The sequence below is a fragment of the Microlunatus capsulatus genome, from assembly GCF_017876495.1.
Classification (GTDB): domain Bacteria; phylum Actinomycetota; class Actinomycetes; order Propionibacteriales; family Propionibacteriaceae; genus Microlunatus; species Microlunatus capsulatus.
This window is the reverse complement of record NZ_JAGIOB010000001.1, coordinates 3070967-3184810: the sequence shown is the minus strand read 5'-3', so window position 1 is coordinate 3184810 and position 113844 is coordinate 3070967. Positions and strand designations below refer to the sequence as shown.

General features: G+C 73.4%; 96 protein-coding genes, 1 tRNA gene, 1 pseudogene and 1 riboswitch (2 of these 99 only partly in view). Of the genes and pseudogenes, 43 read left to right on the top strand and 55 right to left on the bottom strand.

The window, feature by feature from the left end; translation table 11 throughout:
* The 4 genes in view from JOF54_RS14685 to JOF54_RS14670 are tightly spaced (at most 8 nt apart) and all read right to left on the bottom strand, a layout consistent with a single transcriptional unit that may run on beyond the window.
* Positions 1–772, bottom strand: partial view of a class II fructose-bisphosphate aldolase gene (locus JOF54_RS14685; protein ID WP_210057165.1) — the 5' portion only. Its footprint begins 71 nt before the window's first position; the window shows 772 of its 843 coding nt (coding positions 1–772); the start codon lies at positions 770–772; its stop codon lies off the left edge, out of view.
* Positions 772–1935, bottom strand: coding sequence for an N-acetylglucosamine-6-phosphate deacetylase (locus JOF54_RS14680; protein WP_210057163.1), 1164 nt, complete (start codon positions 1933–1935; stop codon positions 772–774). Before JOF54_RS14680 ends, JOF54_RS14685 begins: the two co-directional genes overlap by 1 nt.
* Positions 1932–2879: an ROK family protein gene (locus tag JOF54_RS14675; RefSeq protein WP_210057154.1), complete on the bottom strand. Its 948-nt coding sequence runs from the start codon at positions 2877–2879 to the stop codon at positions 1932–1934. The genes JOF54_RS14680 and JOF54_RS14675 overlap by 4 nt, the downstream gene beginning before the upstream one ends.
* Positions 2880–2887: 8 nt before the next feature.
* Positions 2888–3769 (bottom strand): SIS domain-containing protein, encoded by an 882-nt coding sequence (locus JOF54_RS14670; RefSeq protein ID WP_307804199.1) that lies wholly within the window; start codon positions 3767–3769, stop codon positions 2888–2890.
* 117 nt (positions 3770–3886) lie between these two features.
* Here JOF54_RS14670 and JOF54_RS14665 point away from each other — a divergent pair, with 117 nt between their 5' ends.
* Positions 3887–4657, top strand: coding sequence for a DeoR/GlpR family DNA-binding transcription regulator (locus tag JOF54_RS14665; RefSeq protein ID WP_307804198.1), 771 nt, complete (start codon positions 3887–3889; stop codon positions 4655–4657).
* 316 nt (positions 4658–4973) lie between these two features.
* Positions 4974–5609 carry an acVLRF1 family peptidyl-tRNA hydrolase gene (locus JOF54_RS14660; protein ID WP_210057148.1) on the top strand — a complete coding sequence of 212 codons (636 nt, stop codon included), beginning with the start codon at positions 4974–4976 and terminating at the stop codon, positions 5607–5609.
* Between the two features lie 69 nt (positions 5610–5678).
* Here JOF54_RS14660 and pdxH read toward each other — a convergent pair whose 3' ends face one another.
* On the bottom strand, positions 5679–6326 hold the full coding sequence (gene pdxH, locus JOF54_RS14655) for a pyridoxamine 5'-phosphate oxidase (RefSeq protein WP_210057146.1): 648 nt from the start codon (positions 6324–6326) through the stop codon (positions 5679–5681).
* A gap of 69 nt (positions 6327–6395) precedes the next feature.
* Here pdxH and serC point away from each other — a divergent pair, with 69 nt between their 5' ends.
* Entirely contained in the window at positions 6396–7514 is a 1119-nt protein-coding gene (gene serC, locus JOF54_RS14650; RefSeq protein WP_210057144.1) for a phosphoserine transaminase, read from the top strand.
* Between the two features lie 3 nt (positions 7515–7517).
* Here serC and JOF54_RS14645 read toward each other — a convergent pair whose 3' ends face one another.
* Positions 7518–8540, bottom strand: a complete 1023-nt coding sequence (locus JOF54_RS14645) for an SdiA-regulated/phytase-like domain-containing protein (protein ID WP_210057142.1) — start codon at positions 8538–8540, stop codon at positions 7518–7520.
* A gap of 230 nt (positions 8541–8770) precedes the next feature.
* Here JOF54_RS14645 and JOF54_RS21140 point away from each other — a divergent pair, with 230 nt between their 5' ends.
* Both JOF54_RS21140 and JOF54_RS14635 read left to right on the top strand, forming a co-directional pair.
* Positions 8771–12490, top strand: a complete 3720-nt coding sequence (locus tag JOF54_RS21140) for an efflux RND transporter permease subunit (protein ID WP_245358127.1) — start codon at positions 8771–8773, stop codon at positions 12488–12490.
* A 138-nt stretch (positions 12491–12628) separates the two neighbouring features.
* Positions 12629–13285: a DUF7691 family protein gene (locus JOF54_RS14635; RefSeq protein ID WP_210057140.1), complete on the top strand. Its 657-nt coding sequence runs from the start codon at positions 12629–12631 to the stop codon at positions 13283–13285.
* Positions 13286–13463: 178 nt separating this feature from the next.
* Here JOF54_RS14635 and JOF54_RS14630 read toward each other — a convergent pair whose 3' ends face one another.
* The 7 genes from JOF54_RS14630 to JOF54_RS14600 all read right to left on the bottom strand — a co-directional run bounded on the left by JOF54_RS14630 (position 13464) and on the right by JOF54_RS14600 (position 20863).
* Positions 13464–16871: a pyruvate carboxylase gene (locus JOF54_RS14630; RefSeq protein WP_210057138.1), complete on the bottom strand. Its 3408-nt coding sequence runs from the start codon at positions 16869–16871 to the stop codon at positions 13464–13466.
* Between the two features lie 85 nt (positions 16872–16956).
* Positions 16957–17610 carry an SIMPL domain-containing protein gene (locus tag JOF54_RS14625; protein ID WP_210057136.1) on the bottom strand — a complete coding sequence of 218 codons (654 nt, stop codon included), beginning with the start codon at positions 17608–17610 and terminating at the stop codon, positions 16957–16959.
* Positions 17611–17641: 31 nt separating this feature from the next.
* Positions 17642–19039 carry an MFS transporter gene (locus JOF54_RS14620; protein ID WP_307804197.1) on the bottom strand — a complete coding sequence of 466 codons (1398 nt, stop codon included), beginning with the start codon at positions 19037–19039 and terminating at the stop codon, positions 17642–17644.
* The gene (locus tag JOF54_RS21585) at positions 19036–19491 is read right to left on the bottom strand and encodes a MarR family winged helix-turn-helix transcriptional regulator (RefSeq protein ID WP_307804196.1); all 456 of its coding nucleotides are present in this window, start codon (positions 19489–19491) and stop codon (positions 19036–19038) included. The genes JOF54_RS14620 and JOF54_RS21585 overlap by 4 nt, the downstream gene beginning before the upstream one ends.
* A 96-nt stretch (positions 19492–19587) precedes the next feature.
* The gene (locus JOF54_RS14610) at positions 19588–19941 is read right to left on the bottom strand and encodes a ribonuclease E inhibitor RraB (protein WP_210057134.1); all 354 of its coding nucleotides are present in this window, start codon (positions 19939–19941) and stop codon (positions 19588–19590) included.
* Positions 19942–19984: 43 nt separating this feature from the next.
* Complete coding sequence (locus JOF54_RS14605) at positions 19985–20563, bottom strand: flavin reductase family protein (RefSeq protein WP_210057125.1); 579 nt, start codon at positions 20561–20563, stop codon at positions 19985–19987.
* Between the two features lie 105 nt (positions 20564–20668).
* On the bottom strand, positions 20669–20863 hold the full coding sequence (locus JOF54_RS14600; protein WP_210057123.1) for a CsbD family protein: 195 nt from the start codon (positions 20861–20863) through the stop codon (positions 20669–20671).
* Between the two features lie 152 nt (positions 20864–21015).
* On the opposite strand from JOF54_RS14600, the gene JOF54_RS14595 reads away from it, so the two are divergent.
* The 4 genes from JOF54_RS14595 (at position 21016) to JOF54_RS14580 (ending at position 25032) form a co-directional block, all read left to right on the top strand.
* Positions 21016–23082, top strand: a complete 2067-nt coding sequence (locus JOF54_RS14595; protein WP_210057121.1) for a bifunctional copper resistance protein CopD/cytochrome c oxidase assembly protein — start codon at positions 21016–21018, stop codon at positions 23080–23082.
* A gap of 32 nt (positions 23083–23114) precedes the next feature.
* Positions 23115–23681 (top strand): hypothetical protein, encoded by a 567-nt coding sequence (locus JOF54_RS14590; protein WP_210057119.1) that lies wholly within the window; start codon positions 23115–23117, stop codon positions 23679–23681.
* A 74-nt stretch (positions 23682–23755) separates the two neighbouring features.
* Positions 23756–24505 (top strand): YcnI family copper-binding membrane protein, encoded by a 750-nt coding sequence (locus JOF54_RS14585; protein WP_210057117.1) that lies wholly within the window; start codon positions 23756–23758, stop codon positions 24503–24505.
* Positions 24502–25032, top strand: a complete 531-nt coding sequence (locus JOF54_RS14580; RefSeq protein ID WP_210057114.1) for a copper resistance CopC family protein — start codon at positions 24502–24504, stop codon at positions 25030–25032. The genes JOF54_RS14585 and JOF54_RS14580 overlap by 4 nt, the downstream gene beginning before the upstream one ends.
* Positions 25033–25041: 9 nt before the next feature.
* On the opposite strand, the gene JOF54_RS14575 is transcribed toward JOF54_RS14580, so the two are convergent.
* Together JOF54_RS14575 and JOF54_RS14570 are read right to left on the bottom strand one after the other, a co-directional pair.
* Positions 25042–26067 (bottom strand): NADP-dependent oxidoreductase, encoded by a 1026-nt coding sequence (locus JOF54_RS14575; RefSeq protein ID WP_210057112.1) that lies wholly within the window; start codon positions 26065–26067, stop codon positions 25042–25044.
* A gap of 50 nt (positions 26068–26117) precedes the next feature.
* Entirely contained in the window at positions 26118–27656 is a 1539-nt protein-coding gene (locus JOF54_RS14570; protein WP_245358124.1) for an NCS2 family permease, read from the bottom strand.
* Between the two features lie 24 nt (positions 27657–27680).
* Between JOF54_RS14570 and JOF54_RS21580 the strand changes: the two genes are divergently transcribed.
* Positions 27681–27998, top strand: coding sequence for a DUF2530 domain-containing protein (locus JOF54_RS21580; protein ID WP_210057110.1), 318 nt, complete (start codon positions 27681–27683; stop codon positions 27996–27998).
* Between the two features lie 3 nt (positions 27999–28001).
* Here JOF54_RS21580 and JOF54_RS14560 read toward each other — a convergent pair whose 3' ends face one another.
* The 4 genes from JOF54_RS14560 to JOF54_RS14545 all read right to left on the bottom strand — a co-directional run bounded on the left by JOF54_RS14560 (position 28002) and on the right by JOF54_RS14545 (position 30766).
* A complete protein-coding gene (locus JOF54_RS14560) occupies positions 28002–28523 on the bottom strand; it encodes a MarR family winged helix-turn-helix transcriptional regulator (RefSeq protein WP_210057108.1) in 522 nt (173 codons plus the stop codon).
* 16 nt (positions 28524–28539) lie between these two features.
* The gene (locus tag JOF54_RS14555; RefSeq protein WP_210057106.1) at positions 28540–29322 is read right to left on the bottom strand and encodes a DUF3027 domain-containing protein; all 783 of its coding nucleotides are present in this window, start codon (positions 29320–29322) and stop codon (positions 28540–28542) included.
* A 67-nt stretch (positions 29323–29389) separates the two neighbouring features.
* On the bottom strand, positions 29390–29773 hold the full coding sequence (locus JOF54_RS14550) for a cold-shock protein (RefSeq protein WP_210057103.1): 384 nt from the start codon (positions 29771–29773) through the stop codon (positions 29390–29392).
* 99 nt (positions 29774–29872) lie between these two features.
* Positions 29873–30766, bottom strand: a complete 894-nt coding sequence (locus JOF54_RS14545) for a LysR substrate-binding domain-containing protein (protein ID WP_210057101.1) — start codon at positions 30764–30766, stop codon at positions 29873–29875.
* Positions 30767–30956: 190 nt separating this feature from the next.
* Between JOF54_RS14545 and JOF54_RS14540 the strand changes: the two genes are divergently transcribed.
* The gene (locus JOF54_RS14540; RefSeq protein WP_210057099.1) at positions 30957–32315 is read left to right on the top strand and encodes an MFS transporter; all 1359 of its coding nucleotides are present in this window, start codon (positions 30957–30959) and stop codon (positions 32313–32315) included.
* 60 nt (positions 32316–32375) lie between these two features.
* Here JOF54_RS14540 and JOF54_RS14535 read toward each other — a convergent pair whose 3' ends face one another.
* Positions 32376–33350 (bottom strand): CPBP family intramembrane glutamic endopeptidase, encoded by a 975-nt coding sequence (locus tag JOF54_RS14535; protein ID WP_210057097.1) that lies wholly within the window; start codon positions 33348–33350, stop codon positions 32376–32378.
* Between the two features lie 74 nt (positions 33351–33424).
* Here JOF54_RS14535 and JOF54_RS14530 point away from each other — a divergent pair, with 74 nt between their 5' ends.
* The 4 genes from JOF54_RS14530 to JOF54_RS14515 all read left to right on the top strand — a co-directional run bounded on the left by JOF54_RS14530 (position 33425) and on the right by JOF54_RS14515 (position 39089).
* Positions 33425–34318: a hypothetical protein gene (locus JOF54_RS14530; protein ID WP_210057093.1), complete on the top strand. Its 894-nt coding sequence runs from the start codon at positions 33425–33427 to the stop codon at positions 34316–34318.
* A 4-nt stretch (positions 34319–34322) separates the two neighbouring features.
* The gene (locus JOF54_RS21980) at positions 34323–36545 is read left to right on the top strand and encodes a helicase-associated domain-containing protein (RefSeq protein ID WP_210057090.1); all 2223 of its coding nucleotides are present in this window, start codon (positions 34323–34325) and stop codon (positions 36543–36545) included.
* Between the two features lie 64 nt (positions 36546–36609).
* Positions 36610–37428 (top strand): hypothetical protein, encoded by an 819-nt coding sequence (locus tag JOF54_RS14520; RefSeq protein WP_210057088.1) that lies wholly within the window; start codon positions 36610–36612, stop codon positions 37426–37428.
* Complete coding sequence (locus JOF54_RS14515; RefSeq protein WP_210057086.1) at positions 37428–39089, top strand: DNA repair helicase XPB; 1662 nt, start codon at positions 37428–37430, stop codon at positions 39087–39089. The genes JOF54_RS14520 and JOF54_RS14515 overlap by 1 nt, the downstream gene beginning before the upstream one ends.
* A 152-nt stretch (positions 39090–39241) precedes the next feature.
* Here the strand turns inward: JOF54_RS14515 and JOF54_RS14510 are convergent, their stop codons facing one another.
* Positions 39242–41329 carry an MMPL family transporter gene (locus tag JOF54_RS14510; protein WP_210057084.1) on the bottom strand — a complete coding sequence of 696 codons (2088 nt, stop codon included), beginning with the start codon at positions 41327–41329 and terminating at the stop codon, positions 39242–39244.
* 119 nt (positions 41330–41448) lie between these two features.
* Between JOF54_RS14510 and JOF54_RS14505 the strand changes: the two genes are divergently transcribed.
* Together JOF54_RS14505 and JOF54_RS14500 are read left to right on the top strand one after the other, a co-directional pair.
* Positions 41449–41952, top strand: coding sequence for a MarR family winged helix-turn-helix transcriptional regulator (locus JOF54_RS14505; protein WP_210057082.1), 504 nt, complete (start codon positions 41449–41451; stop codon positions 41950–41952).
* 91 nt (positions 41953–42043) lie between these two features.
* The gene (locus JOF54_RS14500) at positions 42044–42538 is read left to right on the top strand and encodes a VOC family protein (RefSeq protein ID WP_210057080.1); all 495 of its coding nucleotides are present in this window, start codon (positions 42044–42046) and stop codon (positions 42536–42538) included.
* A 108-nt stretch (positions 42539–42646) separates the two neighbouring features.
* On the opposite strand, the gene JOF54_RS14495 is transcribed toward JOF54_RS14500, so the two are convergent.
* Positions 42647–43657, bottom strand: coding sequence for an aldo/keto reductase family protein (locus JOF54_RS14495; protein ID WP_210057078.1), 1011 nt, complete (start codon positions 43655–43657; stop codon positions 42647–42649).
* Positions 43658–43801: 144 nt separating this feature from the next.
* Between JOF54_RS14495 and JOF54_RS14490 the strand changes: the two genes are divergently transcribed.
* Together JOF54_RS14490 and JOF54_RS14485 are read left to right on the top strand one after the other, a co-directional pair.
* Positions 43802–44545 (top strand): histidine phosphatase family protein, encoded by a 744-nt coding sequence (locus JOF54_RS14490; RefSeq protein WP_210057076.1) that lies wholly within the window; start codon positions 43802–43804, stop codon positions 44543–44545.
* A complete protein-coding gene (locus tag JOF54_RS14485) occupies positions 44526–45410 on the top strand; it encodes an NAD(P)H-hydrate dehydratase (RefSeq protein ID WP_210057074.1) in 885 nt (294 codons plus the stop codon). The genes JOF54_RS14490 and JOF54_RS14485 overlap by 20 nt, the downstream gene beginning before the upstream one ends.
* A 27-nt stretch (positions 45411–45437) precedes the next feature.
* On the opposite strand, the gene JOF54_RS14480 is transcribed toward JOF54_RS14485, so the two are convergent.
* Together JOF54_RS14480 and JOF54_RS14475 are read right to left on the bottom strand one after the other, a co-directional pair.
* Positions 45438–46688, bottom strand: a complete 1251-nt coding sequence (locus JOF54_RS14480) for an MFS transporter (RefSeq protein ID WP_210059585.1) — start codon at positions 46686–46688, stop codon at positions 45438–45440.
* Entirely contained in the window at positions 46685–47263 is a 579-nt protein-coding gene (locus JOF54_RS14475; RefSeq protein WP_210057072.1) for an NUDIX hydrolase, read from the bottom strand. The genes JOF54_RS14480 and JOF54_RS14475 overlap by 4 nt, the downstream gene beginning before the upstream one ends.
* A gap of 136 nt (positions 47264–47399) precedes the next feature.
* On the opposite strand from JOF54_RS14475, the gene JOF54_RS14470 reads away from it, so the two are divergent.
* Positions 47400–49451 (top strand): HelD family protein, encoded by a 2052-nt coding sequence (locus JOF54_RS14470; RefSeq protein ID WP_307804192.1) that lies wholly within the window; start codon positions 47400–47402, stop codon positions 49449–49451.
* 127 nt (positions 49452–49578) lie between these two features.
* Here JOF54_RS14470 and JOF54_RS14465 read toward each other — a convergent pair whose 3' ends face one another.
* From JOF54_RS14465 to JOF54_RS14425, 9 genes are all read right to left on the bottom strand, one after another.
* Entirely contained in the window at positions 49579–50082 is a 504-nt protein-coding gene (locus JOF54_RS14465) for a MarR family winged helix-turn-helix transcriptional regulator (RefSeq protein ID WP_210057071.1), read from the bottom strand.
* 65 nt (positions 50083–50147) lie between these two features.
* Positions 50148–51599 carry an ATP-binding protein gene (locus JOF54_RS14460; protein WP_210057069.1) on the bottom strand — a complete coding sequence of 484 codons (1452 nt, stop codon included), beginning with the start codon at positions 51597–51599 and terminating at the stop codon, positions 50148–50150.
* Positions 51600–51609: 10 nt separating this feature from the next.
* Positions 51610–53304, bottom strand: coding sequence for an NAD(P)/FAD-dependent oxidoreductase (locus tag JOF54_RS14455; protein ID WP_210057067.1), 1695 nt, complete (start codon positions 53302–53304; stop codon positions 51610–51612).
* A gap of 181 nt (positions 53305–53485) precedes the next feature.
* Positions 53486–53758, bottom strand: a complete 273-nt coding sequence (locus tag JOF54_RS21575) for a DUF4031 domain-containing protein (RefSeq protein WP_210057065.1) — start codon at positions 53756–53758, stop codon at positions 53486–53488.
* Positions 53755–54513, bottom strand: a complete 759-nt coding sequence (locus JOF54_RS14445; protein WP_210057063.1) for a copper homeostasis protein CutC — start codon at positions 54511–54513, stop codon at positions 53755–53757. Before JOF54_RS14445 ends, JOF54_RS21575 begins: the two co-directional genes overlap by 4 nt.
* Positions 54510–55682 carry a dipeptidase gene (locus JOF54_RS14440; protein WP_307804191.1) on the bottom strand — a complete coding sequence of 391 codons (1173 nt, stop codon included), beginning with the start codon at positions 55680–55682 and terminating at the stop codon, positions 54510–54512. Before JOF54_RS14440 ends, JOF54_RS14445 begins: the two co-directional genes overlap by 4 nt.
* 126 nt (positions 55683–55808) lie before the next feature.
* Positions 55809–57440, bottom strand: coding sequence for a chaperonin GroEL (gene groL / locus JOF54_RS14435; RefSeq protein WP_210057061.1), 1632 nt, complete (start codon positions 57438–57440; stop codon positions 55809–55811).
* Positions 57441–57691: 251 nt separating this feature from the next.
* Positions 57692–58654, bottom strand: coding sequence for a type IV toxin-antitoxin system AbiEi family antitoxin domain-containing protein (locus JOF54_RS14430; RefSeq protein ID WP_210057059.1), 963 nt, complete (start codon positions 58652–58654; stop codon positions 57692–57694).
* 147 nt (positions 58655–58801) lie between these two features.
* Positions 58802–60571 carry a glycoside hydrolase family 3 protein gene (locus JOF54_RS14425; protein ID WP_210057057.1) on the bottom strand — a complete coding sequence of 590 codons (1770 nt, stop codon included), beginning with the start codon at positions 60569–60571 and terminating at the stop codon, positions 58802–58804.
* A 138-nt stretch (positions 60572–60709) separates the two neighbouring features.
* On the opposite strand from JOF54_RS14425, the gene JOF54_RS14420 reads away from it, so the two are divergent.
* The gene (locus tag JOF54_RS14420) at positions 60710–62164 is read left to right on the top strand and encodes an MDR family MFS transporter (RefSeq protein WP_210057055.1); all 1455 of its coding nucleotides are present in this window, start codon (positions 60710–60712) and stop codon (positions 62162–62164) included.
* Positions 62165–62174: 10 nt separating this feature from the next.
* Here JOF54_RS14420 and JOF54_RS14415 read toward each other — a convergent pair whose 3' ends face one another.
* A complete protein-coding gene (locus JOF54_RS14415) occupies positions 62175–63548 on the bottom strand; it encodes a serine hydrolase domain-containing protein (RefSeq protein ID WP_210057053.1) in 1374 nt (457 codons plus the stop codon).
* 81 nt (positions 63549–63629) lie between these two features.
* Between JOF54_RS14415 and JOF54_RS14410 the strand changes: the two genes are divergently transcribed.
* Positions 63630–64727, top strand: a complete 1098-nt coding sequence (locus JOF54_RS14410; RefSeq protein WP_210057051.1) for a baeRF2 domain-containing protein — start codon at positions 63630–63632, stop codon at positions 64725–64727.
* A gap of 30 nt (positions 64728–64757) precedes the next feature.
* On the opposite strand, the gene JOF54_RS14405 is transcribed toward JOF54_RS14410, so the two are convergent.
* Positions 64758–65540, bottom strand: coding sequence for an HAD-IIA family hydrolase (locus tag JOF54_RS14405; protein WP_210059582.1), 783 nt, complete (start codon positions 65538–65540; stop codon positions 64758–64760).
* Positions 65541–65645: 105 nt separating this feature from the next.
* On the opposite strand from JOF54_RS14405, the gene JOF54_RS14400 reads away from it, so the two are divergent.
* Both JOF54_RS14400 and JOF54_RS14395 read left to right on the top strand, forming a co-directional pair.
* A complete protein-coding gene (locus tag JOF54_RS14400) occupies positions 65646–65921 on the top strand; it encodes a 2-oxoacid dehydrogenase subunit E2 family protein (protein WP_210057049.1) in 276 nt (91 codons plus the stop codon).
* Between the two features lie 123 nt (positions 65922–66044).
* Positions 66045–67472, top strand: a complete 1428-nt coding sequence (locus JOF54_RS14395; protein ID WP_210057047.1) for a glucose-6-phosphate dehydrogenase — start codon at positions 66045–66047, stop codon at positions 67470–67472.
* A gap of 108 nt (positions 67473–67580) precedes the next feature.
* Here the strand turns inward: JOF54_RS14395 and JOF54_RS14390 are convergent, their stop codons facing one another.
* The 4 genes from JOF54_RS14390 to JOF54_RS14375 all read right to left on the bottom strand — a co-directional run bounded on the left by JOF54_RS14390 (position 67581) and on the right by JOF54_RS14375 (position 72205).
* A complete protein-coding gene (locus JOF54_RS14390) occupies positions 67581–68375 on the bottom strand; it encodes an inositol monophosphatase family protein (protein ID WP_210057045.1) in 795 nt (264 codons plus the stop codon).
* Between the two features lies 1 nt (position 68376).
* On the bottom strand, positions 68377–69291 hold the full coding sequence (locus tag JOF54_RS14385) for an ROK family protein (protein WP_210057042.1): 915 nt from the start codon (positions 69289–69291) through the stop codon (positions 68377–68379).
* 137 nt (positions 69292–69428) lie between these two features.
* Complete coding sequence (locus JOF54_RS14380; RefSeq protein ID WP_210057041.1) at positions 69429–71486, bottom strand: RecQ family ATP-dependent DNA helicase; 2058 nt, start codon at positions 71484–71486, stop codon at positions 69429–69431.
* Positions 71487–71590: 104 nt separating this feature from the next.
* The gene (locus tag JOF54_RS14375) at positions 71591–72205 is read right to left on the bottom strand and encodes a TIGR03086 family metal-binding protein (protein ID WP_210057038.1); all 615 of its coding nucleotides are present in this window, start codon (positions 72203–72205) and stop codon (positions 71591–71593) included.
* Between the two features lie 102 nt (positions 72206–72307).
* Between JOF54_RS14375 and JOF54_RS14370 the strand changes: the two genes are divergently transcribed.
* Positions 72308–73285 carry a helix-turn-helix transcriptional regulator gene (locus JOF54_RS14370; RefSeq protein ID WP_210057036.1) on the top strand — a complete coding sequence of 326 codons (978 nt, stop codon included), beginning with the start codon at positions 72308–72310 and terminating at the stop codon, positions 73283–73285.
* Here JOF54_RS14370 and JOF54_RS14365 read toward each other — a convergent pair.
* Complete coding sequence (locus JOF54_RS14365; protein ID WP_210057035.1) at positions 73263–73922, bottom strand: TetR/AcrR family transcriptional regulator; 660 nt, start codon at positions 73920–73922, stop codon at positions 73263–73265. The genes JOF54_RS14370 and JOF54_RS14365 overlap by 23 nt on opposite strands.
* Before the next feature lie 66 nt (positions 73923–73988).
* Between JOF54_RS14365 and JOF54_RS14360 the strand changes: the two genes are divergently transcribed.
* The gene (locus JOF54_RS14360) at positions 73989–74702 is read left to right on the top strand and encodes a GAP family protein (RefSeq protein WP_210057033.1); all 714 of its coding nucleotides are present in this window, start codon (positions 73989–73991) and stop codon (positions 74700–74702) included.
* Here the strand turns inward: JOF54_RS14360 and JOF54_RS14355 are convergent.
* Together JOF54_RS14355 and thrC are read right to left on the bottom strand one after the other, a co-directional pair.
* The gene (locus JOF54_RS14355) at positions 74699–74974 is read right to left on the bottom strand and encodes a MoaD/ThiS family protein (RefSeq protein ID WP_210057031.1); all 276 of its coding nucleotides are present in this window, start codon (positions 74972–74974) and stop codon (positions 74699–74701) included. The two genes, JOF54_RS14360 and JOF54_RS14355, sit on opposite strands and share 4 nt — an antisense overlap.
* Complete coding sequence (gene thrC, locus JOF54_RS14350; protein ID WP_210057029.1) at positions 74971–76272, bottom strand: threonine synthase; 1302 nt, start codon at positions 76270–76272, stop codon at positions 74971–74973. The genes JOF54_RS14355 and thrC overlap by 4 nt, the downstream gene beginning before the upstream one ends.
* A gap of 10 nt (positions 76273–76282) precedes the next feature.
* Positions 76283–76395, bottom strand: a riboswitch (SAM riboswitch).
* Positions 76396–76498: 103 nt separating this feature from the next.
* On the opposite strand from thrC, the gene JOF54_RS14345 reads away from it, so the two are divergent.
* The gene (locus JOF54_RS14345) at positions 76499–76987 is read left to right on the top strand and encodes a hypothetical protein (RefSeq protein ID WP_210057027.1); all 489 of its coding nucleotides are present in this window, start codon (positions 76499–76501) and stop codon (positions 76985–76987) included.
* Here the strand turns inward: JOF54_RS14345 and JOF54_RS14340 are convergent.
* Positions 76984–77292, bottom strand: coding sequence for a DUF3263 domain-containing protein (locus JOF54_RS14340; protein ID WP_210057025.1), 309 nt, complete (start codon positions 77290–77292; stop codon positions 76984–76986). The genes JOF54_RS14345 and JOF54_RS14340 overlap by 4 nt on opposite strands.
* A 104-nt stretch (positions 77293–77396) precedes the next feature.
* Between JOF54_RS14340 and JOF54_RS14335 the strand changes: the two genes are divergently transcribed.
* From JOF54_RS14335 to JOF54_RS14325, 3 genes are all read left to right on the top strand, one after another.
* A complete protein-coding gene (locus JOF54_RS14335) occupies positions 77397–78416 on the top strand; it encodes a Gfo/Idh/MocA family protein (RefSeq protein WP_210057023.1) in 1020 nt (339 codons plus the stop codon).
* Position 78417: 1 nt separating this feature from the next.
* Positions 78418–79611: a mannose-6-phosphate isomerase, class I gene (gene manA, locus JOF54_RS14330; RefSeq protein ID WP_307804190.1), complete on the top strand. Its 1194-nt coding sequence runs from the start codon at positions 78418–78420 to the stop codon at positions 79609–79611.
* Positions 79612–79672: 61 nt separating this feature from the next.
* The gene (locus tag JOF54_RS14325; RefSeq protein ID WP_210057021.1) at positions 79673–80848 is read left to right on the top strand and encodes a hypothetical protein; all 1176 of its coding nucleotides are present in this window, start codon (positions 79673–79675) and stop codon (positions 80846–80848) included.
* 4 nt (positions 80849–80852) lie between these two features.
* Here JOF54_RS14325 and JOF54_RS14320 read toward each other — a convergent pair whose 3' ends face one another.
* On the bottom strand, positions 80853–81890 hold the full coding sequence (locus JOF54_RS14320; RefSeq protein WP_210057019.1) for a phosphatase PAP2 family protein: 1038 nt from the start codon (positions 81888–81890) through the stop codon (positions 80853–80855).
* 133 nt (positions 81891–82023) lie between these two features.
* Between JOF54_RS14320 and JOF54_RS14315 the strand changes: the two genes are divergently transcribed.
* Positions 82024–82099: transfer RNA gene (locus JOF54_RS14315), tRNA-Thr, on the top strand.
* 80 nt (positions 82100–82179) lie between these two features.
* Here the strand turns inward: JOF54_RS14315 and JOF54_RS14310 are convergent.
* The 5 genes from JOF54_RS14310 to JOF54_RS14290 form a co-directional block, all read right to left on the bottom strand.
* The gene (locus tag JOF54_RS14310; protein WP_210057017.1) at positions 82180–83319 is read right to left on the bottom strand and encodes a tyrosine-type recombinase/integrase; all 1140 of its coding nucleotides are present in this window, start codon (positions 83317–83319) and stop codon (positions 82180–82182) included.
* The gene (locus tag JOF54_RS14305; RefSeq protein ID WP_210057016.1) at positions 83316–83501 is read right to left on the bottom strand and encodes a helix-turn-helix domain-containing protein; all 186 of its coding nucleotides are present in this window, start codon (positions 83499–83501) and stop codon (positions 83316–83318) included. Before JOF54_RS14305 ends, JOF54_RS14310 begins: the two co-directional genes overlap by 4 nt.
* 1509 nt (positions 83502–85010) lie before the next feature.
* The gene (locus JOF54_RS14300; RefSeq protein WP_210057014.1) at positions 85011–85568 is read right to left on the bottom strand and encodes a hypothetical protein; all 558 of its coding nucleotides are present in this window, start codon (positions 85566–85568) and stop codon (positions 85011–85013) included.
* On the bottom strand, positions 85565–86749 hold the full coding sequence (locus JOF54_RS14295) for a hypothetical protein (RefSeq protein ID WP_210057012.1): 1185 nt from the start codon (positions 86747–86749) through the stop codon (positions 85565–85567). Before JOF54_RS14295 ends, JOF54_RS14300 begins: the two co-directional genes overlap by 4 nt.
* Entirely contained in the window at positions 86742–87596 is an 855-nt protein-coding gene (locus JOF54_RS14290; protein ID WP_210057010.1) for a hypothetical protein, read from the bottom strand. The genes JOF54_RS14295 and JOF54_RS14290 overlap by 8 nt, the downstream gene beginning before the upstream one ends.
* 1124 nt (positions 87597–88720) lie before the next feature.
* Here JOF54_RS14290 and mobF point away from each other — a divergent pair.
* The 3 genes from mobF to JOF54_RS14275 all read left to right on the top strand — a co-directional run bounded on the left by mobF (position 88721) and on the right by JOF54_RS14275 (position 97051).
* The gene (gene mobF, locus JOF54_RS14285; protein WP_210057007.1) at positions 88721–90619 is read left to right on the top strand and encodes a MobF family relaxase; all 1899 of its coding nucleotides are present in this window, start codon (positions 88721–88723) and stop codon (positions 90617–90619) included.
* Positions 90620–92421: 1802 nt separating this feature from the next.
* Positions 92422–92940, top strand: coding sequence for a hypothetical protein (locus JOF54_RS14280; protein WP_210056999.1), 519 nt, complete (start codon positions 92422–92424; stop codon positions 92938–92940).
* Positions 92941–95485: 2545 nt separating this feature from the next.
* Positions 95486–97051: an FAD-dependent oxidoreductase gene (locus JOF54_RS14275; RefSeq protein ID WP_210056997.1), complete on the top strand. Its 1566-nt coding sequence runs from the start codon at positions 95486–95488 to the stop codon at positions 97049–97051.
* Positions 97052–97079: 28 nt separating this feature from the next.
* Here the strand turns inward: JOF54_RS14275 and JOF54_RS14270 are convergent, their stop codons facing one another.
* Both JOF54_RS14270 and JOF54_RS14265 read right to left on the bottom strand, forming a co-directional pair.
* Entirely contained in the window at positions 97080–98573 is a 1494-nt protein-coding gene (locus JOF54_RS14270; RefSeq protein WP_210056988.1) for a phytoene desaturase family protein, read from the bottom strand.
* Positions 98570–99265 carry a carotenoid biosynthesis protein gene (locus tag JOF54_RS14265; RefSeq protein ID WP_210056986.1) on the bottom strand — a complete coding sequence of 232 codons (696 nt, stop codon included), beginning with the start codon at positions 99263–99265 and terminating at the stop codon, positions 98570–98572. Before JOF54_RS14265 ends, JOF54_RS14270 begins: the two co-directional genes overlap by 4 nt.
* A 17-nt stretch (positions 99266–99282) precedes the next feature.
* On the opposite strand from JOF54_RS14265, the pseudogene JOF54_RS14260 reads away from it, so the two are divergent.
* The 4 genes and pseudogenes from JOF54_RS14260 to JOF54_RS21115 all read left to right on the top strand — a co-directional run.
* Positions 99283–100119, top strand: a pseudogene (locus JOF54_RS14260) (prenyltransferase); the annotation flags it as partial.
* Between the two features lie 28 nt (positions 100120–100147).
* Positions 100148–100567, top strand: coding sequence for a hypothetical protein (locus JOF54_RS14255; protein WP_210056982.1), 420 nt, complete (start codon positions 100148–100150; stop codon positions 100565–100567).
* 65 nt (positions 100568–100632) lie between these two features.
* Positions 100633–101655 (top strand): iron-siderophore ABC transporter substrate-binding protein, encoded by a 1023-nt coding sequence (locus JOF54_RS14250; RefSeq protein WP_210056980.1) that lies wholly within the window; start codon positions 100633–100635, stop codon positions 101653–101655.
* 105 nt (positions 101656–101760) lie between these two features.
* The gene (locus tag JOF54_RS21115) at positions 101761–102057 is read left to right on the top strand and encodes an excalibur calcium-binding domain-containing protein (protein WP_210056978.1); all 297 of its coding nucleotides are present in this window, start codon (positions 101761–101763) and stop codon (positions 102055–102057) included.
* Positions 102058–102102: 45 nt separating this feature from the next.
* On the opposite strand, the gene JOF54_RS14240 is transcribed toward JOF54_RS21115, so the two are convergent.
* Positions 102103–102993, bottom strand: coding sequence for an SDR family oxidoreductase (locus JOF54_RS14240; protein ID WP_210056976.1), 891 nt, complete (start codon positions 102991–102993; stop codon positions 102103–102105).
* 115 nt (positions 102994–103108) lie between these two features.
* On the opposite strand from JOF54_RS14240, the gene JOF54_RS14235 reads away from it, so the two are divergent.
* Positions 103109–103705, top strand: a complete 597-nt coding sequence (locus JOF54_RS14235) for a TetR/AcrR family transcriptional regulator (RefSeq protein WP_210056974.1) — start codon at positions 103109–103111, stop codon at positions 103703–103705.
* Positions 103702–103908: a hypothetical protein gene (locus JOF54_RS14230; protein WP_210056972.1), complete on the top strand. Its 207-nt coding sequence runs from the start codon at positions 103702–103704 to the stop codon at positions 103906–103908. Before JOF54_RS14235 ends, JOF54_RS14230 begins: the two co-directional genes overlap by 4 nt.
* Before the next feature lie 165 nt (positions 103909–104073).
* On the opposite strand, the gene JOF54_RS14225 is transcribed toward JOF54_RS14230, so the two are convergent.
* On the bottom strand, positions 104074–105126 hold the full coding sequence (locus tag JOF54_RS14225) for an Rv2578c family radical SAM protein (RefSeq protein WP_210056970.1): 1053 nt from the start codon (positions 105124–105126) through the stop codon (positions 104074–104076).
* Positions 105127–105368: 242 nt separating this feature from the next.
* On the opposite strand from JOF54_RS14225, the gene JOF54_RS14220 reads away from it, so the two are divergent.
* Positions 105369–106568, top strand: a complete 1200-nt coding sequence (locus JOF54_RS14220; RefSeq protein WP_210056968.1) for an EAL domain-containing protein — start codon at positions 105369–105371, stop codon at positions 106566–106568.
* 24 nt (positions 106569–106592) lie between these two features.
* On the opposite strand, the gene JOF54_RS14215 is transcribed toward JOF54_RS14220, so the two are convergent.
* Positions 106593–108893, bottom strand: coding sequence for a putative bifunctional diguanylate cyclase/phosphodiesterase (locus JOF54_RS14215; RefSeq protein ID WP_210056966.1), 2301 nt, complete (start codon positions 108891–108893; stop codon positions 106593–106595).
* Entirely contained in the window at positions 108886–110904 is a 2019-nt protein-coding gene (locus JOF54_RS14210; protein WP_210056964.1) for a glycosyltransferase family 2 protein, read from the bottom strand. The genes JOF54_RS14215 and JOF54_RS14210 overlap by 8 nt, the downstream gene beginning before the upstream one ends.
* A gap of 220 nt (positions 110905–111124) precedes the next feature.
* Here JOF54_RS14210 and JOF54_RS14205 point away from each other — a divergent pair, with 220 nt between their 5' ends.
* Together JOF54_RS14205 and JOF54_RS14200 are read left to right on the top strand one after the other, a co-directional pair.
* Entirely contained in the window at positions 111125–113008 is a 1884-nt protein-coding gene (locus JOF54_RS14205) for a vWA domain-containing protein (RefSeq protein WP_210056962.1), read from the top strand.
* Between the two features lie 117 nt (positions 113009–113125).
* Positions 113126–113844: the 5' portion of an L-serine ammonia-lyase gene (locus JOF54_RS14200; RefSeq protein ID WP_210056960.1), read on the top strand. It continues 652 nt past the right edge of the window; the window shows 719 of its 1371 coding nt (coding positions 1–719); the start codon lies at positions 113126–113128; the stop codon falls past the right edge of the window.

The following is a 113844-nucleotide window of genomic DNA, read 5'->3' as shown; positions in this document are numbered from 1 at the left end:
CCAGATACTTGCGGCTGTCCACCAGGGCAGGGTTCTCGTCCAGCACCGCGCGGACCGCCCCGGTGAACACCTTGTTCAGGTGGGTGGCGATGTTGATCTTGGTCATCCCCGCCCGGACGGCGCGGACGATCTCGTCGTCGGGCACACCGGAGGAGCCGTGCAGCACCAGCGGCACCGGCACGGCGGCCCGCAGCTCGGCGACCAGCGCGAGGTCGAGGGCGGCGCTGCGCTCGGTCATCGCGTGCGACGAGCCGACGGCCACGGCCAGCGCGTCGACGCCGGTCGCGGCGACGAAGGCCGCGGCCTCGTCCGGCCGGGTGCGGACGCCGGGGGCGTGGACGCCGTCCTTGCCGCCGACCTCGCCCAGTTCGGCCTCGACGTCGACGCCGCGGGCGTGGCAGTGCGCGACGACCTCGGCGGTCACCCGGACGTTGTCCTCGTAGCTCAGCTCGGAGCCGTCGAACATCACCGAGCCGACGCCCAGCGCGACGGCCTCGTGCACCAGGTCGACGTCGGTGGCGTGGTCGAGGTGGACGACGGCCCGGGCGGCGCTCGCCCGGGCCAGCGCCAGCGTCGCCACGGCGATCGGCGCCAGGCTGCCGTGGTAGCGGACGGCGTTCTGGGAGAGCTGGAGCACGACGGGCGTGCCGGCCTCCGCCGCCCCCGCGACCAGCGCCTCGGCGTGCTCGAGGCTGAAGACGTTGAAGGCCCCGACGCCCCGGCCGGCGGCAGCCGCTGGCGTCAGCAGCGCGGTCAGGCTCGTGGTGGCCATCAGACCCACACCCCGTCCTGCAGGACGCGCTGCAGGCGGCCGGCGTCGTCGACGACGCAGAGGTCCGCGGCCCCGCCCACCTCGATGGTCCCGCGGCCCTCCAGCCCGTGCCGGCGGGCCGGCGTGCTGGCGGCCAGGTGCGCGGCGCCGGGGATGCTCAAGCCCAGCGAGACCAGGAAGGCGAAGCCGGCGGCCATCGTCAGCGTGGAGCCGGCGATGGAGCCCGGGCTGCCGTCGGCCTCGACCAGCCGGGCCTCGCCGTGCCGGACGACGACGTCGAGCCCGCCGAGGGTGTAGCCGCCGTCGGGCATGCCGGTGGCGACCATGGCGTCGGTGATGAGCGCGACCCGGTCCAGGCCGGCGGCGTCGACGGCCATCGCGACGACGTCGCGGTGCAGGTGGAAGCCGTCGCCGATCAGCTCGACCACGACGCGCTCGTCGGCCAGCAGCACCGGGACCGGTCCGGGCTCGCGGTGGTGGATCGGCCGCATGGCGTTGAAGAGGTGGGTGGCCACCGTGGCGCCGGCGTCGAGGGCGCGGCGGGCGTCGGTCTCGTCGCCGTCGGTGTGCCCGACCGCGACGGCGACCCCGCCCGCGACGAACCGGGCGATCGCGGCGAGGGCGCCGGGCAGCTCGGGGGCGATGGTGACCATGCCCAGCGTGCCGTCGCCGGCCTCCAGCAGCCGGTCGACGGCCTCGGGCGTCGGCGGCACGAGCAACGACTCGGTGTGCGCGCCCTTCTTGGCCGGGGAGAGGAACGGCCCCTCCAGGTGCAGCCCGGCGAGCTCGCCGGTGCGGACCAGGGGCGCGAGCGTGCCGATCTGGGCGACGAGGGTGTCGAGGTCGGCGGTGACCAGGCTGGCCAGCGCCGTGGTGGTGCCGTGGGCGCGGTGGAAGGCCCGGGCGGCGCGCGCCTCGTCGACGTCGAGGGTGGCGTAGTCGTGCCCGCCGCCGCCGTGGCCGTGGGTGTCGACGAAGCCGGGGACGGTCCAGCCGGCCACCCGCTCGACGTCGGCCGGCGGGGCGGCCACGGGCTGCAGGTCGGCGACCCGGCCGTCGGCGAGCGTGAGCAGGACGCCGCGGCGCTCGCCCACCGGGGTCACCAGCCGCTCGCACCAGAGGCGGGTGGGGGCCGGGCGGGCGGTCGGTTGCTCGGTCGTCACGGTCCCTCATCCTCACCGATGAGGTCCCAGGCCACCAGTCCGGCCCCGATCACCCCGGCGTCGGCGCCCAGCCGGGCCGGGACCAGGCTCGGGCGGCGCTGGAAGGACATCCGGGCGTCCAGTCCCGCGGCGATCGGCGGTCCCAGCAGGTCGAAGGCGCCGGCCAGGCCGCCGCCGACGACGACGGTCTCGGGACCCAGCAGCGTGGCGTAGGTGGTGAGCGCCTCGACCAGGGCCTGCACGGCGAGCGCGAAGGCCTCGACGGCGGCGGGCTCCCCGGCCCGGGCGCGGTCGGCCACCTCGCGGGCCTCGACGGCCGGCCCGCCGCTCAGCCGGGCGTGGGTGCGGGCGACGCCGGAGGCCGAGGCCACCGTCTCCAGGCAGCCCTGCTGGCCGCACAGGCAGGCGGCGTCCCCGGCGGCCGGGACGGCGATGTGGCCGATCTCGCCGGCGTAGCCGTCGGCGTCGACCATCCGGCCGTCGACGACCATCGCGCCGGCGATGCCGGTGCCCAGCGGCAGGAACAGCAGGTTCCGCGCCCCGACGGCGGCGCCCACCCGCCACTCGGCCAGGCCGCCGGAGCGGACGTCGTGGGCGACGGTGCCGGTCCGGCCGGTGAGGTCGCTGAGCCGGTGCCGCAGCGGCACGTCGTACCAGCCGACGTTGGGCGCGGCGCGGACCACGCCGCGCGGGACGTCGATGATGCCGGGCACGACGACGCCGTAGCCGACGCAGACCGCGCCGGGGCGGGCCTCGACGGCGTCGTCGACCACCGAGGCCAGCCAGCTCACCGAGGCCTGGCCGTCGACCATCCGGGTGGGCAGCCGGACGACGCCGCTGACGGTGCCGTCGGCGCCGGCGTAGGCGACCTTGGTGAGGGTGCCGCCCAGGTCGACGGCGACGACGTAGTCACCGCCCTCCGCGGGCTCCCCGGCGACGGGCACGAGGGGGCTCAGCCGTCGAGGACGACGGACCGGGTCAGGTGCTGCGGGGTGTCGGGGTTGACGCCCAGCAGCCGGGCCCGCGCGACGGCGACACGCTGGACGGTGACCAGCTCGACCATCGGGTCGCGGTCGGAGGCGATGAACCGCGCACCGGTGGCCTGCACCTGCTCGGCGAGACCGGCGGGCGGCTCCCCGAACATCCAGACCAGCCGGCCGGGGCGGGCGATGGAGATCGGGCCGTGCCGGTAGTCCATCGCCGGGTACGACTCGGTCCACGACGAGGAGGTCTCGCGGTACTTGAGGGCGGCCTCGTGGGCCAGCCCGACGGTCCAGCCGCGGCCCAGGAAGCTCACCTGCTCGGCCTCGGCCAGGCCCTCGGGCAGCGGCTCGTCGACGGCCTGCTGCGCGGCGGCGGCGAGCGGCTCGACGTCGGTGCCGAAGGCCGCGCGGAAGAGCGCGAGCGTCGAGGTGGCGAAGCGGGTCTGCACGACCGACTGCTCGTCGGCGAAGGAGAGGTCGACGACCTGGTCGGCCAGCCGGGCGGCGGGGGTGCTCTGGTCGCCCAGCACGACGGTGGTGGGGACGAGCCCGCGCAGCGTCTCCAGCAGCTCGACGACCTCGGTCGTGGTGCCGGAGCGGGTGATGGCGACGACGCGGTCGTAGGGCCGGTCGGGGACCTCGCTGGCGCTGAAGGCGTCGGACTCCCCGAACCCGGCGGTCTCGCGCCAGGAGGCGATGACCTGCGCCATGAACCAGGAGGTGCCGCAGCCGACGAAGCCGACCCGCTCCCCCGGGGCCCGGAGCGCCTCGGCGAGGCCGGGCGCGAGGCCCGCGGCCTGGCGCCAGCAGGCGGGCTGGGAGGCGATCTCGTCGTCGACGAAGAAGGTCACGGCTCTCACTCCTGTTGTCCAGATAATGCTTGTTTTGCTACCCAAACGAACAGAAGTGAACATAGCATGAGGCGCGGCGGCTCGTCGGCCGCCCGAGCAGCGGAGGGGGTGGGCGCGGTGACCCGAGCCGAGCGCCTGTCGGCCCTGCTGGAGCTGCTGGTGACCGAGGGCAAGATCGACGTGGAGGCCTCGGCCGACCACTTCGCCGTCTCGGCCGCCACCATCCGCCGCGACCTCGACTACCTCGCCGACCAGCAGCTGCTGAGCCGCACCCACGGCGGTGCGGTGCCCAACACGACCTCCTACGACCTGCCGCTGCGCTACAAGACGATCAACCACGGCGAGGCGAAGGCGCGGATCGCGCAGTGCGCCGTCGAGATGCTGTGGCCGGGGTGCACCGTCTCCCTCAACGGGGGGACGACGACGGTCGAGGTCGCCCGGGCCATCCCCGGCCAGGAGTCCCTGCAGACGGGGATCACCGTGGTCACCAACGCGATCAACATCGCCACCGAGCTGATCGTGCGCCCGTTCATCAAGATCATGGTCTGCGGCGGCGTCGCGCGGCCGCAGAGCTACGAGCTGGTGGGGGCGATGGCCACCGAGACGCTCAGCCAGCTGACGCCGGACATCTGCTTCCTCGGGGCCACCGGCCTGGACCCGGTGGCCGGCATCACCACCTACGACGAGGCCGAGGCGGCGATCAACCGGGTGATGGCCCAGCAGGCCAAGCGGACCGTCGTCGTCATCGACTCCTCCAAGCTGGGCTTCGTCGGGTTCTCGCGGATCTGCCACGTCCACGAGGTGTCCGCGGTGATCACCGACAGCGCCGCCGACCCGGCCGTGGTGGCCACGCTGCGGGGCCGCGGCGTCGAGGTCCTGCTGGCCTGAGGAGAGCCGTGAGATGTGACGTGATTAACCGTTGCGTCCGCCCGGAGAGCGACCTAATCTTCCGTGTACACGGGAAGGAGGTGGTCCAAAGAATGAATGACTTTGGGACATGTGAGGTGTCGGCCAGCTAGCCGCACGCGCTGACTGTGTGTTCTGGTCCCCTGCGGCCGGCTAATCCACAGCCAACACCCGAACCCGCGAGCGCCGGAGTTGTTCACCGGCCGACGACGTCGAGATCACTCGACGCGCCGAAGGGCTCGCGGGTTCGTCCACGTCCGGGGCCGTTTCCTGCCCCACCGAGCCACCAGGAGCACCCGTGGACACCGACCGCGTCGTCCGGGTGCCCCCCGAGCGCCTCCGCCGCTGGCTGGACGGCTTCGCCGAGCGGCACGGCGACGTCGAGGCCACGCTGCGCAGCGACGCCGTCGCCCTGGTCGCCGACGACGGAGCCGAGGCCGTCGTCACCGTCCCGTTCCTGCCCTGGCAGCCCGTCGGCGAGCCGCTCGACGCCCTGCTGGCCCACGTCGGCCGGACCCGCGACGTCGGCGTCGTCCTGGTCCGCAAGGGCGGTTACGCCGTCGGCCGCTTCACCGGCGACCGGCTGGTCGCCTCAAAGGTCGACTCCACCTACGTCCAGGGCCGGACCAAGGCCGGCGGCTGGTCCCAGCAGCGCTACGCCCGCCGGCGCGACAACCAGTCGGCCAAGGCCTACGCCGAGACCGCCGACGTCGCCGCCCGGCTGCTGGCCCCGCACGCCGCCGCCCTCGACGCCGTCGTCGGCGGGGGTGACCCGCCCGCCGTCGCCGCGGTGCTCGCCGACGCCCGGCTCGCCGCGCTGCGCCCGCTGCTGCAGCGGCGCGTGCTGCCCGTCCCCGACCCGCGGCTCCGCGTCCTCGAGGCCTTCCCGGCCCAGTTCCGCGCGGTCGAGATCGCCCTCAACGCGCTGGCCTGAGCCGAGTTGTCAGAACTGGTGGCGGCCCTGGCCGCCACAGGTTCTGACAACTCGGCCCTGCGCGGGGCGTCAGGGGGCCAGCCGGACCAGGTCCCAGCCGTCGCCGGTGCGGCGGTAGGCGAGCCGGTCGTGCATGCGGCTGGGCTGGCCCTGCCAGAACTCGACGACGTCGGGCACCACCCGGTAGCCGCCCCAGTGCTCGGGGCAGGGGACGTCACCGCCGGCGAAGCGCTCCTCGGCTGCGGCGTAGGCGGCGTTGAGCTCGTCGCGGGAGGCGACCACGCTGGACTGCGGCGAGGCCCACGCCCCCAGCTGGGAGCCGCGCGGGCGGGTGGCGAAGTAGGCCTCGGACTCCGCCCGGGGCACCCGGGTGGCGGTGCCCTCGACGCGGACCTGGCGCTGCAGCGGGTACCAGCCGAAGTGCAGCGCGACCGCCGGCTGCGCGGCCAGCTCGCCGCCCTTGCGGGAGGTGTAGTTGGTGAAGAAGGCGAAGCCGTCGGCGTCCAGCTCCTTGAGCAGCACCGTCCGCGCGCTCGGCCGGCCGGCGTCGGCGGTGGCGACGACCATCGCCGTCGGCTCCGGCAGCAGGCCGTCCTCCTTGGCCCGGAAGGCGGCCTCCAGCCAGCGCTCGAACAGCGGGAACGGGCTGGACGGCACCTCCGCCTCCAGGAGCTGCTCGCCGGAGTAGTTGATGCGCTCTGCTGCGAGATCGGGCATGCCCGCCAGTCTTCCAGGGCCGGTGACGCCCGCCCCCCGGAGCGGGCCCGCGTGAGAGGATCGGCGACCGTGACCGCCCTCGAGATCCCCGCCGAGCTGCTGCCGTCCGACGGGCGCTTCGGCTGCGGCCCGGCCAAGATCCGCGACGAGGCCGTCACCGCCCTCGCCACCCGCGGGGCGGCGCTGCTGGGCACCTCGCACCGGCAGGCCCCGGTCCGGAAGCTGGTCGGCAGCGTCCGGTCCCGGCTGGCCGCGCTGTTCGGGCTGCCCGAGGGCTACGAGGTGGTGCTGGGCAACGGCGGCTCGACGACGTTCTGGGACGTCGCCGTCTGCTCCCTGGTCGAGCGGCGGAGCGCGCACGCCAGCTTCGGGGAGTTCTCCGCCAAGTTCGCCGCCGCCGCGGCCGCGGCCCCGCACCTGGCCGAGCCGCACGTCGTCACCGCCGCCGCCGGCTCGGTGGCCGTGCCCACCGCCGTCCCGGGCGCCGACGTCTACGCCTGGGCCCACAACGAGACCTCCACGGGGGCGCTGGCCCCGGTCCACCGCGTCGCCGGCGCCGACGAGGGCGCCCTGGTCGTCGTCGACGGCACCTCCGCAGCGGGCGGGGTCGAGGTGGACGTCGCCGCGACCGACGTCTACTACTTCGCCCCGCAGAAGAGCCTGGGCTCCGAGGGCGGGCTGTGGATCGCCCTGCTCTCCCCCGCCGCCGTCGAGCGGACCGAGCGGATCGCGGCCACCGACCGCTGGGTCCCCGAGAGCCTGAGCCTGGCCACCGCGCTGGCCAACTCGCGGCTGGACCAGACGCTCAACACCCCGGCGATCGCCACGCTGTTCCTGCTCGACGAGCAGCTGGGCTGGCTGCTGGACCGCGGCGGGCTCGCCTTCGCCGCCGACCGCACCCGCGACTCCGCGCACCGGCTCTACGGCTGGGCCGACGTCAGCCCCTTCGCGACGCCGTTCGTCACCGAGACCGCGCACCGCTCCCCCGTCGTCGGGACGGTCGACCTCGAGGGCGTCGACGCCCAGGTCGTCGCCGCGACCCTGCGGGCCAACGGCGTCGTCGACACCGAGCCCTACCGCAAGCTCGGCCGCAACCAGCTGCGGATCGGCATGTTCCCCAACGTCGAGCCCGACGACGTCAGCCAGCTCACCCGCTGCGTCGACTGGGTGGTCGAGCAGCTCGCCTGACGGTCAGGGCTTGCGGACCACGCCGACGACGACCCCGGCCACCACGGCGACGACGGCGGCCAGCCCGACGGCCAGCAGGGTGCCGCGGCCCCCGGCCGAGGGGGCCGTGCCCTCGTCAGAGGCCTCGGCGTCGGGGTCCTCGCCGGAGTCGGCGGGCGTCGCGTCGCCGCTGGGGGCGGCCGTGGGCGTCGGGGTGGGGGTCGCCTCGCCCTCGGCGCCCGGCAGCGGGAGCGCGTAGACGGTGCTGCGGCGACCCTCGCTGCCCACGAGCAAGCTCGTGCCGTCCAGGCTGACGGCCAGCGACTCCGCCTGCGGCTGCTTCGGGATCGGTGTGCTGGACACCGGCGCGTAGGTCTGCCCGTCGAGGACCTCGACCGAGCCGTAGGTCAGCAGGGCGATCCGGCCGTCGGGCAGGAACACCCCGTCGGTGACCAGGGCGGGCGCGTCCCCCACCCGGCGCAGCTCGTTGGTGCTGGAGCGTGACGGCGCCTGAGGTGCGACGTAGATGCCGCCCTGCGCGCCCTTGGTGACGACCATCAGCCGCCCGTCGGGGTCGACCAGCAGCGTCTCGGCGTCGTGGGGACCGTCCTCGTAGCGGAAGTCGAAGGAGTTGTAGGTGACGGTGAGCCCGTTGGCGCGCGGGTTGGTGAGGAAGTAGACGCTCACCTGGTCCCGGACCGCCTCGTTGTCGCCGATGTCGGCGACGTAGAGCCGGCTGCCGTCGACGGCCACCGCCTCGACGTCGGTCGGCTGGGCCCGGAAGTTCAGCGTCCCGCGGAGGGTCCCGTCGTCCTCCAGGCCGTAGACGGTGCCGCCGTCGCCCGAGTCGTTGACGGTCCAGTAGAGGTCGTTGGGGACGTCGCGGGCCAGGCCGGAGGACTCGGTGATGCGCCGGTCGTCGATGGTGAAGGCGACGGTGTCCTCGGCCGCGGCGACGGCGGGCAGGCCGCCGGCCAGCAGCAGGGCCAGCAGGGCGGCGCCGAGCCCGCGGCGCGCCGGCCTCGACCGTCCTCGTCCGCGCGCCATGGTGCTCGGAAGCGTACGCGAGCGGGCGACGCGGCACCGAGGCGACACGGCGCACCCCCGTCCCGGGCGCCCGTCGGGGGCCGGAGCGGCTGTGGAGAGCCTGTGACCCGGGTGATCCTGTCAGCGGCGCCGACTACCGTCGTCCCCGCCTGCGGTGCGTCTGCGCGAGCGACGTCGAGCCGGGCGCCGACCCCTGTCCGGTGGGTCGTGCTGCGCGCGGAAGGATCCCGATGACCTCGTTGACCAAGCTGAGCCTGGCCAACCGGATGCTGGTGGGCCTGGTGAGCGTGGCCATCGTCGTCTTCGGCGTGCTGGCCGCCGCCAGCCTCCGGCAGGAGCTGCTGCCCTCGACGCAGATCCCCACCGCCGTGGTGACGGCGACCTACCCGGGCACCTCGCCCGAGACCGTCGCCAAGGACGTCGCCGAGCCGATCGAGCAGGCCGTCAGCAGCGTCAAGGGCGTCACCAGCGTCCGCGCCGTCTCCGCGAACGGGTTCGCGAGCCTCACCGTCGAGTGGGACTACGGCCTGGACGACGACGAGACCGTCACCGCCATCCGCACCGCCGCCGACGGCGTGCCGTCCCTGCCCGACGACGTCGAGGTGACCGTCCAGGCGGGCAGCACCGACGACATCCCCGTGCTCGTCCTGGCCGTCGCCTCCGACGCCGAGCCGGCCACCCTGGACCGCACGACCACCGACGTCGCCGTCCCGCAGCTGTCCGAGGTCGACGGCGTCCGGCAGGTGCAGGTGTCCGGCCAGGACACCACCGAGCTGTCGGTCACCCTCAAGCCCGACGAGCTGCGCGAGCGCGACCTGACGGCGGCCGCGGTCACCCAGCTGGTCCGCGCCCAGGCCCTCGTCGTGCCGGCCGGCACCAGCTACGACCAGGACACCGAGCTGGCCATCGAGGTCGGCAGCGCCCCCGGCTCGGCGAAGTCCGTCGGGAACTGGCCGATCGCCACCGCCGACGGCCCGGTGCCGCTGAAGACCTTGGCCACCGTGGCCGTCACCTCCGTCGACTCGACGACGGTCGCCCGCCAGGACGGCCGCCCGGCGCTGAGCCTCACCGTGCTCAAGGAGAGCGACGCCGACGCCGTCGAGATCTCCCACGCCGTCGGCGACCTGCTGCCCGACCTGGAGCGCTCGATGGGCTCCGGCACCACGTTCAGCACCGTCTTCGACCAGGCGCCCTCGATCGAGCAGTCGATCCACGACCTGGCCGTCGAGGGCGGGCTCGGGCTGGTCTTCGCCGTCCTGGTGATCCTGGCGTTCCTCTTCTCGGTCCGCTCGACCGTGATCGCGGCCATCTCCATCCCGCTCTCGCTGCTGATCGCGATGATCGGCCTCTACGCGGGCGACTACTCCCTCAACATCTTCACCCTCGCCGCGCTGACCGTCGCCGTGGGCCGGGTGGTCGACGACTCGATCGTCGTCACCGAGAACATCAAACGTCGGATGGTGCCCGGCGTCGCGCTGACGCCCGCGGACATCGTCGCCTCGGTCAAGGAGGTGGCGGGCGCCGTCACGGCCTCGACCCTCACGACGGTGGCCGTGTTCCTCCCCGTCGCCATCGTCTCCGGCGTCACCGGTGAGCTGTTCCGGCCCTTCTCGGTGACCGTGGCCATCGCCCTCGTGGCGTCGCTGCTGGTCTCGATGACGATCGTGCCCGTCCTCGCCTTCTGGTTCCTGCGCTCCTCGAAGGCCCGGGCGGGCGCTGCCGAGGAGCCGGGCGAGGACCACGTCTCCCGGCTGCAGCGCGGCTACCTGCCGGTGCTGGGCTTCGCGCTGCGCCGCCCCGCCGTGATCCTGGTGGCAGCCGTGCTCGTCTTCGCCGGCACGATGGCCTCCACCAGCCTGCTCAAGACCGACTTCCTGGGCTCGGTGGCCGACAAGGGCTCGCTGCAGATCACCCAGGAGATGCCCGCCGGCACCCGGCTGAGCGCCACCAGCGACGCCGCCGGGAAGATCGAGCAGGTGCTGGCCGGGATGCCCGACGTCTCCGGCTACCTGACCACCGTCGGCACCGGCGGCTCCAACAACGCCACCATCACCGCGACCGTCCGCGACGAGGACGACTGGGACGCCGTCAAGACCGACCTCGAGGCCCGGCTCGCCGACCTGAGCGACGTCGGCGAGACCACCGTCGCCGCCGTCAACACCTCCGGCGCCGGCTCCGACGTCACCGTCACCGTCACCGGCGACGACCCGGAGCTGCTGGCCTCGACGGCCGAGCAGGTGCAGACCACCCTCGACGGCGTCGACGGCCTCGACGACGTGACGAGCGACCTCGCCGAGCAGCGCCCCATCCTCAAGGTCGACGTCGACCGCGGGACCGCTGCCGAGCAGGGCTTCACCCAGTCCGAGGTGGGCCAGGCCATCGCCGGCGCGCTCCGCGGCACCCAAGTCGGCACCGTCACGCTGCAGGGCGAGTCCCGCGACATCATGGTCCGTACCGAGGCGACCGACGCCAGCCCGCGCGACATCGCCCGGATCGAGCTGCCGGTCAGCCAGCTGCAGCAGGCGCAGGCCACCGAGAAGGCCACCGACAAGGTCACGAAGAAGCAGGAGGACGCGGCCGAGAAGGCCGAGGAGGAGGCCGCTTCCGCCACCGAGGAGCAGCGCCAGGAGCTCGTCGACCAGCGCGCCGAGACCTCCGAGGGCCTGACGGAGGCCCGCCGCCAGCTGGCCCGCCTGCAGGCCGCTCCGCCGCCCGCGCCGGCCGTCCCGTCCGCGCCCCCGCAGCCCGCCGTGCCGCTGCCGACCGAGCTGCCGCCGGAGGTCGCCAAGCTGCTGCCCAGCCCGGCCCCCACCACCGCCGAGGAGGCCGCCTCGGCCGCCCCCTCGCGCGAGGAGCTGAGCGACGCCGGCCAGGCCGTGCAGCGGGCCGTCCTTGCCGCCGCCCGCCAGATCGCCGCCGGCCAGGCCGCGCAGGCGGCCGCCGCGGCCCAGGCCCAGGGCGTCACCGCCGCCCTGGCCGCGCAGATCGCGCAGCAGACCTACGCCCAGCAGCTCGCCCAGGTCTCGGCCGCCGTCACCCAGGCCTCCGCCGGCCTGGAGCAGATCGACGCGCAGCTCACCGCGCTCGACGAGCAGACCGCGAAGGCCGAGGAGCAGCGGGAGCAGAGCCAGGACCTGACCGACGAGCAGAAGGCCGTGGCCGACGTCCGCGCCGAGCCGCTGACCGTCGGCGACCTCGCCGATGTCGAGCAGGTGCTCGCGCCCAGCACGGTGACCCAGATCGACGGCATCCGCGCCGTCACCGTCTCGGCGACGCCGGACGCGTCCGACCTCGGCGCGCTCACGCAGACGGTGCAGACCCGGATCGACGCGCTGGACGTGCCGTCCGGCATCACCGTGGAGCAGGGCGGGGCGTCCTCGGACCAGCAGGAGGCGTTCACCCAGCTCGGGCTGGCGATGCTGCTGGCCATCGTGCTGGTGTTCCTCATCATGGTGGCCACGTTCCGCAGCCTCGTGCAGCCGCTGATCCTGCTGATCTCGATCCCCTTCGCCGCGACGGGGGCGGTGGCCGCCCTGCTGCTCACCGACACCCCGCTGGGTGTCCCGGCGATGGTCGGCCTGCTGATGCTCATCGGCATCGTCGTGACCAACGCCATCGTGCTCATCGACCTCATCAACCAGTACCGGGAGCGGGGCGAGGACGTCCAGACCGCCGTCGTCGACGGGGCCCGGCTGCGGCTGCGGCCCATCATCATGACGGCGGCCGCGACCATCTGCGCGCTGATCCCCATGGGGCTCGGGCTGACCGGCGGCGGCGCGTTCATCTCGCGGCCGCTGGCGGTGGTGGTGATCGGCGGCCTGGTCTCCTCGACCGTGCTGACGCTGCTGCTGGTGCCGGTGCTCTACACCCTCGTCGAGCGTCGCGGCGAGCGGCGCCGGGCCCGGCGGCAGGCCCCGCCGACCGAGGACGCGGCGCCCGCGGAGGCCTGACTCAGCGCAGCAGGGCGGTGAGGGCCACGAGCAGCACCAGGCCCACGAGCACCCCGGAGACGATGAAGCGACGCGCCCGGGGGTTCATGCAGCCCAGGATATGGTCGCGCCGCCGCGGGGAGCACTACCGTGTCGGGCATGGGCGAGCTCCGGTTGTACGCCGTCGGCCTCGACGAGGTCCGCGGTGTCTTCGGCGCTCCCGACGACCGGGCGGCGCACCTGCGCGAGGTGGCCCGACGGGCCTTCACCCCGGAGCCCGACGCGGCCCGGACCGGCCTCCTCGGCAAGCTGGGGCCGATCTTCCGCCGCCCGCCGGCCGCGCGGGTGGTGTCCCCCACCCAGCCCGAGCCGCACGACGTCGAGGTGCTGCTGGCCGGCGCCCACGTCCGCCCCGAGCGCACCGGCGCGACCTGGCGGGTGCTGGAGACCCTGGTCTGCGACCTGGCCTGGGGCTCGACGAGGATGAGCCTCACCCCGCAGGCCCTCGACGAGCTGGACTTCGCCCTGGCCCGAGGCGGCGTCTCGTCCTCGGTGGGGCTGCGCCACCTCCTCGACTCCACCGCGTCCCTCACCCTGGTCCCGGTGCAGGGGCTGACGGTGGGCTGGCACCGCTACGAGACCGCCCTGGCCATGGCCGGGGCCTACCGCGCGGCGATGCCGCAGATCAAGACCACCGAGCAGCAGGAGATGGTCGCCGCCCTGGCGTCCTGGCTGGACGGCTTCGTCCCCTGGGCCCAGGTCGCCGCGTCCCTCAACCGCCCGGTCCCGGACTTGGTGGGCTTCTGGGCTGTGTAGATGGCCCTCGCTCCGCTCGGGCGCGGTCGCGCGCTCTGACCCCCGGTCTTCCTCGGTCGCGAGCGGACGAAGTGCGTGTCCGCTCGCTCCCTCGTCCAGACCGGGCCGCGCGCACCGGTTCGTGGCTGGGCTCAGCCCGCCGGCCGCGGACCGGGGCCGGAGGGCTGAGCGGGGTTGATCAGGACGGGTCCACGACGATGACGAGGTCGCCGCCCTCGACCTGGGTGATGGAGCCGATCGCCAGCCGCGAGACGGTGCCGGCCACCGGTGAGGTGATCGCGGCCTCCATCTTCATGGCCTCGATCGTGGCCACCGTCTCGCCCGCCTCGACGGCGTCGCCCTCGTCGACCGTGACGCTCACCACGCCCGCGAACGGGGCGGCGACGTGGCCTGGCCGGCCCGGATCGGCCTTCTCGGCCGCCTTGACGTCGACCTTGATCGAGGTGTCGCGGACCCGGATGGGCCGCAGCTGCCCGTTGATCGTGCACATCACCGTGCGCATGCCGCGCTCGTCGGCGCTGCCGATGGCCTCGAGGCCCAGGATGAGGCTGACGCCGCGGCCGATCCGGGCGACGTGCTCCTCGCCCGGCTGGAGGCCGTACAGGTAGTCCAGGGTGTCGAGCCGGGACACGTTGCCGTAGGTCTCCCGGGCGCTGACGAAGTCCTTCGTCGGGCCGGGGAACAGCAGCCGGTTGAGCGTCTCGCGCCGGGTCGAGCCCTCCTCGTCGAGCGCGTCGGAGTCCTCCGCGCCCAGCTCGGTCTCCCGGAACGGGGCGGTCCGGCCCTGCAGCGCCTTGCTGCGGAAGGGCTCGGGCCAGCCGCCGGGCGGGTCACCCAGCTCGCCGGAGAGGAAGCCGATGACGGAGTCGGGGATGTCGTAGCTCTGCGGGTTGGCCTCGAACTCGGCCGGGTCGGCGCCGACGGCCACCAGGTGCAGGGCGAGGTCGCCGACCACCTTCGACGACGGCGTCACCTTGGTCGGCCGGCCGAGGATCCGGTTGGCCGCGGTGTACATCGCCTCGATCTGCTCGAACTTCTCCCCCAGCCCCAGGGCGATGGCCTGCTGGCGCAGGTTGGAGAGCTGGCCGCCGGGGATCTCGTGGTCGTAGACCCGGCCGGTCGGGCTGGGCAGCCCGGACTCGAACGGGGAGTAGACCTTGCGCATCGCCTCCCAGTACGGCTCGAGGTCCATCACCGCGCGCAGGTCGAGGTTCGTCGCCCGCTCGGTGTGCTCCAGCGCCGCCACCAGGGCCGAGGCCGGCGGCTGGCTCGTGGTGCCGGCCATCGGCGCGCTGGCCACGTCGACCGCGTCCACCCCGGCGTCGACCGCCGCCAGCAGGGTGGCCAGCTGGCCGCCCGCGGTGTCGTGGGTGTGCAGGTGCACCGGCAGGTCGAAGTTCTGCCGCAGGGCGGCGACGAGCTTGCTCGCCGCGGGCGGCCGCAGCAGGCCCGCCATGTCCTTGATGGCCAGCACGTGCGCGCCGGCCTCCACCATCTGCTCGGCGAGCCGCAGGTAGTAGTCGAGGGTGTAGAGGTCCTCGCCCGGGTTGTTGAGGTCGCCGGAGTAGCAGAGGGCGACCTCGGCGACGGTGGTGCCGGTCTCGCGGACCGCGTCGATCGCCGGCCGCATCTGGGCGACGTCGTTGAGGGCGTCGAAGATGCGGAAGATGTCGATGCCCGTCCGGGCCGCCTCGGCGACGAACGACGTCGTCACCTTGGTCGGGTAGGGGGTGTAGCCGACGGTGTTGCGGCCGCGCAGCAGCATCTGCAGGGCGAGGCCCGGCATGTTGTAGCGCAGCGCCTCCAGCCGCTCCCACGGGTCCTCGGAGAGGAACCGCAGCGCGACGTCGTAGGTCGCCCCGCCCCAGCACTCGACGCTGAGCAGCTCCGGGGTCATCCGGCCGACGTAGGGCGCGATCCGCAGCAGGTCCTTGGTCCGGACGCGGGTGGCCAGCAGCGACTGGTGCGCGTCGCGGAACGTCGTGTCGGTGACCTCGACGCCGACGCGGTTCCGCAGGTCGGCCGCGAAGCCCTCCGGGCCCAGCTCCAGCAGCCGCTGCCGGGAGCCGTGCGGGGACGGCTGGGAGAGGTCGACGCCGGCCGGGCGCTTGACGCCCGGGTCCAGCAGCGTCGGGGCCTCGCCGTTGGGCTTGTTCACCGTCGTCTCGGCCAGCCAGCGCAGCAGCCGGGTGCCGCGGTCGGCGGGCGCGTGCGTGGTGAGCAGCTGCGGCCGCTCCTCGATGAAGCCGGTCGAGACGTTCCCGGCGATGAAGTCGGGGTCCTCGAGGACGCCCTGCAGGAACGGGATGTTGGTGCTGACGCCGCGGATCCGGAACTCCGCCAGCGCCCGCCGCGCCCGGGCCACGGCCATCGGGAAGGTGCGGCCGCGGCAGATGAGCTTGACCAGCATCGAGTCGAAGTGGGCGCTGACCTCGGCCCCGGTGTCGGCGGTGCCGCCGTCCAGCCGGATGCCCGCACCGCCGGCCGAGCGGTAGGCGGTGATGGTGCCGGTGTCGGGGCGGAAGCCGTTGGCCGGGTCCTCGGTGGTGATCCGGCACTGCAGGGCGGCGCCGTTGATCCGGATCTCGGACTGCTCCAGGCCCAGGTCGGGCAGCGACTCCCCGGCGGCGATCCGCATCTGCGCCTGGACGAGGTCGACGTCGGTGATCTCCTCGGTGATCGTGTGCTCGACCTGGATGCGCGGGTTCATCTCGATGAACACGTGCTGGCCGGCGCGCTCGCCCTCGGTCTCGACGAGGAACTCCACCGTCCCGGCGCAGGAGTAGTGGATCGACTCGGCGAACCGGACGGCGTCGCGGCACAGGGCCTCGCGCAGCTCGGGGGTGATGTTGGGCGCCGGGGCGATCTCGACGACCTTCTGGTGGCGGCGCTGGATCGAGCAGTCGCGCTCGTAGAGGTGCAGCGTCGTGCCCTGGGTGTCGGCGAGGATCTGCACCTCGATGTGCCGCGGCCGGCCGACGGCCTGCTCGATGAACGCGGTGGGGTCGCCGAAGGCGCCCTCGGCCTCGCGCATCGCGGCGCCCACCAGCTCGCGCAGCTGGGCCGGGTCGTCGATCCGCCGCATGCCGCGGCCGCCGCCGCCGGCGACGGCCTTGACGAAGACGGGGAACCCGATCTCCTCGGCGCCGGCGACCAGCTCGTCGAGGTCGGCGGAGGGCCGGGTCGACCTCAGCGTCGGGATGCCTGCGGCCTTCGCGGCCTCCAGGGCCCGCACCTTGTTGCCGGCCAGCTGCAGCACGTCGGCGGGCGGGCCGATGAAGGTGATGCCGGCGGCGTCGCAGGCCCGCGCCAGGTCGGGGTTCTCGCTGAGGAAGCCGTAGCCCGGGTAGACGGCGTCGGCCCCGGACTCCCGCGCCGCCCGGATGATCTCGTCGATGTCGAGGTAGGCCCGGACGGGGTGCCCCCGCTCCCCGATCATGTAGGCCTCGTCGGCCTTGATCCGGTGCACCGCGTTGCGGTCCTCGTAGGGGTAGACGGCGACGGTCTGCGCCCCGAGCTCGTAGGCGGCTCGGAAGGCGCGGACGGCGATCTCACCGCGGTTGGCGACCAGGACCTTGGCGAACATGAGCGGGAATCTATCGGCAGTTCGTTACGGCGCGACGACGCGGACCAGCAGGTGGCTCACGCCGGGGCCCGCAGCGGCCGGCCGCTCAGGGCTGGGCGTCCAGCACGGCCGGGGACAGCGCGAAGCGGACGGTGACCTGGCCGGTCACCGTCTGCGCGGCCGGCTCGAGGTCCAGCTCGGGCTCCTCGGGCGGCCCGCCCTTGGCCATCGCGAACGACTGCCGCAGCATCCCGGGCCGACCGCCGCCGTCGAGGTCGGAGACCTCCAGCACGTCGACGACGGTGGCGCCGAAGGCCGCGGCGTAGTCGTCGGCCCGCTCCCGGGCGTCGGCCAGCGCGGCCAGCCGGGCCTGCCGCTGCAGCGGGTTCTGCGGCCGCAGGGACCACCACGGGCCGTCCACCTGGACCTGGTCGACGGCGCTGAGCGCGAGCACCAGCGGCCCGAGGACGTCGAAGTCGGCGACCGAGAGCTGGGTGGACCAGCTGCCGCGGTAGCCGGTGACGCGACGGCCCTGCCGGGCGAAGACCGGGGCGACGTGCACGCTGCTGCTCGTGGTGCCGTCGAGGCCGGCGCGGTGCGGGTCGACGGCGGCGCCCACCTCGGCCGACGCCGTGGCGAGTGCCCGGCGGACGACGGCGGCGGAGTCGCCGGAGCGGTGGACGGTGACGGACAGCCCGGCCAGGTCCGGCGGCCCCTCCAGGGTCGCCTCCCCGCGGACGGTGGCGACGGGCTGGCTCATGGCCGCACCCTAGCGCCGCGCACCCGCGGCGTCAGGCGGCGCGGCGCTCGACGCTGAGGTGCGGGGCGTGCAGGTGGGCGACGACGTGCAGGTGCTGGCGGCGGGCCAGCAGGGCGACGCAGAGCAGCACGCCCAGCGTCGAGAGCGCCCCGCCGCCGATCAGGGTCCAGCGGGCGCCGAACGCCTCGCCCACCCAGCCGAGGATCGGCGCGCCGACCGGGCTGCCGCCCATCAGCACCATCATGTAGAGCGCCATCACCCGGCCGCGGAGCTTCGGGTCGACGGTCATCTGCACCGAGGCGTTGGCGGCGGTCAGCGTCAGCAGGGCGGTCAGGCCGAGGAGCGGCAGGATCGCGGCGTAGGTGAGGTAGGTGGGCATGAACCCGGCCGCGATCTCCACGACCCCGAAGGCCACCGCCATGCCGACGACGAACCGGCCGCGCGGCGTGGAGCGCCGGCGGGCGGCCAGCAGGGCGCCGGCCAGCGACCCGACGGCCATGATCGTGCCGAGGATGCCGTACTCCTGCGCGCCCTTGTGGAACTCCTGCTGGGCCATCAGCGCCGACGTCATCTGGAAGTTCAGCCCGAAGGTGCCGACGAAGAAGACGGTGCCCATCACCAGCAGCAGGTCGGGCCGGCTGCGGACGTAGGCCAGCCCCTCACGGATCTGCCGTTTGGCCCGGACCGCGGGCGGGCTGATGGTGAGGGTGCGCGCGTCGATCATCACCAGGGCGACGACGAACGCGGTGTAGGTGACGGCGTTGGACAGGATCGCCCAGCCGGTCCCGAACGAGGCGATGACCAGGCCCGCGACGGCCGGGCCGACGATGCGCGCCGCGTTGAAGGTCGCGGAGTTGAGGCCGATGGCGTTGGCCAGGTGCTCCTGGCCGGCCACCTCGGACACGAACGCCTGCCGGGCCGGGTTGTCGAAGGCGGTGCCCAGGCCGAAGGCGAGCGCGATCAGGTAGACGTGCCAGGTGGCGGCGACCCCGGTGATCGCGAGCACGCCGAGGAGCGCCGCGCACAGCGCGAGCCAGGCCTGGGTGATCTTGAGGACCAGCCGCTTGTCGAACCGGTCGGCGATCAGCCCGCCCCACGGCGACAGCAGCAGCATGGGCAGGAACTGCAGACCGGTGGTGATGCCGACGGCCAGCCCCGAGCCGCCGGACAGCTCCAGGACCAGCCAGTCCTGGGCCACCCGCTGCATCCAGGTGCCGATGTTGGAGACGAACGAGCCGGACACGTAGATCCGGTAGTTCCGGTTGGACAGGGCGGCGAACATCCCGCCGCGGGCGGCCGGCGGTGCGCTCGGCCTGCGCCCGTCGGACTCGGCCGGGTCGGCGGCGGTGTGCTCGGTGGTCGTCGGGTCGGGGCTCTCGGGGCGGGCGGCCCCGTCGACGCCGGCGGACCGGTTCGTGTCGACGCTCACGCGTGGTTCACCTTCTCCAGCAGGGGGATGCAGCGGCGCAGCAGGTCGCGCTCCTCGGGGTCCAGCTCGGCGAGCCGGACGGCGAGCCACTGGTCGCGGCGGCGGCGGTTGGCCAGCAGGATCTGCCGGCCCTCCTCGGTCAGGCTGACCCGCGCCGAGCGGCGGTCGTGCGGGTCGGTGGTGCGCGTGACCAGGCCCCGCTCCTCCAGGCCGTTGACGATCCGCGTCATCGACGGCGGCTGCATCAGCTCCTGCGCGGCCAGCTCGCCCATCGTCAGGTCGCCCTGGTTCAGCAGCACCGACATGGCCGAGAGCTGGTTGGAGCCGAGCTCCTGGGAGTCGTCGCGCAGCTGGCGCAGCCGGCGCGCGAGGCGGAGCACCGCGGGGCGCAGGGCGTTCGCGAGGCCGGCGGTGCTGCGGAGGTCCTGGGCGGGCACGGCACGGGCAGTCACTTGCCCAGGCTAACCTTTAGCACTGCTAAATACAAGGGCTATGCGTCGGCCCGGGTGGTGGCTCGCCCGGTACTCGTGGGCGGGGGGCCGGGGTCCTCAGACCGACAGGCCCCAGCCGTCGAAGACGCAGTCGTGCTCGGCCCCGGTCTCGACCATGGTGGTCACCCAGCCGCGCAGCGAGTCCAGGGTGAGGGGGAACGGGGCCGAGGACCCCGTCACGGCCCAGCCCGTGGTGCGGCGCAGCACCCGCGAGCGGTGGCGCTCCACCCCGGCCGACCCGCCCGCGGCCCGGAGCGCGGCCGCCAGGGCCTCGGCGCGGTCGCCGTCGGGGGCGTCGAAGTAGTGGTCGACGGCCCGCTCCTCACCGGCGCGGACGCCGTGGGACGTCATGACCTCCCAGGTGCCGGCGGTGGATGCGAGCTGCTCCTCCAGGAGGTCGCGGGGATCCATGGCGAGCACCCTAGGGCGACCGGACCGGGCGGGGCGGACCTGCTCAGATGGCGGTGTGCTCGCCCACGGCGTGGTAGGTCCGGTCGTGGTAGACCAGCGGCGCGGTCGCCCCGGCCTGGTGGGCCTCGAGGGCGAGCACCGAGACGAGGAAGCTGCGGCCGATGGCCGTGCGCTGCACCACCCGGCCCCGGACCCAGGCCTGGTTCCCGTCGAGCACCGGCTCACCGGTGGCCAGCAGCGACCAGCCGCCCTCGGCGAAGCGGTCGATGCCCCGGGTCGCGAACCGGGCCGAGACGTCGACCTGGGCGGCGGCGAGGAAGTTGACGACGACGGTGTCGGCCTCGGCCAGCGCGGGCCAGGACGACGAGGTCGAGTCGATGGAGAAGGTGAGCACCGGCGGGTCGGCCGACACCGAGATCACCGAGGTGGCCGTGAACCCGTAGAGCGCGCCGTCCCGGCTGAACGTCACCACGGCGACGCCGGCCGGGTGGCGGCGGAAGACGGCCTTGAAGTCGTCGGGGCCGACCTGGCTGGGGCCGTCGGGGTCCGTGCCGGTGCCGCCGGTGGACGGCTGCTCGGGGACGGGGGCGCCGTCGCGGCTGGGCGCCGGGAAGGAGGTCATGTCGGGGCAACAGGCGGGCCGGGGAGTTGATTCCCGCCCCCGCCGTGGTCCCCGGCACACGACGACGCCGCCACCCCGGGGGGTGACGGCGTCGACGGGGGTGGCTCAGGACGTGAAGGCGTCCTTGACGTCCTTCGCCGCGTCCTTGGCGTGCTCGCCGGCCTGCTTGGCCTGCGCCTCGCCCTGGTCCGCGCGTCCCTCGGCCTGGAGGTCGTGGTTGTCGGTGGCGTCGCCGACCGCCTCCTTGGCCTGGCCGGCCAGCTCCTCGGCCTTGTTCTTCGCCTTGTCAGCCAAGCTCATCTGCAGCTCCCTCCGTCGGGGTCCGCGGCGGTGCTCCGTCGCGCTCGGGGCCAACCTAGGCGGCCGACCTGAGCGCCACCCCCACCGACCCTGAGAACCCCGCCGGATCGCTCCCGGTCGCGGTTGTCGGGGGGCCTTCCTAGACTGTCGGGGTGCAGACCCAGACCGGGGCCGGGGACCGGAGCCGCGCCCGCGCCCGGACCGCCGACGCCGCCGCGAGCGCCACCGGCGCCGAGGCCCTCCTCGCCCCGGGACCGCGCCGCACCCTGCTGGCCGCCGGCGTGGTGGTGGTCACCGTCGGGCTGGCGCTGGGGTTGCTGGGTGCGACCGGGGAGCTCGCCGCCGGGATCGCCGACTTCGACCCGGGCGCGACCGTCCGCTACGGGCTGCCCGCCGTCCGCGCCGTCCACGACCTGGCCGCGGCGCTGACCACGGGTCTGCTGTTCACCGCCGCCTTCTTCGTCGCGCCCGAGCCCGGCAGCCGTTCGGACCGGCTGAGCGGGGCCCGGCGGGCCACGGCCAAGGCGGCGGTCGCCGCCGGCCTCGTCTGGCTCGCCACCGCGGTGCTCGTCATCGCCCTCACTGCGGCCGACGTCTCGGGCCAGCCCCTCGGCGCCCCCGGCTCGACCGCCATCGCGTTCTCCTTCGTCTCCCAGGTGGACCTCGGGCGCTCGCTGCTGGCCAGCGCGCTCGTGGTCGCCGTCGTCGTCAACCTCGTGCTGCTGGCCACCCGGGTGACGACGCTGGTCTGGGCGGCGGCGCTCAGCCTCGTCGCCCTGCTGCCGCTGGCCCTGGCCGGGCACTCCGCCGGCAGCGCCGACCACATGAACTCCGTCGACAGCCTGGCGCTGCACCTGCTGGGCGTCTGCCTGTGGGTCGGCGGCCTCGCCGCCCTGGTGCTCACGGGACGGCGGCTGGGCGGCCAGCTGCCCGTCGTCGCCGCCCGGTACTCCACCCTCGCGCTGTGGTGCTTCGTCGTCGTCGCCCTCTCCGGCGTCGTCAACGCCGTGCTGCGGGTGGGCTCGTTCGCGCAGCTGGGCTCGACCTACGGCCTGCTCGTCGTCGGCAAGGTCGTCGCGCTCGTGCTGCTGGGGGTCGCCGGCTGGCAGCACCGCCGGGTGACCCTGCGCCGGCTCGGCACCGACGGCACCGGGTTCGCCCGGCTGGCGGCCGTCGAGCTGCTCGTGATGGGCGCGGCGATGGGCCTCGCCGTCGCCCTGTCCCGCTCGGCCCCGCCGGTGCCCGAGATCGGCGAGGACTCCGTGGCGGCCCTGCTCGGCTACCCGCTGCCGCCGCCGGTCACCGTCGAGCGGTACCTGACGGCGTTCCACCCCGAGACGCTCTGGCTGGCCGTCGCCGCGCTGATGCTCGGCCTCTACGCCGCCGGCGTGGTGAAGATGCTGCGCCGCGGCGACCGCTGGCCGGTCCTGCGCACCGTCGCCTGGGTGGCCGGCTGCCTCCTGCTGGTGTTCGTCACCAGCGGCGGTCCCGGCGTCTACGGCCGGGTGCACTTCAGCACCCACATGCTCCAGCACATGACGCTGATGGTGCCGGTGCCCCTGCTGCTGGTCTTCGGCGCCCCGATCACCCTGGCCATGCGCACCCTGGCGGGCCGTCGTGACGGCAGCTTCGGACCCCGCGAGCTGCTGCTGAGCCTCGTCCACGCCCGCGTCCTGGCGGTGCTGGGCCAGCCGCTGGTGGCGGCGGCGCTGTTCACCGGCAGCCTGGTCGTCTTCTACTACTCCCGGCTGTTCGAGCTGGCGATGTTCACCCACACCGGGCACGTGCTGATGACGGCGCACTTCCTGCTCAGCGGCTACCTCTTCGTCTGGTCGCTGGTGGGGATCGACCCCGGCCCGCAGCGCCCGGCCTACCCGTTCCGGCTGCTCCTGCTGCTGGTCACGCTGGGCTTCCACGCCTTCTTCGGCATCTCCCTGATGTCCTCGGGCACCCTGCTGGCCCCCGACTGGTGGCACGCGCTCGGCTACACCGACGACGCGGCCCTGCTGGCGGACCAGCAGACCGGCGGCGGCATCGCCTGGGGCCTGGGCGACATCCCCTCGCTGCTGCTGGGCCTGGCGCTGGTCGTCGGCTGGGTGCGCAGCGACGCCCACGAGACCCGCCGCAAGGACCGCCAGGCCGACCGCGACGACGACGCCGAGCTGCGCGCCTACAACGAGCGGCTGGGCGCGATGTCCCGGCACCGCGAGCAGGGATGACCCAGCCGGGCGCGGCTCCTCTGCGCGGGGGCGTGCGCGTGCTGCGCGCCGGTGTCCTCGGCGGGGCGTCGCTGGGCCTGGCCCTGGCCGGCCACCTCGTCGGCGGCGGCCACCGGCCGCCGCTCGCGCTGCTGGCCGTCTGCGCCGCCCTGCTCGGGCTGACCGCGGTCACCGCCACCGCCCGCCGGGTGCGCCTCGTCGTGCTGCTGCCGCTGCTCGGGGTCCAGCAGGTGCTGCTGCACCTCGCGTTCGGCGCCGGCGCGGGCACGGCCGGCTGCGGCGCCGTCGACCCGCACGCCGGGCACGTCGCCGGCGCGGTGCTCAGCTGCGCCCCGGGCGGCACGGCCATGGCCATGCCGGGCTGGCCGATGACGGCGGCGCACGTGCTGGCCACCGCGGCCACCGCCTGGCTGCTGCTCCGCGGCGAACGGACGCTGTGGGCGCTGGCCGAGCGCGTCGTCCGGGCCGCCACCGCCGCCCCCGCCCCCCGCCGCCGCCGGGCCGTCGCCCTCGTCGTCGCCCCCGCGGCGGTCCTCGCGCTCGTCGCCCCGCTCTCCCCCGCCGCCCCGCGCGGCCCCCCGGTCCCCGTCCTGCCCTGACCTCCTCGTGCGCCGCCCACGGCCCTCCCGGCCGTCGACGCGGTGCGCTCAGCGCTCGACACCCAAGGACCCCCATGACCCCCCGCAGCACCGCGCGCCGTCCCCGGACCGCCGCGCTCGCCCTCGCCGCTCTCACCGGCGGCCTCCTGCTCACCCCGCTGGCGCTGCCAGCGGCCGACGCCCACGTCCGCGTCGTCACCGACGGCACCGCCACCGCCGGCGGCTACGGCGTGCTCACCCTCCGCGTCCCGAACGAGTCCGACGAGGCCTCGACGACGACGGTCAGCGTCCAGCTGCCGCAGGACACGCCGTTCACCTCGGTGCGCACGCGCCCGGTCCCCGGCTGGACCGCGGCCGTGCAGCGCGCCGCCCTGCCCGGCCCGGTCGAGGTGGGCGGCGCCACCCTGACCGAGGCACCGCGCACCGTCACCTGGACCGCCGACGACGACGCGGCCATCGGCCCCGACGAGTACCAGGACTTCGCGCTCTCCGTCGGCCCGCTGCCCGGCGCCGGGGAGGTGCTGCTGCCGGCCACCCAGACCTACTCCGACGGCGAGGTCGTCGCCTGGGACGAGCCGGTGCCGGCCTCGGGCGAGGAGCCGGAGCACCCGGCCCCCGTGCTGGTCGTCGCGGCTGCGGCCGAGGGCGGCGACGCGCACGGCGGGACGAGCACCGGACCGGGCACCGACGGGGCGGCGGCCACCACGACCGCCCCGGACGGCGCCGCGCGCTGGCTGGGGGGCGTGGCGCTCGCCGTCGCCGCCCTCGCCGCGGGCGGGGCCGGCGTGGCGCTGGGCAGCGCCCGGGCCGGACGCCGGCGATGAGCGGGCGGCGCCCGGGCCGGGCGGTGGCCGTCGCGGTGGTCGCGCTGGTGCTGGCGGTGGTGACCGCCGCGCCGGCGTCCGCGCACAACTCCTTCGTCGGGTCCGACCCGGCCGACGGGGCGTCGGTCGCCCGGACCCCGGGCGCCGTCGTCCTCACGTTCGACCAGCCCGCCGTCGCGCTGGGCACCCAGGTGGTCGTCACCGGACCCGACGGGACGGCCTCCACCGGCGCGGCCGAGCTGGTCGACGCCACGGTCCGCCAGGCCCTGGTGCCGGGCGCCCCGGCCGGGTCCTACACGGTCGCCTGGCGCGTCACCTCCGCCGACGGCCACCCCATCACCGGGGAGAGCACCTTCACCGCGCAGGCGGCGGGCACCGGGGAGTACACCGGGCCGGCCGAGCCGCCGGCCGCCGTCGACGCGGGCGGCGCCCCGGCCTGGGGCTGGGTGCTGCTGGCCGTGCTGCTGCTGGGCGCCGCGGGTGTCCTCGCGGTGCTCCGGCGCCGCCGGCGGGGGCCGCAGGACTGAGCGCCGGCCTCAGACCGCGACGACCATCTTCCCGGTGTTCTCCCCGCGGAGCATCCCGAGGAAGGCCTCGACGGTGCGGTCGAGCCCCTGCACCACCGTCTCGTCGTAGGTGAGCTCGCCCGAGCGCAGCCAGCCGCCGACCTCCTCGGCGAACGCGGCCCCGTGCTCCTGGGCGTACCAGGAGACGATGAAGCCCTGCAGCGTCAGCCCCTTGCCGACGACCTGGAACAGGTTCCGGGGGCCGGGCGGCGGCTCGGTGGCGTTGTAGACCGAGATGGCCCCGCACAGGGCCGCGCGGCCGCCGCGGTTGAAGACCTCGACCGCCGCCTCGAGGTGCTCACCGCCCACGTTGTCGAAGTAGACGTCGATGCCGTCCGGGGCGGCCGCGGCCAGCTGCTCGACGACGGGGCCGTCGTGGTAGTCGAAGGCCGCGTCGAACCCGTAGCGCTCGGTCAGCAGGGCGACCTTGGCGGCCGACCCGGCGCTGCCGATGACCCGGCCCGCCCCGCGCAGCCGGGCGATCTGCCCGACGACGGAGCCGACGGCCCCGGCCGCCCCGGACACGAAGACGGTGTCGCCCGGCTGCATCCGGGCCACCACGAGCAGGCCGACCCAGGCGGTCATGCTGGTCATGCCCAGCACCCCGAGGTGCACCGAGGACGGCAGCCCCGCCACCTCCTCGACGCGGCGGAAGCCGGCGGCCGGACCCTGGGCGACGTCGCGCCAGCCGCGGTCGTGGCTGACCAGGTCGCCGACGGCCAGGTCGGGCGTCCGGGAGGCGACGACGCGCCCCACCGCCCCGCCGGTCAGCGGCTCGCCGAGCCCGAACGGCGGGGTGTAGGACTTCGTGTCGTTCATCCGGCCCCGCATGTACGGGTCGACCGAGACGAACGCGTTGGCCACCCGCACCTCGCCCTCGGCCAGCGCCGGCAGCTCGACCTCCACCAGCCGGAAGTCCTCCGGCACGGGCCAGCCCGAGGGCCGGGAGACCAGCTCCCAGTGGTGGGAGACGGCGGTCGGTGCGGGGCTGGTCACAGGTGGTCCTCCGGTCGGGTGGCGTGCGGGACGACCGACGCTACCCCGCCTCAGCGGGCCAGCAGGTTGAGCACCCCCGAGGCGAAGTAGACGACGAAGGCGCCGGCGACGACCCACATGAGCGGGTGCAGCTGGCGGGCCTTGCCCCGGGCCACCTTGAGCAGGACGTAGCTGATGAAGCCCGCCCCGATGCCGATGGTGATGGAGAAGGTGAAGGGCATCAGCGCCAGGGTGAGGAAGGCGGGCAGGCCCTCCTCGACGTCGTCGAAGTCGATCTTGGTGACCTGGCTCATCATGAGGAACCCGACGAAGACCAGCGCCGGCGTCGCGGCCTCCGACGGCACGATGTTGACCAGCGGCGCGAAGAACATGGCCAGCAGGAACCCGACGCCGGTGACCACCGACGCGAGGCCGGTCCGGGCGCCCTCGCCGACGCCGGCGACCGACTCGACGTAGGACGTGTTCGAGGAGACCGAGCCGATGCCGCCCGCCGCCGCGGCGACGGAGTCGACCATCAGCACCGCGCTGAGGTGCGGCGGCGTCCCCTTCTCGTCCAGCAGGTCGCCCTCGGCCCCGACGGCGACGACGGTGCCCATGGTGTCGAAGAAGTCCGCGAGCAGCAGGGAGAAGACCAGCAGCACGAGCGGGAAGAACAGGTGGGGGCGGAAGCCGTCGGCGAAGGACGGGCCGAAGGCACCGAGGACGTCCACGTCGCCGATCAGCGACAGGTCGGGCACCGAGACGACGCCGTTGAGGCTGGGCACGTTGAGCGCCCAGCCGGTCGAGTTGTCGGCGCTCTTGGCGCCGGCCCCCGCGAACACCTCGATCAGCACGGCCACCACGGTCGTGCCGACGATCGAGATCAGCAGCGCCCCGCGCACCCGCCGGGCGTACAGCACGGCCACGGCGAACAGCCCGAGGACGAAGACGAGCATCGGCCAGCCGAGCAGCGAGCCGTTGACGCCGAGCTGGACCGGGACGCTGCCCGTGGGCTTGGTGACGATGCCGCCGTCGACGAGGCCCACGAAGACGATGAACAGCCCGATGCCGATGGAGATGCCGCTGCGCAGGGAGCGGGGGACGGCGCGGAAGACGGCGGTGCGGAAGCCGGTGAGCACCAGCAGGGCGATGACGACGCCCTCGACGACGATCAGGCCCATCGCCTGCGGCCACGTCATCAGCGGGGCGATGGTGAAGGCGAGCAGCGCGTTGATGCCCAGGCCCGCGGCGATGCCGATGGGGAAGCGGCCGACGACACCCATGAGGATCGTCATCAGCCCGGCCACCAGGGCGGTGGCCCCGGCGACCAGCGTGATCGTCGCGTCGACGTTGGCGCCCAGCACCTGGCCGCCGCCGTCGAGGTAGGGCAGACCGCCCAGCAGGTTGCCGGCGGCGTCGGGCGCCGTCCCGATGATCAGCGGGTTCAGCGCGATGATGTAGGCCATCGTGAAGAACGTCACCAGCCCGCCACGCACCTCCCGCGCGACGGTCGAGCCGCGGGCGCTGATCTGGAAGTAGGCGTCGAGCCCGCTCACGCGGCGCTCGTCGGCGGTGGCGCGGGGCGCCGGCTTGGGAGACCTCTGGACCATGACGAGCATCGTAGGATCTCGGCTGTGACCTCCCCGACGCCCTCGCCCGTGGCGGGACGGCCGGCGCACCGCCGCCTCGTGCAGGCGCCGGTGCCCGCGGTCGACGTCGACGGCCTGCGCGTGGTCGCCGTCGGGACCCTGCTGTTCGCCGTCGCCGCCGTGCTGACGGGCCTGCGCCGCGACCAGCTGGCGGTCCAGGGCCACGGCGACTGGTTCGCCGTCTGCCTCAGCGGGGCCGGGCTGGGCCTGCTCGGCCTGCTCTACTGCTGGAACCGCGTGCGCCAGCGCCGCGCGGGTGCCGCCCGCACCCCGGACGCCCCCACCCAGGGGACCCGCGGCTGAGGCCTACAGGTCGGCCGCGTCCAGGCCGGCGAGCACCTTCTCGAGCAGCTCGGCCAGCTGGTCGACCTCGCGGTCGGTGAGGGACTCCAGCAGGTCGGCCTCGACGAGGTCGGACTCCCGGATCGCGGCCGCGTACAGCGCGTAGCCGGCGTCGGACAGCTGCACCAGCACCCGGGTCCGGTTGGAGGGATCGGGGCTGCGGCTGATCAGCCCGCGCTCGACCATCCGGTCCAGCCGGTGGGTCATGGAGGACGGGGCGACGTTGGCCGCGGCCGCGAGCTGGCTGGGCGTCAGCGGGGTGTCCTCCCCGCTGCGGGCCAGCTCGCTGAGCACGGCCCACTCCCCGGTGGACACGTCGATGTCGGCCAGCTGGCGGTCGTACCACTGGTCGAGGCGGCGGGACAGCCGGTGCACGGCCGTCGTCACCCGCTGGACGGACTCGTCCGCCCCCGCCGCGACGAAGGCGGCGACGGCGCGCCGGACCTCCTCGACCTCGGACCGCTTCGCCGACCGCGCTCTCGCCATGCCCCCGACCGCCGGATCAGTCGAAGAGGGAGACGGGCTCGTCCCACTCGATGGTCTCCCAGACCGGCGGCGGCAGCTCCTCCGCCGGCTCCAGGGGCGGGACGGAGGAGTGCGCGCCGCAGCCGTGGTCGACGCTCACCACCTGGCCGTCGGAGGGGGAGAAGCTGTTCGCGCAGGCGCCGAAGAGGACGCCCATCCCGCCCTGCAGCCGCAGGAAGAACCCGCAGGTCTCGCACGAGCCGGGAGCCTGCTTGGCCATCGGGTTGTCGGGTCCGCCGTCCCCGGCGAGCCAGCGCTCGGCCGCCTCGTCCCGGCCGGTGCGGCTGAGCACGCGCTCGCGGCCCAGGCCCAGCTCGGCGACGACGGCGCGGGCCTGGCCGGCCTCGGCCGGGTCGGTGTCGGCCGCCCGCTCGCCGCCGGTGTAGCCGGGCTCCAGCCGCGGGTCGTCGGCCGGCGTGGGCATCAGCAGGCCGGGGGTGACGTCACCGGGCTGGATCCGCTCGGCCCACGGCACCCATTCCTGGGCCAGCAGCGCGCCGTCGGCCGGCAGCAGGACGACCTCGTCGAGCGTGGCGACCTTGGCCCGCGAGGCGCGGGCGACCGTCACCGACCAGCGCCAGCCGCGGTAGGCCGGGTGCCGGCAGGCGAAGAAGTGGGTGAGCACCCGCTCGGCGTCGGCGTGGTGGCCGAGGTGCTCCCCGACCCCCATCACCCCGGCGGTCTCGACGGCCGCCTCGCGCGCGAGGTCGACCGCGGCCAGCAGGATCGCGTCGGGCTTGGTGGTGCGGGTGGGAGCCATGGGTCCATTCTGGCAGCGGAGGGGCGGGCCACCGCGCACGGCGACCCGGGGGTGCGGAGGGGCCGGGCTAGAGCTCGAGCTCGTCGGCGACGGCGCGCAGCACGGTCGCCACCTGGGTGGCGGTCCGCGACTCCGGGTGCCGGCCGCGCCGGTAGCCGTTGCCGAGGCCGTCGAGCATCTTGATCAGGTCCTCGACGATGACCGTCATCTGCTCCGGCGGCTTGCGCTGGGCCTTGGACAGCGACGGCGGGGCCTCGACGACGCGCAGCGACAGCGCCTGCTCGCCCTTGCGGCCCTCGACGATGCCGAACTCGACCTTCTGGCCGGCCTTGAGACTGGTCACCCCGGGCGGCAGCGCGGTGGCGCGCACGTAGACGTCGCCACCCTCGTCCTTGGTCAGGAAGCCGAAGCCCTTCTCGGCGTCGTAGAACCTCACCTTGCCAACAGGCACGTCTGTCCCCAGTCTCGCGTCGTCGCCGGGAGCGCCCGGCACGGTCATCAGCCCGCAAGACTAGCCCCAACGCGGGGGGCTCCCAACCGGGTTCGCCCGCTAGCGCCGGGCCCGGTCCTGCGGGGAGGCGTGCGGCCCCAACGGCAGGTTGACGATGGCCCGGCTGAGCGCCTCGACGGGCTCCCGGGCCGAGCGCGGGTTGTCCACCAGGGCCATCTCGACGTCGGGCAGCGGCGGCAGGTCGAAACGGCCCGAGAGGATGCGCAGGTCGCCCGGCACCCGGCTCTGCGCCAGCACGCAGATCCCGATGCCCGCCCGGGTCGCGGCCAGCACGCCGTTGATCTCGCGGGTGTTGCAGGTGATCCGCCAGGTGCGGTGGGCCCGCTCGAGCGAGTCGATCGCGGCCGAGCGGCTGAGGCTCGGCGCGTGGTAGGTGATGACGGGCACCGGCTGGGCCGGCTCCAGCTGCAGCCGGTCGATGCCGACCCAGACCAGGCGGTCGCGGCGGACCAGGGTGCCCCGGCCGAGGTCGGCCTCCTGGTTGATGAAGATGAGGTCGAGGTGGTTCGCCGTCAGCCGGCGCGACAGCGTCCCGCTCTGGGTGACGGTCAGCTCGAGGTTGATCCGCGGGTAGAGCTGGCGGAACTCCCGCAGGATCGTCGGCAGCTCGCTGAGCGCCAGCTCGTCGGCCGCCCCGAAGCGGAGCCGGCCGCTCATCGCCGAGCCGGTGAAGTAGGCGACGGCCTCGTCGTTGGCGGCGAGGATCGTCCGCGCGAAGCCGGCCATCGCCTGGCCGTTGTCGGTCAGCGCGACCGAGCGTGTGTCGCGCCGCAGGAGCTGCCGCTTGCAGGCCTCCTCCAGCCGGCGCACGTGCTGGGAGACCGTCGGCTGGCTGAGCCCCAGCTGCTCGGCGGCCCGGGTGAAGCTGAGCCCGTTGGCCACCGTCAGGAAGGTGCGCAGCAGCACCGGGTCGAAGTTCGTCCCCCCCGCCACGGCCGGCCTCCTCGCCCACTCATCACGAAACGCAATGAGAAATATAGTGTCGATCCGGTCGTCGAATGAAGTACGGCTATCGTACGTTGGGACGGTCGACTCAGCGCCGAGCCGGAGATCCCCGTGAGCACCGAGGCCCAGGCGGCCCGTGCTCCGTGCCGTCCTCGTCCTGCTGAATTGGGTGAACCCTGTGTCCGCGGCCACTGCCGAACACGCCCCGACGTCCCCGTCGACCTCCCCGTCCGCTCCCCCCGCCCCGGCGCCCGGCCGTCCCCGGCGGTCCTGGCCGCGCTCGCTCGCCGCGCTGGAGGTCCGCGACTACCGGCTCTACCTGTCGTCGCAGATGGTCGCGACGACCGGCCTGTGGATGCAGCGGATCGCGCAGGACTGGCTGGTGCTGGAGCTGACCGGGAGCGTCACCGCCGTGGGCGTCGCCGTCGCGCTCCAGTTCCTGCCCGTCCTGCTCTTCGGGATGTGGGGCGGCGTGCTGGCCGACCGCTACCCGAAGCGGACGATCCTCATCATCACCCAGTCGGTGGCCGCGCTGATGGCGCTGACGCTGGGCACCCTGGCCCTCACCGGGACGATCCAGGCGTGGCACGTCTTCCTCGTGGCCACCGCGCTGGGCTTCGTCACCGTGGTGGACAACCCGACCCGGCAGGTCTTCGTCTCCGAGCTGGTGGGCCACACCCACATCCGCAACGCCGTCAGCCTCAACTCCTCGGTGTTCCAGCTGGGCGCCCTCGTCGGCCCGGCCGCGTCCGGCGCCCTGATCAGCGCCGTCGGCCAGGGCTGGTCCTTCCTGCTCAACGCCGCCTCCTGCCTGCTGGTGGTGACGATGGTGGCGGTCATCCGCCCCACCGCCGCCCCGGCGCTGGCCCCCGGGGCCCGCAAGGGCCAGCTCAAGGACGGCCTGCGCTACATCCGGCGCACCTCCGAGGTGGGCTGGTCGATCGTCCTGGCCGCCACCATCGGTCTCTTCGGCCTCAACATGCCGGTGATCCTCGCGGCCTTCGCCGACGACGTGTTCACCGCCGGTGTCAGCGGCTACAGCCTCTTCAACTCCCTCACCGCCGTCGGCGCGCTGAGCGGAGCCATCCTCTCGGCCCGGCGCCAGTCGAGCCCCCGGCTGCGCGTGCTCACCGGGACCCTGGTGGCCCTGGGCGTCGTGCTGATGGTCGCCTCCGTGGCGCCCAGCGTCTGGCTGTTCTGCCTGGTCCTGGTGTTCGTCGGGTTCGCCACCCTGCAGTTCCTCACCGGGGCGAACTCCCTGGTGCAGACGACCTGCACCCCCACCGTCCGCGGCCGGGTGATGAGCGTCTACCTCATGGTCCTGCTGGGCGGGCAGGCCATCGGCGGCCCGACCGTCGGCTGGCTCGTCGACCACATCGGGGCGCGGGAGAGCATGCTCGCCTGCGGCGCGATGGTGGCCCTGGTCTCCACCGCCGCCGGGCTGGCCATGGCCCGCCGCTCGCACCTGACCCTCGAGGTCACCGTGCGGCGCGGCACCGGCCGGCTGCCCGTCCACATCGTGCCGTCGGACCACTAGCCCCGCACGCCGGGGCCGGGGCGCACGCGCCCGGGGGGCGGGGCCGGCGGTCGGGCCGGCTCAGCCCTCCTGGCGCGCCGCCGGCCGCAGCCGCCGGGTGAGCACGAGGACGGCGACCGCGGCGGCCATCAGGACCCAGCCGGGCCAGCCCAGCAGGCCGACGGCGACCGAGGACGGCCGCTGGCCGGCGGCGGCGACCAGCAGCGGGAGGCCGCCGGCGGCGTTGACCGCGCCGTGGGCCAGGCTGGGCCCGGCGACACCGCCCGAGGCCGCCCGCACCCACTCCAGCAGCGCGGCCAGCAGCGTGGTGAAAACCGCCATCAGGCCGAGCGCGGCCAGCGGCGCCACGTCGGGGTAGTTGTAGCCCAGCAGCACCACCGGCGCGTGCCAGGTGCCCCAGACGACGCCGGTGACGAGCACGACCTCGGCCCGACGGCGGTCCCGCAGCGCGTCGCGCAGGAAGCCGCGCCAGCCGAGCTCCTCCCCGGCCGCGGCGACGCCGTTGAGGAACGGGGCGAAGAGCAGCTGCACCAGGGTCACCGCGACCAGGACGGTGACCGGCAGCGGCAGCGGACCCAGCGCCTCGAGGGTCTCGGCGTAGCCGGAGAACCCGCGGAGGTCCAGCACGAGCGTGCCGGCGACCGCCGAGAGCGCCACGGCCGCCGCGCTCAGCAGCAGCGGGCCGAGCCAGGCGACGACCAGCACGCCCCAGCCCCGCCGCCACGGCACGGCCAGCCCGAGCACCGTCCGCAGCGGGCGCCCGTCGGGCAGCAGCCGCGCCGTCAGCACGGCCGCGAGCGCCGGCGTGGTCATCATCAGCAGGATGAACGCCGGCGCGGGCGGCCAGGCCAGGCCCCGGCCGCCGGTCCACAGCGGCAGGCAGACGACCCAGGCGAGCGCGTCGGCGAGCAGCACGAAGACGACGGCGCGGACGAGCCGGGGGGCGGGGCGCCGGGTGCCGGCCGGGCCCGGTGCGGCGGGGCCGGCCGTCGCGGGTCCCGGGCCGGTGGGGGGCAGCGCGGGGGTCGGGTCCACGGCGGCCAGGGTAGGCCGTCGGCGCCCCGCCGACCCGGCCCGGACCCGACCCGCGCCGACCTAGGATGGACGCCATGGCCACCTGGGAGGACGGACCCGAGTACGCGCCGCTCGAGCGCCCGGCCGAGTTCACCACCCCGGCGGCCGAGCCGCTGGACGTCGCCCCGCCGCGCTACCAACCGGCCGCGGGCGCGCCGGTCGAGCGTCCCCGGTTCGACGGGCCCGACGCCCCCGTGCCCCCGCTGGCCGCGCTCGTCCCCGTCGTCGCCGACCTCCGCGACCCCGAGCAGCCGTTCGACGTCGTCTCGAGCACCCTGACCCCGGGCTCGGCCTGGGGCTCCGCGCACGGCGGCAGCCTGGCGCCCGCCGCCGCCCCGGCCGCGCCCGCTCCGACCACCCTCGCGCCCGGCGCCCCGGCGGCGCTCCCCAGCGCCTACGCCCCCGGCGCCATCCCCGCGCCGGCCCCGGTCGCGCCCCAGCAGTGGCCCGAGCCCGCGCCCGTCCCCGGCGGCCTCCCGCCGGCCGGCCCCGGGCCCTACCCGTCGCCGGGCACCCCGCAGTGGTTCGGCCCCGGCTCCTACGGCGAGCAGCCCGGGGGGTCCCGCGTCTACGCCCGCCGGGTGCTGGAGGCCGCGACCCCGGGGCTGGTGGTGGCGCTGGCGATCGGCGCCGTCGTCTTCGTCCTCTCCCCCCTGATGGTCGTGGCGGCCTTCGCGCTGCGCTCCCGCGTCCGGGTCGCCCAGCAGCAGGTCCGCAACACGCTGGCGGTCGCCCTGGGCGCCGTCGGGTTCTTCGCGCTCGTCGGGCTGGTCCGCGGGCCGCTGGACGCCAACGCGTGGTGGTCCTTCGTCGGCGGCTGGTCCCTGCTGGTCTGCTGGTTCACCCTCATCACCGTCGGGGCGCTGGTGTACCGCGCGCTGAAGCGCGGCACCGGCACGCCGCCGGCCACCCCGAACCCCTGGCGCTGACCCGGTGCCCTCCCGCCGCACGGCGGCCCCCGCCCGGCCGCGCACCCTCACCGAGGCGCTCCGGGCCCTGACGGCCGAGCAGCTCACCGAGCTGCTGCGGCTGCGGCCCGACCTCACCTACCCGCTGCCCCACGACCTCACCGAGCTGGCCTCGCGCTCGACGACCGGCACCTCGGTGGCCCGGGCCGTCGACGCCCTCGACGCCTGGTGCCGGCTGGTGGCCGAGGCCCTGGCGGCCTGCCCCGACCCCGCCTCGACCGGCGACGTGACCGCCCTGCTGGGCGAGCCGGCCGCGGTGGCGCGCGCCGTCGCGGAGCTCCGCCGGCGCGCCCTGCTGTGGGGGGCCGACGACCAGCTGCACCTCGTCCGCCCCGTCCGCGAGGTGTTCGAGCCCTACCCCGGCGGGCTGGCCCCGCCCTCCCCGCGACCGCTCACCCGCACGCAGGTCGACGAGGCGCTCGCCGCCTGCGACCCGGCCGTGCGGCCCGTGCTGGACCGGCTGCTGTGGTCGCCGACCGGTGCGGTCCGCAACGCCGAGCGCGCCGTCGCCGTCGACGCCGCGCGCTCCCCCGTGGAGCAGCTGCTCTCCCGCGGCCTGCTGCGCCCGCTCGACGCCGACACGGTCGTGCTGCCCCGCGAGGTGTCGCTGGTGCTGCGCGGCGGCCGGTTCAGCCGCGAGCCGGTGCCGTCCGCGGCGCCGGGCATCTCCGGGCGCGTCCGCACCCCGCGGCTGGTGGACTCCGCCGCGGCCGGTGCCGCCTTCGGGCTGCTGCACGACGTCGAGCTGGCGGTGCACGCGGTGGAGACCGTGCCGCACCGGCTGCTGCGCACCGGCGGGGTCTCGGCCCGCGACGTCACCGCCCTGGGCCGCCGGCTGGGCACCGACGCCGCCCACGCCACCTTCGTGCTGGAGTGCGCGGCGGCCGCCGGGCTCGTCGCCCCCGGCGGCAACCTCTGCCTGCTGCCGACGGCCGACTTCGACCGCTGGGCCGGCCAGGACGGCCCCACCCGCTGGCTGCTGCTGGCCCGCCGCTGGCTGGGCGCGCCCCGCTGGTTCGCCGCCTCCGCCGAGCCGGGCACGCACGCGCTGGGGCCCGAGGCCGACGCGTCGTCCGCGCCGGCGGTCCGCGCCCTGCTGCTCGGGCTGGCCGCCGGCCTGGAGCCCGGCACCGTCCCCGACCTCGAGGAGCTGACGGCGGCGCTGGCCTGGCACCGGCCGCGGCTGGCCCGCGGCCCCGTCGACGCGGGCACGCTGGTCGACTGGACGTGGCGCGAGGCCGGCTGGCTGGGCCTGGTCGCCCTGGGCGGGGTGAGCGCCTTCGCCGCCAGCCTGGACCGCGCCGACGCCGTCCTGCCCGCCGAGCTGGCCGGGCTGTTCCCCGAGCCGGTGCAGGAGGTGATCCTGCAGGCCGACCTGACCGCCGTCGCCCCGGGTCCGCTGGCCCACGACGTGGCCGGGGAGCTCCGGCTGCTCGCCGAGCAGGAGTCGCGCGGCGGCGGCGGGGTCTACCGGTTCAGCGACGGCTCGCTGCGGCGCGCCTTCGACGTCGGCTGGTCCGCGGCCGAGGTGCACGCCTGGCTCGCCGAGCACTCCGCGACGCCGGTCCCGCAGCCGCTGGCCTACCTCGTCGACGACGTCGCCCGCCGGCACGGCAGCATCCGGGTCGGCAGCGCGCTGTCGTACCTGCGCACCGACGACGCCACCGAGGCGGCCTCGCTGCTCGGCCACCCGGGGGCGGCGGCGCTGGGGCTGCGCGCGGTGGCGCCCGGGGTGCTGGTCGCCGGCGTCGAGCCCGCCGAGCTCGTCGCCTTCCTGCACGGCCTGGGCCAGACCCCGGCCGTCGAGGACGAGGGCGGCCGGACGATGACGCCGCCGCCGGGCCAGCGCGCCGCCCGGCCGGCCGCGCACGACGCTCCTCCCGCCGTCCGGCCCGAGGAGGTGGCCGCGTCGGTGCTGGCCGCCGAGCGCGACCACCCGCGACGCCAGGCCGAGGACGGGGCCGACAGCACCGAGCAGACCCTGGAACGGCTGCGGGTCGCCACCCAGCAGGCCGCCCCGGTCTGGGTCGCCTGGGTGGCCGCGGACGGCAGCGCCACCGAGCGCGAGCTGGCCCCGCTGGACCTCACGGGGGGCGCCGTCCGCGCCGTCGACCGCTCCAGCGCCCAGGTCGTCACCATCCCGCTGGGGCGGATCTCGCGGGTCGGCGCGGGACCCAGCGACGGCTGAGGACGCCGGCCGCGGGCTCGCGCGGACGGCCGGCTGACCCGCGCGCGCCCACTAGACTGCACCGGTGCATGCCGCGACCGTGAGACGCCTCCTCGTCCTCGGCGTCTGCGCACTCGGGGTGGCCAGCCTGTACGTCGTGCCCGGCATCGCCCGCTCGCCGCAGCAGGTCGCCGCGCCGCGACCGCACGACGAGCCGACGGCCCGGCCCTCGCGCACGGCGGTGCGCGACGCCTCCGCCCCCACCAGCCCCCGGCCGGAGACCTCGTCCCGGCCCAGCGCCAGCACCACCCCGGCGGACGAGCCGTCCGCGGACCCGTCCCCCACCGCGACGGACCCGGAGGCACCGGCGACGTCCGAGGCGCCCCGCCCGGCGCGCACCGGGGCCACCGCCTTCGACCCGGCCGACCCCCGCGACGACGAGGCGCCCGCGCCGGTCGCCGCCGTCACCAGCGCCGAGGTCTCCCCCAGCCGCCTGACGCTGCGCTGGCCCGCCGCGGCCGACAACGTCGGGGTCGTGGAGTACAAGGTCGTCCTCAACGGCTTCGAGGTGGCGCGGACGCCCGAGACCACCGCCACCGTGCGCTGGTTCAACGACGACGCCCGCGAGCAGCTCGTCCAGGTGCAGGCGGTGGACGCGGCCGGGAACGAGAGCCCGAGCTCCCCGGCCCTGCTGGTCGCCCGCCCGACGCCCGGCCCCACGCCGAGCCCGTCCGAGCCCACGCCGGAGCCGACGGAGCCCACCCCGGAGCCGTCGGAGCCGACCACCGGCCCGACGCCCGCCCCCTCGGCGCCGACGCCGTCGGCGACCGACGACGAGACCCGCGGGGAGGCCCCGCTCGGCGACGCCGAGCCCGGACCCGGCCCCGCCGACGAGGAGAACTGATGCCCCCGGGTGCCGTGGGCGCCGGCCCGCTGGTCGTGCAGTCCGACCGCACGCTGCTGCTCGAGGTGGACCACCCCGACGCGGCCGCCTGCCGGATCGCCATCGCGCCGTTCGCCGAGCTCGAGCGCGCGCCCGAGCACATCCACACCTACCGGCTGACGCCGCTGGGCCTGTGGAACGCGCGCGCCGCCGGCCACGACGCCGAGCAGGTGGTCGACACCCTGCTCACCTACAGCCGCTACCCCGTCCCCAACGCCCTGCTGGTCGACGTCGCCGACACCATGGACCGCTACGGCCGGCTGCGGATCGAGAAGCACCCGACGCACGGCCTGGTGCTGGTCAGCACCGACCGCCCGGTGCTCGCCGAGGTGCTGAAGAGCGCCAAGGTCAAGGGCCTCGTGGGCGCGAAGGTCGACGACGACACCGTCGCCGTGCACCCCTCCGAGCGCGGCCACCTCAAGCAGGTGCTGCTGAAGCTCGGCTGGCCGGCGGAGGACCTCGCGGGCTACGTCGACGGCGAGGCGCACGCCATCGCCCTCGACCAGGACGGCTGGGAGCTGCGCCCCTACCAGGGCCAGGCGGCCGACGGCTTCTGGCACGGCGGCTCGGGCGTCGTCGTCCTCCCCTGCGGGGCGGGCAAGACGATCGTCGGCGCGGCCGCCATGGCCAAGGCGCAGGCGACGACGCTCATCCTCGTCACCAACACCGTCTCGGCCCGCCAGTGGCGCGACGAGCTGGTCAAGCGGACCACCCTGAGCCCGGAGGAGATCGGCGAGTACTCCGGCGCCAAGAAGGAGATCCGGCCGGTCACCATCGCCACCTACCAGGTGATCACCAGCAAGCGCGGCGGCGTGCACCCGCACCTGGAGCTGTTCGACGCCCGCGACTGGGGCCTGATCATCTACGACGAGGTGCACCTGCTGCCCGCGCCCGTGTTCCGGATGACGGCCGACCTGCAGGCCCGCCGCCGGCTGGGCCTGACGGCCACCCTGGTCCGCGAGGACGGCCGCGAGGGCGACGTCTTCTCCCTCATCGGGCCCAAGCGCTACGACGCGCCCTGGAAGGACATCGAGGCGCAGGGCTACATCGCGCCGGCGGACTGCATCGAGGTGCGGGTCACCCTCACCGAGGCCGAGCGGATGACCTACGCCGTCGCCGAGGCCGACGTGAAGTACCGGCTGGCCTCGACGGCCGACTCCAAGACCGACGTCGTCGTCGACCTCGTGGCCAAGCACCGGGGCGTCCCGACGCTGGTCATCGGCCAGTACGTCGACCAGCTGGACGAGCTGTCGGCCCGGCTCGGCGCGCCGCTGATCAAGGGCGACACCACCGTCCGGCAGCGGGAGAAGCTGTACGAGCAGTTCCGCTCCGGCGAGATCGACCTGATGGTGGTCAGCAAGGTCGCGAACTTCTCCATCGACCTGCCGACCGCGCAGGTGGCGATCCAGGTCTCGGGCGCCTTCGGCTCCCGGCAGGAGGAGGCGCAGCGGCTCGGCCGGCTGCTCCGCCCCAAGGCCGACGGGTTGACGGCCCGGTTCTACGCCGTCGTCTCCCGCGACACGGTGGACGCCGAGTTCGCCGCGCACCGCCAGCGCTTCCTGGCCGAGCAGGGCTACGCCTACCGGATCATGGACGCCGAGGACGCGGTCGCCGCGGACTGACCGCACGGTCTCCCCGGGAAACCAGCGCTCGATCGCTGCCGAGGCCCTGGACGGGGCTCCGCGGGTGGTCGAGCGCTGACTTCCCGGGGCGGACAGCCCCTGCCGCCGGGGGGCCGGCGCCCCGGGGGGTGAGGGGGGACGCCGGCCCGGTCTCAGACGAGCGCGCGCCGCGGCTCGAGGTCCTCGGGCTCGTCCACCGCGGGCTCGTCGACGGCCAGGTGCCGGGGCAGCCGTCGCGGCCACCAGAAGCGGTCGCCCAGCAGGTGCACGAGCGCCGGCACCAGCACCGTGCGGACCAGCAGCGTGTCCAGCAGCACGCCGAGCCCGACGATGATGCCGATCTCGGTCAGCACGATCACCGGCAGCACCCCGAGGACGGTGAAGACCGCGGCCAGCAGGATGCCCGCGCTGGTGATGACCCCGCCGGTGAGGGCGAGGGCCTCGACGATCCCCCGCCGGGTGCCGAGCCGGACCGACTCCTCCTGGGCCCGTGAGACCAGGAAGATGTTGTAGTCGACGCCCAGCGCCACCAGGAACAAGAAGGCCAGCAGTGGCACCTGGTAGTCCAGCGCCGGGAAGTCGAAGACGTGGGTGAAGGCCAGGCTGCCCGCGCCGAGAGCGGCGAAGAAGCTGAGCACGACCGTGAGGATCAGCACCAGCGGCGCCACCACCGCCCGCAGCAGCGCGACCAGGACGAGCACGACGACGAGCAGGATCAGCGGGCTGATCAGCAGCAGGTCGCGGATCGAGGCGTCCCGGGCGTCGAGGTTCGCCGCGACGCTGCCGCCGACGACGGCGTCCGGGTCGGCGGTGACCACGGCGTCCCGGATCGCGCGGACCGTGTCGTAGCTGGCCGCGGTGTCCGGGGCGGCGTCGATGACGACGTCGACCTCGGCCAGCGCGTCGGTCGACTCCCCCGGCGTGACTTGGGCGACGCCGGGCACGGCCTCCACGGCCCGGACGACGGCGTCGGCGGCTCCCGGGTCGGTCATCACGACGACGGGTGAGACGGCGCCGGCCGGGAAGGAGGCGGCCAGCGTGCGCAGGCCGTCGACGGACTCGGCCCGGGTGCGGAAGGTGTCCTCCTGGCTGAGCCCGTAGCCGGTGGACAGGGTGCCGGCGCTGAGCCCGGCCAGCAGCAGGACCGAGGCGACGACGACGGGCCAGGGCCGGCGGGCGGTGGCGTCGCCGACCTGGCGCCAGCCCCGGCCACCGGTGGCGACGGCCCCGCTCGGGTCGACCCGCGGCACCAACGGCCAGAACAGCCCGCGGGGGCAGACGACGAGCGCGGCGGGCAGCACGACGAGCCCGAAGACCAGGGCGACGACGATGCCGATGGCCCCGGCCACGCCGATCGCCCGGGTGCCGCCGAAGGCGGCCACGAGCAGGGTCAGCAGGGCGAGGACGACGGTGGTGCCCGAGGCGGCGATGGCCGGTCCGGCCCCGGCGATCGCGTCGCGCATGGCCTGGCGGCGGTCCTCGGTGCGGCGCAGCTCCTCGCGGTAGCGCGCGATCAGCAGCAGGGCGTAGTCGGTGCCCGCGCCGAAGACGAGGACCGAGACGATGCCGGTCGTCGACTCGTCGAACGGGATGGCCCCGCCCTGCGAGACCAGGCCCACGAGCGAGGCGACGACCCGGTCGGCCGTGCCGACCACGGCCAGCGGGATGACCCACAGCAGCGGGCTGCGGTAGGTGATGAGCAGCAGCAGGGCGACGACGGCGGCCGTGGTGGCCAGCAGGGTGATGTCGGCACCGGCGAACGCCCCGGCGATGTCGGCGGCGAAGCCGGCCCCGCCCGTCACCTGGGCGACGACGCCGTCGGGCAGGCCGGCGCGGACGACGTCGCGGATCGCGGCGACCCGCTCGGTGTTCTCCTCCCCGGTCACCTCTCCGGACAGCGGGATGGCCACCAGGGCGGCCGTGCCGTCGGGCGAGACCTGCGGCGGGGACACCCGGCCGTCGAGGGCCAGCGCGCCGAGCGCCTCGCCCTGGGCGGCCACGGCGGCGACGTCGGCCTCGCTCAGCGTGCCGCCGGGACGGCTGTAGACGACGAGCGCCGGGTTCAGCTGGCCCGACGGCAGCTGCTGCTGCAGCTGGGCGACCTCGGTCGACTGGGCGGACGCGGGCAGCCCGGCGGTCGGGTCGTCGCTGACCTTCAGGCCCGGGCTCAGGCCGATGACGAGGCCGCTGGCCACCACGGCCAGCGCGAGCACCGCCCACACCGAGCGTCGTCCCGTCACCAGTGCTGCTATACCTGCCCAGAAGCGGTGCACGGCTGCTCAATTCTCTCAGTTACCGATAGTCTTAGTGACTGAGAGACTAGGGACCCGGACGCCGACGCGCAAACAGGAGGAGGGACGTGGCGGACACCGCACGGCTGGAACAGCTGCGGGGGCTGGTCGTGGACCACCTGCGCCGCTACGGGGCCGAGGCCAGCCGCGTCGTCGACGTCTTCGCCAAGACGCACGGCATGCACCCGACCGACCTGCAGGCGCTGGTGCTGGTCCTCAACGGCGAGCGCCAGGGCCAGCCCGCGACGCCGGGGGTGCTGCGGCAGGTGCTCAACCTCACCTCGGGGGCCGTCACCGGGACGGTGGACCGGCTGGTCCGGGCCGGGCACGTCCGCCGGGTCCCCGACGCCCACGACCGCCGTCAGGTCCGGCTGCACCAGGACGAGGCGGGCCAGCGGCTGGGCCGGGAGTTCTTCGGCCCCCTCGGCGCCCGCGTCGGCGCCACCATGGCCCGCTACGACGAGCAGCAGCTGGAGCTGATCGAGGACTTCATGGCCACGATGGCCGAGGCCATGGCCGAGCACCGCCGCAGCCTGGAGGAGCAGCCCCCTGCCGCTCCCACCGCGCCCTGAGCCCACCGCGCCCTGAGCCTGTCGAAGGGCCGCGATGAGTTCCGCCCCACGCCGCGGTCTGCCCTCTCAACCCCACCGAGAGGAGCAAGCGATGCCCGCCATCATCCCGTGCCTGTGGTTCGCCGGCCAGGCCGAGGAGGCCGCCCGGTTCTACGTCTCCGTGTTCCCGAACTCCCGCGTCCTCAGCGTCAACCCCGCGCCGGTCGGCACCCCCGGCGTCGAGGAGGGAGCCGTGCTGACCGTCGAGTACGAGCTGGACGGGGCGCGGTTCACCGGCCTCAACGGCGGCCCGCAGTTCACCTTCGACGAGGCCGTCTCGTTCCAGGTCGACACCGCCGACCAGGCCGAGACCGACCACTACTGGGACGCCCTGACCGCCGACGGCGGCGAGGAGAGCGTCTGCGGCTGGCTCAAGGACCGGTTCGGGCTGGCCTGGCAGGTGGTCCCGCGCCAGCTGACCGAGCTGACGACCGACCCCGACCCGGCCCGCGCGGCCCGCGCCCTGCAGGCGATGCTGCAGATGCGGAAGATCGACATCGCGGCGATCGTGGCCGCCGCCGACGGCACCGCCGTCCCGGCCCCCTGACCCCCGGCCCTAGACCGGCTCCGCCCCTTCCCGCCCCGGAACGCGTGGACGAGTGGTGGGTAGACCCGCCACTCGTCCACGCGCTCCTCACGGGGAGAGCGCAGGCCCTCAGGCCTCGCGCGTCTTCGGCGAGCTCTCGAGCGTCTTCGCCGGGTCGCTGGTCACGGCGTCGCCGAGGACGTCGTCGATCTTCGCCAGCAGCGCGGGCTCCAGGGTCACCCCGGCGGCCTTGACGTTGTCGAAGACCTGCTCGGGGCGGGAGGCGCCGATGATCGCCGTCGCCACGTTGTCGTTCTGCAGCACCCACGCGATGGCCAGCTGGGCCATCGACAGCCCGGCCTCCTCGGCGATCGGCTTGAGCTGCTGCACCCGCTCGAGCACGTCGTCGTTCATCCAGCGGGCGATCATGTTGGCCCCGCCCTTGTCGTCGGTGGCGCGGGAGCCGGCCGGCAGGTCCTGGCCGGGCACGTACTTGCCGGTCAGCACGCCCTGGGCGATCGGGGACCAGACGACCTGGGAGATGCCGAGCTCCTTCGACGCCGGCACGACCTCGCCCTCGATGACGCGCCACAGCATCGAGTACTGCGGCTGGTTCGAGATCAGCTGGACGCCGAGGTCCTTCGCCAGGGCCGAGGCCTCGCGCATCTGGTCGGCGGTCCACTCGCTGACCCCGAGGTAGAGCACCTTGCCCGCGCGGACGAGGTCGGCGAACGCCTGCATCGTCTCCTCGAGCGGGGTCTCGTAGTCGTAGCGGTGCGCCTGGTAGAGGTCGACGTAATCGGTCTGGAGGCGCTTCAGCGAGCCGTTGATGGCCTCGCTGATGTGCTTGCGGGACAGGCCGAGGTCGTTGGGGCCCTTGGGGCCGGTCGGGCCGAAGACCTTGGTGAAGATCTCCACCGACTCGCGCCGCTCGCCCTTGAGCGCCTCGCCCAGGACCGTCTCGGCCTTGGTGTTGGCGTAGACGTCGGCGGTGTCGAAGGTCGTGATGCCGGCCTCGAGGGAGGCCTTGACGCAGGCGTGCGCCTGCTCGTTCTCCACCTGCGAGCCGTGGGTGAGCCAGTTGCCGTAGGTGATCTCCGAGATCTTGAGGCCGGAGTTGCCGAGGTAGCGGAAGTCCATGGGCGCCAACCTAGACCGCACCCCCACCCGCCCTGCCGGCGGGGCTGAATCGGTTCAGCAGCCCCTCCGCCCGGCTGTCGGAGGCGCCGGTTACGGTGGTCCGGGTCCGGGAGCCTCCCGGCCGCACCACCGCAGAGAGGGCCCATGGCTGTCGCCGAGCTGGTCGTCATCCGTCACGGGGAGAGCCAGGGCAACGCCGCGGCCGCCCGGGCCTACGCCGAAGACGCCGAGGTGATCGACGTCGGCGTGCGCGACGCCGACGTGGAGCTGTCCGACGTGGGCCGCGAGCAGGCCACCGCGCTGGGCCGGGGCCTCGCGCCGCTGCTCGCCGACGAGGTGCCCACCCTGCTCTGGTCCTCCACCTACGTGCGGGCGCAGCAGACGGCCGCGCTGGGCCTGGCCGCGGCCGGCGTCGACGCGCCGGTCGTGCGGCTCGACGAGCGGCTCCGCGACCGCGAGCTCGGCGTGCTCGACCTGCTCACCTGGAAGGGCGTCGTCCAGCGCTTCCCCGAGGAGGCCGAACGCCGCCGCTGGCTCGGGAAGTTCTACCACCGCCCGCCCGGCGGGGAGTCGTGGGCCGACGTCGTGCTCCGGGTCCGCAGCTTCCTGCGCGACCTGCAGGACCTCCCCGACGGCAGCCGCGTCGTCGTCTTCTGCCACGACGCCCTCGTGCTCTGCTTCCGCTACGTCTGCGAGGGCCTGGACGAGCGCCAGGTCCTCGACATCGGGGCCACCACCCCGGTCAAGAACGTGTCCATCACCCATCTCGGCCGGTCACCGGACGGCAGCTGGCAGGTCCGGCTGTTCAACGACGTCTCGCACCTCGAGGAGTCCGACGCCCCGGTCACCCAGCACCACGGAGACGCCCGTGTCCGACCCCAGACCTGATCCCGGCACCCCCCGCGAGGTCACCCCGAGCCTGCTGCGGTCCTGGCCGCTGCCCGACGCCGCCAGCTCCAAGTACGGCCGCGGGCAGGTGCTGATCGTCGGCGGGGCCGCCACCACCCCCGGGGCGGTCCAGCTGGCCGGGCTGGCCGCGCTGCGCGTCGGCGCGGGCCACCTGACCCTGGCCGTCGCCTCCTCCGCCGCGGTCCCGCTCGCGGTCGCGACGCCCGAGGCCGGCGTCGTCGGCCTGCCGCAGGACGACCGCGGCAGCGTGCTGGGCGGCGACCTCGACGCGATCGCGGACGACCTCGGCTCGGCCGACGTCGTCACCATCGGCGTCGGCCTGGACGAGCCGGAGGAGACCGCGCTGCTGGTCCGGAACGCGATCCCGCTGCTGGGCGAGGAGACGTGGCTGGTCCTCGACGCCTTCGCCCTCGGCGTGCTGCCGGGGATCGTCGAGGCGCTGGAGCCGATGCGCGGGCGCCTGGTCCTGACGCCCAACGGCCAGGAGGCCGCCCGGCTGCTGGGCCGCGAGGTCGAGGACGACGACGCCGACATCGCCGAGATCGCCGCCCGCTACGGCGCACTGGTCACCTGCTACGGCACGGTCGCCGACGCCGAGGGCCGGATCTGGAAGGTCGGCGCCGGCAACGGCGGGCTGGCCACCTCCGGCAGCGGCGACGTCCTGGTCGGCGCGGTCACCGGTCTGCTGGGCCGGACCGGGAAGGCCGACCAGGCCACCTGCTGGGCGACGCACGTGCACGCCGCCGCGGGCGACCGGCTGGCCGCGCGGATCGGCACCGTCGGGTTCCTCGCCCGCGAGCTGCTCGACGAGCTGCCCGTGGTGATGAGCGAGCTCGGCGCCTGAGGCTCCCGGCCCGTCCGACCGGCCGGCTCAGCCGCCGACGGGCGGGTTGCCGGGCTGCAGCAGGCTCGTGCTGCGGGCCAGCAGCAGCGCGACACCGCAGCCCAGCACCACCAGGACGGCGGTGAGCAGCACGACGCCGGACCAGCCGGCGGCGGTCCAGGCGCGACCGGCCGCGGCGCCCACCACCGAGCTGCCGACGTAGTAGGCGAACAGGTAGGTCGACGCCGCCTGCGCGGTCGCCCGGCCGCCGGCCCGCGCCCGGGCCGCGACCCAGCCGCTGGCCACGCCGTGGGCGGCGAAGAACCCGACGGTCATCACCGCCAGCGCGGCGACCACGAGCACCAGCGGGCCCGCCGCCGTCGCCAGCAGCCCGACGAGCATGACGACGACCGCCACCGGCACCACCGCCCGCCGGCCGTGCCGGTCGGCCAGCCGGCCCGCGGTGGTCGAGGCGACCGAGCCGAAGGCGTAGACGAGGAAGACCAGGCCGGCCAGCGCGGCGCTGAGCCCGTAGGGCGGGGACTCCAGCCGGAAGCCGAGGGCGTTGAAGACGGCGACGAAGGCGCCCATCAGCAGCGCGGCCAGCAGGTACAGGCCGAGCAGCACCGGGTCGGACAGCACCGCCCGGGCGCTCCGGGCGACGGTCCGCAGGCCCGGCTGGGCGGGGACGAAGCGGCGCGACGGCGGTAGCAGCCACAGCACGGCGACCGTGCAGAGCGCCCCCAGCACGGCGATGCCGCCGACGGCGAGGCGCCAGCCGCCCACGTCGGCCAGCGCGCCGGCCAGCAGCCGGCCGGCCATCCCGCCCAGGGCGTTGCCCCCGACGTAGAGCCCGGTGGCCTGCCCGGCCACGGAGGCGTCCAGCTCCTCGTTGAGGTAGGCGACGGCGACGGCGGGCAGCCCAGCCAGCGCCAGTCCCTGCGCGGCCCGGGCGCCCAGCAGCACGCCCCAGCTGGGCGCGAGCGCGCAGGCGACCCCCAGCAGGGTGGCGGCGGCGAGGCTGAGGGTGACCAGCCGGGTGCGCCCGAACCGCTCCGACAGCGGACCGGCGACCAGCAGCCCGACGGCCAGGGTCAGCGTCGTGAGGCTGACGGTCAGCGTGGACGCGGCCGCGCTGACGCCGAACCGCCGGCTCAGCTCGGGCAGCAGCGGCTGCGTGCTGTAGAGCAGCGCGAACACCGCGACGCCGGCGAGGAACAGCGCGAGCGAGGCCCGGCGGACGGCCGGGTCACCGGCCGGGTACGGCGCCGGGAGGCCCGGACCCGCTGACGTGCTCAGTGCACGTCGAGGACGGTCGACTCCTCCTGGGTGCCGAGGGCGACGGGCCAGCGGTCCCGCTCGTCGACGAGGTGCAGCAGCTCGACGAGCTCGTGCGGCCAGACCCAGTCGTCGGTCGCCCGCAGCTCCTCGGTCGACCACCAGCGGTGCTGCTGGAAGGTCAGCTGCTCGTCGGGGGTGTGCGCCGAGGTGTCCACGGTGAAGTCGGGGACCAGGGCCAGGTAGAAGGACTCGTCCTGCTCGATCACCCGGTCGGAGTAGCCGTGCACGACGTGCCGGTGGGCCACCGGTCCCAGCAGGTCGGCCGGGTCGAGCTGGAAGCCGGTCTCCTCCCAGACCTCGCGGACGGCCGCCTCGGTCTCGGTCTCGCCCGCGTCGATGCCGCCGCCCGGCGTCACCCACCAGCGCGCGTCGTCGAGGCCGGGGTCGCTGTCCTCGAACAGCAGCGTCTCGCCCGCCGGGTTGGTCAGCAGCACCCGGACCGTCGTCCGCAGCGTGCGCGGCCGGTCCGCCGGGTTCTCGACCGGGATGTAGGAGCGCTCGGTCTCCCCTGAGGTCGGCTTCTGTGAGGTCACCCGACCCAGGGTAGGAACCCGGGCCCCCGCCCCTGCGCGGGGGGTGCCGGAAAAGCCCTCGCCCGCCGTCCGGGAGCGGTGTAACTTGTCCCTCCCCTCCCCACCCCCGGCCGACTCGACATCGGAGCAGATCCGCGTGCCCGCACCCGCCCCGTCCGCCACCCTCGCCGCCGAGCAGCACCACCTCCTCGAGTCCCGCAGCGCCCTCCAGCGGATGCGCGAGCACACCGCCGGGCTGACCGCCACCGGCGGCGACCGGGTCTCCACCGAGCACCTCAAGCAGGTCCTGCACCGCCGGATGAAGGCGCTGGAGGACGACCCGGGCGTCCCGCTGTTCTTCGGCCGCCTCGACTACGCGACCGACCTCGGCGCCGAGCGCGACGAGACCCTCTACGTCGGCCGTCGGCACGTCACCGGCGAGGCGGGGGGCGAGCCGCTCGTCATCGACTGGCGGGCCGGGATGGCGCTGCCCTTCTACCAGGCGCGGGTCGGCGAGCCGATGCGCGTGCGCCGACGGCGCCGGTTCGGCTTCTCCTCCGGCCGGCTGACCGCCTTCGAGGACGAGGACCTCGTCCGCTCCCCCGCCGCCGAGGTGGAGGCGGCGGCGTCGGCCATCCTCGAGTCCGAGATCGAGCGGCCCCGCACCGGGCCGATGCGCGACATCGTCGCCACCATCCAGCCCGAGCAGGACACCATCGTCCGCGCCCGGCTGGACCAGTCGTTGTGCGTCCAGGGCGCCCCGGGCACGGGCAAGACCGCCGTCGGCCTGCACCGCGCGGCGTACCTGCTCTACGCCTACCGCGAGCAGCTGGCCCGCTCCGGCGTGCTGGTCGTCGGCCCCAACGACAGCTTCCTCTCCTACATCGCCGACGTGCTGCCCGCCCTCGGCGAGATCGACGCCACCCAGGCCACCGTCGGCTCGCTGGTCAGCGGGGCCACCGGCATCGCCGTCCGCGGGCAGGAGCCGGCCCCGGCCGCGGTCGTCAAGGGTGACGCCCGGATGGCCGAGGTGCTGCGGCGCGCGGTGTGGGGTCACCTGGGGCACGCGACCGAGGCGCTCGTCGTCCCCCGCGGGGCCTACCAGTGGCGGGTCGGGGCCTACCTGGCCGAGGAGGTGCTGGTCGAGCTGCGCGACCGCGGCGTCCGCTACGAGGCGGGCCGGGCGATGCTGCCGCAGCGGCTGGCCCACCAGGTGCTGCTGCGGATGGAGGCCTCCGGGGACTCCCCGGACGACCGGGTGCAGAACGCCGTCGCCCGCAGCCGCCCCGTCCGCGCCTACGCCGAGCAGCTGTGGCCCGCGCTCGACCCGGCGAAGCTGGTGCTCCGGCTGCTCACCGACGCCGACCTCCTGGCCCGCTGCGCCGAGGGCCTGCTGGACGCCGACGAGCAGCAGCTGGTGCTGATGCCCACGAAGGCCCGGACGGTGGCCGCCGCCCGCTTCACCCTGGCCGACGTCGTGCTCGTCGACGAGGTGGCCGACCTGCTGCACCGCACCCCGAGCCTGGGCCACGTCGTCCTCGACGAGGCGCAGGACCTGTCGCCGATGATGCTGCGGGCCGTGGGCCGTCGGGCCTCGACCGGCTCGGTCACCGTCCTCGGCGACCTCGCCCAGGCCACGACGCCGTGGGCCACCCGCTCGTGGCGGGAGTCGCTGGGCCACCTCGGGCAGCCCGACGCGGTGGTCGAGGAGCTGGTCGCCGGGTTCCGGGTGCCGGGCGCGGTGATCGACTACGCCGCCCGGCTGCTGCCCCGGATCGCCCCCTCGCTGACCCCGCCGCACTCGGTCCGCCGATCCCGGGGCGAGCTGGACCTGCGGGCGGCGGCGGACCCCGCGGCCGCCGTCGTCACCGCCGTCAGGAGCGCGCTGGCCGCCGAGGGCACCGTCGGCGTCATCGTGCCCGACGCCGTCGTCCCCGTGGTCCGGACGGCGCTGACGGCGGCGGGGGTGGTGTTCGAGCTGCTGGGCGAGCAGGCCCAGGGCTTCGAGAGCCGCGTCGACCTGGTCCCGGCGACGCTGGCCAAGGGCCTGGAGTTCGACCACGTGGTGCTGCTGGAGCCGGCCGGGATCGTGGCCGGGGAGCCCGACCGGGTGACGGGGCTCCGCCGGCTCTACGTCTGCCTCACCCGCGCGGTCAGCTCGCTCGTGGTGGTCCACGGCGAGCCGCTGCCCGAGGAGCTGGACGCCTAGCCCGTCGAAGGCCCTTCGACAGGCTCAGGGAGCGGGAGCTGCTGCGGCTGAGCTCGCCCGCCGCTGCCTGAGCTCGTCGAAGGCCCTTCGACAGGCTCAGGGAGCGGGGTCGGTCAAGGAACGGCGGTCAGGAGACCGGGGGCTGCGCCTGCTGGGCGACGGCGTCGACGGTCGAGGCCTCGAGCCGGGCGGTGAGGGCCTGCAGCTGCTCGGTGAGCTCTCGGTACTCGTCCGGCGTCTGGCCGGTGGCGGCGCCCATCTCGGCAGCGACCTCGGAGGCCTGGGCCTCCAGGGCGGTGCCGCGCTCGGTGAGGCCGATGATCATCAGCCGCTCGTCGCTGGCGGCCCGGGTGCGGGTGACCAGGCCCATCGCCTGCAGCCGCTTGAGCAGCGGGGACAGGGTGCTGGAGTCCAGGCTCAGCCGCTGGCCGATGCCGCCGACCGAGCTGGGCCCCTCCTCCCAGAGCAGGAGCATGACGAGGTACTGGGGGTAGGTGAGCCCGACGTCGGTCAGCGCGACGCGGTAGCGGGCCGTCATCGCGCGGGACGCGGTGTAGAGGGCGAGGCACAGCTGTTGGTCCAGGCTGATGCCGACCGCGGTCGCCGGGACGACGGGGAGGGAGGCCACCATGGACCCAGGCTAAACCGTTCCAGCAGCCCGCGCCGCCGCGACCGCGGACCGGTCCCCGCCCGCGCTCAGCCGGCGGCGGCCGGGGCGGTGAGCGGGAGCCGCACCTGGAAGCGGGTGTCGCCCGGCCGCGAGACCACGCGCAGGTCGCCGCCATGCCGCTGGGTGACCACCCGGTAGGAGATGTCCAGGCCCAGCCCGGTGCCCTCGCCGACCGGCTTGGTGGTGAAGAACGGCTCGAAGATCCGCTGCTGCAGCTCCTCGGGGATGCCGGTGCCGGTGTCCCCGACCTCCACCAGCACGTGGTCGCCCTCGAGCGCGGTGCGCACGGTCAGCGTGCCGCCGTCGGGCATGGCGTGCACCGCGTTGTCGATGAGGTTCGTCCACACCTGGTTCAGCTCGGCGGGGTGCGCCGGGATGGTCGGCAGGTCGGGGGCCAGCTCCTTGACGACCGCGATCTTCCCCGACGCCTTGATCTTGTGGCCGAGCATCACCATGGTGCTGATCAGCCCGTCGCGGACGTCGATGTCGGCGTAGGCGGCCCGGTCCATCTGCGAGTACTGCTTGGCCGCGCCGACCAGGGCCGAGATGCGGTGGGTCGAGTCCTCGATCTCCCCCATCAGCTGCTCGGTGTCCAGGGCGTAGGTGACCCAGTGGATGCCGTCGGCCAGCTGCTCGGCGGGCATGGTGCCCGCGATCTCGTCCAGCCAGTCGGTGCCGACGCCGGCGGCGACCAGCGTCGGGGCCAGGTCCCAGGCGTTGGGCACGCGGTGGTCGTCCAGCCAGTCGCTCAGCGCGTCCTCGGCGTCCCCGACCTCCATGGGCGAGAGCTCCTCGGCCTTGACCATCCGCTCGACGGCCGCCTCCTGCAGCTCGGTGAGCGCGACCAGGGCCTTGGGGTCGACGTCGGAGGTGGCGAGGTGGGCCAGCTTGCCGCGCATCTTGCTGACCCGCTCGCGCAGCGCCGCGGTGGCCCGGACGGCCGCAGCCGCCGGGTTGTTGAGCTCGTGGGTCAGGCCGGCCGAGAGCCGGCCGAGGGACAGCAGCCGCTCCCGCTGGCCGATGATCGCCTGGCTGGAGCGGTAGCCGATCGTCACGCCCTCGAGCATGTGCATGGCCATCGGGAACCACAGCCGGATCTGCGGGCCGAAGACGTTCGCGTCGATCACCCAGAACTCGGCGTCGGTGACGGCGGTGGCGGTGTTGAGGTAGCGGGGCGCCTCGGCGCTGGGCACGAAGGCCTGGGTGGCGCCGGAGTAGACCCCGCGCTGCGAGGTCCGGGTGAACTCCACCTGGGTGCCCTCGACGGCGCGCTGCAGCGTCATCGTGCCCGCCAGCAGCACGAAGAAGCAGGTCGCCTCCTCGCCCTCGGTGAAGACGGCTGTGCCGGCGGCCCGGGTCTCGACGTAGCCGCGCTCGCTCAGCCAGCTGAGCTGCTCGGGCTCCAGCGCCTCGAAGAGGAAGAGCGTGGCCAGCTCGTCCGGGCTGAGCCGGGCGGCCGGGGTCGGGTCGGACGTCATCGGGGTCTCCCTACTGCTCGGCCAGGTAGCGGTGGACGAGGGTGACGGCCAGCGCACCCTCCCCGACGGCGGACGCGACCCGCTTGACCGACTGCGCGCGCACGTCGCCGGCGACGAAGACGCCGGGGATGCTCGACTCCAGCAGGTAGGGGTCGCGGGGCAGGTCCCAGCTGGGCGGCGGGGCGTCGCCGCGCAGCAGCTCCAGGCCGGTGACGACGAAGCCGCTGGGGTCGCGGACGACCTCGGGCGGCAGCCAGCCGGTCAGCGGGGCCGCGCCGATGAAGACGAACAGGTGGCCCGCGTCGACGACCTCCTCGCTGCCGTCGACGTGCCGCAGCGTCACCTGCTGCAGCCGGTCCTCCCCGTCGCAGCGGGCGACGGTGGTGCAGGTGCGCACCTCGATGGTGTCGATCGCCGCGATCTGGTCGATGAGGTAGCTGGACATCGAGCGCTCCAGGCCGTCACCCCGGACGGCGATCGTCACCTTCGCGGCGTGCCGGGAGAAGAAGACGGCCGCCTGGCCCGCGGAGTTGGCGCCGCCGACGACGATGACGTGGTCCCCGGCGCAAGCCGGCGCCTCGGTGGAGGCCGAGCCGTAGTAGACGCCGCGGCCCACCAGGTCGTCAGCTCCGGGGGCGTCGAGGTGGCGGTAGCTGACGCCCGTCGCCAGCACCACGGCGTGGGCCAGGACCGAGCTGCCGTCGTCGAAGGTGACCTGGCGGGCGGGACCCTTGACCTCCAGCCCGGTGACGGTGCGCGCGGTGATGAGCTCGGCGCCGAAGCGGAGCGCCTGACGGCGGGCCCGGTCGGTCAGCTGGCCGCCGGCCACGCCGTCGGGGAAGCCGAGGTAGTTCTCGATCCGCGAGCTCTGCCCCGCCTGGCCGCCCGCGGCCTCGCGCTCGACCATCACCGACTTGAGCCCCTCGGAGGCGGCGTAGACGGCGGCGCCCAGGCCGGCCGGTCCGGCACCGACGATGACGACGTCGTAGAGCTCGGCCTGCGGGGTGGTGCTGAGGCCGACGGCCCCGGCGAGCTCCTGCAGGCTCGGCTGGACCAGGGCGCGGCCGTCGGTGGTGATGACGACGGGGGCCTGGCTGGCCTCGGCGCCCGCGGCGGCCAGCAGCCGCCGGCCGTCGGCGTCGTCGACGTGGTACCAGGTGTAGGGCACGAGGTTGCGGGCCAGGAAGTCGCGCACCTCGTAGGACGCCGGGTTCCAGGGGTGGCCGAGGATCTTGGTCCGGTGCGCGGCCGGCCGGCCCTCGCGCAGCCAGGAGGCCAGCAGCTCGTCGACGACCGGGTAGAACTTCTCCTCCGGCGGCTCCCACGGCTTGAGCAGGTAGTGGTCGACGTCGACGACGTTGATGGCGGCGATCGCGGCCTCGGTGTCGGCGTAGGCCGTCAGCAGCGCCCGGCGGGCCTGCGGGACCAGGTCCATGGCCTGCTCCAGGAACTCGACGCCGTTCATCCGGGGCATCCGGTAGTCGGCCAGGATGACGGCCACCTGCTCGCCGCGCAGGACGACCTCGCGGATCAGCTCGAGGGCCTCGGAGCCGGAGTCGGCGCGCATCACCCGGTAGTCCGCGCCGTACTGGCGGCGCAGGTCGCGGGCCACGGCCCGGGAGACGGTGGGGTCGTCGTCGACGGTCAGCAGGATGGGCCGGGCGACCCGCTCGCGCGGCTCCCCCTCGGGGCGGTCGGCGGTCATGCCGGTCCTCCAGGGACGGGGTCAGCGGTCGGGTGGTGGGGGTCCGCGGGCGGCGCTGTCAGCGGGAGGGTGACGAGGGTCGCGCACGACGGCACGGAGACCTCCTTCTCGGGTCGGGGCCCATCCTGCCCGCCGCACCCGCCCGGGGCGAGCCCTTCGTCCGAGGGCGAACAGCGACGGCTCAGCGGGCCAGCCGGGAGACCTTGCGGCGGCGCAGCCCGGCGGCGTGCAGCCGGGCGACGATCTCCCGCGAGGGCACCAGCACCGCCCCGGCCGCGACGGCGTCGTCGAAGCGCTCGGCGATGACGTCGTAGTGGTCGCGCTCGAAGGCGCGCCGCGGCAGGCCGATGCCGGCCGCGAAGGCGTGCAGCTCCTCGAACGAGGTGTCGCTGGCCAGGTGGGACCAGAGCCGGCCGTGGCCGGGCCAGGTGGGGGCGTCGATGAGGACGGTCACGCGCCGGCGGGGGCGGCGGGCTCGGCGGGCGGGGCCGCGGCGGGTGGCAGCGACGCGTCGGCGTCGGCCACCTGCTCGTCCAGCAGGCTGCGCCAGGTCCGCACCAGGTCGGGGTCGACGTAGGCCTTCCACGAGCCCAGCGGGCGGGCCGAGGAGCCGATGTGGAAGGCGCGGACGCCGGCCCGCACCAGCCAGGGCACGTGCTCGGGCAGCAGGCCGCCGCCGGCCATGATCGTCGCGCGGGCGAAGGCGTCGGAGCGGGCCCGGGCGACCAGCTCGTCGAGGCCCTCGCTGACCCCGCGGGCGGAGCCGGCCGTCAGCACCTGGTCCAGGCCGGGCAGGTGCCGGAGCTCCCGCCAGGCGCGGTCGGTGGAGATGCAGGAGTCGACGGCGCGGTGGAAGGTCCAGCCCGGCCGGGCGTCGGCGACGACCTCGGTGACCACCTCGACGTCGACCTCGGTGTGGGCGTTCAGGAAGCCGAGCACCAGCCCGTCGGCGCCGGCCGCCTGGTAGGCCGAGACCAGGCCCTTGAGGTGGGCGACCTCGCCGCCGTCGGTGCCGAAGCCCTCGCGCAGCCGCAGCATCGCCCGGACCGGCAGGCTCGTGGCGGCGCGCACCTGCTCGACGAGCCGGGGCTCCGGGGAGAGACCGTCGTGCTCCATCGTGCCGACCAGCTCGATGCGGTCGGCGCCGCCCGCCTCGGCGCGCTCGGCGTCGGCGGCGTGCCGGGCGATGACCTCCAGGAGGCCGCTCACGCGGCGCTCCCCGCCCCCTCGGACCCGCCGCCGTCCAGGGCGCCGATCGTGGCGATCGAGGGCATCCGCTGGTCGCGCAGCCGGTAGGAGACGGCCTCCGCGTCGTGGAAGGTGCGGACGATGTTCGCCGAGGCCAGCTTGGTCAGGTCCTCCTCCGACCACGACTGCGCGCGCAGGGCGTCCAGCAGCGCCGGGTAGCACGAGACGTCCTCCAGGCCCTCGGGCAGCACGCCGACGCCGTCGTAGTCCCCGCCCAGGCCGACGTGGTCGACGCCGGCGACCTCGCGCACGTGCTCGAGGTGGGCGACGACGTCGGCCAGCGTCGAGCGCGGCCGGGGCACGGCGTAGCGGGCCCAGAAGCCGTCCATCGCGCTCAGGTCGCGCGGGTCGAGGCCCTCGGCCCGGGCCTGCTGCTCGGCCTCCAGGGCCCAGGCCCGGACGTCGGGGCTGACGAAGGTGGGCACGAACGTCACCATGCAGGTGCCGCCGTTGGCCGCGAGGGAGGCCAGCACGTCGTCGGGCACGTTGCGCGGGTGGTCGCAGACGGCGCGGGCCGAGGAGTGGCTGAAGATGACCGGCGCCTCGCTGGCCTCGATGGCGTGGCGCATGGTCGTCGCCGCGACGTGGCTGAGGTCGACGAGCATGCCCATCCGGTTCATCTCGGCCACCACCTCCCGGCCGAAGGCGGTCAGCCCGCCGTGCCGGGGCTCGTCGGTGGCCGAGTCGGCCCAGTCGGTGTTCTCGTTGTGGGTCAGCGTCAGGTAGCGCACGCCCAGCCGGTAGAGGGTGCGCAGCGCCCCGAGGGAGTTGTTGATCGAGTGCCCGCCCTCGGCGCCCATCAGGCTGCCGATGAGGTACGGGTCGGCCAGCGTGGCCTCCAGGCCGTCGGCGCTGGTCACCAGGGCCAGGTCGGAGACGTAGCGCTGCACCATGTCGTAGACGGCGTCGACCTGCTCCAGCGTGGCGGTGACGGCGGCGTCGCCGCGCAGCGAGCAGGGCACGAACACCGACCAGAACTGGGCGCCGAGCGCGCCGGCCCGCAGCCGCGGCAGGTCGGTGTGCAGCTGCGGCTGGGACCGCGCGATGTCGACGGCGTCGAAGTCGTAGCCCACCCCCCGCATCGCCCACGGCAGGTCGTTGTGCCCGTCCACCACACGCAGTGCGCTCACGTGCCCGACCCTAGCGGTCCGCGCGCGCCGGGCACCGGCGCGACGGGCCCGGGAACGCCGAGAGGCGGCCCCCCGCAGGGGACCGCCTCCCGGTCTGTCGTGCTGTGGTGCTGGGTGGGGCTGGACTCAGAAGTCCATGCCGCCCATGCCACCGGACGGGTCGCCGCCGCCGGCCGGAGCAGCCTTCTCCGGCTTGTCGGCGATGACGGCCTCGGTGGTGAGGAACAGGGCCGCGATGGAGGCGGCGTTCTGCAGCGCAGAACGGGTCACCTTCGTCGGGTCCGGGACCCCGGCCTCGAGCAGGTTGACGTACTCGCCGGTGGCGGCGTTCAGGCCCTCGCCCGCGGGCAGGCCCTTGACCTTCTCCACCACGACGCCGCCCTCGAGGCCGGCGTTGATCGCGATCTGGCGCAGCGGGGCCTCGACGGCCACGCGGACGATCTGGGCGCCGATCTGCTCGTCGCCCTCCAGCTCCAGGGTCTGGAAGACCTTGGCGGCGGCCTGGACGAGAGCGACGCCACCACCGGCGACGATGCCCTCCTCGACGGCGGCCTTGGCGTTGCGCACCGCGTCCTCGATGCGGTGCTTGCGCTCCTTGAGCTCGACCTCGGTGGCCGCGCCGACCTTGATGACGGCGACGCCGCCGGCCAGCTTGGCCAGCCGCTCCTGCAGCTTCTCGCGGTCGTAGTCGGAGTCGGAGTTGTCGATCTCCGCGCGGATCTGGTTGACCCGGCCGGCGATGGCGTCGGAGTCGCCCGCGCCCTCGATGATCGTGGTCTCGTCCTTGGTGACCAGCACCTGGCGGGCCTGGCCCAGCAGCTCCAGCCCGACGCCGTCGAGCTTGAGGCCGACCTCCTCGGAGATGACCTGGCCACCGGTGAGGATGGCGATGTCGCCGAGCATGGCCTTGCGGCGGTCGCCGAAGCCCGGAGCCTTGACGGCGACGGACTTGAAGGTGCCGCGGATCTTGTTGACGATCAGCGCGGCCAGCGCCTCGCCGTCCACGTCCTCGGCGATCACGACGAGCGGCTTGCCGGCCTGGATGACCTTCTCCAGCAGCGGCAGGACGTCCTTGAGGTTCGAGACCTTCGAGTTGACGATCAGCACGTAGGGGTCGTCGAGGACGGTCTCCATGCGCTCGGTGTCGGTGACGAAGTAGGGCGAGATGTAGCCCTTGTCGAACCGCATGCCCTCGGTGAGCTCGAGCTCCAGCCCGAAGGTGTTGGACTCGTCGACGGTGATGACACCTTCCTTGCCGACCTTGTCCATGGCCTCGGCGATGATCTCGCCGACCGTGGCGTCACCGGCGGAGATCGACGCGGTGGCGGCGATCTGCTCCTTGGTGTCGACGTCGACGGCGGTGTTCGCCAGCTCCTCGACGATGGCCGCGACGGCCTTCTCGATGCCCTTCTTGAGGGCCATCGGGTTGGCGCCGGCGGTCACGTTGCGCAGGCCCTCGCGGACCAGCGCCTGGGCCAGCACGGTGGCGGTGGTGGTGCCGTCGCCCGCGACGTCGTCGGTCTTCTTGGCGACCTCCTTGACGAGCTCGGCACCGATCTTCTCGTAGGGGTCCTCGAGCTCGATCTCCTTGGCGATGCTGACACCGTCGTTGGTGATCGTGGGGGCGCCCCACTTCTTCTCGAGCACGACGTTGCGGCCCTTGGGGCCGAGGGTGACCTTCACGGCGTCGGCGAGGATGTTCATCCCACGCTCGAGCCCGCGACGTGCCTCGGTGTTGAACGAAATGAGTTTGGGCATGTTCTCCGCGAGTCCTCCCGCGCGCCGGCGGCGGGACCGCCGGCTCGATGGCTGCTAGTTGTCGGTCCCTGAGCAGGTGCCCGCGACGGACGACCCCCGGAGAGGCCTCACACGCTCAGAGAGGTGGCACTCACGCTAGGAGAGTGCTAACCAATGTTTAGCACTCTCCCCTACCGAGTGCAAACACCCCTCCCCCTCCGACTCTCGACGACGGACTGTGTGAGCTGACGAGGTGATGACACCGCGTCAGCTCACACGATCATCCCGACGACCCGTCGGCAGCGGTGGCAGCGCCGGGGCTCGTCGTCCCAGCCCCGCCGCGCGAGGACCACCCCCAGCTGGGCCGCCACGGCGCAGGAGCGGTCAGCGACGTCGTGCCAGCCGTAGCGCAGCGTGAGCTCGCCCGCGACCGTCGCCGCGTTGTCGCGGTCCAGGTCGCGGAAGCGCCCGGCTCCCTCGTGGCCCAGGCGGCCGTCCAGCTCGACGACGACGGCGAACTCCTCGTAGAGCACGTCCCGGACGGCGCCGGAGTGACCGGCGCGGTGCTGCCGGACGCCGCGCGGCAGGCCGTGCGCCCGTTCGACCTGGTGCAGGTAGGCGATCTCCAGCGGCGTCTCCGCCCCGTCGGCCACGTCGTCGAGGAGGGCCTCGACCAGGCGGCGGTGCCGGAGCCGGGCACGGCCGGCCGCCGCCCGGCGCAGCCGCACCACCGTCGTCCGCCTCTGCTGGACGGCCGAGGCGACCAGGCCCTGCACCTCCCGGGCGCTCGTCGCCCGGTCGACGAGGTCCAGCACCGTGTCCTCGACGGTGGTCCGCGAGAGCACGCCCACCGAGCGCTGCTCGCGCACACCCGGTCGCTCCCGACGGAACGTCCACGGCCAGCGGTCCCGGACCTGACGGTCGAACGGGACGAGCACCTCGACGGTCGCCGGCGGTTCGGCCAGCAGCCCGTGCAGGTGGGCGGCCGCCTCCCCGGCCAGCCGGGCGTGCGGACCGCCGACCAGCAGGCCGGCCCACGCCTGCGCCCGCCAGGGCGGTGCGCCGAGGCCGAGGTAGAAGACGCCGGGGGCCAGCCGCTGCCACTGCGCCTCCGCCAGCCGCCGGACGGCCCAGGGGCCGACGCCGAGGTCAGCGGCCTGGCCCAGGGTCAGCACCCCGTCCTGCGCCTCCGCGAGCGAGAGCAGGCGGGCATCGGGTTCCTGTCGTGCGCGCACGGCCGGATCCTCCGCACCCGGACGCCGGCGCGTCGCCGTCTCAGCCCTCTGTGCACCGCCCTCGGGGCCCTCTCCCAGCCTGTGCACCGGTGCACAGCGACGACCGTGTGAGTTGGCGAGGTGATGACACCTCGCCAACTCACACAGTCAGGCCTGCAGGCCGTCGCCGAAGCGGAAGAGCGGGTCGGCGGTGTCGAAGGGGACGTCGCTGCGGCTGGCCTCGACGGCCTCGACCGACGACGGGAGGTCGAACGGCAGCCGGCCCCGGGCCTGCGCCCGGCCCAGCAGGACGTCGACCAGGGCGTCGTCGGAGGCGCCGTAGTCGACCAGCAGCGCCGCGGCGGCGCCCGCCAGCTCGGGCACGACGGCCGGGCGGTCGAGGTAGAGGTCGACGACGGTGGGAACGGCCGCGCAGACGGCGAGCAGCCGGTCCCGCTCCGCGGGGGCGAAGGCCAGCGAGCCGGCGTGGAACATCGACTCGAAGCGGCCGGGCCGCGGCTCGAAGGGCGCGGCGAGGCGGAGGACGGCGACGTCGGCGTCGGCCGGGTCGTCCACCAACCGGCCGAGCCGGGCGGCCGCCTCGGAGCGGAAGCCCTCGACGTAGACGGCCAGCCCCTCGGCCAGCGGCAGGGCGGCCAAGCCGTCGACCGCGGCGGTGAGCCGGGTGATCGAGGCCCGCTGCGCAGCCGCGCCGGCCGCGACGAAGTCCTCCCGGCCGATGGTGGCCAGGGCGTGCTCGACGTCGAGCGGGTCGGCGTCGAAGAGGCCGAGGACGAACTTCTCGCGCAGCAGCCGACGCACCGAGACGTCCAGCCGGTCCTCGCCGACGACGCCGGAGCGGACCAGCTGGACGACCAGCTCGGGGCAGCTCTCGCCGCCGAACTGGTCGACGCCGGCCTCCAGGGCCCGCGCCACCCGCTCGGCCGGGCTCAGCTCCTCGATCCCCCACGCCCGCGCGGGCATCGGCTCGCCGGCGAAGGTCGAGTCGGTGACCAGGCCCCAGTCGGTGCAGACGATCCCGTCGAAGCCCAGCTCCTGGCGCAGCAGGCCGGTGATCACGGGCCGGTTGAAGGCGAACCCGACCTCCTCCCAGTCCGTCCCGACCGGCATCCCGTAGTACGGCATGACCTGCGAGGTCCCCGCCTCCAGCGCCGCCCGGAACGGGGCGAGGTGGTACTCCTGCCGGCCACCCGGGTAGACCTGCTCGCGGCCGTACGCGAAGTGCGGGTCCTCCCCGTCCAGCTGCGGGCCGCCGCCCGGGAAGTGCTTGGTCATCGTGGCCACCGAGTCCGGCCCCAGCCGCTCGCCCTGGAAGCCGCGCACGTAGGCACGGACGAGGTCGGCGGTGAGGTCGGCGTCCTCGCCGAACGTCATCCCGATCCGCGCCCACCGGTACTCGGTGGCCAGGTCGACCTGCGGGTGCAGCGCCACCCGGAACCCGCCGGCGACGTACTCCTGCCGGGCGGTGTCGGCGAACTGCTCCACCAGCGCCGGGTCGCGGAGGGCGGCGAACCCCAGCGACTCGGGCCAGGCCGAGAAGGTGCCGGCGAGCGCCGCGGTGCCGGCGTTGTCGGTGAAGGCGTGCCGCGGGTCGGTGGAGAGGCTGACCGGGATGCCGAGCCCGGTGGAGGCCGCCACCTCCTGCAGCCGGTTGTACCAGCCGACGAGGTCCCGCACGCTCTGCGGCGAGCCGAGGAGGTTGAAGTGCGTCATCCGCAGCTCCTGCACCGCCCGGACCGTGGCGGGGCGGCCGATCATGTTGTCCTCGCCGACCAGCGTCGCGTCCGGGCCGATGAGCACCATGTCGTGGAACAGCAGCCCCGCCTTGTCCTCCAGGCTCATCCGGCCCAGCAGGTCCTCGACCCGCTGCTCGGGGCTCAGCGACGGGTCGCGGTAGGGGGCGTCGGGTTGGGTCATCGGCGGACTCCTTCGTCGGGCGCGCACGGCGCCGGTCCCGGTCATCCTCGCGGACCCCGCACGCCCGGGGCGAGGCGCGGGGCCCGGCTGACAACATAGAGCGGGAATGCACAGCCTGCTGTCAGGGTTGGTCCCACCATGGCCGACACCCAGACGCGCCCGATCACCCGTGCCGACGTCGGCCTGCGGTCGGCCCGCGGACCCGTCCTGCTGTCGGTGATGCTCAGCGTCGGGCTGGTGGCCATCGACTCGACGATCTTGGCCACGGCCGTGCCGGCCATCGTCGACGACCTGGGCGGCTTCGCGCAGTTCCCCTGGCTGTTCTCGATCTACCTGCTGGCCCAGGCGGTCTGCGTCCCGATCTTCGCCAAGCTCAGCGACCTCTTCGGCCGCAAGCCGGTCATGCTCGCCGGCATCGCGCTGTTCGTGCTCGGCTCGGTCCTCTGCGGGCTGGCCTGGAGCATGCCCGCGCTGATCGCCTTCCGCGCCGTGCAGGGCCTGGGCGCCGGGGCCGTGCAGCCCACCGCCATGACGATCATCGGCGACATCTACACCGTGGCCGAGCGCGCCAAGGTGCAGGGCTACGTGGCCAGCGTCTGGGCGATCTCCTCGGTCGTCGGGCCCACCCTGGGCGGGGTCTTCGTCGACTTCCTCGACTGGCGCCTCATCTTCTTCGTCAACGTCCCGCTGGGGGCGCTGGCCGCCTGGTTCCTCTACCGCCGCTTCACCGAGGACGTCAGCAAGGCCGAGCACACCATCGACTACGGCGGCGCCGCGCTGCTGGCCGTCGGCACCTCGCTGCTGGTGCTGGGCCTGCTCGAGGGCGGCGTGCAGTGGCCGTGGCTGTCGGTCCCCGGCGTCGGCGTGCTCGCCGTCGCCGTCGCCGCCCTGGTGGCCTTCGCCCTCGTCGAGCGGCGGGCGGCCGAGCCGGTCATCCCGCCGTGGGTCTTGCGCAGCCGGCTGCTCAACACCACGAACCTGGCCAGCCTGTCCATCGGCGTCGTGCTCATCGGGCTGACCTCCTACGTCCCGCTCTACGTCCAGGGCGTGCTCGGCGAGAACGCGCTCGTCGCCGGCTTCGCGCTGGCCGCGCTGACCCTCGGCTGGCCGATCGCCGCCTCCTCGGCGGGGCGGATCTACCTGCGGATCGGCTTCCGGCTGACCGCCCTCGCCGGCTGCGCGATCATCCTCGTCGGCGTCGCCCTGCTCGTGCTGATCAGCCCCGGGAGCTCGGTGTGGGCGGTCGCCGGCACCTGCTTCGTCATCGGCCTCGGCATGGGCCTCACCGCCAGCCCGACGCTGATCGCGGGCCAGGCGGCGGCCGAGTGGGCCGTCCGCGGCGTGGTCACGGGCACCAACATGTTCGCCCGCTCGATGGGCAGCGCCGTCGGGATCGCCGTCTTCGGCGCGGTCGCCAACGCCTCGCTGGCCCGCAGCGGCGGCGGCACGGTGTCCACCACCGCCGCCGGCATCCCGGCCTCGGCGCTCGACCCGGCGCTGCACGCGGTCTTCCTCGGCACCGCGGCCGTCGCGGTCGTGCTGACCGCGGCCGTGCTGCTGATGCCGAAGACGCCCCCGCTCGGCGAGCGCTGAGCGTCCGGGACTAGCCGACGCCCAGCCGGTGGCCGGGTCCGCCCGGCAGGTCGGGCAGCGGGTCGAACGTCATCCCGCCGTAGCGGATCCCGCTGCCGACGCGGGTGACGGGCTCGCCGACGGACCCGTAGCCCGCCCCCTCGGCGATGAGCAGCCGGTCGCCGTCCTCGACCAGCTCGTCGCGGGCCTCCAGCGGCGCCCACTCCGTGCAACCGAGGCTGCGCAGCCGGCCGCCGACGGCCGCGACGTCCAGCACGCCCCAGGCGTTGGCGTAGCGGCCGGTCCAGGCGCGGGCGGAGGCCGTCGGCTCCCCGCCGGCCTCCGCCGCCGCGGCCAGGATCTGGGCGATGCCGCGGGCCAGCGGGGTGGCCGGGCCGTCGATGGCGTTGGTGAGCACCGAGACGGTGAGCCCGCTGCGCGGGTCGACCAGCGTCTTGGTGATGTGGCCCGGGTAGCCGCCGGAGTGGCCGACGAAGACCTGCTCGCCGACCTTCTCCCGCACCATCCCCCAGCCGTAGCCCGAGCCGTCGTCGGCACGCGGGTCGCCGGCGCTGACCAGCCGCTGCTGCAGCCGCTTGGTGCGGTCGGCGAGCAGCCGGTCGTCGCCGAGGACGTGCGCACCGAAGTAGGTGACGAGGTCGTGCGCGGTCGAGGTGAAGCCGGTCGCGGCCGCCATCGCCCCGGTGCCGACGTGCGGGACGGCCCGCCGGCGGGCCGCGGTGTGCAGCCCGGTGTGCCCGGCGGCGTAGTCCCCGGCGCGCTCGGCCCAGTGGTCGGCGACGGTGTCCGCGAGGCCGAGCGGCTCGGTGATGCCGTGCCGGGCCGCGTCGGCGAAGGTCTCCCCGGTGACCGCCTCCACGACCAGGCCCAGCAGGGAGTAGCCGACGTTGCTGTAGGCGAAGCGCTCACCGGGCGCGGTCTTGAGGCCGCCCTCGCGGGCCATCGCCAGCAGGGCGTCGACGTCCGGGAACGGCCGGTCCGCCTGCCAGTAGTCGGCGTCGCGGCCGTCGCGCAGGACGCCTCCGGTGTGCTCCAGCAGCTCGCGGACGACGACCCCGCCGAGCGGGTCGTCGGCCAGGGCCGGCACGTGGGTGCTGAGCGGGTCCTCCAGGCCCAGCCGGCCCTGCTCGACCAGCTGCAGCACCAGCGTCGCGGTGAAGGTCTTGGAGTGCGACGCGATCCGGAACAGGTGCCCGGTGGTCATGGCCACGTCGCCCTCGAGGTTGGCCCAGCCGTAGGCCCGGGAGAAGAAGGGGACGCCCGCCACGCCGAGCGCGACCTGCGCGCCCGGGGTCCGGGTGTGCCACAGCCGGAACGCGACCCACCGGTCGACCGCCTCCAGGGTCGCGGCGTCGGGCACGGGGGCGGGCTCGGGAGCGCTCATGCCCACATCATCGCCAGGGACGCGCGGGACCGGCCGCACGACCCCCGTTAGGGCCTCGGGGACGACGGGTAGGGGCCCGGCATGAAGCTGAACCGACTCGCCGACCTGTACGCCGATCCCGGTCCCTTCGCCAGCGCCTACGTCGAGGTGAGCCGCGAGCAGGAGGACGGCGACCGGCTCGCCGAGCTCCAGGCCCGCGCCGCCCGCGACGCGCTGGTGGAGCAGGGTGCCCCCGAGCCGCTGGCCCAGCAGGTGGCCGACCGGCTCGCCGCCAGCACCCACGAGGGCGGCACCGTCAGCCGCTGCGTCGTGGCCTCCGAGCGCGGCGTGCTGCTGGACGCGCTGACCCACCGGCACCACGCGCAGCCGACGGTGGCCTACGACGTGCTGCCCGACGTCACCGCCTGGCTGGCGGACGAGTCCCTGCTGGTCCCGCACGTCCTCGTGCTGGTCGACCACGAGGGGGGCCGGGTCACCACCTTCGGCTCGGACCCGGCGCACCCAGACCGCGAGGCCGATCTCCGGAAGGCCGACCCGAACGAGCACAAGTTCAAGGGCGGCGGCTGGGGCCACCTGCGCTACCAGCACAACACCGAGAACGTCTGGTACCACCGGGCCGAGGAGGTGGCGACCGAGCTCCGCCAGCAGCTCCAGGACGGCCCGGACCTCGTCGTGCTGGCCGGCGACCCCCAGTCCCGGCCCAAGCTGCTGGAGGCCCTCGGCGAGGTGCAGGCCACGGTCGTGCAGGTCGACGGCGGCAGCCGCTCGGCCGACGGCGGCGACGAGGCGTTGCAGGCCGCGGTGCTCGACGTGCTGCGCGAGCAGGTCGTGGCCCGCGGGGTGGCCGACCTGCACGAGCTCCGCGACCGGCTGGGCCAGGGCACCCGGGTCGCGACGGGGCTGTCCGAGGTGGTGCCCGCGCTGGTCCGCGGCCAGGTCGACCGGCTCTACCTCGACCCCGACGCCGCCGCCGAGCACGACCTGAGCGTCGACGCGTACCCCGGCCTCACCCTGGGCGCCGTCACCTCCACCGGGGAGCTGCGGGCCGACCGCGCCCTGGTGGCCGCCGCCTGCCTGACCGACGCTGACGTCGTGGTGGCCCGCACCAGCCGGCTGGTCGGCACCCCCGTCGCCGCGGTGCTGCGCTGGGACCAGAGCGCGGTGGGCGACACGGCCTGAGCCGGGCCTCCCGGTCGCGCTGGGGCCGGCTCAGTCGGCGCTGAGCTCGGAGAACTCGTCCGGGGCCAGCTGGGCGACCAGCGGGACGACGTCGGCGATCGAGTCCAGGACCCGCGTCGGCCGGTAGGGGAACCGGCTGACCTCCTCCGGACGGGTCGAGCCGGTGAGGACCAGCACGGTCCGCAGGCCGGCCTCGATGCCGGCGATCATGTCGGTGTCCATCCGGTCCCCGACCATGACGGTGGTCTCCGAGTGCGCCTCGATGGCGTTGAGGGCCGAGCGCATCATCAGCGGGTTCGGCTTGCCCACGAAGTAGGGCAGGGTGCCCGTCGCCCGGGTGATCAGCGCGGCCACCGAGCCGGTCGCGGGCAGCGGCCCCTCCGGTGAGGGCCCCGTCGCGTCCGGGTTGGTGGCGATGAAGCGGGCGCCCCGGTCGATGAGCCGGATGGCCCGGGTGATGGCCTCGAAGGAGTAGGTGCGGGTCTCCCCCAGCACCACGTAGTCGGGGTCGCGGTCGGTGAGCACGAACCCGACGTCGTGCAGCGCCGAGGTCATCCCGGCCTCGCCGATGACGTAGGCCGAGCCGCCCGCGTCCTGGTCGGCGAGGAACTGCGCGGTGGCCAGGGCCGAGGTCCAGATCGAGGCCTCCGGCACGTCGATGCCGCTGCCCAGCAGCCGGGCCCGCAGGTCGCGGGCGGTGAAGATCGAGTTGTTGGTCAGCACCAGGTAGGGCCGCTGGTGCTCCTGCAGAGCGGCGATGAAGTCGGCGGCGCCCGGCAGGGCCTGCTCCTCGTGCACGAGCACGCCGTCCATGTCGGTCAGCCAGCAGGCGACGGGTTTGGTGTCCACCCGGCCAGGCTCCCAGCCGGGCCCGCCGTCGTCCACCGGCCCTTGACGGAGCCGCCTAGCCTGGAGGCGATGACGCTCCTCCGGACCGCCGGCGCGCTGCTGCTCGCCGGCCTCGCCGCCACCGCCTGCACGGCGGGTGGCGAGCCGGTCAGCGCCCCGACGCCGGCCCCGGCCAGCAGCACCCCCGCGGCCGATCCGAGCGCCCCCGCCGGCCCCAGCGCCAGCCCGGTGCCCGAGGCCCGGCCGGTCGTCCGCGGCGGAGGCGGACCGGACGGCCTGACGGTGCGCTACCAGGACCGCAACGGCTCGACGAAGACGCTCCGCGTGGAGGACTTCCCGCGCTGAGCCCGGCCTGAGGACCGGCTGAGAGGCGGCTGTCCCGGACGGTGTGACGAGAGCCACCTGACAACGGTGTCCAGCGGTGGAGGCCCGCTCCGGGCGTCCGGGGACGGACGGCATACTGCTGGGGTGGCTGAGAACCAGACGTCCGAGCAGGGCTCCGCGAGCGACGAGCCGACCGTCATCATCCTCTACGGCGGGACCGGGGACCTGGCCAAGCGGCTGGTCCTGCCCGCGTTCTGGGAGCTCTACACCCGCGGCCTGCTGCCCAAGCGCTGGAAGCTCGTCGGCAACGGCCGCGGCGACGTCTCCCACCTGGACTTCCAGCAGCACATCTTCGACGCGCTGAGCGAGTTCGCCACCCCGCCCGAGGCCGAGGCCTGGAAGGGCTTCGCGCCCAACGTGCTGTTCGCCGGCGGCGGCTTCACCCACGACGACCCGGGCAGCCTGCTGGACGTCATCCGCGAGGCCGAGGACGACCTGGGCCAGGACCGCCGGATCATCCACTACCTGGCCATCCCGCCCTCGGCGTTCGAGAAGACCACCCGCGCCATCAAGGCGCACGACCTCGGCCCGGGCTCCAAGGCCGTCTACGAGAAGCCCTTCGGCGTCTCCCTGGACAGCTTCCACGAGCTGGACGAGCTGGTGCACTCGGTCTTCGACGAGGAGCAGGTGTACCGCATCGACCACTTCCTGGGGAAGGAGGCGACGCAGAACCTGCACCTGGTGCGCTTCAGCAACCGGCTGTTCAACGACACCTGGAGCAAGGAGCACCTCGCCCAGGTGCAGATCGACGTCCCCGAGACCCTGGACATCGCCGACCGCGCCGGCTTCTACGACGAGACCGGCGCCGCGCTGGACATGCTCGTCACCCACCTGTTCCAGGTGGCGGCGCAGGTGGCCATGGAGCCGCCGCTGAGCATGGCCGCCGAGGACCTGCAGGACGCCCGCGAGTCCGTCATCGCCGCGTTCCGACCGCTCGACCCCTCCGAGGTCGTGCTGGGGCAGTACCGCAGCTACCGCGCCACCGAGGGCGTGCCGGACGACTCCGACACCGACACCTTCGTCGCCGCCCGGCTGTGGATCGACACCGACCGCTGGCAGGGCGTCCCGTTCCTGCTGCGCACCGGCAAGATGATGGCCACCAGCGCCCAGCGGGTCAGCCTGATCTTCAAGCCGACCGACGGCCCGGTGCACTCCGGCGGCGCCAGCACCAACGCCCTGATCTTCGACCTCAAGGGCAACGGCGCGATCGAGATCCAGATGACGGTGAAGAAGCCCGGCCCCGAGCCCGTGCCGGCCGAGAGCTGCAGCACGCTGCACCTGGAGAACGTCTCCGCCGGCTCGATGACGGCCTACACCTCGCTGATCTACGACGTGTTCGCCGGCGACCGGTCGCTGTTCACCAGCTCCGCCGGCCTCGAGGCCGCCTTCCAGGCCTTCGCCCCGGTGCAGGCCGACACCCGCCCGGCCATCCAGCTCTACGACGACGGCAGCTGGGGCCCGGCCGCCGCCGACGCCCTCACCGGCGACGTCGGCTGGCTGCTCGGCAGCTGAGGCCGTCACGCCCCGAGCCCGCTCCCTGAGCCTGTCGAAGGGCCGGGGCGGCGGAGCACGGACTCCGCTCCCTGAGCCCGTCGAAGGGCTCAGGAGCGGGCTCCGGCGTCAGCGGCGGGCGTCCCCCAGCACGGCGACCAGGTCGTCGTAGACCGCCGGCGGCCCGGCGACGATCGGGTTGCCCTGCAGCAGGCCGTCGCCGGCGAGGAAGTCGCTGACCCGTGCACCGGCGGCGTGCAGGACGGCCACGGCACCCAGGCAGTCCCAGCTGTTGATGTGCGGCTCCACGTAGCCGATCAGCCGCCCGCAGGCGACGTCGCACAGCCCGAGGGCGCCGGAGCCGTTGCGGACGAACATCCCTCCGGCCCGGAGCAGCCGGTCCAGCACGGGCACGACCTGGTCCGCGGCCACCCGGGGCGAGTACCCCAGGTAGGTGAGCCCGTCGGCCAGCGAGGCGCCGGGGTGCGGCCGGACCGGCTCGCCGTTGAGGGTGGCCGGGACGCCGTCGCCGCCGGCGAACAGCTCGTCGGCGACGGGGTTGAGCACCAGGCCCAGCAGCACGGCGCCGTCGCGCACGTAGGCCATCGAGATGCACCAGGTGGGCAGGCCGCTGACGAAGGGCTGGGTGCCGTCGATGGGGTCCACCACCCAGATGCCGGTGCTGCCGGGGAAGTCGGCGTGGCCGGTCTCCTCGCCCAGGAAGGCGTCGGTCGGGAAGCGGTCGGCGAGCCGGCCCTTGAGGTGGTTCTCGACCGCGACGTCGGCCTCGGAGACGACGTCCTGCACCCCCTTGCTGTTGACGGTGAGGGTGGAGAGGCGGCCGAAGTAGCCGAGCGCCACGGCGCCGGCCTCGCGGATCAGCTCGGTGGCGAAGGCCAGCCGGGTCAGGTCGTCGTCGTGCACGTCAGTCCTTCCAGAGCCACGCCGCGCCCCGGACCCCGCTGGAGTCGCCGTGCGCCGCGGGCAGGATCGGGGTGTAGAAGCAGGGCGAGAAGGTGGCGTCGGCCACCCGGGACGGCAGCTCGTCGTAGAGCTCGGGGATGTTCGACATCCCGCCGCCCAGCACGATGACGTCGGGGTCGAGGGTGTTGACGACGACCGAGAGCCCCCGGGCCAGCCGATCCAGGTAGCGGTCCCAGACCAGCCGGGACAGCCGGTGGCCGGCGCGGACCTGCTCGAGGATCTCCTCGGCGCTCAGCCGGGGCGGGTCGGCGAGGTCGACGCTGGCGTGTTGGAAGTAGTCGCGGGCGAACGAGGGACCCGACACCCAGCGCTCCACGCAGCCGCGCCGGCCGCAGTAGCAGGCGGGGCCGGGGATCTCGCTGACGTCGGGCCGCGGCAGCTGGTTGTGGCCGTACTCCGCGGCGCTGTTGTTGGGCCCGTGGTGGGCGCGGCCGTCGATGGCGATGCCGGCCCCGGTCCCGGTGCCGATGATCACCCCGAGCACGACGCGGTGGCCCGCGCCGGCGCCGTCGACGGCCTCCGAGACGGCGAAGCAGTCGGCGTCGTTGGAGGTCCGGACCTCACGCCCGAGCACCCGGACCAGGTCGGCCTCGACCGGGCGGCCGTTCAGCCAGGTCGAGGAGGCCCCCTTGGCCAGGCCGGTGCGCGGGTCGAGGCTGCCCGGCAGCCCGACGCCGACGGTCCCCGTCCGGCCGGCGGTGGTCTCCACCTGCGCGACCAGCCGCGCGATGAGGGCCAGGCAGCCCTCGTAGTCGGAGAACGGCGTGCTCTCGCGCACCCGGGCGACCTGCTCGCCGTCCTCGCCGAGCGCGACCGCCTCGATCTTGGTCCCGCCCCAGTCGACCCCGACCAGCATCTGATCCTCCGCTCCGGTCGCCGCGACCCGTGACGCCGTCGGCTGGTTCGAGAGGCTAGCCGGTCGGCCGGGTGCCGCCGGTGCCCGACCCGTGGGCCCTCCCGCGCTCGGTCCTCCGAGCCGCTGCGGCGCCGCCCTCAGGGCAGCTGGTGCAGGGCGAGCGGCAGCACCGTCGTCGCCCCCGCCTCGGCCAGCAGCGAGGCCGCCACGGTCAGCGTCCACCGGCTGCGGATCCGGTCGTCGACCAGCAGCACCGGCCCGTCGAAGGAGACGCCGGGCTGCAGCGTCGTGGTCCGCAGCAGGTCCTGCGCCCGGGTGGAGCTGGAGGCGTCGACAGCCGGGGCGGGACCGCTGACCGCGAGGGCGTCGACCAGCGGCAGCCGGCCCACCCGGGCGATGTGCTCGGCGACGGAGCCGACCAGCGCCGGGTAGCGGCGCGACGGCATGGGGACGACGGCGACGGGGCGCTGCCAGCTCTTCGACCAGCGGGTGAGCACCTGCACCATCGCCGCCAGCACCTCCGGTGACGCCGGGGCGTCCTGCTGCCACATCCGGCCGAGCTGCTCGGCCCAGGCCGGGTCGTCGGCGAAGGCCAGCGCCCGCCCCGGGGAGACGAAGCCGATCTTGCCCTTGTGGCCCGGCAGGCCGCTGGCCCAGAGCTTGCGGGGCTCGACGACGACGTCCTGGCCCCGGAAGTACCGGGCGGCGTCGGCGACGATCTCCGGGTCGGGCTCGGCCCCCGGGGCCGGCAGCTCCCCGGTGCACACCGAGCAGCGGCCGCACGGGCGGGGGTCCGGGTCGTCGAGGGCCTGCTGGAGGAAGCGCATGAGGCAGCCCTCGCCGTGCGCGTACGAGCGCATGAGGTCGGCCTCGGCCGCCCGCACCTTGCGCAGCGCCGCCCACTTGGCGTCGTCGAAGTACCAGGCCTTGCCGGTGGCCACCCAGCCGCCGGCGCGCCGCTCGACCGCCTCGTCGACGGCCAGGATCTTCAGCGTGCTCTCGAGCTTGCCGCGCCGCATCCCGGTGGCGGACTCCAGCGCGGGCACCGTCTGCGGCTCCTCGCCCAGCGCATCGAGGATCCGCTCGACCTGGTGCTCGTCGGGGATGCCCGCCGTGGCGAAGTACTCCCAGATGCGCTCGTCGGCCTCGGCCGGCACCAGCACCGCCAGCGCGTCGTCGAGTGCGCGGCCGGCGCGGCCGACCTGCTGGTAGTAGGCCACGGGTGAGCCCGGCGAGCCGAGGTGGACGCAGAAGGCCAGGTCGGGCTTGTCGTAACCCATGCCCAGCGCCGAGGTGGCGACCAGCGCCTTGACCTGGTTGTCCCGCAGCCGGTCCTCCAGCTCCTCCCGGTTGGGCGTCTGGCCGGAGTAGGCGGCGACGTCGAGGCCCTGCTCGCGCAGGAAACCGGTCACCCGCTCGGTCTCGGCGACGGTGAGCACGTAGACGATGCCCGAGCCGGGCAGCGAGCGCAGCGCCTCGGCGACCCAGGCGTAGCGCTGCAGCACCGTCAGCTGGGGCACCACGGCCAGCCGCAGCGAGGCCCGGGCCAGCGAGCCGCGCAGCGTCACGGTCTCGTCGCCCAGCTGGGCGGCGACGTCGGCCGTCACCCGCTCGTTGGCGGTGGCGGTGGTGGCCAGCACCGGGGTGCCCGGCGCCAGCGCGAGCAGGGTGCGGGTGAGCCGCTGGTAGTCGGGGCGGAAGTCGAAGCCCCAGTCCGAGACGCAGTGCGCCTCGTCGATGACGAGCATCCCGCACGAGCCCAGCAGGTCGGGCAGCTGCGCGGCGAAGATGGGGTTGGAGAGCCGCTCTGGGGAGATGAGCAGCACGTCGAGCTGCCCGCCGCGGAGCTCCCCCATCACCCGTGCCCAGTCGTCGATGTTGGTGGAGTTGACCGTCGCCGCCCGCAGCCCGGCCCGCTCGGCGGCGCTGATCTGATCGCGCATCAGCGCGAGCAGCGGCGAGACGACCAGCGTCGGGCCGGCCCCCCGCTCCCGCAGCGCCGCGGTGGCCGCCCAGTAGACCGCCGACTTGCCCCAGCCCGTGGCCTGGACGACGAGGACCCGCCGCCCGCGCTCGACGAGCTCCTCGACGGCGCGGACCTGGTCCTCGCGCGGCGTGGCCTCCGGCCCGGCCATCGCGGTGATGGTGCGGGCCAGGACGGTGGCGGCGGGGGTGCGGAGAGCAGGTGCTGACATGCCTCCCAGTCTGCCCGTCCGCGCCGACGACGACCGCCGCGCGCCGCGGCCTGTGGACGAGTGCGTACCCAGGCCTGGGGACGGAGCCCCCGGCGGCGGTGCGCTCAGGCCGCCGACGGCGCCGTCCGGCCCAGGTAGGCGGCCAGCCGCGCGGTCGGCCCGGACCCCGCCGCGGGCGGCACGGCCGGGCCGAAGGGCACGACGCCGCCGCGCGGCAGCGGGTCCAGCACCGTCCGGATGGACCGCTCCGCCAGCGCCACCAGGTCCGCGGGCGCCTCGGCGGGCTGCCCCGTGGCCACCGCGAGGTCCCAGCCGTGCGTCAGCTGCTCGCTGACGTAGACCCCGATCACCTGGTGCCCCGGCAGCGGGCCGAAGGGCGCGAGCACCACCCGGGTCAGCGCGGCGTCGTCGGCCCAGGCCACCTGGGACCACCGGGCGCGCTCGCGGTAGCCGGCGGCCACGTCGTCCGGCAGCTCCTCGACGAAGGCGGGCACCGACGCCGCCGGCTGCCCGTGGCCCATCGCCTCCACCCGGTCGGCCACGCCGTAGAGGTGGGCGACGAGGGCCTGCACGTCGAAGGCGTCGCAGGGCGTCGGCAGCGCCTGCTGCTCCGCCGTGAGGCCGTCCAGCAGGCCGGCGACCCAGGCCTGGGTCCGGGCGAGGGCGGCGCGGGGGTCGTCGGCGGCGGTGCGGGGGGCGTGGACGTCGGTGGCGGTCATGGCGGTCCTCCTGGTGGTCGCGGCCCCGGCGGGACCGTCTGCGACCATCCTCGAACGCCATACCTGACACCTGCTGTCATGTTTCTCTGCCATCCTCGGGACGTGCGCGCCGACCGTCTGCTCCAGCTCGTCGGGCTGCTGCGGCAGCACGGCCGGCTGAGCGCCGCGGAGCTCGCCCGGCGCCTCGAGGTGACGCCGCGGACGGTGCTGCGCGACGTGGAGGCGCTGTCCACCGCCGGCGTGCCCGTCGTGGCCGAGCGGGGACGGCACGGCGGCTTCTCCCTGCTCCCTGGCTACCGGCCGGCCGTCGAGGAGCTGACGGCCGCGGAGGTGCAGGCCCTGCTGCTGGCCGGCCGCGTCCCGGCCGAGTCGCTCGGCCTCGCCGGACCGCTCGCGTCGGCGCTGCGCAAGGTCGCGGGCTCGGCGCCGCCCGAGCACGGCCGCTCGGCCGCCCGGATCAGCGACCGGGTGCTCGTCGACACCGCGGGCTGGTGGGGAGCACCCGAGGAGCGGGGGCAGTTCGACGCCGTGCAGCAGGCGGTGCTGGGCGACCGCCGGCTGCGGATGACCTATCAGCCCCGCGACCCCCGCGGGACCGGCGTCCGCACCGTCGACCCCTACGGCCTCCTGCAGGCCGCCGGCACCTGGTACCTGATCGCCGCGCACCGCGGCCGGCCCCGGTCCTACCGCGTCTCCCGGGTCCTCGCCGCGACGGTGCTGGACGAGCCGAGCCGGCGTCCGGCGGACCTCGACCTGGCGGCGCTGTGGTCCGAGCTGCGCGCCGGCTTCGCGTCCCCGCCGACGCACACGGTCCGGCTGGCCTGCGACCCGGCCCGCTACGAGCTGGCCCTCACCCTGCTGGCCGGCCAGGGGGCGAGCCGGCCGCGCGTCCTGGACCCCGGGCCGCCGGTGGTGTTCGAGGTCGAGGTGCACGTGCTCCGCTCGACCGTCGGCGTGCTCGCCGGCCTCGGCTCGGCCGTCCGCGCCCTGGCCCCGCCCGAGCTGCTGGAGCAGATGGTGGCGGTGGCGCAGGAGCTGCTGGCCACCTACCCCGACGTCAGGACGACGGGCCCGCGCTGAGCGGGACCCGCTCGAGCTCGCGGCGCAGGACGGCACGGAGGGCGGCGGCGTCCATCAGCTGCGGGTAGAGCAGCCCCTGGACGGCCAGGCCGTCGACCAGCACCTGCACGGCGAGGGCCTGCGCCTCCAGCTCGGGGTCCGCGAGCGGCTCGCCCAGGGGGCCGCCGGTCCGGGTCAGCAGATCGGCGTCCGGGGCCGGACCACCGGCCAGCCAGAGCACCAGCGCGCGGACGAGCCGCCGGCCCTCCCGGAAGGCCCAGCCCCGGAACTCCTGGTGCCCGGGCGCGAGACGGGTCAGGTCGATGAGGCCGAAGTAGACCGCCGTCTCGGTCCACCGCTCCTCGTCCAGCGGCAGCAGCTGCTCCAGCAGCGCCTGCGCGACCTCCAGCGGGGGCTGCTGCCCCTCAGCCAGCAGTCGCGACATCCGGTCCCCGATGCGACGCACCGTGTGCTCGGCGGCGAAGAGCAGCAGGGACGCCTGGTCGGCGAAGTAGTGCCGCAGGGCGCCGGTCGAGATGCCCGCCTCGGCCGCCACCGACCGCACCGAGACCGCGGCCACGCCGTCCCGGGTCAGCACCCGCCAGGTCGCCCGGGCGATGTCCTGCCGGCGCTCCTCGTGGTCCACCACCTTCGGCACGGGGCCTTTATAGCACAGCCGTGCTGCTAAGGTTGTCGCACAGTCGTACTAAAACAGGAGCAGCAGATGACCCTCGCCGTCCTCGGAGCCCTCGTCGGGCTGGCCCTGGTCGACTCGACCAGCTTCGGCACCCTGGTGCTGCCGCTGATGATGCTGCTCAGCCCGCGGGTGCGGACGCGGAACGTCGTCGTCCACCTGCTCACCCTCGGGCTGTTCTACGTCGGCGTCGGGGTGCTGCTGCTGCTCGGGGCCGAGGCGGCCCTGGCCGTCGTCGGTCCGCTGCTGGACACCCGGGCGGCCCGGATCGCGCAGCTGGGCCTCGGCGTCGGGCTGGTCGTGCTGTCCTTCGTCCTCGACCCGAAGGCCGTGGCGGGGCGACGGGCCCGGCGGGGCCTGCCGCCGGCCGCGCCGTCACGCTGGCGCTCGCGGGCCCTGGGCGCCGACGCGCGGCTGCCCGTGGTCGTCGGGGTGGCGCTGGCCGCCGGGGCGGTCGAGGTGGCCTCGATGCTCCCCTACCTCGGGGCGGTCGGGCTGATCGTGGCCTCGGACACGGGGCTGGGCACCCGGCTGGCCGTGCTCGGCGGCTACGTCCTCGTCATGCTGCTGCCGGCCCTGGTGCTGCTGGTGGTCCGGGTCGCCGGCGGCCAGCGCCTCGAGCCGCGGCTGGCGCGGGTCGAGGCGTGGCTGGCCAGGCGGACCTCCGGGGCCGGCGCCTGGGTGGTCGGCATCATCGGCGTGCTGCTGGGGCTGGACGCCCTGAGCGCGCTGCGAGCGGCCTAGCCCCCGGCGACGGCCGGGATGATCGAGACCTTCGCGCCCTCGGGCACCGGGGCCTCGAGGCCGCCGGAGAAGCGGACGTCCTCGTCGCCGACGTAGACGTTGACGAAGCGGCGCAGCTGGCCGGCGTCGTCGAGGATCCGCGCACGGATGCCGTGGTGGTTGGTCTCCAGCGAGTCGAGCAGCTCGGCGAGGGTGCCGCCGTCGGCGCTCACCTCTCCGGCCCCGGCGGTGTAGGTGCGCAGGATCGTGGGGATGCGGACGGTGGCGCTCATCGGTCGAGCTCCTTCCAGAAGTCGGTGAAGGCGTCGTAGCGGGGCGGGATGGTGGTCTTCGGGCCGACACGGCTGCTGACGGCGTCGAGGGTCTTGAGGCCGTCGCCGGAGTTGATGACGACCGTCTCGGCGTCGGGGTCGAGGACGCCGTCCTCGATCAGCTTCGCGGTGACGCCGACGGTGACCCCGCCGGCGGTCTCGGCGAAGACGCCCTCGGTGCGGGCCAGCCGCAGGATGTTGGCCACGACGGTCTCGTCGTCGACGTCGGCGATCAGCCCGCCGGTGCGGCGGATGACGTCCAGCACGTAGGGGCCGTCGGCCGGGTTGCCGATGGCCAGCGACTTGGCGATGGTGTCCGGCTTGACCGGGGGCACGAAGTCGAGGTCGGCACGGTAGGCCTGGGCGATGGGCGAGCAGCCGGTGGCCTGGGCGCCGTAGATCTTCCACGGCTTGTCCTCGACCAGGCCCAGCGTCACGAGCTCGGTGAAGCCCTTGTCGATCTTGGTCAGCTGCGAGCCGGAGGCGACCGGGATCACCAGCTGGTCGGGGATCCGCCAGCCCAGCTGCTCGGCGATCTCGTAGGCCAGCGTCTTCGAGCCCTCGGAGTAGTAGGGGCGGACGTTGACGTTGACGAACGCCCAGCCCTCCTCCTCCGCGGCGATCTCGCTGGCCAGCTTGTTGACGTCGTCGTAGCTGCCCTGCACCGCGATCAGCGTGGTGTCGTAGACGGCGGAGGCGATGATCTTCTGCTGCTCGAGGTTCTCGGGCACGAAGACGACGCTCTTGATGCCGGCGCGGGCGGCGGCGGCGGCGACGGCGTTGGCCAGGTTGCCGGTCGAGGGGCAGGCCAGCACGTGCAGGCCCAGCTCGCGGGCGGCGGAGAGGGCGACGGCGACGACGCGGTCCTTGAAGGAGTGCGTCGGGTTGCCCGAGTCGTCCTTGACCCAGAGCTTGCGCAGGCCGAGGTCGGCGGCGAGGTTCGCCGCGTCCAGCAGCCGGGTGTAGCCCGGGTCGGTCGAGCGGAAGGAGGCGATGTCGGCGGGGACCGGCAGCAGCGGGGCGTAGCGCCAGATGCTCTTGGGGCCGGCCTCGAGCTGCTCGCGGGTGATGGTCGGGAAGTCGTAGCCCACCTCGAGGGGGCCGAAGCACTCCAGACAGGCGTAGAACGGGCCGAGCGAGCTCTTCTCGCCGCAGGCCCGGCAGACGAGGTGCGTGGCGTTGCCGAAGGCTCCGGGCCGGACGCCGGCGGGAGCGGGCACCCCTGCCGCGGTGGTGGACGGGGTGGCGAGCGCAGTCATGGCTGTTCCTTCTTCATCTGTCGTGGCCGACGTTCGACCACGGCGGAGTTGGCACCGTTCCTGCTTGGTCAGGCGGTTGCCGGGGAGTCAAAGGGCCGTTCCCTCATCCCCTCTGGATGAACGTCACAAACCCTACGCGGGGGCCCCGGCGGAGGCACATCGAGGTCCCAGTGGGTGGGAACGCCGTCCAGCATCCGGGACGCCAGGCGGGGGCTACGGTGCTGCCATGACCTCGGGCACCGCGGGACGCCTCGCGCGACAGGACCGGATCCGCCGACTGGGGAACGCCGTGAACCTCAGCACCGCCCTGGGGATGGCAGTGGCACGGCTGGGCCGGGCGAGCGTCCGGCCGGGTCCGCGCGGCCTGCTGCTGGCCGAGGGCTACCGGCTCCCGTTCCCCGTGGCGGGCGCGTTCACCGTGGGCGACGTGCTCCTCACGGCGGGGCGCTGGGACCGCCACCGGCCCGGCCTGCTGGAGCACGAGGAGCGGCACAGCTGGCAGTGGTTCTGGTGCGCGGGGCTGCCGTTCCTGCCCGCCTACGGCGTCGCGATGGCGTGGTCGGTGCTGCGCACCGGGGACCGGGCGGCGGCCAACGCGTTCGAGCGGGGGGCGGGGCTGGTGCGCGGCGGCTACCGGGAGCTGCCGGTGCGGCCGCTGGGTCCCGTCGTCCGGACCCTGCTGACGGGGCGGCGTCCGCCCCGGCGGGAGACCTAGGAGTCGATCGTGAGGTCGATGCCGAGCCGCTTGGCGGACCGGTTGCGCTGCCGGGTGGCCCGCAGCCGGCGGAGCCGCTTGACCAGCAGCGGGTCCTGGACCAGGGCCTCCGGCTTGTCGATGAGGGCGTTGAGGACCTGGTAGTAGCGGGTCGCGGACATCTGGAACGTGTCGCGGATCGCCTGCTCCTTGGCCCCGGCGAACTTCCACCACTGCCGCTCGAAGGCGAGGATCTCGGCGTCGCGCTCGCTGAGCGCCCCGAAGGGCTCGCTGCTCTCGAGCGACGGGTTCGAGGCGCTGACCATGCCGCCATCGTAGGGCCAAACCACACCGGTGTCATTCAGCGCGGCGGACCGCCGGGCGCCGGACCGACGTGCCCGCTGTCGGCGGCATGCGACACGATGGAGGGGTGACTGACGCCGACGTTCCCACGACCGGCTGGGGCATCCTCAGCACCGGCCACATCGCCTCCGTCCTCGCGAAGGACCTGGCCCTGCTGCCCGAGGAGGCGTCGCTGGTCGCGGTCGGCTCGCGCTCGGCCGACAAGGCCGCCGCCTTCGCCGACGAGTACGGCTTCCGCCGCAGCCACGGCTCCTACGAGGAGCTGGCCGCCGACCCCGACGTCGACGTCGTCTACGTCGCCAGCCCGCACAACGACCACTACCCCTCCGCGAAGCTCTGCCTGGAGGGCGGCAAGGCCGTCCTGGTGGAGAAGCCGTTGACGGTGACCCCGGAGCAGGCCGAGGAGCTGCTGGCCCTGGCCGGCGAGCGCGGGCTGTTCGTCATGGAGGCGATGTGGACGCGCACCCACCCGCTGATCCGGCACGCGGCCGAGCTGGTCGCCTCCGGTGAGCTGGGCGAGGTCCGCCACGTCGACGCCCAGTTCGGCTTCGCCTTCGACGGCCCCGACAGCCACCGCCTGCTGGACCCCGCGCAGGCGGGCGGCGCGATCCTCGACGCCGGCGTCTACCCGGTGCACGCCGTCAACCTCTTCCTGGGCGAGCCCGCCGAGGTGCTGGGCTCCGGCACCGCCGCGGCCACCGGCGTCGACGACCACGCCGCGGCCCTGCTGACCTACCCGGCGACGGCCGAGCGCGGGGCCGCCACGGCCTCCGTGCTCTGCACCCTGCGGGCCAACCTGCCCAACCGGCTCAGCGTGTACTGCACCAAGGGCCGCGTGATGTTCGACGACATGTTCCTGCGGCCGGCCGAGCTGACGGTCTGGCGCGACGGCACCGACGCCCCCGAGGAGCTGGTCGCCTCATGGCCGGGCGGCGGCTACACGTTCGAGGCGCAGGAGGTCATGCGCTGCCTGCGGGCCGGCGACGTCGAGTCACCGCTGGTGCCGTGGTCCGACACGCTCGCGGTGTCCCGGACGCTCAGCCGCTGGCAGGGCGCCGTCGGCGCCCCGGCCCGGACGAGCGCCTGACGTGGCCGAGCTGCTGACCGGGGTCCGGCAGCCCTACGCCTGGGGCTCGCGGACCTTCATCCCCGCCCTGCTGGGCGAGGAGCCGACCGGCGAGCCGCAGGCCGAGCTCTGGCTGGGTGCGCACACCTCGGCCCCGTCGACGCTGGGTGACCGCCCGCTCACCGACGTGATCGCCGCGGACCCGGCCGGTATGGTGGGCGCCGCGGTCGTGCGCGACTTCGGCGACGGGCTGCCGTTCCTGCTCAAGGTGCTGGCGGCCGACAAGCCGCTGTCGCTGCAGGCGCACCCGACGCGGGCGCAGGCCGAGGAGGGCTACGCCCGCGAGGAGGAGGCGGGCGTCGCGCTCGATGCCTCCGACCGGCTCTACAAGGACACGTGGCCCAAGCCGGAGATGCTCTGCGCGCTGCAGGACAGCGAGGCGCTCTGCGGCTTCCGCGACCCCGACGCCACCCACGCCCTGTTCGCCCAGCTGGGGGTGCCGGCGGCGCTGGAGCTGGTCGCTCCCCTGGCCGAGGAGTCGACACCGCCGGACGAGCGGCTGGCCGCCGTCTTCGCGCGGCTGCTGCGGCTGAGCGGGGACGAGCGGGACGTCGTGGGGCAGGTGGCGGCGGCCGCGGCGGCGCTCGACGCGCCGGACGACGAGGTCGCGCTCTTCGCCCGGACCGCGCAGGAGCTGGCCGCGCACAACCCCGGCGACCCCGGCGTGCTGGCCGGGCTGCTGATGAACCGGGTCTCCCTGACGCCGCATCAGGCGGTGTTCCTGCCCGCCGGCAACCTGCACGCCTATCTGCACGGCGGCGGCGTGGAGATCATGGCCAACTCCGACAACGTGATGCGCGGCGGGCTGACCCCCAAGCACGTCGACGTCGACGAGCTGCTCGCCATCCTCGACTTCACCCCCGGCTTCCCCGGTTACGTCGAGCCCGTCGAGGAGGCGCCCGGCTGCTGGCGCTACCCCACGCCGGCGCCCGAGTTCGCCCTCTGGCGCCTCGAGCCGCGCGAGACCGTCGTCGAGGTACCCGGCACCGGTGCCGCGCGCGTGCTGCTGGTGACCGAGGGCGAGGTCGTCGTCGAGGGCGCGTCCGACGACCTGCGGCTGGGCCGCGGTCAGTCGGCCTTCGCCCGGGCGGGTGAGGAGCTCGTCGTCAGCGGGACCGGGACCGTCTTCCTGGCCGGTCCGGGCGTCGGCGGCTAGGCCGGTGGGCTCTGGCCCGGCGGGGCCGCGCCCTCCCTGGGCGGGTGCGCCCTCCGGCCGGGTGCCGGGCCTCGCGCTCGGCGCGGCCGTCCTGCTGACGGCCGTGGTGCTGGTGGCCACGGCGGTCGCCCTGGTCGTCCGTGCCCTCCGGCCGGACCCCATGACCCCCTACGTCGCCCCGCTGTGGTGGCTGGGCTACGACGACGGCTTCGTCCGCCGTGGCCTGCCCGGCGCGGTGCTGCGGGCGGTGGCGGGCGGTCCCCCGAGCCTGGCACTGGCGAACGCAGCGGGCGTCGGGCTGACGGTGGCCGGGATCGCGGCCCTGGTCGTGCTGGCGGTGGCGCTGGCCCGCCGGGCCCCGGACCGCGGGACCGCCCTGGCCGTGGCCGCCGCCGTGCTGGTCACGCCGCTCGGGGTGTCCCACACCGCCCGTGACCTCGGCCGGCCGGACGCGCTCGGCGTGCTGGTGGCCGTGCTCCTGGTGACGCTGCCGTGGGCCCGGCTGCCCCCGCTGCTCGCCGTCGTTCTCGTGGTGGTGCTGACCTCGGCCGCCGTCGGGGCGGAGGAGCTGCTCGCCGTGCTCGTGCTGCCGCTGGCCTGGCTGGCGCTGCGGTCGGCGTTCCCGACGGCCCGGGTGCCGTGGCCGGCGCTGGCGGTGCTGCCCGGGGTGGCGCTGGCCGTGCTCAGCGCGGTCGTCCCCGTGCCGTCCGCTGCGATCCTGCGGGCGCGGGGCGACGCCGCGGCGGCCGGGGTGGGTCCGCCCGAGCCGCTGCCGCGCGGGCCGGCGGACCACGACGCCGTCTCCCGGCTCGGCCACGGGCTGCTCGACAACCTCAGGGCCTACGACGCGACGACCTCGGTGCCGAGCGTGCTGGTGACGACGGCGCTCTGGGCGGCGGTGCACCTGCTGCTGCTGGGCCTGGTCTGGCGGCTGCTGGGGCCTTCGCGGTCCGACCGGACCTTCCGGCTGCTCGTGGTCGGCTCGGTGGCGGTCGCGCTGGCGCTGTCGGTGGTCGGCATCGACTACCGACGCTGGTGGGCGCTGGCGACGGTAGGGGCGCTGTGCGCAGCGGTCCTGCTGACCCCCCGGCCTCCAGTTGAGCGGTCCGCTGCCGTTGGTCGCGGGACGGGTGTCGGGCTGGTGGCGCTGGCGGCGGCGGGGCTGCTGCTGCGCCTCATGCCGGTGCTGCCGCTGGAACCCGTGCACCTGGAGCGGCTGCTGCAGGGCCTGGGCTGAGCCCTCAGCCGACGGTCGCGCCGCTGGTGACCGGCTGCTCCTCGAGGACGTGCGCCCGGGACAGCTCGATGTCGACGGCACGGCTGGCCCAGCCGGCGATCGCGACGGCGCTGGCTCCGAGCGCCAGACCGGCGAGGTCGTCGACGAGGTAGTGCCAGCCGAAGTAGATGGTGGCCGTCAGGGTGAGGGCCAGGAACACCCAGAGCGTCCAGCGCAAGACCCGCGGCAGCGCGAGCTTGTGCGCGACCAGCGCGGCGGTGAAGACGACCGAGGTGTGCAGCGACGCGAACCCGGCGACGCCGGCGATCCCCTCGGCCGAGAAGGGGTTGATGAGGACGTCGAGCCGGGTCTCGGCGAGTCCCAGCTGCAGGCTGGTGACGCCGGTGTCGGGCAGGTCGGCGTACCGCTCGGGCCGCACGAACACCGGTCCCAGGGAGGGGACGAGGTAGTAGGTGACGGTGCCGAGGATCCAGTTGAGGCACAGCGCGGTGACGTACCAGGACGCCGCCCGGACGTCGCGCAGCCAGATCAGCGCCGCGACCACCGAGAAGGGCACGAAGCCGAGGAAGACGAGGTAGACCGCCGACAGCACGTAGGCCGCGACGCCGGCGCCGAGCGCGGTGTGCAGCAGGTGCGACGGGTCGTGGCCGAGCGCGAGCAGCCGGTCGAGCAGGAGCAGGTCGCTGTCCTGCACCTCCGGCCGGGCGAAGGGCAGCGCGCCCTTGAGGTTCCGGTAGGAGACGTAGCTGAGGTAGAAGGTGCCGAGCCCGACGACGACCAGCGCGGCCCGCGCCGGCTCGTAGCGCTCGCGCAGCACGTGCAGGACGTGCCGTCGTCGGTGGATAGCGCGCGGGATCACGTCGAGGGCGACGAACAGCGCGACGATCGCCGGCAGCCGGACCCACGCCGGGCCCAGGAAGCCGTCCGGGTCGCGCAGCGGCAGCTGGAACTCCGCCGCGACGACGACCGCCACCACCCCTGAGCACACGGCGAGGAGCACGGCGAGGGCGTAGGCCCGCAGCGCAGATCGGAGGTGTGGCATCGCCTCACGATAACCAGGGGTCCGCGCCCCTTGTCGCCACCTCCTGGTCGACCCGTCGGCACCGGGCGTTCGCCTGCTCGTCGCGCAGCGTTGGCCGGGAGTCCGGTGTCAGTAGGCTGTGTCGCGCACGCGTGCTGGCGTGGCGCAATTGGTAGCGCACCTGTCTTGTAAACAGGCGGTTGTCGGTTCGAGTCCGACCGTCAGCTCCACGTTTGGCCTAGTCACAGCCTTGCGCTCCGCATTCTGAGCCTGTCGAAGGGCCGGGTGACAGCAACGCTGACAGCAACGGTCATTCCTGACCTCCGAGCGCACGGTCGATCGCGTCGGCCGCCTCGCGCAGCGCGGACGGCATCACATGCGAGTAGAGGTTCATCGTGATCCCCAGCTGCGAGTGCCCCAGGACCTCCATCACGACCCGCGCCGGCACCCCCTGCGCCAGCAGCAGTGAAGCGCACGTGTGCCGCATGTCATGCAGCCGGATCCGCCGCACCCCGGCCTCAGCGATCAGTGCGTCCAACACCCGTGCCAGGTTCCGCGGCTCAATGACGGTTCCGATCGTCGTCGTAAAGACAAGCCCGGTGTCCTGCCAGTACGGCTCCATCGCCGCACGCTCCGACTCCTGCCGCTTCCGGTGCTCCTCCAGCACCCTGACCGTCACCGCCGGCAGCGGGATATCCCGGCGTGAGTTGGCGGACTTCGGCGGCCCGAACACCATGCCGTAGCCGTAGACCCGCTGCGCGTTGTGACGCACATGGACCACGCGACGATCCAGGTCGACGTCGGCCCATTGCAGGCCCAGCAGCTCGCCGCGTCGCATTCCCAGGCCGACACCGACCGCGAACAGCGCGTAGAGCCGGTCCTCCCGCGCTGACCGGAGGAAGATGCCTGCCTCCTCGGGCGTCCAGGGCTGAACCTCCACCTGCTCCGCCCTAGGCGCTCGCACCAGCGCAGCGACGTTCCGCTCCACCAGCTCGTCACGCATCGCCTCCGCCAACATGGCCCGCAAGGTCGAGTGGATGATCTGCACTGACCGCACCGACAGGCCAGCCTCCTGCTTTGCCGCCAGCAGCGCCCGGACATGCGTCGGCGTCAGCCGGCGCAGCGGGTACCGACCCAGTCCCGGCACGATGTGCAAGCGCAAAGTCGCCCGGTAGGACGAGATGGTCGCCGGCCGCAGCCGGGGCGCCACCACATGACCCATCCAGTGCGAGGCATAGGACTCCACCGTCCACGCCTCCACAGCCAGGGGCACGCCCGCCGCCGTCTTCGCCACCAGCTGGGCGAGTTTCGCCACGGCCTCTCGCTGCGTCCTCGCGTACACCGCCCGCCGCACCCGCCCGCCGTCGGGACGCAGCACGTAGTGAGCACCGGTCCAGCGTCCGTCTGCGCGCCGATAGACCGAGCCCTCGCCGTTCGACCGGCGACTCATGCCACCCAGGCGTCCTCGGCGAGTCGCTGCACGTACTCGCGCAGGGCGGCCGCCGGTATCCGGCGAGACCGGCCGATCAGAATGCTTACCACCTCATGCCGGCGCATCAGCTCGTACAGCTGGGACCGGCTCACCCCCAGCGACTCCGCCGCTTCCTGCGTGGTTAACAAGAGCTTCTCCATCGCGAACCTCCAACTCGCCTAGTTATCCGACCCGATCGAGCTCGACCGTCGCAGTTTTCCCTCCGGCCGGACTTTCAGCCAGCGACGTCTAGAACCTGTGGACAGTGTGACCTCATTTCCGTGAGGCGCTCGGAGTCCTCCAGCGATCACCCGCACCGAAGGTTCGATCCGGGGACCCAGCCGTGAGCGGACGACCACGCCGCCACGATGGGCCGCCCATCGCCGACTGGCACTCGCCGCTCGTCTAGGCCAGGCCACGCCGGTTCGTCCACACAGGGCCATCGGAAGGATTGAGCTCGCTTCTTGGCACATCGAGGCCAAGCGGCGGAGAAGCCCCTATGCCGGCTGCCCGTAGCCGTGATCGCGGCGTCCCGGGTTACGCCTCAAGGTTCAAGAGCCGGCCGTGAGGACGACCAGCTTCGGACCCCGTACACCTCGTCCGCGGAAGCCGGCTTCACCCAGTGCCAACCTCAAAGGCGGCCGCAACCTCGACGACGACCCGCGCGGCTGGCGGTGGTGCGCCGCCCTGGCGTCGATTGCCCGTTGCCGCTTTCGACGCCAACAAGAGCTGGAACATCAAGCAGGCCGGCGCTACCTGGCCCCGCTTGATCAGAAAGTCGACCCGACCTGGGTGGAGAGCCGCTAGGGCGACGGGATGCCGAAAGGCTGGCGACCGTGCCTCGGGCCTGACCCCTGCTGGTTGATCCAGGTCGAGTGGGAGCCTTGCTGCCCAGCCTCTGGGCAGGAAGAGTCGACCCGCCATGACCGACGAGGAAGAGATAGACACCGGAGCAGGCGATCCGTAAGTTCACTTAAGCACCCGCCTCTCGGTGAAGGCAAGGAAGTCGCTGATGTTTGTCGCCAACTGCAGGTGTCGAAGCAGACGCACTACCGGTGGCGGAACTAGTTCGGCGGGTTGGAGGCCGACGACGGCAAGTAGCTGAAAGAGCTCGAGCCTGACAACTGAACCTTGAGCGGGTGCTCGCTGACGTCGAGCTGGAGGAAGGCGGCGCTGGAGGAGATCGTCTCGGGAAACTCTCAATCCGCCGGCGACGGGCAGCCGTGCACCACCTCATCGACGTGATGGGCTTCGGTGAACGGTTCGCCTGGGTGACCGGGCAGCACCAGAGAGGACGCAACGCCACCAAGCCACCGCCACGACAGCGGCCGGTCCGAATGCTGCCCTACGCCGAGGCTCCGCGACTATGCCCGGAAGCATGCGGTGTGGTTCCGCTGCGTTCGCCACGCCCGCGGAAGGTCTGGCGGGTAACCACAAGAAGATCCAGCGGCTGTGGTCCGACGAGGGCTGCGGGTGCCGCAGCCGCAGCGCCGCAGACGGGTCGGTGCCTCCACCGCCCGGACGCCCCGTGGTGGACGTCCGGACAAGGATCGTGGCAACCAGGATGCGAGCTTCGGGTGATCGAGAGGCATTTTCCCGAAGGGAATCGGGCGAGGGGAACGATTGCATATGCGAGCACGTGCAGCGGCTGCCACGATGGCTGATCTAAACTAGAGTGTGATGCGGAGACAACCACCCTCGTCAACTACGACGCCGTCGCGCAGTAGATCCGATAGGACTTCCTGAACGTCATCACCTAGCGCGGCACTAGCGGCCTCTTCGGTGACGCACCCGGACACCTGCTTGAGTTCCGCGATTGTGCGGACGAGCTCAAGTTGACATGGGGACAAGCGAAAGCACGATTCATAGAAGGCCTGCACGGTGCTTGCAACGCCCGCCACGCCGGCCTCGGCCGGACCATTTAGCGCTCCGCCCAAATACAGGATCGTAAGGTTGACGGCATTAGCAATTGATTTACCCGGAAGCCCGCTGAGCGATATGAATATCCGTGTTCCGCGAATGAGAAGAGGAGCACTACTCGCGGCGGTGTGATCCATACTCGTCTTCACCGGCGGCTCGATCCGCACCCGCTCTCCAAGCACATCAAGGAGTCCCTGGAGTAGGATACTGCGCTGCGTCGCACGCAACGCCACTCGTCGATCATGCCCGATTGCGAGGAGCGGTTCCTGCTCCCAATTCTCAACATCAATCGTGAGGGTGCCATTCATTCGTACTCATCTCCCAAAGTCACTTGGTTCGTATCGATCAAGCGTTCAGCCGGAGTTCGGAAGAACAGCATCAGTCCAGCATGGGGTGATTCCCGGTGCTGCCTCAACCATGATTCAAGGGGGCGATCGCGGCCGTTGATGCGGTCCATTCGGTATACACTTCTCCATAAACATGTTGTATCATCACTCGGATTCGACAGTGCCGCGCGGGGCGCGATGGCGACGTAGTATCGAACTCGAGCTCCCGGCGACCGCACCAAGATCGGATCCCACTCCCTTCGCCAATCAAGTGAGCCCAACTCATCGGGGTATATCGTGCGCAACGGCGATTGCAGACTCCCTACTGAAGTGAGACTCGACTCGGCCAGCCGTTGCGGACTGGTCGGCTCCTGCAGCAATCCTGCCGCCTCGAAGACCGCATGGGCGGCTCTCCTGTCTGGCGCTTGACCTAGCGGACCACTGCCCCCACTGATCATCTGCTGGAGTTGCGCACCCTCACGGTTCAGCACAACTGCTTTCGCTTTCGTGCTGGCATCCGGGTAGCAGCCGTCGAATGCAATGCTCAGCCGTGCGACGGCCCAGCCAAGTGCGTCGAGGTGAGAATCCGGTCGCCAACCGGCGACCCTTCCACGCAGCAGCCAGTGTGCCGCGAAGCGGTCGGCGTCATCCTCCATGACTGGACTGGAGAACTTGCCGATCAAGCTCCTGCCAAATTCCCCAGTGGCCGCTGGGTTACGCGCCAGGGCGCGATAGATGTCGCTCGCCTCCGTGAATGTACTGGCGTGATGGGCGACGTGCCCGAGCTCGTGTAGCAGAATCCATAAGCCTGAGCGTCGATAGTGGTTCTTGTCCACGACGAGGTAACCATCACCCCGCTGAAATCCGGAGAAGCGCCGGATACTGAAGCGACCCAGCTGGAGGGCTTCGTTCTGCTCACCGTGAAGCGCCGTAGTACTAGATTGAAGTCCCTCCGGCGAGGTGAGGACGACAGGCAGACCCCAACGTCTCCGCAGGAAAAGCGCGATTTGCGTGCGCTCAAGTATGGCGGGCTGATCGAACTCGTCATCACCATAGGCGATCCGCTGCAAGAAGTCCGACTTTTCCTGCCAGTTGACCCGACCCTCAATAAGATATGGATCCCACCTGCGGCTCAAGTACTCGAAGTCATGAAGATCATCCAAATAAATCTGGTTCCCTGTTGTGTCGGCTGCAGATCCAGCGGCCCAAGCGAAGCGCTGGGACCACGGCACTGATGGCCACTGCATCGATGGTGCCGCTACAGTAATGACATTTCGCCTCAGAGTCGAGATCACCGAACTGGTTGTCAGCACGCATGGTAAGAAGCAGCTCCATCACCTGTAAACCAATGGTCCCCAATGGATGGATTTCCATGGCCAACAACGCCGCACTCATGGCCCAAGGTAGATCCTCAGCCTCTATGGCGCGCTCGAACATCCAGCGCGATCCGATAGCTTCGAACGCGGCAGTGACGGGGTCCCGGATGACGGAACCGACTGCCCCGCCTCTTCGCACGTCTCCGTTGGTCGACGATTGAGCGATGAACGCCAGCATGTCCCTGAGATCCGGGTGCATGGGCGGCAGCCGCTGGCCAGACGCGAGGCGGAGCTGCTCCTCTTGATCTTCGCGCCCGGTCGGGTCGGTGAGGGCCCCATGTCGCTCAAAGGCTCGGAAGTAGTCAACACCATAATACTCCACGATGGCGTCTAGTAATTCCTGGACCACTGGCTGTTCACTCTCCACAAGGTCAAGCAAATTGATTGTCCAGGGCTTCCGAATCTCAGAAGAGTATGTGGCGCAGAGCTCCCGAATCTGTGCATCTGTGATCGCTTCGGGAGCCTCCGCAGCTACATTAAGGATCGCGAGACGGATGCCCTCAACATCCGCATCTATCCTGAACTGCGCGGCGGCCGGGGACCCAAACATTCTATCGACCCTGCGAACTAGCTTCTCATCGAATATCAACTCGTAGTCGCAGCCAGTATGGACGCTGAGGGCGCGCAAAGACACCAAGAAGATTGGCTGCTCGCGATGATCGCCCAGAGCGCCCTCGGCCGTTCGATATAAGGAAAGTGTCACCTTGCCCCCCGTCACTTGCGTCGCGCAAGACCAACTCATTCCAATTAGGTCGGCAGTCGCACTCCCGATCGTCCCAAGAGCCAATCGGATGGGCGGAGTCGACTTCCCGAAACCACAGGCAGCACGAGCCCGGTCACTCTCCAGGTGCTCCAAAATTACACGAGGTTTGTCAGGGAGGGTAGAGCCTCAGCGGGCCGGGGGGAGGGGGGGACGGCTCGTAAGACTATAGCCGCATGACCGATGTGATGGACGTATGTCCGCTAGGTCGGGTGTCGGGAACCCTCGCATAGCGTCCATGGCGAGGCCTCGGGGGGCGGTTGCCCACGTCGAGTGCGTTCCACCAGCTCGGGTGCAGCGGCCGATCAGTGGGCGACGCGCTCAAGCAATGAAGGTCTCGACTAGGGCGTGAGAAGCGCGACTCGGTAGGGCTGACGGCTCCGCCGCGCTTCCTGTCACGGTAGATGCCTGGCTCTCAAGCTTGGTTTCTGCCGAGCGTGGACCGACGGTGTCGCTTCGCCATCCGTACACACGCTCACGGCACCACGCCTTGCTGTAGCGGCTGTCCAGCTGGAACCGACTCGGCTAGCTGGTGGCGTTGACTCCCACCCACCCTCAGTTCCTCGACCCGGCCAGTGGCGCCTGAGTGGTATTGAGCGCCCGCCGCGACTACCCGGTTTCCGCCTACTCAGAGGGCGTCACGGTCTCGACCGGCCTTGGCTGGTCAGCCCAATCTTCTGATGGGGGCACCAGTGCGGAGGTTCGAAGTGCACGCCGAGGCAGCGGTGACCCGATACCAACACCGCTAACCGGAAGGGAGTGCCCTGTCTCGTAGCGGCATCTGCCGCCTCTACCCCAGCCGAGGGTGGCCCTCTCCCCTCAACTCGGCGGCGGGCGAGGCAAGGGAGTCGAGCAGAGGCGCCACCGCGGGATAGCCCCGCAGCGTCCCATCGATCTAGCAAGGAGCGATCCGCCACACACCTGGTGCACCGTCGGGTCGTACCCCCGCCCCGCGTTGACCCTCTGGCACGTTCCCCCTCCTTCAGGCGGGTGTGACGATGAGTATCCACAAGCTGTCGGCCGGGTCGGGATATGACTACCTGACCCGGCAGGTGGCTGCGCTGGACGCTACCCACAAGGGCCGGGTCGGGCTGGCGTCGTACTACACCGAGCGAGGGGAAACGCCTGGGGTTTGGGTGGGCTCGGGCATGGCCGGCATCCACGGCCTGGTCGCCGGCGATGTTGTGACGGCGGAGCAGATGCGGTGCCTGTTCGGGGAGGGCCGGCACCCGTTGGCCGGTCAGCTCGAGGAGCTCGGGGACTTACCGGCGCTCCTACCACCGCCCTTCTTGGGGCTGCCCTTCAGCAGCGGGTCGAGCGAGATGCCGCCATTCCAGCGTGAGGTGGCCGTTCGGTTCGCAGCCTTCAATCAGGCGGCCGGCGGCCCGGCGGGATCCGCGATCCCGGCGGATGAGCGGGCGCGGATCCGGTCGGAGGTGGCGCGAGATTTCTTCCGTGTCGAGCATGGCCGTGAGCCGGCGGATGCCCGTGAGTTGTCCGGGGCACTGGCGAAGCTGTCCCGGCCGCGGTCAACGACGGTCGCCGGGTACGACCTCACGTTCTCCCCGGTGAAGTCGGTGTCGTCGCTGTGGGCGGTCGCCGACCCGAGGACCGCCGCGCTGATCGAGCAGGCGCATCAAGCGGCTGTGGCGGACGCGTTGCGGTTCCTCGAGCAGCACGCCTTGTTCACCCGCGAGGGGAGGGGTGGGGTGCGGCAGGTCGACGTCCGCGGCTTGGTGGCGGCGGCGTTCACGCATCGGGACAGCCGGGCGGGCGACCCGGATCTGCACACGCATGTGGCGGTGGCGAATAAGGTGCAGACGCTGGCCGGGAAGTGGCTGTCGATCGACGGCCGGCTGCTGTTCAAGGCGAAGGTGACCGCGTCGGAGACCTACAACACCGCCCTCGAACACCACCTCACCGATCGGCTCCGCGTCCGGTTCACGGAACGGCCGAACCCGGACCCGCGGAAGCGGCCGGTGCGCGAGATCGTCGGCGTCGACCCCGCCCTCAATGAACGCTGGTCGGCACGGCGGAAGGTCGTCGTGGTCCGGGAGGGCGAGCTGGCTGGTCGATTCCAGCAGGAGCACGGTCGGCCGCCGACGCCGGTGGAGGCGCTGCAGCTGGCGCAACAGGCCACGCTGGATACCCGCGATGCGAAGCATGAGCCCCGGACCCTGCTCGAGCAGCGCGCCACCTGGCACGCCGAGGCCGTGCACCTGCTCGGCGGCGCGCAGCAACTCCGCGGCATGCTCCGAACTGTCCTACAGCCCCCAGCAGTTCCATTTCAGACAGTGACGGCCGCCTGGCTGGCGGCGACTGCTCAGCAGGTGGTGGCGACGGTGGAGGAGCACCGGTCGACCTGGCAGACCTGGCACCTGCGGGCCGAAGCGCTCCGCCAGGTCCGGGATGCCGACCTACCCCTGGATCAGGTCGAGCGGGTCATCGACCAGCTCGTCGACCACGCCCTGCAGCGTTGCATCCCACTGACCCCGCCTGACGACGGGATCACCGAGCCCGCGTCTCTGCGGCGCGCGGACGGCTCGTCGGTCTACACCATCGCCGGCGCTGACCTTTATACCTCCGCCCGCATCCTCACCGCCGAGCAACGCCTGGTCGCCACCGCCGGCCTTCGCGACGGCTGGACGGTCGACCACGCTTCGGTCGAGCTGGCCCTGCTCGAGGCCGCCGCCAACGGCAGGCAGCTCGACCCCGGCCAGACGGCGCTGGTGCGGGCGATGGCCACGTCAGGCTCGCGGCTGCAACTGGCCATCGCCCCCGCCGGGGCAGGCAAGACCACCGCCCTGCACACTCTGAGAGCCGGCGCTTCCCCCGCTTACGAGCTCCCACCGGGGTCGGCCATCGCGGCATTGCAGTCTCTCCGCGGGTTGAGCTGACCTCCGTCCGCAGCCAGAGCGCAACACGCTGGCGGGACGCGCTTGACGACGCGAATTGCTAACAGGTGCTCCGCCTAGTGAGGCCGCGGTTGCCCGAGTGGAAGCGCAGCTTCATTGCGCTCGTGATGCAACGTCGACGGGCCTAGCCTGTTCCCATGAGCGGTTGGGCTGGTGACGCAACCTTGTAGGGGTTCGCGCCAGCTGGTGTTCGGTGCTCAAGGTGCGACGAGCCGCTGGCTGCCGGCGAGCGGGCTGCACTGGTGCCGGGTCTCGACGCTCAGGGCTGGGCGCACCTGGCTTGCCTCGTAAACGTTTGGGACCACGGACCCGGCGAGCACCGCACCGCCGAGTAACAGGGAAGACCGTGACCCCCCTGCCGACCCTGCCTTGGGGGCAGACAAGGCCTCGCCGCGCTCGGCAAGTTGGCGGGGATGGCTGGTCTTCACCGCGCCAGCGCGTACGAGCCCACCTAGAGTCGGGCCTCACTCCCGATCCGTAGCCTGGACGCCGCCAGAGTATCGCCGTGCAACTGATGACGGTGACTCCGCACGGGGGAGCCTGGCCCTACCACTCGTGGACGTCTCGATGGCGACTTACCGCTCTTGACAGACGGTCTCGCCGCCCTCAGGCTTCGGGACACTAGCCGATTGACGGCTACACCGCCTAGTACATGGGGGCAGTCATGGCGTGCGCATGCGTCGAGGCCCGCAAGTCAAGGTGCGCTTGGTGCAAGGAGGCGGAGGGGCAGGGGAAGCAACCCTCGCGTCACAATTGCCAATGGGGTAACTGCTCTTAATCCTACGCGTGGCCGTCGGGAACTCGACCGAGCCCGTCGCAGCATTCCCTGGGGGCTGGCTCACGGTTAAGATCCTGACTGCCAGGTGACCGATGGGCATCGACGGCTTCCGGCTATCAAGCAAAGTAAGCCTCGACCAAGGCGTTTCCTTCAGATCCCCACATCACCACAGTTGACGCCGCGGCAGATCTATATCACGTCGAGGTAGTAGCCGACGCAATTGCTGGCCCTGAGTGGATCAATTGCTTGAGCCTGAATAACGGCATTATAGGAATACAAGACTCGAAGGAGCGATCTCCCATGCAAGACGATAAGGAACGAACCCGGCGCGAGTTGAGAAGCAACATTGCTCGCCTTCGAAATGATCAGGCGAATGCGAAGGCACGCCTATCTCGACTCGACTCCCGCAGCAGGGAGGCTCAAAACATTATAAACACTATTGCGGGGTTGGAAGCGGAAATAACCTCTAATGAGATGAACCTTCGACGTTTGTAATCATCAGATTATCATGGCTACAGGCTGACGCCGCGATCGGGCGCCGTGTTGCCCAGAGCCCCGACGCTGCTCCTGTTGCTCATCCACTCAGTTGGATCACGTACCGGTGTCGACGTCGGCGAAAAAGCACAACCGCCGTCACGGTGGAGAGCTAGTGTGGTAAGCAGAGACTAGGCGACAACCCGAGAGTAGCCGGTGCCACCGACGAGTTCGAGCGGCTTCAAGGAAGCGACTGGACGGCGGAGCGGATACCGCAACATCTCCCCAGCCGCTAATCGACCAGGGGGGCTGGGCCTGGCCCGTTGGAGCACCTCCGCAGTTGTTCTAGGCGGAGCTGTGGTTTATGTGCTCGCGACCGCCTGGCGAGAAGCGACGCGCTAGCACGCCGGCCGGGCCAAGCCACCGAGGACGAGGACAAGCAGCAAACAACCTTTGCTTCGGAGCCCCAAGCAACGCAACGGTGCCCTATGCTTCCGGTCAGCAGTCGGACTCTTACCCTCCAGGGGGACTTATGTCGATCCATCCGGACGACCTCGCACGTATCCAGCAACTCTCCCGCTCAGCGCCCGTCACGGGGGATGTAGTCCCCATCGATTGGAATGTCTACGAGCAGGCGTTGAATCAAGCGTTCCCGGGAGCAGACGCCGTCGTTACGGCCTCCTGGTGCCGCTTTGGTAAGGCAATTATAGAGGCGTTAGTGGACTCCCCCAACTTCGCAATCGTTGGCCACCTCGGCATCTTTGTCTGCTCAGGCAAGAAGAAGATGATGGGCCTTGGAGGTCCAGCCTTCGACCAAATTCCTTGGTCCAAAGTCTCGACGTATGGCCAAGACGACTACGTCAGTAGCGACGGCAGGACCGCCAAGTTCGTAATTGAGTTCGCTGGCCCAGGCGGGATCTTCCTCGGTCGCCTCAACTGGCAAGTCTTCGCCAAGCGCTTCCAGCAGACCCGCAATGACGAGGCTGCGATGAACGCAGCTCGTGAGCGCGACCGCGTCTACAACGTGATTGAGGAACTGCTGTCCGCGTGAACGGCGCGCACCAAGGCGAACTTCAACCAACCGGTGCGTGGCACCGCACGAGGCGCTGTCTTCGAACATTGATGGTCGATGCTGGTGCTATCAGCAGCAGTACAACAGATTCTAGTTTCTCCCTATTGTGAACGGCGGAGGTGTCCAGGTCAATGACAGACTGGAATAAAATCAAGAAAGTCAAGTCCGCGGTCTCTCAGAAGTTGGACGAAACCGACTTAGCGAAGACCGCCGCGGATGCGGTCCTCGGCGCCTCCGATCTGATCAATGGGGCTGAAGCCGTGGCCGAGCGCAGCGGCTTAACCAAGCGCGACGGATCACTCTCCAAGATCAAGATCGCGAGGGCGGCTACGCGGCCGAAGGACACGGCTCGAAAGCTACTCGATGCTACGGCTGAGGAGATCCGCGCACGAAGAGACCGCCCCCGCGTTGACGAGTAGATCGAAGTGTGCTGCTCGACTCGCACGATGCCAGGCCCTTACTCGTTCGGACACCGGCGTTCTCAAGTCGCCGTTGGCGACCGATCGAGCGCGTCACAGAACGGGGACAACAACAGGACGGTGGGAGACTTCGTCGCGACCTGGCGGAGCGTGTTCGACAAGTGTTTTCGCTACCTGAACCGATGGCATGAAAGCGGTCACTGGGCCGAGCTACCCGCCTGCTGGAGGATCCGAGCGTGCGCCCCAAAGCGGGGACTCAACCCAGCCGATGGAGGCTAAAGAAGGATCCATCGCCTTCCACCGTCCTGCAATTGGCATGATTGCTGAGCGATCGAACTCGGACGGAACGAACCACATTTCCCGCAATGACCCGTCGACTCCGTTACCACCATTAGAAATCATTCCATCCCATAGTGCCAGCGTGATTCGACCACCGCGAGCCAACACATAGGAGACGAGACGAGCTGGAGGCAGGATTGCTGGACTACCTTGTGTCGACTGGAAGTTGGCGGCACCCTCTGGAATCGACCAAACCAGGCTTTCACGGCTTGTGATGTCGTAGCACTCGTCCTTAACAGACTCGAACGCTCGCAGAGACTCATCCAGGGATAGCTCGGTTCGGAACTTTCTCCCAATCCAGTGGTCTGGATTTATTTCGGGTCCGTTACTTTGGCTAGGAACAGACGTGCTAGTCCCCGTCAGCCGCTTATGATCGTCAGCCCTACCTGGCCCAACACCCGATCGACCTCTGACATAACTGTACAGCGCATAACCAACTGCCAGCACGACGAGCAGGAAGATTAACGTACCCATCGAAGCTAGCGGCGCTTCTGCTGACCGCTTTGGCCCCGCCCATCCATGTGCGGAGTGCTCTTATCCGTGAATACCTTGGAAGGCTTCTGCTCAGCCTCCCGCCTTCGATCCGCGCTTGCCTTCTGGCTGTCTCGGCTCTTGTTCGATCCGCGGTTTTCCTTGGCCACCTGTTTCTCCTTAGTTCGCTCTGGTACATCTTCCACACCGGGCGCAGCGGAACGATGCTGGTGGTATCAGCGAGAGGACCGCCAGCGTGGGAGAACCCGGCTTTGGACTCCACCGATCAATGCTGAGGTCGCGTACAGCCACCCGCGCCAGCGTCGCCGTGATAGGTCGCTACGCGACGAATCGCGCGGTGCCCATGCGGTCATGCGGCGCGATTAGGAGCAGGTGCCGGGCCACTGACACTTGTGATTCTTGAACCCGTTCGCGACGGCCTCTTTACACCAAGCGCACTGTCGTGCCCCAGCCTTCTCGCATGCACACGCCATTAGCCCGCCCCCTCGCACCCGATGAGTAGTGAGGCGATCCTCGCATCAACGGCCGTGTTTGACTAGGCTCGGCACTGACCCTCCTCGATCCGCAGCTCGACCCACGCGCCCTAGATCGAGGCTCAGCCGGTCGGCGGCGCCCAGTGCCTCTTTGACTCGAGTCTGCAGAGATGTCCCGCAGCCTTCCGTCGGCGACTATTGCAGATGCGCCGGACCCCGACGCCGTAGGCCGCAGAAGTGCGCGCTGAGGCTCAAGGCGCCGGGGCTCCGCCCCGCCGACGCGCGTCCTTCCCCAACTTCGGGTCGAGCTGCGATGGCATGGGAAGCGGTCACGGGACATGCTCCGGCCACAGCTTGTCGAGTCGGTGCCGGCGGTGAGCTTCGGCACCAGGGTCGGAGGGCCTGCCACCACGCGGGCAGCAGCATTGACAGCAATGCTGACAGCAACGGCACCGCTGGCGAGGGTATTGGCGCGCCCCCAATACTGGATCTGACTAGGCAGGGTAAGTCTCGCTGGACCCCTCGCGCCGACCTTGTAAACAGGCGGTTGTCGGTTCGAGTCCGACCGTCAGCTCCACTCCACCGGCTCGTCAGCGGCCGCCTGGCGCCTTGGGACGAGCGGCGGACACCAGCTGGCACGACGCCCCTCGAGCCAGATCCAGGGCTGGGGCCGCTGGCTATAGTCGAGCCGCCGCTCGCAGCCGTCGTCGGCAGAAGGAGTCGGTGACTCATGTCGAGCCTCGCGCTCATGCTCGTCGCGCCCAGGACCAGCCCGTCGACGAGCTCCAGCAGGCAGTCCCGATGAAGCAGACCTGGCTCCCCGGCCGCGACAGCAAGGCCGTTCGCCACCCCGCCAACGCGGGCGCCCTCCGCCCCTCCCCCGACGCGCACCGGCCCACCGCCCTCGTCCTCGGTGGCGGCATCGCGGGCATCGCGGCCGCCGTCGGCCTCGCCGAGCGCGGCGTCAGTGTCACCCTCGTCGAGCGCGAGCAGCAGCTGGGCGGCCGCGTCCGCGCCTGGCCCGTCGAGCAGGCTGACGGCAGCACGACGACCATGAGCCGCGGGTTCCACGCCTTCTTCCGGCAGTACTACAACCTCCGCGGGCTGCTGCGCCGCGTCGACCCGGCCCTCGAGGGCCTGACCGCCGTCGACGACTACCCGCTCGTCCTCGCCGGCGGGCACCGCGACTCCTTCGCCAACGTCCCGAAGACGCCGCCGCTCAACATGGCGGCCTTCGTCGCCCAGAGCCCCAGCTTCACTGCGGCCGACCTGGCGAACATCGACAAGGAGGCCGTCTGGGAGCTGCTCGACGTCGACTTCCCCGCCACCTTCTCCGCCCACGACGGCGAGAGCGCCGCCGCCTTCCTCGACCGGCTCGGCTTCCCCGACGCCGCGCGGCACCTGGCCCTCGAGGTCTTCGCCCGCAGCTTCTTCGCCTCCCCCGACGAGTTCTCCGCCGGCGAGCTCGTCGGCATGTTCCACAGCTACTTCCTCGGCTCGTCCGAGGGCCTGCTCTTCGACGTCCCCGTCGACGACTACGACACGGTCTTCTGGGCCCCGCTCGGCCGCTACCTCCACCGGCTCGGCGTCGAGGTCCGGACCGGTGAGTCCGTCCACGCCCTCGACCTCGGAGCCGACGACGGGCAGGTCCGGATCACCACCGGCGCCGGCACCCTCACCGCCGACACCGTCGTCCTGGCCACCGACCTCCGCACCACCCGTCACCTCGTGGACGGGACGGCAAGCATCCAGGACGACGCCGACTGGCGCGGCCGGCTCCTCGAGACGACGAACGCCCCGCGGTTCGCCGTCTGGCGCCTCTGGCTCGACCGCCGCGTCGACGCCGAGCGGCCCGCGTTCCTCGGCACCAGCGGGTACGGCCCGATGGACAACATCACCGTGCTGGAGCGGTTCGAGGCCGGCGCCCGCCGCTGGTCCGACGAGCACGAGGCGTCCGTCGTCGAGGTGCACGCCTACGCCCTGCAGCCCGAGGACGGCGACGACGACCAGGTCCGGGCCACCCTGCGGGCCGAGCTGGCCCGCGTCTACCCCGAGACCGCCGACGCGCAGGTCGTCGCCGACGCGTGGCTGGTGGAGGACGACTGCCCGCTGGTCGGCACCAGCCCGTGGCTGCGCCGTCCTGAGGTCGCAACGCCGGACCCGCGCCTGGTCCTGGCCGGTGACGGCATCCGGTGCGACTACCCCGTCGCCCTGATGGAGCGCGCGGCCACCACCGGCTTCCTGGCCGCCAACCAGCTGCTCGCCGGCTGGGGCCTCGCGGGCCACGACCTGTGGACCGTCCCCATGAGCACCCGCCAGCCGGCGCTGCTCAAGGCCAAGTCCCTGCTGGACCGCGTGAGCGCCTGAGCACGGCCATCGGCGACGAGCAGCAGCCTCAGACCGGCAGCGGCCCGCTGCTCGTGTCGCCGATGATCCGCTTGTAGGCCAGCTCGGCCGAGATCAGGCAGATCGGCATGCCGATGCCCGGGCTGGTGCTGGCGCCCACGTAGTAGAGGTTCGACAGCTTCTTGCTGATGTTGTTCGGCCGGAACGCCGTCTGCTTCATCGTGTGCGCCAGCCCCAGCGCCGAGCCGCCGTAGGCGTGGTAGTCGGCGGTGAAGTCGCGCGAGGTGTAGGTCCGCTCGAAGACGATCCGCGACTCCAGGTCGGGGACGTCGAAGTCCTGCACCAGCAGGTCCAGCGCCTTCTGACGGTAGGTAGCGATGTCGGCGTCGGTCATCGACAGCCCGGGCGCGACCGGGACGAGGACGAAGAGGTTCTCGTGGCCCTCGGGGGCCATCGACGGGTCGGTCCGGCTGGGCGCGCAGACGTAGTAGGACGGGTCGTCGGGCCAGGCCGGGTCGTCGAAGATCTGCCCGAAGCTGCGCTTCCAGTCCTGCCCGAAGGCCAGGTTGTGGTGGGTCAGGCTGGGCACCCGGCCCTCCAGCCCCAGGTAGAGGATGAACGCGCTCGGCGCCAGCGTCTTCTTGGCCCAGTACTTCGCCGGGTAGGTCCGCGCCTCCTTGGGCAGCAGCTCGGTCTCGGTGTGCGCCATGTCGGCGTTGGAGATGACGAGGTCGGCGTGCAGCTCCTCCCCCGACTCCAGCCGGACGCCGGTCGCCCGGCCGGCGTCGGTGAGGATCTGCGCCACCGGCACCTCGGTGCGGTAGCGGACGCCGTGCTTCGTGCCGATCGCCTCGAGCGCGCGGATGATCGAGTAGATGCCGCCGCGGGGGTAGAAGACGCCCATGTTGAAGTCGATGTGGCTCATGATGTTGTAGAGCGCCGGGGTGTTGTACGGCGAGGAGCCGAGGAAGACCAGCTGGTACTCGAGGATCTTCTGCACGGCGTCGGTGGAGAAGCTCCGGCTGATGTACTTGTGCATGTTCTCGAAGACGTGCAGCTGCCGGCCCTGCATCGCCGTCTTGCGGTCGATGAAGTCGAAGAAGCTGTCGTGGTTGCGGTACATGAACTGGTCGATGGCGATGGCGTACTGCTCCGCCGAGCTGTCCAGGTAGGTCCGCAACGCCTGCCCGCTGCCCGGCTCCAGCCGCTCGAAGGTCTCGACGTCGCGGTCGAGGTCGGAGAACATGTCGACCTCGAGGTCGGACCCGCGGAACGCGATCCGGTAGGAGGGGTCGAGCCGCTGCAGGTCCAGGTGGTCCTCGACGCGCTCCCCCAGCAGGGCGAAGAAGTGCTCGAACACGTCGGGCATCAGGTACCAGGACGGCCCCATGTCGAAGCGGAAGCCCTCGGCCTCGAAGTAGTTCGCCCGCCCGCCCAGCAGCGGGTTCTTCTCCAGCACGGTGACCTCGTGCCCGCGCTTCCCCAGCAGCGCCGCGCTGCCCAGGCCCCCGATGCCGCCGCCGATGACCAGTGCTGTGCTCACGGGGCGCGACGATAGCCGGGCGACAAAGCCACGACGGTCACGACGCCGACCGCCACCGCGAGCCACTGGCCGCTCCAGGCGTTCACGGCGGTCCAGAACACCAGCACCAGCCACAGGTTGCGGGCGAACAGCCCGGGCAGCGGCCGGGGCAGCCGGCGCAGGGCCAGCACGGCGATCCCGCCCGAGACGACCCAGCCGAGGAAGTTCACCAGCGGGACGCCGTAGTAGCGGCCCGGGTCGTCCCAGGCCCAGAAGCCCAGGCTCACGGCGGCCGGATCCAGCACCAGGTCGCAGACCACGACGAGCAGCACCGCCTGCCACGCGCGCCGGGTCAAGGCGAGGCTGCCCAGCAGCAGCGGCGTCCAGGCCAGCAGCACCGTCGGCGGGGCCAGCCCGAACATCGGCGGGCCGAGGATCCCGCTGTAGGAAAACCGGCCGTAGGGCACCCCGGTGGCGACGGCGACCGACTCGAACACGAGCGCGTAGAGGCCCAGCCCGAGCAGCAGGGCGGCACCGCGGCGCGCGCCCAGCCAGCGCAGCGCGCCGACGACCACCGGCGCCGAGAACAGCAGGATGGCCAGCGCCGAGACCCACCACCAGCGGGGCTGCAGGGGCGCGCGGACCAGCCCCCCGGCCGCGGCCACCAGGAGGGCGGCGAGCAGCCAGCGATGCCGTCGGAAGGCTTTGTCCACGCCGCCTAGCATGGCGCTCGATGCGCCACCTGCTCCGGGTGTCTCGGCCCCGTTTCTGGATGTACCTGCTCGGGCCCTACATGGTGGCCCTCGCAGCGACGTCGCTGCGCCCACCCGTCGAGGTGTGGCTGCTGGGGCTGTACCTGACGCTGCCGGCCAACCTGCTGATCTACGGCGTCAACGACCTCTTCGACGTCGAGACCGACCGGCTGAACCCCAAGAAGCGCGACTACGAGACCCTGCTGCAGACGAGCCAGCGGCGCACCCTCGTCCTCGCGATCCTCGTGCTCAACGTGCCGTTCCTCGCGCTCGTGCCGTTCCTGCCGAACGCCTGGCCGTGGCTGCTGCTGTTCCTCGTCACCGGGATCGGCTACTCGGTGCCGCCGCTGCGGGCCAAGGCCCGTCCGGTCCTCGACGCCGCCTTCAACATCCTCTACGTGGCGCCCGGGCTCGCCGCCTACGCCACCGTCAGCGGCAGCCAGCCGCCGGTCCCCGTGCTGGTCGCGGCGCTGCTGTGGTGCATGGCCATGCACGCCTACTCCGCGGTCCCCGACATCGCCGCCGACCGCGCCGCCGACGTGGCCACGGTGGCCACCCGCTTCGGCCGGGTCCGGACCCTGGTGCTGTGCGGGCTGGCCTACGCGCTGGCCGCCGTCCTGGCCTTCCCCTCGGTCGGCGCCTTCGCGCTGCTGGGCGGGCTGGCCTACCTCGTGATGATCGCCCTCTCGCTGCGCAGCCGCGGCCCGGAGCAGCTGTTCGCCCTCTACCGCCGCTTCCCCGTGCTCAACACCGCGCTGGGCGGGGCGCTGTTCGTGGTCGTCGGGCTGCAGTCGGCCACCTGGCCCTTCGACTGAGCGACGCCGGGCCCCTAGCGTGCAGGGCATGGCCCGCTACGTCCTCGACGCCCCGACCCTGCTGCACCTCGTCGCGCAGGACGCCACAGTGCACGCCGACCACCGGCTGGTCGCCCCGGTGCTGGTCCGCTCCCAGGCCCTGGCCCTGCTGCTGGCCGCCGTCCGCCGGGGCGAGCTCGCCGAGCCCGAGGCGCTGCAGCAGCACGAGCGGCTGACCGCGCTCAAGGTGCGGTTGCTCGGCGACCGCGTCTCGCGTCGCACGGCGTGGCGGATCGCCCGCGAGCAGGACTGGGAGACCACCACCGACGCCGAGTACGTCGCCGTCACCCGCCTGCAGGCCGACGCCCTGGTGACCGTCGACCCGGCGATGGCCGCCCGCTGCGCCGGTCTGGTGCCGCTGGCCCCGTTCGCGGCCCTGCTGAGCGGCGACGAGCCCGGCGCACGCTGACGCCTCGTGTCCTGACGGCGGACGCCGACCGCCCGCCCTCGGCGAGTTAGGTTAGGCTCCCCTTCATGCCTCGTACGACGCCTCTGCGCGCCCTCCGGCGACCGCTCGCCGCCCTCGTCCCTCTCCTGCTCCTCGTCGTCGCCGGGTGCTCCTCGTCGACGCCCGAGGCCGCCGAGCCGGCCGCGTCCGCCTCCGGTGCGGCTGACGCCGCCTTCCCCGTGACCCTCGAGCACCAGTTCGGCAGCACCACGATCCCCGCCGCCCCGCAGCGGGTCGTCACCGTGGGCTTCAACGAGCAGGACTACGCCCTGGCCTTCGGCGTCGAGCCCGTCGGCGTGCGCGAGTTCCTCGGCTACGACGCCCCGAACCGGCCCTGGGCGCCCGAGGGCGTGCGCGGCAAGGACATCCCGACCCTCGGCTCCCAGGACCTCGAGTTCGAGAAGATCGCCGGGCTCGCCCCCGACCTCATCCTCGGCATCAACAGCTACATCGACCAGGCCGCCTACGACAAGCTCGCCGCCATCGCCCCCACGGTCGCGCAGTCGGCCGACGTCGCCCCGGGTGCCACCACCTGGCAGGACCAGACGCTGACCACCGGCAAGGCGCTGGGCCGTGACGCCGACGCCCAGGCCCTCGTCGAGCGCACCGAGAAGGCGTTCACCGACGCCGTCGCCGCCAACGCGTCCTTCGCGGGCAAGTCCGCGGGCTTCGCCCTCGGCTCCTCCGACGCCGGCACCTACAGCCTGGGCGCCGACGACTACCGCACCGGCTGGCTGACCGAGCTGGGCTTCACCGTGCCCGAGAAGGGCGGCGAGGTGAGCTTCGAGCGCCTCGACGTCCTCGACGCCGACGTCCTGCTGGTCGAGGGCTTCGAGCAGAAGGCCCTGGACAACAAGCTCTTCGCCGCGCTGCCGGCGGTCCAGGACGGCCGCCTGGTCAACCTCGGCCAGTTCGACCAGGACTTCGCCGCCGCCCTCGGCTTCAACTCCCCGCTGAGCATCCCGTTCCTGCTCGACATCGCCGTCCCCCGGCTGGCCGCGGCCACCGACGGCGACGCCTCCACCACCCCGGAGGCCTACACCGGCTGAGCCGGACCGGGCGCCACCGCCCGGTGGCGCCCGGCCGGTCACGGTTCCGCAACACCTCGGCGGGACGGCTGAGGGCGGAAAGCGCCCTGCCTAGGGTTTCGGCTCGTGACTTTCTCCCCCAGCCGCGCCGTCGCCGGCGCTCTCGCCCTCGCCGTCCTGTCCCTCCCCCTCGCCGGTGCCGTCAGCCCGGCCGAGGCGAAGTCGTACCACTACAAGAACTGCACCGCGCTGCAGAAGGACTTCACGCACGGCGTCGGCAAGAAGGGCGCCAAGGACAAGGTGAAGGGCAAGGGCAAGCCCGTCACCACCTTCAAGAAGAGCACGACGATCTACAAGGCCGCCGTGAAGTTCAACTCCCGCCTGGACGCCGACAAGGACGGCGTCGCCTGCGAGAAGCGCTGACTCCGGAAGGGCTCCGCCGGTCCCACCGGCGGGGCCCTCGTCGTCTCAGCGGGTGTAGTAGCCCGCCGCCAGGTCCTCGAGCAGCGTCGGACCCGTCGGCGTCCAGCCCAGGCTCTGCTGCGTGAGCGCGCTGGAGGCCGGCAGGTCCAGGGCGAAGAACCGCCCGATCCAGCCGAAGTGCGCCTCGGCGTCCTCCGGGGCGACCGAGGGGGACGGCACCCCGAGGGCGTGGCCGATCGCCTCGGCGACCACCCGGGTCTCGACGCCCTCCTCGGCCACGACGTGCACCGCCGAGCCGGCCGCCCCGCCCTCGAGGGCCAGCCGCACCAGCCGGGCCGCGTCCCGCACGTGCACGGCCGACCAGCGGTGGGTGCCGTCGCCGATGTAGCCCGCGACGCCGGTCTGCCGGGCCACCGCGGCCAGGGTGCCGACGAAGCCGTGGTCACCCTCGCCGTGCACCGTGGGGGCGAAACGGAGGCTGACCGGCCGGACGCCGCGGTCGGCGTAGCCGAGCGCCAGCGCCTCGCCCCCGCCGCGCGGGCTGTCGGCCCCGCCCTGGGTGCGGTCGCTCTCGGTGATGACCTGACCCGGCGCGACCACCGCCGTGCCCGCGGCGAACAGCAGCGGGCGGCCCGAACCCTCCAGCGTCGAGGCCAGCGTCGTGAGCGCGGCCCGCTCGGTGCGGCCGGCGCCCGCGTAGTCAGAGAAGTCGTGGTTGAACGCGAGGTGGATGACGCCGTCGGCCTCGGCCGCGCCCTTCGCCAGGCTCGCGAGGTCGTCGAGGCTGCCCCGCAGGACCTCGGCCCCCTGCCGCTCGACCGCGGCGGCCGACGCGTCCGAGCGGGCCAGGCCGACGACCTGGTGGCCGGCCGCGAGCAGCTCGGGCACGACGGCCGAGCCGATCCAGCCCGACGCTCCGGTGACGAAGACCTTCATGGGTGCTCCTCCCCGCCGGGCCCTGCCCGGCGATCTGATGTCAGCGGCTTGATGTCAGTGACTGCCATCGACGCTAGCACGCGATGTCAGCGGCTGCCATCAGTAGGATGACGGCATGGGTCGCTGGGAGCCGGACGCGCGCGGACGGCTGCGGCTCGCGGCGCTCGAGCTCTACGGCGAGCACGGCTTCGAGCAGACGACGGTGGCCGACATCGCCGACCGCGCCGGGGTCACCGAGCGCACCTTCTTCCGGCACTTCGCCGACAAGCGCGAGGTCCTCTTCGACGGCTCGGGCGAGCTGGAGCGCCGGGCGGTCGACGCGATCGTCGCGGCCCCGGCGTCCGCCGACCCGGTCGAGGCGGTCGTGACCGGCATGGTCGCGGGCGCCGCGCCCCTCGACGAGCACCGTCCGTACTCGCTGCTGCGCGCGGCGGCCATCGCCGGCAACGCGAGCCTGGTGGAGCGCGAGCTGCTCAAGCTGGCGACGCTCACGGCCGCCTCGGCCGAAGCACTGCGGACCCGCGGGGTGCCCGAGCCCGACGCCGCCCTGGCCGCGGAGGTGGGTGTCACCGCCTTCAAGGTCGGCTTCGCGCGGTGGCTCGGCGACGAGCCGCCCGGGGACCTCACCACCTGCATCCGCACGGCCCTCGACCAGCTGCGGCGGCTGGCGGCACCCGCCGCGGCGCCGGACCCGGTCGCCGCCGACCGGTGAGCGAGGACCTCGACCCCGTCGCCCGGCTGCAGCGCTGGGAGGCCTTCGGCGCGCACTGGCAGGTGGTGGACGACGACGGCGCCCGGGTCACCGTCGCCCTGTGCCGGTGCGACGGCGGCGAGGAGGTCGACCGGCTCACCTCCGACGCGCCGGGCCTGCGCGCCTTCCTCGCCGGGCGGAGGAGCAGCGCGGGCGAGGGCTGAGGCCCTGCGACAGGCTCAGGGCGCGGGTGGGCGAGACCCCTTCGACAGGCTCAGGGAGCGGTGCGGCCCCTTCGACGGGCTCAGGGGCCCTTCGACGGGCTCAGCGAGCGGTGCGGCCACTTCGACGGGCTCAGGGAGCAGTGCGTGACGCGGTGGGGTAGGGCGTCAGAAGAGCGTCGGCGCCTCCTCCACGGCCGGGGTCGGCACCGCGGCCGCCGCCCGGGCTGCGCGGGGGACGGCGCGCAGCCAGGCCGGCCGGTCGAGGCCGTGCCGGCGGATGGCGCGGCCGGCGCGACGGGCGAGGTCCTCGGCGTAGGAGCGCAGGACGTAGGAGCCACCGCGGTAGAGCTCGGCGTAGGCGTCGACGAGGTCGGGCCGGTGCTCGCCGAGGTGCTGCAGGAACCACTCGCGGCTGCCGGGCCGCAGGTGCAGGGCGAGGACGGTGGCGCTGGTCGCTCCGGCCGCGGCGACGTCGGCGAGCACGGCGTCCAGGTCGTCGTCGGAGTCGGTGATCATCGGCAGCACCGGCGCCACCAGGACCTGGCAGGGCAGCCCGGCGTCGGCGATGGCCCGGACCAGGTCCAGCCGGGCCCGGATGCTGGGGGCGCCGGGCTCCAGCACCGTGTGCAGGTGCTCGTCGACCAGCGCGATGGAGACGCCGAGGTTGACCGGCACCTGCGTCGCCGCGTCGGCCAGCAGCGGCAGGTCGCGCCGGGCCAGCGTGCCCTTGGTGAGCACGGAGACCGGCGTCCCCGAGCCCGCCAGCGCGGCGATGATGCCCGGCATCAGCCGGTAGCGGCCCTCCGCCCGCTGGTAGGGGTCGGTGTTCGTCCCGAGCGCGACCGGCTCGCGGCGCCACGACGGCCGCCGCAGCTCGCGCTGCAGCACCTCGGCGACGTTGGTCTTGACGACGATCTGGGAGTCGAAGTCGGCCCCGCTGTCCAGGTCGAGGTAGGTGTGGGTGCCCCGGGCGAAGCAGTAGACGCAGGCGTGGCTGCAGCCCCGGTAGGGGTTGACCGTCCAGCGGAACGGGGCGGCGCTGGTGCTCGGCACCTCGTTGAGCGCCGAGCGGGCCAGCACCTCGTGGAAGGTGATGCCGGCGAACTCGGGGGTCTGCACCGTGCGCACCAGGTCGGCGATCCGGCCCAGGCCCGGGAGCGCGCCCGCCGGGCCGTCCGCGCCGGCCGTCGTCGCCAGCCGCTGACCCTCCCACCGCATGCCGGTATTAGAACACGTGTTCGACCACCGGGTCGAGAGCGGCGGCGGCGACGCCCGGAAGCACACGTCAGGGCCGTCGGGCGCGGCCCCGGGACGGTCGTCGCCCCGGGTGCGATAATCAGCCGTGCTCATCCCCCAGCGCGGCCGCCGTCCCGGCTCCCGCACCCCGGCTCGGGCCACCCGTCTGCGGCCCGGCCGACATGCCTGAGGGCACCTCCCCCGGCGCGCGGCCCCGGCGCCCGATGCCCGGCCCCGCCTACCGCCTCGCCGCCCTGGCCGCCCGCGTGCTGGGCTTCGGCGACGCCACCTTCGCCCTCGTCGACGGACCCGTGCAGGGCGTGATGGCCTCCACCCGGCCGCGCTCGGACGCCGACGGCCAGGCGGCCGCCCGGCTCAGCGAGGTCGTCGCGGCCACCGCCGCCCCCGTCGTCGTCGGTGACCTCGGCGCCTCCTCCGACCCGGCGACGGCCGGTGCCAGCGGGGCCTTCGTCGGGGTGCCCCTGCTGGACGCCGCCCAGGCCGTCGTCGGCGTCCTCTACCTCACCGACATCGTGCCGCGCGAGGTGGACGCCGCCGAGCTGGAACTGCTCACCGACTTCGCCGCCGTCGCCGCCGACCAGCTGGACCTCACCCGGCGGGCCAACAACCTGCAGGGACCGAGCGAGCGCGGCGCCGCCGCCCTGGTCCGCGCGATCGGGCACGGCGAGATCGTCCCCTGGTACCAGCCGATCGTCGAGCTGCGGACGGGCCGGTTGGTCGGGCTCGAGGCGCTGGCCCGCTGGGAGCACCCCTCGGGCGCGCTGGACGACCCCGGCGTCTTCATCCCGCTGGCCGAGCGGACCAACCTCATCGTCGACCTCGACCGCGCGGTGATGCGGCGGGCCTTCCTCGACCTCAGCCGCTGGCGCCACCGGCACCCCTCGCTGCGGGTCAGCGTCAACCTGTCCGGGCGCCACCTCGACCAGGACGACTGGGTCGACCACGTCCGCCGGGCCGCCGCCACCGCCGAGCTCGACCCGTCCGCGGTGACGCTGGAGCTGACCGAGACCGTCCGGCCCACCGGCCCCGGGCTGACCGCCGACACCGTCGAGGAGGTCCGCGACCACGGCTTCCAGGTCTGGTTCGACGACTTCGGCACCGGCTGGGCGTCCCTGCAGGAGCTGGTGGCCTACCCGCTGGACGGCATCAAGATCGACCGCTCGTTCGCCGCGCAGCTGGGCCGCCACGTCGACAACACCGTCGTCCGGGCGATGGCCACGGCGGCCGCGGAGCTGGGCCTGAAGGTGACCATGGAGGGCGTCGAGACCCGGGAGCAGGCGGCGATCTCCCGCGAGCTGGGCTGCGACTTCGGCCAGGGCTACCTGTGGTCCCGACCGCTGCCGGCCGCCCGCATCGAGGCGCTGCTGGTCACCGACGACGGCGAGCTGCCCGTCCTGGGCTGAGCACCCCCGACACGGCCGCCCCGCTCAGCGCGTGACGGCCTGCTGGGCCAGCTGGCCCAGCACCTCGGTGCCATCGACCAGTCCGCCGAACAGCTCCCCCTGCCCCAGCTCGCAGCCGACCCGGCGCAGCAGCTCGAGGTCCTGCTCGGTGGTCACGCCCTTGACCGCGGTCAGCAGCCCGAAGTTCCGCACCCCGCGGACCATCAGCTCGAGCAGCCCCTCGGCGGCGCGCGAGCTGTGGTCGAGCAGGGTGCCGTCCAGCTTGACGGCGTCCAGCGGCAGCGTGGCCAGCCGCCGGACCGAGCTGTGGCCGGCGCCGAAGTCGTCGAGGCTGACGGGGGTGCCACCGCCGCGCAGCCGGGACAGGTGGTGCAGGACGGCCGGGTCGTCGACCAGGCCGGTGTCGCTGATCTGCACCATCAGCTGCGGCGCCGGGGTGCCGGAGGCGTCCAGAGCGGCCCGGACGTCCTCGAGGATCCGCGGGCGGCCCACGTGCCGCACGGAGACGCGGACGCTGACCCGGACCCCGCCGAACCCGGCGGCCTCCCACTCCGCGATCTGCTGGGCGACCCGGAGCAGGGCCCAGGCGTCGAGGTCGAAGATGAGGTCGGTGGTCTCGGCCACCGGGCGGAAGTCGGGGACGGGCACCAGGCCGACGCCCGGGCGGTCCCAGTGCAGGATCGCCTCCCAGCCCAGCGGACGGCGGGCGACGAGGTCCACCACCGGCTGGAACCGCAGCTGCAGCTGGTTCTGCCACAGCGCGTTCCGCAGCCCGCGCTCCAGGTCGACCCGGCCCTGCAGCTCGCGCCGGAGCCCGGCGTCGAACACCTCGGTGCGGCCGCGTCCCCGGTTCTTGGCCCGGTAGGCGGCCGTGTCGGCCTCGACCAGCAGCGCGTCGGCGTCGGTGCGGGCGTCCTGGCTGATCGCCACGCCGACGCTGGCGCCCACGCTCACGGCCTCGCCGTTCGCCAGCACGATGGGGGCCGAGACCTCGGCGATCAGCCGCTCCCCCACCGCGACCGCGGAGCGCTCGTCGACGACCGGCTCCAGCAGCACGACGAACTCGTCCCCGCCCAGCCGGCCGACGACGTCGCCGCCGCGGACCACCGCCTGCATCCGCCGCGACACCGTCCGCAGCACGTCGTCGCCGGCCCCGTGGCCGAAGGTGTCGTTGACCGCCTTGAAGCCGTCGAGGTCGACGAACAGCAGGCCGATCATCGCGCCGCTGCGCTGCGCCCGGTTCAGCGTGCCGGTGAGCAGCTCCAGGCTCTGCGCACGGTTCGGCAGCCCGGTGAGGGAGTCGTGCGCCGCCTGGTGGGCGAGCTCGGCCTGCGCCTCCTCCCGGCGCCGGTCGGCGGTGACGATCTGGTGGATGGCCACGTTCATCCGGGCCACCACGAGCAGGAACATGACGACCGAGGCGGCCACGACGGCCCAGATGTCGAGGGGCACCCCCAGCACGTGCTGGACCGCGAGCGTGCCCGGCGCGACCAGCACGGCCGTGGCCGTCGCGATCTGCCGGCGGCGGCTGAAGACCGGTCGGCCCGGGGGTGCGGTCTGCGAGAGCGTCCGCATCGAGGGGTGCAGCGCGGCCGCCCCGACGAGCACGTAGGAGAACAGCCAGATGAAGTCGATGGGGCCGGTGCTGCCGATGGACAGCAGGCCCAGGGCGGTGGCGGCGGTGTCGGCGATGATGACCAGGCCGACCGCGCTGACGAGCATCCGCAGGGCGGCCGTGTGCGTCCCCGGGGTGATCACGAGGGCGACGAGCATGGCGATGATCGTGATGTCGAGCAGCGGGTAGGCGGCCGCCACCGCCGCCGCCAGCCACGAGTCGGCCGACTCGTCGAGCGTCGGGCGGGCCAGCAGCACCCAGCACAGCAGGTAGAGCCCGACGGCGACGGTCAGGCTGTCCAGGGCCCCCTCGACGTCGCGCCGGGGGCGCCGACCGCGGGTCAGCAGGAACAGGCTGAGGCCCAGCAGCGGGTACCCGGCCAGGTAGACGGCGTCGGCGGGCGTCGGGAAGGCGTCGGTCGGGGCCACGGCGCCCTGGACCGTGCCGACGAGGTCGGCGAGCACCCAGGTCAGCTGGCTGGCAGCCAGCGCCTGCCAGGCGCGCGGCCGCTCCGGCTGGTGCAGCCGCAGGCCGACGAGGACCCCGAGCGCCCCGACCAGCCCGGTCGCCACGTAGAGGACCTCGCGGGCCAGGCCGGCGGGCAGCACCTGGTGGACGCCGATGAGGGCCAGGCCGACGGCGACGAGGACCAGCCAGCCGTAGGGCCGCCGCGGCCCACCCCGGAGGGGGTGGGGTGCGTCCTCACCCATGCTGACGGACGAGGACCGGGCGCTTGGAGCGACCCGTCGGGAGCGTGGCGGCGACCGCGGGCGCCTGCGGCGGCAGGCCGTCGACCACGCCCGGGGGCGTGTGGAACAGCCACAGCGAGAGCGCCCGGTAGGTGTCCCAGTCGTGCGCCGGCACCCGGAGGGAGACGTGGTCGACGCCGTCGGCGTGCTGGACCCGGACCGTCTCCAGCTGGAGCTCGGCCGCGCCCGGCAGGTGCAGGGTGACCAGGCCGGCCGTCTCGGCGAGCGCGCCCTGGGGCAGCTCGACGGCCGCGCCGCCGACGGAGACGTCGACCAGCTCGCCGCGCTGCCCGTTGAGGTTCACGGGCGCCCGGACCGGAGCCCGGTAGGCGTTGCGCCGCGACGTGGCGTAGGCGGAGCTCTGGATCCGGCGCAGGCCCAGGGTCAGCACCACCAGCGCGAAGGCCAGCCAGACGCCGCTGGCGATCGTGCCGCCGGCCGTGACCTCCCACGGGACCCGGCCGGTGAGGCCGAGCAGGCCGTAGACGACGACGAAGACCGTCAGCCCGACCAGCGCCCAGAGGACGCCGGGGACCTTGCCGCGCGCCCGCCCGCTGGCGCCGGACTTCGGCGTCACCTGGAACGTCAGCTCGCGCCGGGTGAGCAGCCACCACAGGCAGGACAGCCCGACGGGCACCCGGAGGATGCGGAGCGCGAACGCCGTCCGCCAGCGCAGGTGCATCCGGAACAGCCGCTTGGCACCCCAGAGGCGGGTGCTGAACATCAGCAGGAACGCGACGGCGAAGGCCAGCGGCGAGGCCGTCGAGGTCCGGGCCCCGCTGACCAGGACGGCGGCCGGGATGAGGAAGGAGACCGCGGTGGCCACGCCCTCCAGCCAGTACAGGGTGCCGCCCAGGTACTCGTAGTAGTTGCGCCAGGACAGCCAGCGCTTGGCCGCCCACAGCCGCTCGGTGACGAGCACCTGCATCGAGCCCATCCCCCAGCGGCGGCGCTGGAGGAGGTACTGGTCCGGCGTGCTGGGCGCGAGCCCGACGGCCACCACCTGGTGGTGGTAGGTCGTCTTCCAGCCCGCCCGCAGCAGGTTGAGGGTGGTGTGCATGTCCTCGACGATGGTCTCGGTCGAGACCCCGCCCACCCCGGCCAGCGCGTCGGTGCGGATGAGCGAGGTCGACCCGCACCAGAAGGGCCCGGCGCCGTCCTTGTTCCGGGCCGGCATGAGGACGTAGAAGAACATGCCCTGCTCGCCGGTCTCCCCGTCGTCGTCGAAGGCGCCGACGTTGTAGTAGGCCTGCGGGGCCTGCACGAGGGCGATCTCGGGGTCGTCGAACCAGCCCAGGGTGTCGGTGAGGAAGGTGGGCAGCGGCACGTGGTCGCAGTCGAGGACGGCGATGACGTCGACCGGCTCGGCCCCGGCGGCCACCTCGGCCTGCAGCAGGGCGAGGGCGTGGTTCATGTTGCCGGCCTTGGCGTGGGTGTGCTCGTCGCGGCGGACGTACCGGGCGCCGTAGCGGGTGGCCATCTCCTCCACCCAGGGCCGGTCGCCGTCGTCCAGCACCCAGGTCTGGTGGGCCGGCTGCAGCTCGCAGGCGGCGGCGATCGTCGGGGCGATGACCTCGACCGGCTCGTTGTAGGTGGGGATGAAGACGACGGCGCGGTGCCCGGGCCCGGCGACGGTGACCGGGTCGGGGCCGACGGTGTCGATGTCCCACAGGGTGATGGTCCGGAAGAGGATGCCGGCCAGCGGGACGGCCTCGAAGGTCAGCAGGACCAGCGCGGCGACCAGGTCGAAGCCGCCGGTCGGCAGGGTGAAGACCAGCCGCCAGGTCAGGTAGAGCACCAGCGCGGTGAGGGAGGCGATGCCGCCGAGGTGGGCCATCCGGCGCGAGCGGCGCCCCTCGGGCCGGGGCCGACCCAGCAGGTTGGCCCAGCTGGCGAGCCGGGCACCGCTGGTGACGGAGGCGCGGCCGGCGCGCACGAGCACGGGCAGCCGGTTCCGCGGGCGCACCGTCATGGCGCGGTCCGATCGGCTCTCGACGGCTTGCGGGCAGCGTGCACGGGGGACCTTTCCTGGCCAACCCCGAGTTCGCTGCCCCGATCGTAGCGTCAGCGGACCGCCGCGGGCAGCCGGACGGCGTCGGCGGGGCGGGTGCTGCGTCACACGGCGGCACAGCGCGCCCGGCTACCATCGGCCCCTGCGAGCAGGACCGGCCGACCGCCTGCCAGGAGGACTGATGGCCCGCACGACCCCGGGGAGCGTGCGCCGGCCCGTCCGCGCGGCGGCCGCCGCCCTGACCGCGCTGGTGCTCGCCCTGCTGGTGCTGCCGGTGCCGGCCGCCGTCGCCGCGGACACGAAGGCGCAGCTGCTGTTCGTCCTCGACTCCTCCGGCTCGATGCAGGAGAAGACGGCCGACGGCGAGGTGAAGATCGCCGCGGCGAAGACAGCCATGGACGCCGTCGTCGGGCAGATCCCGGCCGACACCGCCGTCGGGCTGCGGGTGTTCGGCGCCAAGGTGTTCAACCGGGGCGACGAGGGCGCCTGCACCGACTCCCAGCTGGTGGTCCCGGTCAGGACGGGGCAGACGAAGGCGCTGCGCGCGGCCATCGACGACTACGCCCCCTACGGCGAGACGCCCATCAGCTACGCGCTGGAGCAGGCTGCCGACGACCTCGGCGACGGCAACGGCAAGCGGACGATCGTGCTGCTCTCGGACGGCGAGTCGACCTGCGACCCCGACCCCTGCGAGGTGGCCGGGGAGATCACGAAGGCGGACAAGAACCTGCAGGTCGACGTCGTCGGCCTCGACGTCAGCGGCGACGCCCGCGACCAGCTCACCTGCGTCGCGTCCCGCGGCCGCGGCACCTACTACGACGCCCGCAACTCCGAGACGCTGGCCAGCAGCCTGCAGACGCTGCGCAACCGGGCGGCCCGGCCGTTCGAGGTGAGCGGGGAGCCGGTGACCGGCGGGACGACGCCGGAGCAGGCCGCGGCGCTGACCGCCGGCGCGTGGTCCGACGAGCTGCCGGCGACCGGGACCGACGACGTCCGCTACTACGACGTCTACCGCGAGACCCTCCGCTCGACGCTGCACGTGGCCGCGTCGCTGAACCGGCTGGGCCGGCCCGACGCGCTGGCCGTCTCCCTCAGCACCCCGGACGGCACCGTGTGCGGGACCGCGGCCGACTTCCGCCAGGACGACGCCGGCTCCTCGATCCTGGCCGCCGCCGTCAGCGCCGGGCAGCAGACGGGCAAGCCCCCGGTCGCAGCCTGCGCGGAGGCGACGACGCTGCGGCTCGCCGTCCGCCGGGCCGACGTCGTCGACGGCGAGGCCCGCTACCGCGGCGCCGGCACCGTCCCGGTGGAGATCACCGTCACCGAGGAGCGCGAGGTCACCGATACCGACGGCCTCCCGCGCGCGACCGGCTCGGAGCCCTTCGAGCCGGTGTTCGGGGAGAACCCGCGCAGCACCGTCGCGGGCAGCTCGTTCGCCGACGCGCCGACGGTCGAGGAGGGCAACTACTCCTCCACGCTGGTGCCCGGGGAGACCCAGGTGCTGCTCGTGCGCCAGACCTGGGGCCAGCACCTCGACGCCACGCTGACCTTCACCCAGCCGTCCTCGACGCTGGCGAAGAAGATCGGCGCGCAGGAGGTGAAGGCCAACATCACCGTCCTGTCCCCCGTCCGCGGCCGGGCGACCACCAGCGCGGGCGGCGGCGAGGACTTCCTCAATCCCGACGGCCGGCTGGTGCTGGGCGCCTCGACGACGCCGGTCCGCTTCCTCAACCGGGCGCAGGCGCCGGAGCGGGCGAGCAGCTTCGTCCCGGGCCGCTACGCCGTCGTCGTCTCCCTGGGCGCCGACCCCGACGACCAGAGCTATGTCGTCCCCTACACGCTGAACCTGCAGGTGGAGGGGAAGAAGGCCGGCGCCCCGACCTACGCCCCGGCCGAGGCGGCACCGCCCGTGCCCAGCCCGACGCCCTCGGCCCAGCCGTCGGCGGAGGCGCCGGCGGCCGACGACGGCGGCGGCGGCTCCCGGTGGGTCTGGGTCGCGGGCATCGCCGTCGTCGTCCTCGCGGCCGGCGCTGGCTTGCTGCTCCTGCGTTCCCGGCGGCGCTGACCCGGACGCTGGCCCTGGAAATGCAGCGCCAGTGAGCCGGGACGGGCTCGAAACGGCCTCCTCGGTGTCACTGGCGCTGCATTTCCAGGGCGAGCGCGGCAGGAGGACACTGGGCCGGTGACGGTGAGCGTGTTCGACCTCTTCAGCATCGGGATCGGCCCGTCGAGCTCGCACACCGTCGGGCCGATGCGCGCGGCGGGCCGCTTCGTCACCACCCTCGCCGACACCGGCCTGCTCGGCCGGACCACGCGGGTCCGCTCCGAGCTCTTCGGGTCCCTCGGCGCCACCGGCCACGGGCACGGCAGCTACGACGCCGTCGTCTGGGGCCTGGAGGGCGAGGATCCCGAGACCGTCGACACCGCGACCGCCCCGGCCCGGGCCGCCGAGGTGCGCGCGAGCCGCCGTATCCGGCTGGCCGGCACCCACGAGGCGGGCTTCGACCCCGACGACGACCTGGTCCTGCACCGCCGTCGCACCCTCCCCTTCCACCCCAACGGGATGACGTTCACCGCCTGGTCGGGCGAGGAGGTCCTGACGACCCGCACCTACTACTCCATCGGCGGCGGCTTCGTCCTCGACGACGACGGCACCGGCGCCCCGGCCCTGCGGCCCGACCCGACGCCGGTCCCGTTCCCCTTCCGCACCGGCGCCGAGCTGGTCGGGCTGTGCCGTGCGCACGACCTGCGGATCAGCGACCTCATGCTGGCCGACGAGTGCGCCCGACGGCCCGAGGCCGACGTCCGGGCCGGGCTGCTGGAGATCTGGGCCGTGATGGTCGACTGCGTCCGGGCCGGCAGCAGCACCCCGGGCGTCCTGCCCGGCGGGCTCAAGGTCCG

Excerpts from the sequence above, each read along its gene's own strand:
- JOF54_RS14530 (WP_210057093.1), top strand. The coding sequence starts at position 33,425 with ATGGCCACCTGGGAGGACGGACCCGAGTACGCGCCGCTCGAGCGCCCG.
- JOF54_RS14605 (WP_210057125.1), bottom strand. The coding sequence starts at position 20,563 with ATGACCTCCTTCCCGGCGCCCAGCCGCGACGGCGCCCCCGTCCCCGAG.
- JOF54_RS14455 (WP_210057067.1), bottom strand. The coding sequence starts at position 53,304 with ATGACCGCCGACCGCCCCGAGGGGGAGCCGCGCGAGCGGGTCGCCCGG.
- pdxH (WP_210057146.1), bottom strand. The coding sequence starts at position 6,326 with ATGCCCGATCTCGCAGCAGAGCGCATCAACTACTCCGGCGAGCAGCTC.
- thrC (WP_210057029.1), bottom strand. The coding sequence starts at position 76,272 with ATGACTGCGCTCGCCACCCCGTCCACCACCGCGGCAGGGGTGCCCGCT.
- JOF54_RS14210 (WP_210056964.1), bottom strand. The coding sequence starts at position 110,904 with ATGACGGTGCGCCCGCGGAACCGGCTGCCCGTGCTCGTGCGCGCCGGC.
- JOF54_RS14360 (WP_210057033.1), top strand. The coding sequence starts at position 73,989 with ATGACCCTCGCCGTCCTCGGAGCCCTCGTCGGGCTGGCCCTGGTCGAC.
- JOF54_RS14320 (WP_210057019.1), bottom strand. The coding sequence starts at position 81,890 with ATGCCACACCTCCGATCTGCGCTGCGGGCCTACGCCCTCGCCGTGCTC.
- JOF54_RS14585 (WP_210057117.1), top strand. The coding sequence starts at position 23,756 with ATGACCCCCCGCAGCACCGCGCGCCGTCCCCGGACCGCCGCGCTCGCC.
- JOF54_RS14225 (WP_210056970.1), bottom strand. The coding sequence starts at position 105,126 with ATGCGGTGGGAGGGTCAGCGGCTGGCGACGACGGCCGGCGCGGACGGC.
- JOF54_RS14255 (WP_210056982.1), top strand. The coding sequence starts at position 100,148 with ATGGCCCGCTACGTCCTCGACGCCCCGACCCTGCTGCACCTCGTCGCG.
- JOF54_RS14600 (WP_210057123.1), bottom strand. The coding sequence starts at position 20,863 with ATGAGCTTGGCTGACAAGGCGAAGAACAAGGCCGAGGAGCTGGCCGGC.
- JOF54_RS14405 (WP_210059582.1), bottom strand. The coding sequence starts at position 65,540 with ATGGACGGCGTGCTCGTGCACGAGGAGCAGGCCCTGCCGGGCGCCGCC.
- groL (WP_210057061.1), bottom strand. The coding sequence starts at position 57,440 with ATGCCCAAACTCATTTCGTTCAACACCGAGGCACGTCGCGGGCTCGAG.
- JOF54_RS14490 (WP_210057076.1), top strand. The coding sequence starts at position 43,802 with ATGGCTGTCGCCGAGCTGGTCGTCATCCGTCACGGGGAGAGCCAGGGC.
- JOF54_RS14300 (WP_210057014.1), bottom strand. The coding sequence starts at position 85,568 with ATGAATGGCACCCTCACGATTGATGTTGAGAATTGGGAGCAGGAACCG.
- JOF54_RS14205 (WP_210056962.1), top strand. The coding sequence starts at position 111,125 with ATGGCCCGCACGACCCCGGGGAGCGTGCGCCGGCCCGTCCGCGCGGCG.
- JOF54_RS14645 (WP_210057142.1), bottom strand. The coding sequence starts at position 8,540 with ATGGCGCGCGGACGAGGACGGTCGAGGCCGGCGCGCCGCGGGCTCGGC.
- mobF (WP_210057007.1), top strand. The coding sequence starts at position 88,721 with ATGAGTATCCACAAGCTGTCGGCCGGGTCGGGATATGACTACCTGACC.
- JOF54_RS14380 (WP_210057041.1), bottom strand. The coding sequence starts at position 71,486 with ATGTCAGCACCTGCTCTCCGCACCCCCGCCGCCACCGTCCTGGCCCGC.
- JOF54_RS14610 (WP_210057134.1), bottom strand. The coding sequence starts at position 19,941 with ATGGATCCCCGCGACCTCCTGGAGGAGCAGCTCGCATCCACCGCCGGC.
- JOF54_RS14400 (WP_210057049.1), top strand. The coding sequence starts at position 65,646 with ATGACGCTCCTCCGGACCGCCGGCGCGCTGCTGCTCGCCGGCCTCGCC.
- JOF54_RS14580 (WP_210057114.1), top strand. The coding sequence starts at position 24,502 with ATGAGCGGGCGGCGCCCGGGCCGGGCGGTGGCCGTCGCGGTGGTCGCG.
- JOF54_RS14625 (WP_210057136.1), bottom strand. The coding sequence starts at position 17,610 with ATGAGCCAGCCCGTCGCCACCGTCCGCGGGGAGGCGACCCTGGAGGGG.
- JOF54_RS14570 (WP_245358124.1), bottom strand. The coding sequence starts at position 27,656 with ATGGTCCAGAGGTCTCCCAAGCCGGCGCCCCGCGCCACCGCCGACGAG.
- JOF54_RS14240 (WP_210056976.1), bottom strand. The coding sequence starts at position 102,993 with ATGAAGGTCTTCGTCACCGGAGCGTCGGGCTGGATCGGCTCGGCCGTC.
- JOF54_RS14250 (WP_210056980.1), top strand. The coding sequence starts at position 100,633 with ATGCCTCGTACGACGCCTCTGCGCGCCCTCCGGCGACCGCTCGCCGCC.
- JOF54_RS14415 (WP_210057053.1), bottom strand. The coding sequence starts at position 63,548 with ATGAGCGCTCCCGAGCCCGCCCCCGTGCCCGACGCCGCGACCCTGGAG.
- JOF54_RS14280 (WP_210056999.1), top strand. The coding sequence starts at position 92,422 with ATGTCGATCCATCCGGACGACCTCGCACGTATCCAGCAACTCTCCCGC.
- JOF54_RS14340 (WP_210057025.1), bottom strand. The coding sequence starts at position 77,292 with ATGGTCAGCGCCTCGAACCCGTCGCTCGAGAGCAGCGAGCCCTTCGGG.
- JOF54_RS21140 (WP_245358127.1), top strand. The coding sequence starts at position 8,771 with ATGACCTCGTTGACCAAGCTGAGCCTGGCCAACCGGATGCTGGTGGGC.
- JOF54_RS14425 (WP_210057057.1), bottom strand. The coding sequence starts at position 60,571 with ATGACCCAACCCGACGCCCCCTACCGCGACCCGTCGCTGAGCCCCGAG.
- JOF54_RS14215 (WP_210056966.1), bottom strand. The coding sequence starts at position 108,893 with ATGGGTGAGGACGCACCCCACCCCCTCCGGGGTGGGCCGCGGCGGCCC.
- JOF54_RS14375 (WP_210057038.1), bottom strand. The coding sequence starts at position 72,205 with ATGACCGCCACCGACGTCCACGCCCCCCGCACCGCCGCCGACGACCCC.
- JOF54_RS14355 (WP_210057031.1), bottom strand. The coding sequence starts at position 74,974 with ATGAGCGCCACCGTCCGCATCCCCACGATCCTGCGCACCTACACCGCC.
- JOF54_RS14385 (WP_210057042.1), bottom strand. The coding sequence starts at position 69,291 with ATGCTGGTCGGGGTCGACTGGGGCGGGACCAAGATCGAGGCGGTCGCG.
- JOF54_RS14305 (WP_210057016.1), bottom strand. The coding sequence starts at position 83,501 with ATGGAGAAGCTCTTGTTAACCACGCAGGAAGCGGCGGAGTCGCTGGGG.
- JOF54_RS14465 (WP_210057071.1), bottom strand. The coding sequence starts at position 50,082 with ATGGTGGCCTCCCTCCCCGTCGTCCCGGCGACCGCGGTCGGCATCAGC.
- JOF54_RS14275 (WP_210056997.1), top strand. The coding sequence starts at position 95,486 with ATGAAGCAGACCTGGCTCCCCGGCCGCGACAGCAAGGCCGTTCGCCAC.
- JOF54_RS14560 (WP_210057108.1), bottom strand. The coding sequence starts at position 28,523 with ATGGCGAGAGCGCGGTCGGCGAAGCGGTCCGAGGTCGAGGAGGTCCGG.
- JOF54_RS14635 (WP_210057140.1), top strand. The coding sequence starts at position 12,629 with ATGGGCGAGCTCCGGTTGTACGCCGTCGGCCTCGACGAGGTCCGCGGT.
- JOF54_RS14420 (WP_210057055.1), top strand. The coding sequence starts at position 60,710 with ATGGCCGACACCCAGACGCGCCCGATCACCCGTGCCGACGTCGGCCTG.
- JOF54_RS14345 (WP_210057027.1), top strand. The coding sequence starts at position 76,499 with ATGACCTCGGGCACCGCGGGACGCCTCGCGCGACAGGACCGGATCCGC.
- JOF54_RS14500 (WP_210057080.1), top strand. The coding sequence starts at position 42,044 with ATGCCCGCCATCATCCCGTGCCTGTGGTTCGCCGGCCAGGCCGAGGAG.
- JOF54_RS14310 (WP_210057017.1), bottom strand. The coding sequence starts at position 83,319 with ATGAGTCGCCGGTCGAACGGCGAGGGCTCGGTCTATCGGCGCGCAGAC.
- JOF54_RS14410 (WP_210057051.1), top strand. The coding sequence starts at position 63,630 with ATGAAGCTGAACCGACTCGCCGACCTGTACGCCGATCCCGGTCCCTTC.
- JOF54_RS14235 (WP_210056974.1), top strand. The coding sequence starts at position 103,109 with ATGGGTCGCTGGGAGCCGGACGCGCGCGGACGGCTGCGGCTCGCGGCG.
- JOF54_RS14555 (WP_210057106.1), bottom strand. The coding sequence starts at position 29,322 with ATGGCTCCCACCCGCACCACCAAGCCCGACGCGATCCTGCTGGCCGCG.
- JOF54_RS14630 (WP_210057138.1), bottom strand. The coding sequence starts at position 16,871 with ATGTTCGCCAAGGTCCTGGTCGCCAACCGCGGTGAGATCGCCGTCCGC.
- JOF54_RS14515 (WP_210057086.1), top strand. The coding sequence starts at position 37,428 with ATGCCCCCGGGTGCCGTGGGCGCCGGCCCGCTGGTCGTGCAGTCCGAC.
- JOF54_RS14495 (WP_210057078.1), bottom strand. The coding sequence starts at position 43,657 with ATGGACTTCCGCTACCTCGGCAACTCCGGCCTCAAGATCTCGGAGATC.
- JOF54_RS14460 (WP_210057069.1), bottom strand. The coding sequence starts at position 51,599 with ATGACGTCCGACCCGACCCCGGCCGCCCGGCTCAGCCCGGACGAGCTG.
- JOF54_RS14220 (WP_210056968.1), top strand. The coding sequence starts at position 105,369 with ATGCCCGGCCCCGCCTACCGCCTCGCCGCCCTGGCCGCCCGCGTGCTG.